The sequence below is a fragment of the Nocardia niigatensis NBRC 100131 genome (assembly GCF_000308655.1).
Lineage (GTDB): Bacteria > Actinomycetota > Actinomycetes > Mycobacteriales > Mycobacteriaceae > Nocardia > Nocardia niigatensis.
Genome location: NZ_BAGC01000001.1, coordinates 1 through 104,729 on the forward strand (window position 1 = coordinate 1; position 104,729 = coordinate 104,729).

At 68.4% G+C, this 104,729-nt stretch carries 94 protein-coding genes; 48 read left to right on the forward strand and 46 right to left on the reverse strand.

The window, feature by feature from the left end; genetic code table 11:
- The 4 genes from ON33_RS00005 to ON33_RS00020 form a co-directional block, all read right to left on the reverse strand.
- On the reverse strand, positions 1 to 696 hold a 696-nt coding region (locus tag ON33_RS00005), incomplete at its 3' end, for an AAA family ATPase (protein WP_245550234.1).
- Positions 693 to 1,781, reverse strand: coding sequence for a DUF4129 domain-containing protein (locus ON33_RS00010; RefSeq protein WP_083868481.1), 1,089 nt, complete (start codon positions 1,779 to 1,781; stop codon positions 693 to 695). The genes ON33_RS00010 and ON33_RS00005, both read right to left, overlap by 4 nt.
- Positions 1,778 to 2,581: a hypothetical protein gene (locus ON33_RS00015; protein ID WP_040853605.1), complete on the reverse strand. Its 804-nt coding sequence runs from the start codon at positions 2,579 to 2,581 to the stop codon at positions 1,778 to 1,780. Before ON33_RS00015 ends, ON33_RS00010 begins: the two co-directional genes overlap by 4 nt.
- Before the next feature lie 168 nt (positions 2,582 to 2,749).
- Entirely contained in the window at positions 2,750 to 3,322 is a 573-nt protein-coding gene (locus ON33_RS00020; protein WP_040853486.1) for a TetR/AcrR family transcriptional regulator, read from the reverse strand.
- 78 nt (positions 3,323 to 3,400) lie between these two features.
- Between ON33_RS00020 and ON33_RS00025 the strand changes: the two genes are divergently transcribed.
- Positions 3,401 to 5,005, forward strand: coding sequence for an MFS transporter (locus ON33_RS00025; RefSeq protein WP_083868482.1), 1,605 nt, complete (start codon positions 3,401 to 3,403; stop codon positions 5,003 to 5,005).
- 82 nt (positions 5,006 to 5,087) lie between these two features.
- Positions 5,088 to 5,654 (forward strand): DUF4352 domain-containing protein, encoded by a 567-nt coding sequence (locus ON33_RS00030; protein WP_157184344.1) that lies wholly within the window; start codon positions 5,088 to 5,090, stop codon positions 5,652 to 5,654.
- Positions 5,655 to 5,746: 92 nt separating this feature from the next.
- Here ON33_RS00030 and ON33_RS00035 read toward each other — a convergent pair whose 3' ends face one another.
- Entirely contained in the window at positions 5,747 to 7,600 is a 1,854-nt protein-coding gene (locus ON33_RS00035; RefSeq protein WP_051151469.1) for a DUF4407 domain-containing protein, read from the reverse strand.
- An 884-nt stretch (positions 7,601 to 8,484) separates the two neighbouring features.
- Here ON33_RS00035 and gltB point away from each other — a divergent pair.
- From gltB to ON33_RS00060, 5 genes are all read left to right on the forward strand, one after another.
- A complete protein-coding gene (gene gltB, locus ON33_RS00040) occupies positions 8,485 to 13,134 on the forward strand; it encodes a glutamate synthase large subunit (RefSeq protein WP_040853488.1) in 4,650 nt (1,549 codons plus the stop codon).
- A gap of 191 nt (positions 13,135 to 13,325) precedes the next feature.
- Positions 13,326 to 14,795 (forward strand): glutamate synthase subunit beta, encoded by a 1,470-nt coding sequence (locus ON33_RS00045; RefSeq protein WP_040853489.1) that lies wholly within the window; start codon positions 13,326 to 13,328, stop codon positions 14,793 to 14,795.
- Between the two features lie 294 nt (positions 14,796 to 15,089).
- Positions 15,090 to 15,734 carry a hypothetical protein gene (locus ON33_RS00050; RefSeq protein ID WP_245550235.1) on the forward strand — a complete coding sequence of 215 codons (645 nt, stop codon included), beginning with the start codon at positions 15,090 to 15,092 and terminating at the stop codon, positions 15,732 to 15,734.
- 42 nt (positions 15,735 to 15,776) lie between these two features.
- The gene (locus ON33_RS00055; protein WP_040853491.1) at positions 15,777 to 16,793 is read left to right on the forward strand and encodes an alpha/beta hydrolase; all 1,017 of its coding nucleotides are present in this window, start codon (positions 15,777 to 15,779) and stop codon (positions 16,791 to 16,793) included.
- Between the two features lie 313 nt (positions 16,794 to 17,106).
- The gene (locus ON33_RS00060; RefSeq protein WP_245550236.1) at positions 17,107 to 17,958 is read left to right on the forward strand and encodes a cutinase family protein; all 852 of its coding nucleotides are present in this window, start codon (positions 17,107 to 17,109) and stop codon (positions 17,956 to 17,958) included.
- Positions 17,959 to 18,065: 107 nt separating this feature from the next.
- Here the strand turns inward: ON33_RS00060 and ON33_RS00065 are convergent, their stop codons facing one another.
- From ON33_RS00065 to lysX, 4 genes are all read right to left on the reverse strand, one after another.
- On the reverse strand, positions 18,066 to 18,404 hold the full coding sequence (locus ON33_RS00065) for a hypothetical protein (protein WP_040853493.1): 339 nt from the start codon (positions 18,402 to 18,404) through the stop codon (positions 18,066 to 18,068).
- A 124-nt stretch (positions 18,405 to 18,528) separates the two neighbouring features.
- Positions 18,529 to 19,146, reverse strand: a complete 618-nt coding sequence (locus ON33_RS00070; RefSeq protein WP_040853494.1) for a histidine phosphatase family protein — start codon at positions 19,144 to 19,146, stop codon at positions 18,529 to 18,531.
- A gap of 51 nt (positions 19,147 to 19,197) precedes the next feature.
- Positions 19,198 to 19,395 (reverse strand): hypothetical protein, encoded by a 198-nt coding sequence (locus tag ON33_RS00075; protein WP_157184345.1) that lies wholly within the window; start codon positions 19,393 to 19,395, stop codon positions 19,198 to 19,200.
- 177 nt (positions 19,396 to 19,572) lie between these two features.
- Positions 19,573 to 22,917: a bifunctional lysylphosphatidylglycerol synthetase/lysine--tRNA ligase LysX gene (gene lysX, locus ON33_RS00080; protein WP_040853612.1), complete on the reverse strand. Its 3,345-nt coding sequence runs from the start codon at positions 22,915 to 22,917 to the stop codon at positions 19,573 to 19,575.
- A gap of 130 nt (positions 22,918 to 23,047) precedes the next feature.
- Between lysX and ON33_RS00085 the strand changes: the two genes are divergently transcribed.
- Positions 23,048 to 23,269, forward strand: coding sequence for an RNA-binding S4 domain-containing protein (locus ON33_RS00085; protein WP_040853499.1), 222 nt, complete (start codon positions 23,048 to 23,050; stop codon positions 23,267 to 23,269).
- Positions 23,270 to 23,342: 73 nt separating this feature from the next.
- Here the strand turns inward: ON33_RS00085 and rraA are convergent, their stop codons facing one another.
- Complete coding sequence (rraA, locus tag ON33_RS00090; RefSeq protein WP_245550237.1) at positions 23,343 to 23,852, reverse strand: ribonuclease E activity regulator RraA; 510 nt, start codon at positions 23,850 to 23,852, stop codon at positions 23,343 to 23,345.
- Positions 23,853 to 23,857: 5 nt separating this feature from the next.
- Complete coding sequence (locus tag ON33_RS00095) at positions 23,858 to 24,364, reverse strand: nitroreductase/quinone reductase family protein (RefSeq protein ID WP_040853501.1); 507 nt, start codon at positions 24,362 to 24,364, stop codon at positions 23,858 to 23,860.
- 162 nt (positions 24,365 to 24,526) lie between these two features.
- Here ON33_RS00095 and ON33_RS00100 point away from each other — a divergent pair, with 162 nt between their 5' ends.
- The gene (locus ON33_RS00100) at positions 24,527 to 26,746 is read left to right on the forward strand and encodes a serine/threonine-protein kinase (RefSeq protein WP_083868485.1); all 2,220 of its coding nucleotides are present in this window, start codon (positions 24,527 to 24,529) and stop codon (positions 26,744 to 26,746) included.
- Here ON33_RS00100 and ON33_RS00105 read toward each other — a convergent pair whose 3' ends face one another.
- The 6 genes from ON33_RS00105 to ON33_RS00130 form a co-directional block, all read right to left on the reverse strand.
- Positions 26,747 to 27,208, reverse strand: coding sequence for an SRPBCC family protein (locus ON33_RS00105; RefSeq protein ID WP_040853503.1), 462 nt, complete (start codon positions 27,206 to 27,208; stop codon positions 26,747 to 26,749).
- 118 nt (positions 27,209 to 27,326) lie between these two features.
- Positions 27,327 to 28,295: a CopD family protein gene (locus ON33_RS00110; RefSeq protein WP_051151470.1), complete on the reverse strand. Its 969-nt coding sequence runs from the start codon at positions 28,293 to 28,295 to the stop codon at positions 27,327 to 27,329.
- Positions 28,292 to 28,825: a copper resistance CopC family protein gene (locus ON33_RS00115; RefSeq protein WP_040853505.1), complete on the reverse strand. Its 534-nt coding sequence runs from the start codon at positions 28,823 to 28,825 to the stop codon at positions 28,292 to 28,294. The genes ON33_RS00110 and ON33_RS00115 overlap by 4 nt, the downstream gene beginning before the upstream one ends.
- Positions 28,822 to 29,475, reverse strand: coding sequence for a YcnI family copper-binding membrane protein (locus ON33_RS00120; RefSeq protein ID WP_040853507.1), 654 nt, complete (start codon positions 29,473 to 29,475; stop codon positions 28,822 to 28,824). Before ON33_RS00120 ends, ON33_RS00115 begins: the two co-directional genes overlap by 4 nt.
- 49 nt (positions 29,476 to 29,524) lie before the next feature.
- Entirely contained in the window at positions 29,525 to 30,025 is a 501-nt protein-coding gene (locus ON33_RS40450) for a hypothetical protein (protein ID WP_157184346.1), read from the reverse strand.
- 7 nt (positions 30,026 to 30,032) lie between these two features.
- Positions 30,033 to 30,671 carry a DUF6474 family protein gene (locus ON33_RS00130; RefSeq protein ID WP_040853509.1) on the reverse strand — a complete coding sequence of 213 codons (639 nt, stop codon included), beginning with the start codon at positions 30,669 to 30,671 and terminating at the stop codon, positions 30,033 to 30,035.
- A gap of 147 nt (positions 30,672 to 30,818) precedes the next feature.
- On the opposite strand from ON33_RS00130, the gene ON33_RS00135 reads away from it, so the two are divergent.
- From ON33_RS00135 to ON33_RS00145, 3 genes are all read left to right on the forward strand, one after another.
- Positions 30,819 to 32,498, forward strand: a complete 1,680-nt coding sequence (locus tag ON33_RS00135) for a TM0106 family RecB-like putative nuclease (RefSeq protein ID WP_083868486.1) — start codon at positions 30,819 to 30,821, stop codon at positions 32,496 to 32,498.
- Complete coding sequence (gene htpG, locus ON33_RS00140; protein ID WP_040853511.1) at positions 32,495 to 34,450, forward strand: molecular chaperone HtpG; 1,956 nt, start codon at positions 32,495 to 32,497, stop codon at positions 34,448 to 34,450. The genes ON33_RS00135 and htpG overlap by 4 nt, the downstream gene beginning before the upstream one ends.
- Before the next feature lie 322 nt (positions 34,451 to 34,772).
- Complete coding sequence (locus ON33_RS00145) at positions 34,773 to 34,973, forward strand: cold-shock protein (RefSeq protein WP_033085228.1); 201 nt, start codon at positions 34,773 to 34,775, stop codon at positions 34,971 to 34,973.
- A gap of 152 nt (positions 34,974 to 35,125) precedes the next feature.
- On the opposite strand, the gene ON33_RS00150 is transcribed toward ON33_RS00145, so the two are convergent.
- Positions 35,126 to 35,893: an SDR family NAD(P)-dependent oxidoreductase gene (locus tag ON33_RS00150; RefSeq protein ID WP_040853513.1), complete on the reverse strand. Its 768-nt coding sequence runs from the start codon at positions 35,891 to 35,893 to the stop codon at positions 35,126 to 35,128.
- Positions 35,894 to 36,036: 143 nt separating this feature from the next.
- On the opposite strand from ON33_RS00150, the gene ON33_RS00155 reads away from it, so the two are divergent.
- Positions 36,037 to 36,945 carry an SDR family NAD(P)-dependent oxidoreductase gene (locus tag ON33_RS00155; RefSeq protein WP_040853515.1) on the forward strand — a complete coding sequence of 303 codons (909 nt, stop codon included), beginning with the start codon at positions 36,037 to 36,039 and terminating at the stop codon, positions 36,943 to 36,945.
- Between the two features lie 28 nt (positions 36,946 to 36,973).
- Entirely contained in the window at positions 36,974 to 37,618 is a 645-nt protein-coding gene (locus ON33_RS00160; RefSeq protein ID WP_040853517.1) for a TetR/AcrR family transcriptional regulator, read from the forward strand.
- Here the strand turns inward: ON33_RS00160 and ON33_RS00165 are convergent.
- From ON33_RS00165 to ON33_RS00175, 3 genes are all read right to left on the reverse strand, one after another.
- On the reverse strand, positions 37,559 to 38,308 hold the full coding sequence (locus ON33_RS00165) for a TMEM165/GDT1 family protein (RefSeq protein WP_040853624.1): 750 nt from the start codon (positions 38,306 to 38,308) through the stop codon (positions 37,559 to 37,561). The two genes, ON33_RS00160 and ON33_RS00165, sit on opposite strands and share 60 nt — an antisense overlap.
- A gap of 293 nt (positions 38,309 to 38,601) precedes the next feature.
- The gene (locus ON33_RS00170; RefSeq protein WP_040853520.1) at positions 38,602 to 39,123 is read right to left on the reverse strand and encodes a hypothetical protein; all 522 of its coding nucleotides are present in this window, start codon (positions 39,121 to 39,123) and stop codon (positions 38,602 to 38,604) included.
- A 192-nt stretch (positions 39,124 to 39,315) separates the two neighbouring features.
- On the reverse strand, positions 39,316 to 39,939 hold the full coding sequence (locus tag ON33_RS00175; protein ID WP_040853522.1) for a superoxide dismutase: 624 nt from the start codon (positions 39,937 to 39,939) through the stop codon (positions 39,316 to 39,318).
- 195 nt (positions 39,940 to 40,134) lie between these two features.
- On the opposite strand from ON33_RS00175, the gene msrA reads away from it, so the two are divergent.
- Positions 40,135 to 40,809, forward strand: coding sequence for a peptide-methionine (S)-S-oxide reductase MsrA (gene msrA / locus ON33_RS00180; RefSeq protein ID WP_040853525.1), 675 nt, complete (start codon positions 40,135 to 40,137; stop codon positions 40,807 to 40,809).
- An 87-nt stretch (positions 40,810 to 40,896) separates the two neighbouring features.
- Here the strand turns inward: msrA and ON33_RS00185 are convergent, their stop codons facing one another.
- Complete coding sequence (locus ON33_RS00185; protein WP_040853528.1) at positions 40,897 to 41,508, reverse strand: hypothetical protein; 612 nt, start codon at positions 41,506 to 41,508, stop codon at positions 40,897 to 40,899.
- 311 nt (positions 41,509 to 41,819) lie between these two features.
- Here ON33_RS00185 and ON33_RS00190 point away from each other — a divergent pair, with 311 nt between their 5' ends.
- From ON33_RS00190 to ON33_RS00205, 4 genes are all read left to right on the forward strand, one after another.
- Complete coding sequence (locus tag ON33_RS00190; RefSeq protein WP_040853531.1) at positions 41,820 to 42,191, forward strand: rhodanese-like domain-containing protein; 372 nt, start codon at positions 41,820 to 41,822, stop codon at positions 42,189 to 42,191.
- 18 nt (positions 42,192 to 42,209) lie between these two features.
- On the forward strand, positions 42,210 to 43,325 hold the full coding sequence (locus ON33_RS00195) for a DUF4328 domain-containing protein (RefSeq protein ID WP_040853533.1): 1,116 nt from the start codon (positions 42,210 to 42,212) through the stop codon (positions 43,323 to 43,325).
- Positions 43,322 to 44,089, forward strand: coding sequence for a glycerophosphodiester phosphodiesterase (locus ON33_RS00200; RefSeq protein WP_040853536.1), 768 nt, complete (start codon positions 43,322 to 43,324; stop codon positions 44,087 to 44,089). Before ON33_RS00195 ends, ON33_RS00200 begins: the two co-directional genes overlap by 4 nt.
- Positions 44,090 to 44,258: 169 nt before the next feature.
- A complete protein-coding gene (locus tag ON33_RS00205) occupies positions 44,259 to 45,173 on the forward strand; it encodes a DUF5926 family protein (protein ID WP_040853537.1) in 915 nt (304 codons plus the stop codon).
- 406 nt (positions 45,174 to 45,579) lie between these two features.
- Here ON33_RS00205 and ON33_RS00210 read toward each other — a convergent pair whose 3' ends face one another.
- The 4 genes from ON33_RS00210 to ON33_RS00225 form a co-directional block, all read right to left on the reverse strand.
- Entirely contained in the window at positions 45,580 to 46,128 is a 549-nt protein-coding gene (locus ON33_RS00210; RefSeq protein WP_040853539.1) for a ferritin, read from the reverse strand.
- Between the two features lie 92 nt (positions 46,129 to 46,220).
- Positions 46,221 to 47,645: an LCP family protein gene (locus tag ON33_RS00215; protein ID WP_040853540.1), complete on the reverse strand. Its 1,425-nt coding sequence runs from the start codon at positions 47,643 to 47,645 to the stop codon at positions 46,221 to 46,223.
- Between the two features lie 50 nt (positions 47,646 to 47,695).
- On the reverse strand, positions 47,696 to 48,490 hold the full coding sequence (locus ON33_RS00220; protein ID WP_040853541.1) for a CPBP family intramembrane glutamic endopeptidase: 795 nt from the start codon (positions 48,488 to 48,490) through the stop codon (positions 47,696 to 47,698).
- 33 nt (positions 48,491 to 48,523) lie between these two features.
- Positions 48,524 to 49,294 (reverse strand): DUF2470 domain-containing protein, encoded by a 771-nt coding sequence (locus ON33_RS00225; protein WP_040853543.1) that lies wholly within the window; start codon positions 49,292 to 49,294, stop codon positions 48,524 to 48,526.
- A gap of 115 nt (positions 49,295 to 49,409) precedes the next feature.
- Between ON33_RS00225 and ON33_RS00230 the strand changes: the two genes are divergently transcribed.
- From ON33_RS00230 to ON33_RS00240, 3 genes are all read left to right on the forward strand, one after another.
- Positions 49,410 to 49,829: a hypothetical protein gene (locus ON33_RS00230; RefSeq protein ID WP_040853544.1), complete on the forward strand. Its 420-nt coding sequence runs from the start codon at positions 49,410 to 49,412 to the stop codon at positions 49,827 to 49,829.
- Positions 49,830 to 49,912: 83 nt separating this feature from the next.
- On the forward strand, positions 49,913 to 50,830 hold the full coding sequence (gene pheA, locus ON33_RS00235) for a prephenate dehydratase (RefSeq protein ID WP_040853546.1): 918 nt from the start codon (positions 49,913 to 49,915) through the stop codon (positions 50,828 to 50,830).
- On the forward strand, positions 50,827 to 51,513 hold the full coding sequence (locus ON33_RS00240; RefSeq protein WP_040853547.1) for a histidine phosphatase family protein: 687 nt from the start codon (positions 50,827 to 50,829) through the stop codon (positions 51,511 to 51,513). Before pheA ends, ON33_RS00240 begins: the two co-directional genes overlap by 4 nt.
- Here ON33_RS00240 and ON33_RS00245 read toward each other — a convergent pair.
- The 6 genes from ON33_RS00245 to ON33_RS00270 form a co-directional block, all read right to left on the reverse strand.
- The gene (locus tag ON33_RS00245) at positions 51,510 to 52,325 is read right to left on the reverse strand and encodes an ESX secretion-associated protein EspG (protein WP_040853550.1); all 816 of its coding nucleotides are present in this window, start codon (positions 52,323 to 52,325) and stop codon (positions 51,510 to 51,512) included. The two genes, ON33_RS00240 and ON33_RS00245, sit on opposite strands and share 4 nt — an antisense overlap.
- Complete coding sequence (locus ON33_RS00250) at positions 52,322 to 53,485, reverse strand: PPE domain-containing protein (RefSeq protein ID WP_040853552.1); 1,164 nt, start codon at positions 53,483 to 53,485, stop codon at positions 52,322 to 52,324. Before ON33_RS00250 ends, ON33_RS00245 begins: the two co-directional genes overlap by 4 nt.
- A gap of 14 nt (positions 53,486 to 53,499) precedes the next feature.
- Positions 53,500 to 53,811, reverse strand: a complete 312-nt coding sequence (locus ON33_RS00255) for a PE family protein (protein WP_040853554.1) — start codon at positions 53,809 to 53,811, stop codon at positions 53,500 to 53,502.
- 79 nt (positions 53,812 to 53,890) lie between these two features.
- On the reverse strand, positions 53,891 to 54,244 hold the full coding sequence (locus ON33_RS00260; RefSeq protein ID WP_040853557.1) for a metallopeptidase family protein: 354 nt from the start codon (positions 54,242 to 54,244) through the stop codon (positions 53,891 to 53,893).
- 19 nt (positions 54,245 to 54,263) lie between these two features.
- Positions 54,264 to 55,310, reverse strand: a complete 1,047-nt coding sequence (locus ON33_RS00265) for a septum formation family protein (protein ID WP_040853626.1) — start codon at positions 55,308 to 55,310, stop codon at positions 54,264 to 54,266.
- Positions 55,311 to 55,603: 293 nt separating this feature from the next.
- Positions 55,604 to 57,193, reverse strand: a complete 1,590-nt coding sequence (locus ON33_RS00270) for a GMC family oxidoreductase (protein WP_040853558.1) — start codon at positions 57,191 to 57,193, stop codon at positions 55,604 to 55,606.
- Between the two features lie 198 nt (positions 57,194 to 57,391).
- On the opposite strand from ON33_RS00270, the gene serS reads away from it, so the two are divergent.
- From serS to ON33_RS37795, 5 genes are all read left to right on the forward strand, one after another.
- Complete coding sequence (gene serS / locus ON33_RS00275) at positions 57,392 to 58,651, forward strand: serine--tRNA ligase (protein ID WP_040853629.1); 1,260 nt, start codon at positions 57,392 to 57,394, stop codon at positions 58,649 to 58,651.
- A gap of 150 nt (positions 58,652 to 58,801) precedes the next feature.
- Positions 58,802 to 60,595, forward strand: coding sequence for a putative bifunctional diguanylate cyclase/phosphodiesterase (locus ON33_RS00280; protein WP_245550238.1), 1,794 nt, complete (start codon positions 58,802 to 58,804; stop codon positions 60,593 to 60,595).
- Positions 60,596 to 60,731: 136 nt separating this feature from the next.
- Positions 60,732 to 62,048: an MFS transporter gene (locus tag ON33_RS00285; RefSeq protein ID WP_063710913.1), complete on the forward strand. Its 1,317-nt coding sequence runs from the start codon at positions 60,732 to 60,734 to the stop codon at positions 62,046 to 62,048.
- A 136-nt stretch (positions 62,049 to 62,184) separates the two neighbouring features.
- A complete protein-coding gene (locus ON33_RS00290) occupies positions 62,185 to 63,120 on the forward strand; it encodes a DMT family transporter (RefSeq protein WP_040853636.1) in 936 nt (311 codons plus the stop codon).
- 139 nt (positions 63,121 to 63,259) lie between these two features.
- Positions 63,260 to 63,868 (forward strand): MauE/DoxX family redox-associated membrane protein, encoded by a 609-nt coding sequence (locus ON33_RS37795; protein WP_051151473.1) that lies wholly within the window; start codon positions 63,260 to 63,262, stop codon positions 63,866 to 63,868.
- Here the strand turns inward: ON33_RS37795 and ON33_RS00300 are convergent.
- Both ON33_RS00300 and ON33_RS00305 read right to left on the reverse strand, forming a co-directional pair.
- Positions 63,838 to 65,382, reverse strand: coding sequence for a Rieske 2Fe-2S domain-containing protein (locus ON33_RS00300; protein ID WP_040853641.1), 1,545 nt, complete (start codon positions 65,380 to 65,382; stop codon positions 63,838 to 63,840). The two genes, ON33_RS37795 and ON33_RS00300, sit on opposite strands and share 31 nt — an antisense overlap.
- 45 nt (positions 65,383 to 65,427) lie before the next feature.
- Entirely contained in the window at positions 65,428 to 66,267 is an 840-nt protein-coding gene (locus ON33_RS00305; RefSeq protein ID WP_157184347.1) for a hypothetical protein, read from the reverse strand.
- A 99-nt stretch (positions 66,268 to 66,366) separates the two neighbouring features.
- Between ON33_RS00305 and ON33_RS00310 the strand changes: the two genes are divergently transcribed.
- Positions 66,367 to 67,113, forward strand: coding sequence for a lysophospholipid acyltransferase family protein (locus ON33_RS00310; protein ID WP_040853562.1), 747 nt, complete (start codon positions 66,367 to 66,369; stop codon positions 67,111 to 67,113).
- Between the two features lie 67 nt (positions 67,114 to 67,180).
- Here the strand turns inward: ON33_RS00310 and ON33_RS00315 are convergent, their stop codons facing one another.
- From ON33_RS00315 to ON33_RS00340, 7 genes are all read right to left on the reverse strand, one after another.
- The gene (locus ON33_RS00315; RefSeq protein ID WP_040853564.1) at positions 67,181 to 67,411 is read right to left on the reverse strand and encodes a hypothetical protein; all 231 of its coding nucleotides are present in this window, start codon (positions 67,409 to 67,411) and stop codon (positions 67,181 to 67,183) included.
- A complete protein-coding gene (locus tag ON33_RS40805) occupies positions 67,408 to 67,545 on the reverse strand; it encodes a hypothetical protein (protein WP_157184348.1) in 138 nt (45 codons plus the stop codon). Before ON33_RS40805 ends, ON33_RS00315 begins: the two co-directional genes overlap by 4 nt.
- 75 nt (positions 67,546 to 67,620) lie before the next feature.
- A complete protein-coding gene (locus ON33_RS00320; RefSeq protein ID WP_174391460.1) occupies positions 67,621 to 68,277 on the reverse strand; it encodes a hypothetical protein in 657 nt (218 codons plus the stop codon).
- A complete protein-coding gene (locus tag ON33_RS00325; protein ID WP_040853567.1) occupies positions 68,274 to 69,959 on the reverse strand; it encodes an ABC transporter family substrate-binding protein in 1,686 nt (561 codons plus the stop codon). Before ON33_RS00325 ends, ON33_RS00320 begins: the two co-directional genes overlap by 4 nt.
- Positions 69,960 to 70,003: 44 nt before the next feature.
- On the reverse strand, positions 70,004 to 71,863 hold the full coding sequence (locus ON33_RS00330; RefSeq protein ID WP_051151475.1) for an ABC transporter ATP-binding protein: 1,860 nt from the start codon (positions 71,861 to 71,863) through the stop codon (positions 70,004 to 70,006).
- Positions 71,860 to 72,813: an ABC transporter permease gene (locus ON33_RS00335; RefSeq protein WP_040853569.1), complete on the reverse strand. Its 954-nt coding sequence runs from the start codon at positions 72,811 to 72,813 to the stop codon at positions 71,860 to 71,862. Before ON33_RS00335 ends, ON33_RS00330 begins: the two co-directional genes overlap by 4 nt.
- The gene (locus tag ON33_RS00340; protein WP_040853644.1) at positions 72,813 to 73,790 is read right to left on the reverse strand and encodes an ABC transporter permease; all 978 of its coding nucleotides are present in this window, start codon (positions 73,788 to 73,790) and stop codon (positions 72,813 to 72,815) included. Before ON33_RS00340 ends, ON33_RS00335 begins: the two co-directional genes overlap by 1 nt.
- 257 nt (positions 73,791 to 74,047) lie before the next feature.
- On the opposite strand from ON33_RS00340, the gene ON33_RS00345 reads away from it, so the two are divergent.
- Positions 74,048 to 74,848 (forward strand): Cof-type HAD-IIB family hydrolase, encoded by an 801-nt coding sequence (locus tag ON33_RS00345; protein ID WP_040853646.1) that lies wholly within the window; start codon positions 74,048 to 74,050, stop codon positions 74,846 to 74,848.
- 63 nt (positions 74,849 to 74,911) lie between these two features.
- Here the strand turns inward: ON33_RS00345 and ON33_RS00350 are convergent, their stop codons facing one another.
- On the reverse strand, positions 74,912 to 77,083 hold the full coding sequence (locus tag ON33_RS00350; RefSeq protein WP_051151476.1) for an N-acetylmuramoyl-L-alanine amidase: 2,172 nt from the start codon (positions 77,081 to 77,083) through the stop codon (positions 74,912 to 74,914).
- Positions 77,084 to 77,402: 319 nt separating this feature from the next.
- Here ON33_RS00350 and ON33_RS37800 point away from each other — a divergent pair, with 319 nt between their 5' ends.
- Both ON33_RS37800 and ON33_RS00360 read left to right on the forward strand, forming a co-directional pair.
- Positions 77,403 to 78,812, forward strand: coding sequence for a SpoIID/LytB domain-containing protein (locus tag ON33_RS37800; RefSeq protein WP_051151477.1), 1,410 nt, complete (start codon positions 77,403 to 77,405; stop codon positions 78,810 to 78,812).
- A gap of 201 nt (positions 78,813 to 79,013) precedes the next feature.
- Positions 79,014 to 79,535, forward strand: coding sequence for a hypothetical protein (locus tag ON33_RS00360; protein WP_040853572.1), 522 nt, complete (start codon positions 79,014 to 79,016; stop codon positions 79,533 to 79,535).
- Positions 79,536 to 79,587: 52 nt separating this feature from the next.
- Here ON33_RS00360 and ON33_RS00365 read toward each other — a convergent pair whose 3' ends face one another.
- Positions 79,588 to 80,088, reverse strand: coding sequence for a MarR family winged helix-turn-helix transcriptional regulator (locus tag ON33_RS00365; protein ID WP_040853574.1), 501 nt, complete (start codon positions 80,086 to 80,088; stop codon positions 79,588 to 79,590).
- A 109-nt stretch (positions 80,089 to 80,197) separates the two neighbouring features.
- Between ON33_RS00365 and ON33_RS00370 the strand changes: the two genes are divergently transcribed.
- Together ON33_RS00370 and ON33_RS00375 are read left to right on the forward strand one after the other, a co-directional pair.
- Positions 80,198 to 81,130, forward strand: coding sequence for an EamA family transporter (locus ON33_RS00370; RefSeq protein ID WP_040853576.1), 933 nt, complete (start codon positions 80,198 to 80,200; stop codon positions 81,128 to 81,130).
- Positions 81,131 to 81,162: 32 nt separating this feature from the next.
- Complete coding sequence (locus ON33_RS00375; RefSeq protein WP_040853577.1) at positions 81,163 to 81,801, forward strand: NAD(P)-dependent oxidoreductase; 639 nt, start codon at positions 81,163 to 81,165, stop codon at positions 81,799 to 81,801.
- Positions 81,802 to 81,917: 116 nt separating this feature from the next.
- Here ON33_RS00375 and ON33_RS00380 read toward each other — a convergent pair whose 3' ends face one another.
- Positions 81,918 to 82,649 carry a S1 family peptidase gene (locus ON33_RS00380; RefSeq protein ID WP_051151478.1) on the reverse strand — a complete coding sequence of 244 codons (732 nt, stop codon included), beginning with the start codon at positions 82,647 to 82,649 and terminating at the stop codon, positions 81,918 to 81,920.
- 286 nt (positions 82,650 to 82,935) lie between these two features.
- Here ON33_RS00380 and ON33_RS00385 point away from each other — a divergent pair, with 286 nt between their 5' ends.
- Together ON33_RS00385 and ON33_RS00390 are read left to right on the forward strand one after the other, a co-directional pair.
- The gene (locus tag ON33_RS00385; RefSeq protein WP_040853579.1) at positions 82,936 to 83,388 is read left to right on the forward strand and encodes a DUF4189 domain-containing protein; all 453 of its coding nucleotides are present in this window, start codon (positions 82,936 to 82,938) and stop codon (positions 83,386 to 83,388) included.
- 112 nt (positions 83,389 to 83,500) lie between these two features.
- Positions 83,501 to 84,256, forward strand: a complete 756-nt coding sequence (locus ON33_RS00390; RefSeq protein ID WP_040853585.1) for a MerR family transcriptional regulator — start codon at positions 83,501 to 83,503, stop codon at positions 84,254 to 84,256.
- A gap of 68 nt (positions 84,257 to 84,324) precedes the next feature.
- On the opposite strand, the gene ON33_RS39210 is transcribed toward ON33_RS00390, so the two are convergent.
- Together ON33_RS39210 and ON33_RS00400 are read right to left on the reverse strand one after the other, a co-directional pair.
- Positions 84,325 to 84,780, reverse strand: a complete 456-nt coding sequence (locus ON33_RS39210) for a Uma2 family endonuclease (protein WP_306307496.1) — start codon at positions 84,778 to 84,780, stop codon at positions 84,325 to 84,327.
- Positions 84,734 to 85,966: a hypothetical protein gene (locus ON33_RS00400; protein WP_040853655.1), complete on the reverse strand. Its 1,233-nt coding sequence runs from the start codon at positions 85,964 to 85,966 to the stop codon at positions 84,734 to 84,736. Before ON33_RS00400 ends, ON33_RS39210 begins: the two co-directional genes overlap by 47 nt.
- 541 nt (positions 85,967 to 86,507) lie before the next feature.
- Between ON33_RS00400 and glf the strand changes: the two genes are divergently transcribed.
- The 13 genes from glf to ON33_RS00465 form a co-directional block, all read left to right on the forward strand.
- Complete coding sequence (gene glf / locus ON33_RS00405; RefSeq protein WP_040853587.1) at positions 86,508 to 87,704, forward strand: UDP-galactopyranose mutase; 1,197 nt, start codon at positions 86,508 to 86,510, stop codon at positions 87,702 to 87,704.
- Positions 87,701 to 89,662, forward strand: a complete 1,962-nt coding sequence (locus ON33_RS00410) for a glycosyltransferase (RefSeq protein WP_040853588.1) — start codon at positions 87,701 to 87,703, stop codon at positions 89,660 to 89,662. The genes glf and ON33_RS00410 overlap by 4 nt, the downstream gene beginning before the upstream one ends.
- Positions 89,659 to 90,243, forward strand: a complete 585-nt coding sequence (locus tag ON33_RS00415) for a phosphatase PAP2 family protein (protein WP_083868490.1) — start codon at positions 89,659 to 89,661, stop codon at positions 90,241 to 90,243. The genes ON33_RS00410 and ON33_RS00415 overlap by 4 nt, the downstream gene beginning before the upstream one ends.
- A 26-nt stretch (positions 90,244 to 90,269) precedes the next feature.
- Complete coding sequence (locus tag ON33_RS00420) at positions 90,270 to 91,217, forward strand: decaprenyl-phosphate phosphoribosyltransferase (RefSeq protein WP_040853590.1); 948 nt, start codon at positions 90,270 to 90,272, stop codon at positions 91,215 to 91,217.
- Position 91,218: 1 nt separating this feature from the next.
- Positions 91,219 to 93,192 carry an arabinofuranosyltransferase AftB family protein gene (locus tag ON33_RS00425; protein WP_373281001.1) on the forward strand — a complete coding sequence of 658 codons (1,974 nt, stop codon included), beginning with the start codon at positions 91,219 to 91,221 and terminating at the stop codon, positions 93,190 to 93,192.
- Positions 93,193 to 93,454: 262 nt separating this feature from the next.
- The gene (locus ON33_RS00430) at positions 93,455 to 94,498 is read left to right on the forward strand and encodes an alpha/beta hydrolase (RefSeq protein WP_040853595.1); all 1,044 of its coding nucleotides are present in this window, start codon (positions 93,455 to 93,457) and stop codon (positions 94,496 to 94,498) included.
- Positions 94,499 to 94,876: 378 nt separating this feature from the next.
- A complete protein-coding gene (locus ON33_RS00435; RefSeq protein ID WP_040853596.1) occupies positions 94,877 to 95,956 on the forward strand; it encodes an alpha/beta hydrolase in 1,080 nt (359 codons plus the stop codon).
- A 332-nt stretch (positions 95,957 to 96,288) separates the two neighbouring features.
- Positions 96,289 to 97,335 (forward strand): alpha/beta hydrolase, encoded by a 1,047-nt coding sequence (locus ON33_RS00440; protein WP_051151480.1) that lies wholly within the window; start codon positions 96,289 to 96,291, stop codon positions 97,333 to 97,335.
- Between the two features lie 323 nt (positions 97,336 to 97,658).
- A complete protein-coding gene (locus ON33_RS39215) occupies positions 97,659 to 98,645 on the forward strand; it encodes an alpha/beta hydrolase-fold protein (RefSeq protein ID WP_306307497.1) in 987 nt (328 codons plus the stop codon).
- 228 nt (positions 98,646 to 98,873) lie between these two features.
- Positions 98,874 to 99,917, forward strand: coding sequence for an alpha/beta hydrolase (locus ON33_RS00450; RefSeq protein ID WP_040853598.1), 1,044 nt, complete (start codon positions 98,874 to 98,876; stop codon positions 99,915 to 99,917).
- A 356-nt stretch (positions 99,918 to 100,273) separates the two neighbouring features.
- Positions 100,274 to 101,428: an alpha/beta hydrolase-fold protein gene (locus ON33_RS00455; protein ID WP_444543752.1), complete on the forward strand. Its 1,155-nt coding sequence runs from the start codon at positions 100,274 to 100,276 to the stop codon at positions 101,426 to 101,428.
- 148 nt (positions 101,429 to 101,576) lie between these two features.
- Positions 101,577 to 102,560, forward strand: a complete 984-nt coding sequence (locus ON33_RS00460) for an alpha/beta hydrolase (protein WP_040853662.1) — start codon at positions 101,577 to 101,579, stop codon at positions 102,558 to 102,560.
- Positions 102,561 to 102,838: 278 nt separating this feature from the next.
- Positions 102,839 to 104,729: alpha/beta hydrolase-fold protein (locus ON33_RS00465; protein ID WP_083868492.1), on the forward strand; the 1,891-nt coding region annotated here is incomplete at its 3' end.

The following is a 104,729-nucleotide window of genomic DNA, read 5'->3' on the forward strand; positions in this document are numbered from 1 at the left end:
GGCGGCGCGAGCGGCCGCGAGATGCGCGGGCCCGGCCACCGGGCGCAGTCCGGCGGCGGTCAGATCGCGCGGGTCGAAGCCCGCCGCGTGCCGCTGCAGGATGCGGAATTCGTCGTCGCGGCCGGGCAATTGGACATCCACCTTGAACAGGAACCGGTCCAGCTGCGCCTCCGGCAGCGGATAGGTGCCCTCCTGTTCGATCGGATTCTGGGTGGCGACCACCACGAACGGATCCGGCAGCGGCTGCGGCACGCCGTCCACCGAAACCTGGCGCTCCTCCATGGATTCCAGCAGCGCCGACTGCGTCTTCGGCGGGGTGCGGTTGATCTCGTCGGCCAGCAGCAGGTTGGTGAACACCGGGCCGCGGCGGAAGGTGAACTCGGCCGAGTGCGGATCGTAGATCTGCGACCCGGTCACGTCGCCCGGCATCAGGTCGGGGGTGAACTGGATGCGGGCGTGCTCCAGATCCAGCGCGGTGGCCAGGGCGCGCACCAGCAGCGTCTTGGCCACGCCCGGAACGCCTTCCAGCAGTACGTGGCCGCGGCACAGCAGCGCCAGCACCAGGAACATGACGGCGTGGTCGTTGCCGACGACCGCCTTGCCGATCTCGGCGCGCAGCGCCAGCAGCGCCTGTTGGGCGTCCTGGGCGGTGGGCGTGTGGTTGGTGTCCACCACGTCCTGGGAGAGTTCGGTCACAAGACCTCCGCTTCGATCCATTCGAGTTGTGCGGCCACGAGTTCCAGGGTGGCCCGATCGGTGACCGGGTCGTCCAGGGCGGCGCGGATGACGGCCGGATCCGCGCCGGTGCGGGCACTGATGGCCCCGGCCACCAGTTCCGCGGGGGTGTCGGCGGTGACGCCGAGCACGGGCCGCAGCCGGCGCAGCGAGGCCGCTCGCAGTTTGGCGGCCACGTGTTCGTGATCGCGGGATTTCCGGTACAGCCCGGCCTGTCCGGCCAGCAGCTCGTGCGCCGGGGCCTCCACCGGCAGCGGTTCGCGCACGATGGCGCCGCGGCGGCGGCCCCGCCACCACAGCACGGCGACCCAGGCGATGAGGAACTGCAGGCCGCCGAAGGCCAGCCGGCCCGGCAGCTGCTGGAAGATGGAATCGCTGCCCGCACCGAAGTTCGGCGGCGGCACGTCCGGCCGATCCGGTGGCGTGCTGGGCGGATTCGCGGGCGGCGACGGCGGTTGGGGCGACGGCCCGGACCCGATGTGGGTGAGCGCGTACACCAGCACCGCGACCACCAGTACGGCGGCGATGGCGGCCCAGAAGCGCCAATCCTTCAGCAGCTGCGGCAGTTCCGCGCGCGCCCGATCCTTCTTCTCCTTGGCGGCCTTGGCCTTGCGGATCCGGCGCTGCTCGGTGATCTCGGCGGGTCCGGCCTTGGGGGGCGGCGCGATCGAGTACCGGTCGGCCTGTTCGAGCTGCCGGTACTCGGCCTCGGTGGCGTAGCGGCCGCCGTAGACGACCTCGTCGAAACTGTGTGCCGCCGAGGGCAGTTCGGCCGCGTCCGGGACCGCTGCCCGGGCGGCCCGTGCGGTCTCCTGCGCCGTGCGCGCCCGCTCCTCCTCGAGGATGCCGCGCTGCTCGAGGCCGCGGGTGACGGCCCGGTACCGCTCGCGCAGGGCCGAACCGAAATCGCCTCGCCGGGCGGCCTCCTCGGCCGCGGCCAGGTGCGCGGCGGCCGGGCCCAGCGCGGGCTCGGGCGGGACCTGACCGGTGGAACGCGGTGCGTCGCGCGCGATCTCCGGGCCGGGCGCGCGGTCGACCCCGGTCATCGGCCGCTCCCGCCGGGCACCCGGATGTCACTGCCGGGCACCCGGATGTCCCAGGCCTCGCGACGGCAGCGACGGTCCACGTAGGTGACGACCTGGGCGGCGGACTCCACCAGCTCCGCGATCGCCACGATGAGCAGGGCGGCGCTGATGATCAGCACCGTCACCGTCCAGCGCCGGGTGCCGGAGAACTCGGCGGCGAACTGCGGCAGCGCCAGCAGCGGCACCAGCAGTACGAGCAGCAGCCCGCGCAGATACAGCCACAACCCGACCAGCTGCCATTCGGTCCCGCCCGCGAGCAGTCTCGCGCGCCGGGCAGCGACGCCGTAGGGGGCCGACTGATCGAAGATGACCGGTACCAGCGTGAATCGGCGCCCGCGCAGCCAGGCCAGCCAGATCACCGCGAGGGGCACGGTGAACAGCAGGGGAGTGCCGACGGCCAGCACGCCGATGCCGATGAGTGTGTACATGACCTGATAACCGAGCAGCGGACCGGCTGCCGCGGTCAGCCGCCGCAGCGCCTCGCGCCAGGTCACCGGCCTGCGGTACACCACCGACAACCCGATCGGCACGGTCACCCCGCGGACGAACAGGCGAATCAGCCACGCGCACAGCAGGGTTACCAGCACCGCGCCCCAGAGGGTGCCGCTGTCGGAATTCCCGGTGCCGAGGGCCGCGAGCACCGTGCCCGCGACGGCCACCGTCGAGGCGATCAGCACGGCGACGCCGAGCAGGGCCGCCAGGGTCTTGATCCGTGCCTGGATCAGCGCGAACGGAAGGTCGAGCAGTTCGCGGAACTGCATCGGGCGAATCGGAACAACCACCGGTTCGGCAGAAGTCGGTTCCCCCACCGAGCCGGCCGGCGAACCGACGGAGTCGGCGGCGGTCGGCAACACGCGCCCGAGTCTATCCGGACCAGGGGCTTCGGTCGCCCGATGCGCATCCGGGCGGCGAACTTCGCACCCCCGGTGTCAGCGGCCGTGTGTGTCGGTCTCCAGCAGCCGCGCCACCACCCGGCGATAGAGCTCGGGCTCGATCGGCGGCAGGCCCAGCAGGGCGCGCAGGTAGACCCCGTCGCCGACCAGGCGCACGATCTCGGCCCGCACCGGATCCTCGATCTCGTTGTCCAGGGCCGTCTTCCAGGAACCCATCACCTCGGTGAGGGCGCGGTCGGTCTCCGCCTGCGCGGCGTCCTGCGGCGCGTCGACGCTCCGCATGGCGGCCAGCATCGACCGGTACAGGGCGAGCTCGACCGCATCGGCGTCGTCCTCGGGGTGCGGGGCCTGCAGATACCACTCGGCCACCGAGCGTCCCTGTTCCACCGCGGTTCTCACCTGCTGATCGGCCCGGTCGGTGACCCGGCGGAGCAGTCCGGCCAGCAGGGCGTCCTTGCTCTTGAAGTGATAGAGCAGCCCGCCCTTGGAGACGCCCGCGGCGGCGGCCACGTTCTCCAGGGTCATCTGGGACAGGCCCTTGTCGAGCAGCAGGGTTTCGAGCGCGTCGAGGATCCGGTCGCGGGTGCCGGCGGGATCACGGGTGGTCACGACGGTTGACTGTACCGTCTGGACGGTTCAGGATGCTACTGTACCGTCTGGACGGTTCACCTTCGCGAGAGAAAGCTCATGACCACCACACCGACCGCACGTTCCGGAACTCCCGTGACCATCGACCGGCACACCACACCCGTGTCGCCGAAGGCCCGGCCCAGGGATTGGGCCGGGCTCGGTGTGCTGGCGCTCGCACTGCTGCTCATCTCCGTCGACGCCACCGTGCTCGACCTGGCGGTCCCGTCCATCAGCGCGCACCTCGCGCCGACCACGCCGCAGCTGCTGTGGATCATCGACGTCTACTCGTTCGTGCTCGCCGGCCTGCTGGTCACCATGGGCACCCTCGGCGACCGCATCGGCCGCCGCCGCCTGCTGCTCATCGGCGCGGCCGGATTCGCCGCGGCCTCGGCCCTCGCGGCCTGGGCGATCAGCCCCGAAATGCTCATCGCCGCCCGCGTGCTGCAGGGCGTCGCCGGCGCGACCCTGATGCCCGCCACGCTGGGCCTGATCCGGTCCATGTTCGCCGACGCCCGCCAGCGCACCCTCGCCATCTCGGTCTGGGGCGCCATGGCCGCCTCCGGCGCGGCCTTCGGCCCGCTGCTGGGCGGCTGGATGCTCGAGCACTTCTGGTGGGGCTCGGTCTTCCTGGTGAACCTGCCGGTCATGGCGCTGCTGCTGGTGCTGGCCCCGGTCCTGGTACCGGAGTCGCGCGACCCCCACCCGGGCCGCTTCGACCTGATCAGCGCCGGACTGTCCATGCTGGCCCTCATCCCGATCGTGTACGCGGTCAAGGAGTTCGCGGCCCACGGCCCGAGCCTGAACCTGCTGATCAGCGCCGGTGTCGGCGTGGTCGCGGGCGTGCTGTTCGTGCGTCGCCAGCGCGGCCTGTCCAGCCCGCTCATCGACCTGGACCTGTTCCGCCTGCCCGCCTTCCGGGCCGCCGTGTTCACCAACCTGCTGTCGGTGTTCGCACTGGCGGGCGTGCTGTTCTTCGGCTCGCAATATCTGCAGCTGGTGCTGGGCAGATCGCCACTGGAGGCCGGTCTGCTGCTCGTCCCGGGCACCATCGGCTCCATGCTGGGCGCGCTGGCCGCGGCCTGGCTGGTCCGATACCGGCGTCCGGCAACGGTTCTCGCGGGCTCTCTGGTGACCGTCGCGATCGGCGCGGGTCTCTACTGGCTGCTGCCCACCGACCCCTCGGGCTCGGTGACCCCGTTCATCGTGGGCTTCCTGCTGATCGGCCTGGGTGAGGGCGTGGCCCTGACCGTCTCGGCCGACATGATCGTCAGCACCGCCCCCGAGGCGCGCGCCGGCAATGCCGCCGCCATCTCGGAAACCGCGATGGAGATGGGCATCGCCCTGGGCGTCGCCGTCCTCGGCAGCGCCGTCATGGCCGCCTTCCGCCACGGCCTCGACCTGACCCACGTTCCCTCCGGCCAGGCGGACGCGGCCCGCGAATCCCTGGGCGGCGCAATCGAAATGGCCCACACCCTGCCCCAGCCCGCCGCCACCGAATTGCTGATGTCGGCCCACTCGGCCTTCGTCACCGGCATCCACCTGGCCGCCACGTTCACCGCGGCGATCCTGGTCCTGACGGCCTTCATCGCCTACCGTGCCGCCGGTCGGCGGAGCATGACCGATCGGACGGCCGATCCAGTGACGGATTCGGCCCGCGACTGACACGCGAATTACTGGTAGCGGCTGATCACTGGCCGCCTCGGCGGCCACCCGCCGCCGCCTGATCTCCTTGGGGAGGAAATTCGTGAAGAAGTTCGTTCGTCCTTCGTCGATCGCCGTGTTCGGCGCGCTGGCGGTCTCATTGGCGCTCACCGCCTGTGGTCCCGATACCGGCAGCGGCGTGCAGACCCGGGCCAATGGCGCCGGTCCGTCCGCCGCGCAGAACGGGCCTGCGAAGGTCGGCGACACGGTGACCCTGAAGGGCATGGACGACGGGGCGAAGGCCGATGTCACGCTGTTGAAGGTGGTCGACGCCCCGAACGGCACCGACGACGTCGACGCCGTGCCGGCGGGGAAGCGGTACTACGCGGTGCAGTTCCAGATCAAGAACTCCGGCACCAAGGCGTACGATGACGCGCCCAGCAATGGGGCGAAGGTCATCGACGCTGCCGGACAGGGCTTCCCAACCGTCACGACCTACGCCGACACCACCGCCGGCCCCAACTTCGGGACCATTGTCGATATCGCGCCCGGCGATATGGCGGTCGGCTACCTGGTCTTCGCGGTGCCGGCCGACTCACAGATCACCAAGGTCCAGTTCGGTATGGACAGCGGCGTATCCGGTCACACCGGGCAGTGGATGATCGGCTGACCGTTCTGCCCCGGCGTCGCTGAAAAGGGCTGTGGCCCGGATGTTTCCGTGTTCAACGTGAAACATTCCGGGTCACAGTGGGTTCCGGCGGGTTATTCCCGGCCCTTGCCCGGCGGGAGTTCGCGCGGGCTGCGGTAGTCGAGTTCGGGGTTGCGGCGGGCCGCCAGGGCGTCCTGCTGCGCACCCGCCGGGAGCGGGTGGCCGGGCTCGACCACCTGGCCCTGGGGGAGCGGGGCATAGGCGGGGTACTGGGCGTAGGGCTGATCCACCACGGCCGAGGCCACCCGCTGGGCGTGCACCTGCTGCGGGGCGCCCTGCGGGAGGTAGCCGTACTGGGGCTGGGCGTAGACCTGCTGGTGCTGCGGCTGGGCCGAATCCTCGGAATCCACCGTCACCTTGCGCGTGCGGCGCAGCGTGAAGGTGATCTCCTCGGCCTCCTCGAACGCCTGCCGCACGGTACGCAGCGGATGGGTGGCGGTGTCGATGGCGTTGGCCACGAAGGACGGCACCAGCGGGCGGATCCAGCGGGCGGCGGTATCGGTGAACGGCACCGTCCCGATGATCGGAAGTTCCAGCCCCCCGCCCTTGTTCGCGGGCTCCGCGACCGGCACGGCGGGAACGAGCGCTCCGCCCTGCGGTACGGGGGCGAGCGCCCCGGAGGCGAGCTGGGCGGGCAGGTTCGGCGACTGTGTCACGATCCCCTCCTGGGACACGGTGCTGTCCTTTCGGTCCCCGGCCGCGGATCCGGCGGGGAGTTCCTGTCTGGTGGCACTGTCGAATTCGGCGACCGCGCGCTGGGCGGGCTCGGTGATGCCGATCTCGAAACTGCCGATGGCGGCGATGATGCGGGTGCGCTGCCGTTCCCGGTCGATGGCGGTGTCGGCGTGTGCGGCCAGCCGCGCGGCGGTCAATTGTTGTTCGGCGCGCAGGCTCTCGGTCTCCACCCGCACCTCGGCCTGTTTGACGGCGATGGCGGTGGCGGCGGCCTGGTCGACGCGGTCGGCGGCGGTCCGGACCGCGACACTGCGGTCGAACGCCGTCTCGCCCCGCCACCACCGCAGCAGCAGCGGCAGCAGAGCCAGCACGATCATGAGCATCGACACCGCGAGCCGCAACACGAACGGCCCGACATGGCCCGTGGTGTAGTCGTTCATGGCCACCCAGCGCGCCCCGAGCCCGCGGTCGCCGTCGGTGTAGGCGGCCTTGCGGGCGCTGGTGAGGGCCTTGTCCTTCTCGGTGACCGTGGCGTCGAGCCCGTCCACCCTGCCCTGCGCCGCTGTCAGCTGGTTGCGGGCGTCGTCGAGCATCTGGTTGGCGGTGCGCTCCTCGGGACCGCGGCCGGGCACCCCGGTCTTCGGGATCTGCGCGCAGTCCTGGTTCGGGTTGTACTCGCAGCGCGCGATTCGCAGCGCGGTGGCGACATCGTCCTGCGCCTTGGTGATCTGCTGATCCAGTGCGCCGCGTGCGGCCTTCGCCTGATCCAGGTCGGTGCGCGCGAGTACCACGGCGGGGGCGGATTCCACCGCGTGCTGGGCGTTCTCGTCGAGCAGCCGGTTCACGGTGCCGGAGAACAGGAGGGTGCAGGCCAGCTCGGCGACCAGCACGCCGGCGAGTCCGGCCACCGCGATGCGACCACCGAATTCGGCTACCGCGCGGCGATCGTCCCTGCGGTCGGGCGTGGCGGTGGTGGCCAGCGCCCGTGCCACGGCCCCCAGCAGCGCGGTCGCGATGAGCGCGATCGCCACGATGGCGAGGACCGGCCAGCGGGCCGCTCCGGTCGCCGCGGCGGTGACCGCGCCCGCGGTGGCCGCGAACAGCGCCACCACGGCGCCGGTAACGGTGTAGCCGCCGCGTTCGGGCCCGTCGGTGAGCTGCGGTTCTGCGCCGCCCAGCCAGACCAGCAGTGCGCCGAGTCCGGCTGACCCGGGGATATGGTGAACGGTCATGGGAGTTCACATCCTCTGAGTCCCGGGTGATTCGGCTTATCGAAACCGTCGCTGATTCGTTGTCTCAGCGTGACAGGCGGACGCCTGTTCCATCGACCGCGGCGGCTGGTATGTGGCCAGGCTCACATCGGCGCGTTTCAGGTGCCTGACGTGGTGTTGGTCACGCGCGGATCTGGCCCGGGGTCGGTCGAAGGCCCGGCCTGAAGGCAGATTTCCGGTTTGCTGAAGGTGTGCTACACCCCACATTCAGGAAAAATTCCGTACGGTCCGCAGGTTGCGCACCCATGTCTCCCGAGCGGCCGCCACGGCGACGGAACTTGTCCGGAAAGTTAGGCGCCTAACGCCCGGTTTGCCGGATCCCCTGGTGGGGAAATCTGTCTCATTGCAGGTGGGAGGCAGTCTGGAGCTGCGCTGGACGGCCCGGTCCGGAGTCCTCGCGTGCCTGCGTGACAGTGGCGAACTCAACTGAAACGCACCTGCACCCCTGCTTTACACTGGAGAACGCGCGTGTGTTGGAGGACCGATGAAGAAGCCCAGCTAGAAGCTGGAATTAGTGCAACCTAAGTTGGTTGGGCTCCAGTCCTGACTTATCGTTTGCTCTTACGCCGAACTACACAATTCGGCATATCTCCCCATACAGTCAGAGGCCCGATCGGTGCTCAGCCTAGCGGGCGAGAACTGCGCGGTGTGTAGCGAAGACGTAAGGGTTCCGTTACCACCGAGCACCCGACTAGGTAATCGAAGCGGGTGGACAACTGCAAAGTTGACTGCACGGAATGACCATCAGCGCCGCTGGTCTCCGAAACGTCCGGACGCAGTCCAGACCGGAGGCGTTCGACGAAGGCCGCATTCTTCGAAGGCCTGTTTTTTGTGAAGGCAGAGGCATGACGCAACTTCCTGGCCACAGGTCCCCTGGACCCATCGGGCTCTATGACCCGGCGAATGAGCATGACGCGTGTGGTGTCGCATTCGTCGTCGACATGCACGGCCGCCGCAGCCGCGACATCGTCGACAAGGCTATTACGGCATTGCTGAACCTGGAGCACCGTGGTGCCGCCGGTGCCGAACCCAACTCGGGTGACGGCGCGGGCATCCTCATCCAGCTCCCGGACAAGTTCTTCCGTGCTGTCGTCGACTTCGAGCTCCCCGCCGAAGGTTCGTACGCGACCGGTATCGCTTTCCTGCCGCAGGCCCGCCGTGAGGCCGCCCGCGCCGGGTACGGCGTCGAGAAGATCGTGCGCGAGGAGGGCCTCGAGGTCCTCGGCTGGCGCGAGGTCCCGATCGACGGGTCGTCGCTGGGCGCGCTGTCGCGCGACGCCATGCCGACCTTCCGGCAGATCTTCATCGCCTCGCCCAAGGGCGGCGCCGAGCAGCTCTCCGGTATGGACCTGGAGCGCCGCGCCTATGTCATCCGCAAGCGCATCGAGCACGAGCTCGGCAAGTCGGGTGCCGGCGAGGGCGCGACCGGCAAGGAGTCGGTCTACTTCCCGAGCCTGTCCGGCGAGACCTTCGTCTACAAGGGCATGTTCACCACCCCGCAGCTGCGGGCGTTCTACCTGGACCTGCAGGACGACCGGGTCGAGTCCGCGCTGGGCATCGTGCACTCGCGCTTCTCCACCAACACCTTCCCGTCGTGGCCGCTGGCGCACCCGTTCCGGCGCGTCGCCCACAACGGTGAGATCAACACCGTCTCCGGCAACGAGAACTGGATGCGCGCGCGTGAGGCGCTGCTGAACTCGAACGTGTTCGGCACCGACTCCGAGGGCAACAACCGCCTGGAGAAGATCTTCCCGGTCTGCACCCCGGGCGCATCCGACACCGCGCGCTTCGACGAGGTGCTCGAGCTGCTGCACCTGGGTGGCCGCAGCCTGCCGCACGCCGTGCTCATGATGATTCCGGAGGCGTGGGAGCGCCACGAGTCCATGACCCCGGAGCAGCGCGCGTTCTACCGCTACCACTCCTTCCTCATGGAGCCCTGGGACGGTCCGGCCTCGGTGTGCTTCACCGACGGCACGGTCGTCGGCGCGGTGCTGGACCGCAACGGTCTGCGCCCCGGCCGCATCTGGGTCACCGAGGACGGTCTGGTCGTGCTGGCCTCCGAGGTCGGCGTGCTCGACATCGACCCGGCCAAGGTCGTCTACAAGAAGCGCCTGCAGCCCGGCCACATGTTCCTGGTCGACACCTCGCAGGGCCGCATCATCAGCGACGACGAGGTCAAGTCCTCGCTGGCCGCCGAGTTCCCGTACCAGCAGTGGCTGGACGAGGGCCCGACCAAGCTCAGCGACCTGCCCGACCGTCCGCACGTGCACATGTCGCACGACCGCGTGCTGATCCGCCAGCAGATCTTCGGGTACACCACCGAGGAGCTGAACCTGCTGGTATCGCCGATGGCGCAGACCGGCGGCGAGGCGCTCGGCTCGATGGGCACCGACACCCCGATCGCGGTGCTGTCGGCGCGGCCGCGCCTGCTGTTCGACTACTTCTCGCAGCTGTTCGCGCAGGTCACCAACCCGCCGCTGGACGCCATCCGCGAAGAGGTCGTGACCTCGCTGCGCAGCATGGTCGGCCCGGAGGCCGACCTGCTGAACCCGGGACCGGAGTCCTGTAGTCAGATCACCCTGACCCAGCCGATCCTGGACAACGACGAGCTTTCCAAGCTGGTCCACATCAACGACGACGGCTCGCGTCCCGAACTGCGTTCGGTCGTGGTGCACGGCCTGTACCCGGTCAAGAAGGGCGGCAAGGGGCTGCGCAAGGCCATCGAGGCCGTGCAGCGTCAGGTCTCGGCGGCCATCGACGGCGGCGCGCGCATCATCGTGCTGTCCGACCGCGAATCCAACGAGAAGCTGGCCCCGATCCCGTCGCTGCTGCTGACCGCCGCGGTGCACCACCACCTGGTCCGGGAACGCACCCGCACCAAGGTCGGCCTGGTCATCGAGGCCGGTGACGCCCGCGAGGTGCACCACATGGCCATGCTGGTCGGCTTCGGCGCGGCGGCCATCAACCCGTACATGGCGTTCGAGTCCATCGAGGACATGCTGGAGCGCGGCGCGCTGCAGATGCCGGGCAGCACCGGTGATCACGCGGCCGACTTCAAGAAGGCCGTCTACAACTACAACAAGGCGGCCGGCAAGGGCGTGCTGAAGGTGATGTCCAAGATGGGCATCTCCACCATCGCCTCCTACCGTGGCGCGCAGCTGTTCCAGGTTGTCGGCCTGTCGCAGGAGTTGGTGGACGAGTACTTCACCGGCCTGCGTTCGCCGCTGAACGGCATCGGCCTCGACGACATCGCGGACGAGGTCGCGCAGCGGCACCGGGTCGCGTTCCTGGAGAACCGCAACGAGCGTGCGCACCGCGAGCTCGAGATCGGCGGCGAGTACCAGTGGCGTCGTGAGGGCGAGTACCACCTGTTCAACCCGGACACGGTATTCAAGCTGCAGCACGCCACCCGCTCGGGCCAGTACAAGGTCTTCAAGGAGTACACGAAGCTGGTCGACGACCAGTCGGAGCGGCTGGCCTCGCTGCGCGGTCTGTTCAAGTTCAAGTCCGAGCACCGCAACCCGATCTCGATCGACGAGGTCGAGCCGGCGTCGGAGATCGTGAAGCGCTTCTCGACCGGTGCGATGAGCTACGGCTCCATCTCGGCCGAGGCCCACGAGACCCTGGCCATCGCCATGAACCGCCTCGGCGGCCGCTCGAACTCCGGCGAGGGCGGCGAGCACCCGGCGCGCTTCGAGCCGGAGGAGAGCGGCGACTGGCGTCGTTCCGCGATCAAGCAGGTGGCCTCGGGCCGCTTCGGCGTGACCGCGCACTACCTGACCAACTGCACCGACATCCAGATCAAGATGGCGCAGGGCGCGAAGCCCGGTGAGGGCGGCCAGCTTCCGGCGCACAAGGTGTACCCGTGGGTCGCCGAGGTCCGGCACTCCACCCCGGGTGTCGGCCTGATCTCGCCGCCGCCGCACCACGACATCTACTCGATCGAGGATCTGGCGCAGCTGATCCACGACCTGAAGAACGCGAACCCGCAGGCGCGGATTCACGTGAAACTGGTCGCGGAGCCGGGCGTCGGCACCGTCGCCGCGGGTGTCTCCAAGGCGCACGCGGACGTGGTGCTGATCTCGGGTCACGATGGTGGCACCGGCGCCTCGCCGCTGACCTCGCTGAAGCACGCGGGTGGCCCCTGGGAGCTCGGCCTGGCCGAGACCCAGCAGACTCTGCTGCTCAACGGTCTGCGCGACCGCATCGTGGTGCAGGTCGACGGTCAGATGAAGACCGGCCGCGACGTCATGATCGCCGCGCTGCTGGGCGCCGAGGAGTACGGTTTCGCGACCGCTCCGCTGGTGGTCTCGGGCTGCATCATGATGCGCGTCTGCCACCTCGACACCTGCCCGGTCGGCGTCGCGACCCAGAACCCGGTGCTGCGTGAGCGTTTCACCGGCAAGCCGGAGTTCGTCGAGAACTTCATGCTCTACATCGCCGAGGAAGTGCGGGAGCTGCTGGCGTCACTGGGTCTGCGGACCCTGGACGAGGCCATCGGCCGGGTCGACCTGCTCGACACCACCGCCGCCAAGGCGCACTGGAAGGCCGCCAAGCTGGACCTGTCGCCGATCCTCGACGACGTCGAGACGGCGTTCATGTTCCAGGACCGCCGCCGCACCAAGGACCAGGACCACGGCCTGGACAAGGCGCTGGACAACGAGCTCATCGCGCAGTCCGCGGACGCGCTGGAGCGCGGCAAGCCGGTCAAGTTCGAATCCAAGATCACGAACGTGAACCGGACCGTCGGCACCATGCTCGGCCACGAGGTCACCAAGCTCTACGGCGGAGTCGGCCTGCCGGACAACACCATCGACATCACGTTCACCGGTTCCGCCGGTAACTCGTTCGGTGCGTTCGTCCCGGCCGGTATCACCCTGCGGGTGGTCGGCGACGCGAACGACTACGTCGGCAAGGGTCTTTCGGGTGGCCGCATCACGGTGCGCCCGTCCGATGACGCGCCGGCGGAGTTCGTCGCGGAGCAGAACATCATCGCGGGCAACGTGATCCTGTTCGGCGCCACCAGCGGCCAGGCGTTCCTGCGCGGTGTGGCCGGCGAGCGCTTCGCGGTCCGCAACTCGGGCGCGACCGCGGTCGTCGAGGGTGTGGGCGACCACGCCTGCGAGTACATGACCGGTGGCCGCGTGGTCATCCTCGGCGAGACCGGCCGCAACTTCGGCGCCGGTATGTCGGGCGGTATCGCGTACGTCTACAACCCGAACGGCACCTTCGAGGCCAACCTCAACACCGAACTGGTCGATCTCGAGCAGCTGTCGGCCGAGGACGCGCAGATCCTGCACGACATCGTGGTCCAGCATCGCGACGAGACCGGATCGGCCGTCGCCGAACAGATCCTGGGCGACTGGTCGCAGCAGGTGACCAAGTTCGTGAAGGTCATGCCGCGCGACTACAAGAAGGTCCTGCTCGCCATCTCCGAGGCCGAGAAGGCCGGCCGGAACGTGGACGAAGCCATCATGGAGGCGGCACGTGGGTAACTACGCACGTTCGCAGGCGTGGACGAAGCGCTGTGACCATTCAAGGCGGCACGTGGGTAACTACGCACCTTCGCAGGCGTGGACGAAGCGCTGTGACCATTCGAGGCAGCTCGTGGCTGACCTCACCTTTGCGGTGCAACGCAGCACCACCGTTGTTCCGTGCGCGCAGCGCATTAGTCAGGAGTTCGTAAATGGGTGACGCACAAGGCTTCCTGAAGCACACTTCCCGGGAACTGCCCAAGCGCCGTCCGGTTCCGCTGCGACTGCTGGACTGGAAAGAGGTCTACGAGGACAAGTTCTCCCACGAGACCCTGCAGAAGCAGGCCAGCCGCTGCATGGACTGCGGTATCCCGTTCTGCCACAACGGCTGTCCGCTCGGGAACCTGATTCCCGAGTGGAACGACCTGGTGTACAAGGGCGCGTGGAGGGAGTCGTTCGATCGGCTGCACGCGACCAACAACTTCCCGGAGTTCACCGGCCGCCTGTGCCCGGCTCCGTGTGAGGCGTCCTGCGTCCTGGGCATCAACCAGGACCCGGTGACCATCAAGCAGGTCGAGGTCGAGATCATCGAGAACGGTTTCGACGAGGGCTGGGTCACCCCGGCCTACCCGACCCGTCTCACCGGCAAGCGCATCGCGGTCGTCGGCTCCGGCCCAGCGGGCCTGGCCGCCGCCCAGCAGCTGACCCGGGCCGGCCACACCGTGACCGTGTTCGAGCGCGACGACCGCATCGGCGGCCTGCTGCGCTACGGCATCCCGGAATTCAAGATGGAGAAGCGCTTCATCGACCGCCGCATCGCGCAGATGGAGGCCGAGGGCACCATCTTCAAGACCGGTGTGAACGTGGGTGTGGACATCACCGCCGAGCAGCTGCGCGAGCAGTTCGACGCGGTTGTGCTCGCCGGTGGCGCCACCATCGCGCGTGACCTGCCGATCCCGGGCCGCGACCTGGACGGCATCCACCAGGCCATGGAGTTCCTGCCGCTGGCCAACCGGGTGCAGCTGGGCGATCCGATCACCGACGAGGACGGCCTGCCGCGTATCAACGCGCGGGGCAAGAAGGTCGTCATCATCGGTGGCGGTGACACCGGCGCGGACTGCCTGGGCACCTCGCACCGTCAGGGCGCGGAGTCGATCCACCAGTTCGAGATCATGCCGCGGCCACCGGAGCAGCGGGCCGCCTCGACCCCGTGGCCGACCTACCCGCTGATGTACCGCGTCTCCTCGGCGCACGAGGAGGGCGGCGAGCGCGTGTTCTCCGTCAACACCGAGCGTTTCACCGGTGCCGACGGCAAGGTCACCGGCCTGCAGGCGCACGAGGTGACGATGGTCAACGGCCGCTTCGAGAAGGTCGAGGGCACCGACTTCACCCTCGAGGCCGATCTGGTGCTGCTGGCCATGGGCTTCGTCGGACCGCAGAAGAACGGTCTGCTCGAGGGCCTGGGCGTGGGCTACGACCAGCGCGGAAATGTCATGCGCGACAAGGAGTGGGCCACCACGGTGCCCGGTGTCTTCGTCGCCGGTGACATGGGCCGCGGTCAGTCGCTGATCGTGTGGGCGATCGCCGAGGGTCGCGCGTGCGCGTCCGCGGTGGACAAGTACCTGGAGGGTGAGACGGCGCTGCCGTCCCCGATCACCCCGACCATGGTCGCTCAGCGCTGATCCGAAACCTGAAGAGCGCTCCCGGACTTCGGTCCGGGAGCGCTTTTGTTATGCCGGGAAAGGATCTGAAATGTGTACTAGTCAGTAACCGGGAGTAGTTTTTCCAAACCCTGGACAAGGGACCAGTTACACCTGTTTACTTACTCCCCGTGTGGAGTCCACCCTCCGAGTCGTCCGCAGCGCTCGGTAAGTATGGATCGGTCCCGGAGGATCTCGGGACACTTGGAGGAAAATATGTTCCGTAATCGCCGTGCGGCCGCAATCGCGACCTCTGCCGCAATGGTTTTCGCGGGTATGAGCATGACCGCGCTGGAGACCGGCGTCGCGTCCGCTGATTCGACTTGTGCCCTGAGCTCGCATGCCACCAAGAACGACATCAGCACCGTCGGCATCACCATGACCTACGACAAGAGCGCCAACCTCGACTCGATCGGCGTCGGCACCACGGTCACCTACAAGGTCGTCGTCGGCACCACGGGCATCGGTAACCCGTACGTCAACACCATCACCGACTACCCGCCGTCGGGCTTCGGCACGCCGGTCAAGGCCAGCATCACCGCCTACCACCTGGCCGGCGGCCAGCGCACCGAGGACGTCACCCCGGAGCCGAACGGCGGCGGCTGGAAGGTGACCAGCACGGGCTGGTTCGTGAACTCCGGCAACCCGGTGACCCTCGACATCACCTACCCGGTGCCGACCAACCTCTCGCCCGGTCAGCAGGTCACCAGCGGTGGCATCGGCGTCGCCGGCACCGTCGGCGTCAGCAACGAGCTCCCCAACCTGACCGCGTGCTTCACCGCTCGCGCCAACACCGTCGGGGAGAGCGCGCTGGGCAGCCTGAACAACAACGGCCTCGGCTCGGCCGACGGCCAGCTCAGCTCGACCGGTTCGCTCAGCACGATCCTGTCGGACGCGATCCGCAAGTACATCGGCAGCTGATTTCCGGCCGGGCCGATTCGATCGATAGGAACAACCGCACCGATGCGCACGCGTAAGTCACCGGCACTCGCCGCGATCGCGGGCCTGGCGTTCTCGCTGGCCCTCTCGTTGTCGCCGGCGGCCATCGGTACGGCCACCGCGGATTCCCCGGATTCCGCTGGGCCCCATCTGGTGTCGATCGATCGGCCCGGGCAGCGGCAGGAAGAGATCAAGGTCTATTCGGCCGCGATGGACCGGGTGATTCCGCTTCAGGTCCTGACGGCATTCGACAACAGCGTGCCGCGGCCGACCCTGTATCTCCTGAATGGCGCGGGTGGCGGCGAGGACGCCGCCACCTGGTATCGGCAAACCGATATCGTGCAATTCTTCTCCGACAAGAATGTGAATGTGGTATCGCCGGTCGGCGGTAAATTCTCGTATTACACCGACTGGCAGCAGGATGACCCGAGTCTGGGCCGCCAGAAATGGGAGACGTTCCTGACCGCCGAACTGCCGCCGATCATCGATCGGGTACTGGGCACCTCGGGCGCGAACGCGATCGCCGGCGTCTCCATGTCCGCGACCTCCGCGTTGAATCTCGCGATACTCGCACCGGATCGGTACCGGGCCGTCGCCGCCTACAGCGGCTGCGCCTCCACCGCGGACGACAACAGCCGCAAGTACATCCAGATGGTGCTGGACCGCGGTGACGCCGATTCCCGCAATATGTGGGGTGCGGCCGGCGACCCGGACTGGGCGCGGCACGACGCGGTGATCAATGCCGAGGCGCTGCGCGGGAAGGCGCTGTTCATCTCCAGCTCGACCGGCCTGCCCGGCCCCATGGACACGCTGGACTCGCCGTCGATCGCGGGACGCCCGGCGGCGCTGGCCAATCAGATCATCCTGGGCGGTGTGATCGAGGCCGCGACCAACGCGTGCACGCATCAGCTCGCGGACCGCCTCGGGCAGTTGGGAATCCCCGCGCAGGTCGAATTCCGCCCGGCCGGAACGCATTCCTGGCGATACTGGGAGGACGCCCTGCATCGGTCGTGGCCGATGCTCGAGGCGGCATTGCAGTGACGAGCTCCGAAGCCTGTCCGGCGGTGCAACTTTCGGCCGGAAATCGGACGTCTTCGCCGACTCGCCTGGCATAGCCGAATACCCCCCTTTATGCTTGGCGGCGGTGTGTCGCCGACCTCGTGATGCAGTCTGCTTCGATCAACTCATACGGGGCGGTTACGTCGGTTAACCCACAGTGCACCGGACTGTCATCCGGCGACCGCACCATGATCGGGAATCGGGACGCGAAACCTGTCCCGGCACAAGCGGGAACTGGAGCAGTATGCGGTTGAAGAATGTTGTCGCCGCTGCAGGGGCAGCGGCGAGCGTGCTCATGTCTGGAGTCGTCCTGGGCAGCGGTCCCGCGATGGCCGACCCCGGTGCGGGCTGCCCGAGTCTGTACACGGTCGCCGTGCCCGGCACCTGGGAGACCGGCCACGACAAGGACCCCAAACCCGGCATGCTGGCCGCGGTGACGAACGGCTTGCCCGGTGAGGTCGACTACGTGACCTACGCGGCCACCGCCTTCCCCTGGGAGGGCGACGTCTACGCCGCCTCCAAGAAGGAGGCCGTCGACAATGCCCGAGGTCTGGTGCAGGACATGGGCGCTCGCTGCCCGGGCACCAAGATCGCGATCACCGGCTACAGCCAGGGCGCCGACGCGGCCGGCGATCTCGCCGCCGAGATCGGCAGCGGCCACGGCGTGGTGCCACCGGACCGCATCGCGGCGGTCGCGCTGATCTCCGATCCGCGTCGTTCGCCCACCGACGCCCAGGTCGGCCCGAGCGCTCCCGGCGCGGGTGCGGGCGGGGCGCGCGTCGGCGGCTTCGGCTGGATCAGCGACAAGGTGCGCACCGTGTGCGCCATCGGCGACCTGTACTGCTCCACCGAGGAGACCGACTTCCTCACGCGCTTCGCGGGTTTCCTGGCGCAGTCGTCGAATCCGAACAACTTCAACCTGTGGCAGACCCAGCTCGAACTCGGGTCGATCCTCAACGACCTGATGGCGCAGGGCGGTCTGCCGACGCTGCAGGCCCAGCTGGCCGACGGTCCGGACAGCGAGTACGCGCATCAGCTCGAGCAGTTCTACCGCAGCGGCAAGCACACCAGCTACGGCAGCTACGGGGTCGGCGGCGGTCAGACCGCACTGACCTGGATGCACAACTGGATCGTGACCAACGCCTAGTCGCGAAGGCCCGGACGATGATCCGGGCCCGCGAGACCGAAAAGGCCGCTCCCACACTGGGAGCGGCCTTTTCGATTCCGGGCCGATGAGAATCGTCGTCGGCGGGGCTACATGCCGAAGGAGCCGGTGGGCGGCATCCAGGGGGCCGGGGCGGGGGTGTTGTTGTTCCAGCCGTTGCCGCCGTTGTCGTTGTTGTTCCAGCCGTTGTTGTTCCAGCCGTTGTCTCCGTCGTTCCAGTCGCCGTCGTGGTCGTGGCGGTGGTGATCGCGGTCGTGATCCCAGGGGCCGTGGTCGTCGATCTGCTGGGCGACGACCGGGGCGTTGCCGTCATCGGGGGTCGCGGCATTCGAAGGGATTGCGACGACGGCGAGCGGGATGGCGGCCAGGGCGCCGGCCGCGGCGAGGCGCAGGGCGAGGCGGCGGCGGGGCTTGGTGGTGGCGGACATCGTGATGCCTTTCTGTCGGGATCGTGCGCCGCGAAGGGAGCGGCTCACGAGTTCCCATCGAAGGCCCCGGCCCTTGGAACGGTGTGGGATCGGGCTGGGAGTCCGCTGAGCGTCGGGTTCGCGGTCAGGCGCGCGGACGCTGCATGCGCGGCAACAGGTCCCAGACGTGCCCGTTCTCGTTGACGGTGGCCGCGGTGCGGCCGCCCGTGCGCGAGTACAGGATTCGCGTGATCGAGCAGTAGTCGATGGGGAAGGTGAGCGGGCGGGCCAGGCCCAGCACGTCCTGCAGCAGCACGTTGATCACGCCGCCGTGCGCGAACACGACCACGGTATCGGTGTGTTCGGCGGCCGCCACGATGCTCGCGATGCTCTCGCGCACGCGCCCGATGAAGGCGTCGCCGTCGATCTGCTCGGGCAGGAGCCCGGATTTGATGCGCTCGTAGGTTTCCCGGAACTCCCGCTGCGCGTCCTCGATCGGGATGTACATCGGCAGTTCGCGGTCGTACTCCGCGAGCCCGTCGAGCACCTCGATGTCGAGCCCGAGCTTCTCCGCGGTGGGCCGGGCGGTCTCGCGGGCCCGCAGCTGCGGGCTGCTGACCACGCGGGCGATGCGGTGGTGCGTGAGTGCGGCCGGGACCCGGCCCGCTTGCTCCAGGCCGATCGCGGTGAGATCCGGGTCGGCGGGGCCGGATTCGGCCTGGACTCGCTGCGGCTGGGCATGGCGGACGAGGATCAACTGCACGCATCCACTCTGCCGCACCCGGTCCGCACCGCGCCGCGGGGGTGCCGGGCGCTAGTCGCTCTTGCGGCGCATCAGGTAGACGATGCCCAGCACCAGCACCACGATGCCGATGCAGCAGACCGCGAGGAAGCCCCAGAAGCTGGTGCCCCGCCGGCTGCTGCTGCGGCGGGCGGCGGTGTTCTCGAGGGCGGCGTTCCAGGTGTCCGGGTGGGTCCACACGTGGTGGTCCAGCAGCGTCGTCTGGGTCATCAGATCTAGGTAGTGCATGGAATCCCCAATCGGTGTGGCGGTCGGCCCGCCCGGGCCGAATCCCAGATTAACCGGCGACCCGGCCCGGGGAATCAGGGTTTTCCCTGGTCCCCATGAGCGCTGTCGGCGGGGCCGTCCTCAGCCTCGCGCACGGCGGGAGCGAATGCGGAGGCACGCCTACCGCGATTCGCTGTGCGCTGTCCGGGGTTTCACCAGCGGGAACGGCAGTGTTTCGCGGATGCTGCGGCCGATCAGCAGCATGACCACCCGGTCCACGCCGACGCCGAGGCCGCCGGTGGGCGGCATGGCGTGTTCGAGGGCCTGCAGGAAGTCCTCGTCGAGTTCCATGGCCTCCGGGTCGCCGCCGGCGGCCAGCATGGACTGTTCGGTGAGACGGCGGCGCTGTTCCACCGGATCGGTCAATTCGCTGTAGGCGGTGGCCAATTCGATGCCCCAGGCCACCAGGTCCCAGCGCTCGGTGACGCCCGGGATGTGCCGGTGCGCGCGGGTGAGCGGGGAGACGGAGGTGGGGAAGTCGATGTAGAAGGTGGGCTCCTCGGTGGACGATTCCACCAGGTGCTCGTACATCTCGAGCACGAGTTGCCCAGCGTCCCAGCCCACTTGGAAGGGCACGCCCGCCTTCTCGCAGAGCAGCCGCAGCCGGTCCTCGTCGGTATCGGGGGTGATGGTTTCGCCGATCGCCTCGGAGACGGCCCCGTGTACGGTCTTGACCGGCCAGTCGCCGGAGATGTCCACCTCGGTGACGGTGCCGTCGGCGCCGGGCCGCAACGCGACCATCCGGCCGTTGGCGGCCAGCGCGGCCTCCTGGATGAGCTGCCGGCAGGCGTGCATCATGCGTTCGTAATCGCTGTGCGCCTCATAGGCTTCCAGGATGGTGAACTCGGGGTTGTGGCTGTAGTCCACGCCCTCGTTGCGGAAGACGCGGCCGAGTTCGAACACCTTCTCCATGCCGCCCACGCACAGGCGTTTGAGATACAGCTCGGGGGCGATCCGCAGGTACAGGTCGAGGTCGTAGGCGTTGATGTGGGTGGTGAACGGGGTGGCGTTGGCGCCGCCGTGCACCTGCTGCAGGACGGGAGTCTCGACTTCGAGGAATCCCCAGCCGTGCAAGGTGTCCCGCAGCGAGCGCACCACCGCGCTGCGTTTGGCCATCACCTCGCGGATGTCGGCATTGATGGCCATGTCGACGTAGCGCTGCCGCACCCGGGCCTCCGGGTCGGACAGGCCCTTCCACTTGTCCGGCAGCGGGTGCAGGCATTTGCCGATCATCCGCCAGTCCTGGGCGAGCAGGGACAGTTCGCCGCGGCGGCTGCGGCCGATCTGCCCGCTCACCTCGACCAGGTCGCCGAGGTCGAAGAATTCGGTGAACGATTCGCTGCGATCCGCGCCGACCCGGCCGCGGTCGATGAGCAGCTGGATGTCGCCGGACCAGTCGCGCAGCACGGCGAAGATGACGCCGCCGTAGTCGCGAATCCGCAAGAGCCGTCCGCAGACTCGCACGGTGGTGCCCTGCGGGCAGCCGCGCGCTGCGGACACCGTGTGGGTGGGCGGGTAGGCGACCGGGTAGGCCTCGACGCCGGACTCCTGGAGCTTCTCCAGCTTGTCCATCCGCACCCGCACCTGCTCGGGGCGGCGCGGGCCGTGCTCCTCGAGCTTTTCGGGCGGCAGGTCCGGCGGGCTGCCGTCGGCGTGCAGGCCGGTCATGGCGGGCGGCACCGAGGGGCGCAGACCGGTGTGCGCGGAGGCGTCGTGCTCGCGGCCGATGCGGGGCAGGAAGCCTTCGGCGAGTGCGCTGGCGGTGGCGACCCGCAGCAGGTGGCGGCGTTCCTCGAAGAGCGAGAAGCGCGGCACCCATTCGGGCTGGTACTTCACATTGGAGCGGTAGAGCGCCTCCAGCTGGTACCAGCGCGAGAAGAACATGAGCACGCCGCGCCACAGCCGCAGCACCGGGCCGGCGCCGATGCGGCCGCCCTCCTCGAAGACCGCACGGAAGACCGCGAAGTTCAACGAGATCCGGGTGATGCCGTACTGCTCGGAGGTGAGGGCGAGCCGCGAGATCATCAGTTCCATCAGCCCGTTGGGGCCGGTGCGGTCGCGGCGCATGAGGTCGAGGGAGACGCCGGTCCGGCCCCACGGCACGAACGACAGCATGCCGAGCACCCGGCCGTCGGGGGCGACGGACTCGACCAGCAGGCAGTCGCCGTCGAGCGGGTCGCCGAGCCGGTCGAGCGCCATGGAGAAGCCGCGTTCGGTTTCGGTGTCGCGCCAGGAGTTGGCGCGCCGCATGACGTCCTGCATCTCCTCGGGCGGCACTTCCCGGTGCCGTCGCACCCGCACCGTGATGCCTTGCTTGGCAAGACGATTGGCGGCCTGGCGGACCGGTTTCATATCGGGTCCGGCGAGGGAGAAGGTGCGGGTTTCGAGGATGGCCTCGTCGCCGAGCCGCAGCGCGGACAGCCCGGCCCGCCGGTAGGCGGTCGCGCCGATCTCGCTGGCGCCCATGACCGCCGGGGCCCACCCGTACTGGTCGGCCAGCCGTAGCCAGGCGTCGATGGCGTGGCCCCAGGACTCCTTCTGCCCGATGGGGTCGCCGGAGGCCAGGCACACGCCGAGTTCGACGCGGTAGGTGACGGCGGCCTTGCCGCTGGGCGCGAAGACGACGGCCTTGTCGCGGCGGGTGGCGAAGTAGCCGAGCGAGTCCTCGACGTCGGAGTGTTCGATGAGCCCGCGGATCGCGGATTCGTCCAGCCCGGTCAGGGCGTTGGAGGAGCGTTGCGACCGGAACAGGGTGATGACGGCGGCCAGCAGCGCGATGGCGCCGAACAGGCCGAGCAGCAGGTTGACCGGGTGCGGCGGGTGCCCGTCGAAGTCCTCGTTGGAGACCAGGATCGCGCCGGTCACCCGGGACACCGCCCACAGCGCGCGTTCGGTGCTGTCGGGCAGGCTGCCCGGGAACAGCTCGACCAGTCCCCAGCCGACCAGGCAGCCCAGCGCGAGCCCGCCGGCCAGTACGCCGAGCGCGCGCCAGACCGCGCCGCGCTGCACGTGCGTGTAGAACTCGGACCACGAGGCGATGAGCACGCCGATGACCAGGACGTGAATGATCAAGGCCACCAGGGCGTTGATGTCGCCCTCGGCGGCGAAGTCGAGGGCGTTGGCGAGCGCGAAGGCCGCCATGTAACCGACCAGCAGCCACCAGGCGATGCGTTTGCGGCTGGCGGTGGCGCCGGCCAGCAGGCCCACCACCAGCGCCCACACCAGCGAGGTGTCGGGGGCGTCGAAGTAGTAGGTGTCGACGAAATGGCGTAGGTGCGAGGTCAGGAACCGTAGCCCGGGCGAGATGCTCCAGGCGAAGCAGAGGACCGAGAAGACGCCGAGTGTGGTGCCCGCGAGGTGCGGCACCTCGCGCAGCCGGCCGTGCCCGCGGTGCGGCACCTCCGGCGACCGCGGCTCCGGTCTCTGGTCGGAGTCGTGGGGCGGCCGGTCCTGCGTCGAAGTCACCGCACCAGTGTGAATGTTGCCCTTGCCCATGTGCACTCAGAACCCGGTTCGTGTCTCGTGGCCACTGCGTGGCGGCCGGCGGTGGGGGCGGCATTTGGTGTCGGGGCGGCCGCGGGTGAGGATGTACCCCATGTCGGATCCAGTCGATGTCCCGATCGAGGACGATGTCATTCGACTCGGCCAGTTCCTGAAGCTGGCGAACCTCATCGATTCCGGTTCGGAAGCCAAGACGGTGATCGCCCAGGGCCTGGTTCGTGTCAACGACGAGGTCGAGCTGCGCCGTGGGCGGCAGCTGCACGCCGGGGACGTGGTGGCGTTGGCCGGGCACAAGGTCCGGGTCACCAGCGGCTGAAGGCACACGGGTTCCCATTCTCGGGGTTGTCGGGCTTCGGGCTTCAGCCGCTGAGAACTTCCCGAGAGTTGGTTCAGTTCTCGCTGCGGACGACGACACCGTCGTGGTCGCTGTAGAGCATGTCACCCGGGACGAAGCTGACGCCGCCGAATTCGACGACGACATCCTTCTCGGCGTTCCCTTCGAGCTGGGTGCTCTTGCGCGGGTTGGTGCCCAGCGCCTTGATGCCGATGGGCAGGGTGCGCAGGATCGCCGAGTCCCGGACCGCGCCGTTGACGACGACGCCGGCCCAGCCGTTGTCGACGCCGCGGCCCGCGATGATGTCGCCGACCAGTGCGGTATGCACGCTCGCGCCGCCGTCCACGACGAGCACGCGGCCTTCGCCGGGCTCGCCGAGGGTCTGCTTGACGAGCAGGTTGTCCTGGAAGGTGCGGATGGTCACGATGCGTCCGGCGAAGACCTCGTTGCCGCCGAACTGGATGAACTGGGTGTCGCAGCTGCGGATCTCGGGGCCGATCTCGTCGGCTAGGTCGGCGGTGGCGATGGACTGTGCGGCTGAGGTGTTGCTGGCTGATTCGGTCACGCTGACTATCTTGTCAGGGCGAAAATGCGCAAGTCGCGAGCGGTGCGATTGCGGTAGGCGGTGTACGCCTGCGTGGTCTCCTCGAAGCGCTCGAAGATCGCCTGCTTGCGGTCCTCGTCGGTGACCAGGGTGGCGGTGACCGGGATGTGCTGCCCGGCGATGGCGACCTCGGCGGCCGGGGCGGCGAGCAGATTCCCGGTCCAGGCCGGGTGGTGGGCCTGCCCGAAGTTGGAGCCGATCACATAGAGCGTGTCGCCGTCGTGCACGTAGATCAGGGGCGTGGTGCGCGGCTCCCCGGATTTGCGGCCGACGGTGGTGAGCAGGATGACGGGCGCGCCGATCGGGCCGAGCACCGTGTACTTGCCGCCGGTGCGTTCGAGCACCTTGCGGTCCAGCGGGGTCAGTTTGCGGATCACCAGCGAGCCGAACTTGGTGGCAGCGAACGGACTGGCCAGGCGGGACAGCAGATTGGTGCGGGAACCCCAGATCCGCTCGGGAAACTGCTCACTCATACCGCGACTCTAGTGGCCCGCGACCGGGCGTGTTGTGTCGTCGGGAGGAAGCGGCGATGCGCTCTGCGGCTTCCTGACGATCTATCCACAAGAGTGAATCAACCGTGCAGTCGGATTCTCGGGCGCATACTGCCGCACCCGATGATCCGGGTCGGGAGAGGCATGAACGTGGAACCCGCGATCGACTCGGGTGCCGTCGACGAGACCCGCGCCCTGCTGGCGTCCGTGCTCGCCGGCTTCCAGGCCGCCTGGGAGGCCGCCGGGGCGCCGCCGGACCTGGCCGAATTCCTGCCGCGCGCCCCGCAGCTGCGCCGGGTGGCGTTGATCGAGCTGATCAAGGTGGATCTGGAGTACCGCTGGATCCGCTACGACTTTCCCAAGCGTCTCGCCGAGTACCGCCTCGAGTTCGACGAACTGCGGTCCGGGCCACTGCCTCCGGACCTGGCCTACGAGGAATTCCACGCGCTGCGGCGGTCCGGGCTCGCCGTGGACATCAGCTGCTATCCGACCGAGGCGGCCGCCACCGAGTGGGCCGAGCGCGACTACCGCAGCACTCTCATCGCCCGGCCGCAGGCCCAGCACGCGCTGGAGGGCATCGAGGTCGGCGACCGGGTGGACGATTTCGATCTGCTGGTGGAGCTGGGCAGCGGCGCCTTCGCGCGGGTCTTCCTGGCCCGGCAGCGGTCGATGCAGCGGCTGGTGGCGGTGAAGATCTCGCAGAATCACGGCACCGAGTCCGAAACGCTGGCGCAGCTGGATCACGAGCACATCGTGCGCGTCTTCGATCAGCGGCTGCTGGCCGACCGGGAGCTGAAACTGCTCTATATGCAGTATCTTCCGGGCGGCACGCTGTCGAAGGTGCTGGCGCTGGTGCGTTCCCGCGAGCCGGCGGATCGGGACGGTGGCCTGCTGCTGGAGGCGGTCGACGCGGCCATGCGGGACAAGGGCGGCCTGGTGCCCGGCGAATCCGCCACCCGCGCGGCCCTGCCGCGGCGCAGCTGGCCGGAGACCGTTGCCTGGCTGGGCAGCCGGTTGGCCCGCGCGCTCGGCTACGCGGCCGGGAACGGGGTGCTGCACCGGGATATCAAGCCGGCGAATGTGCTGCTCACCGCGGACGGCAGCCCGAAACTGGCCGATTTCAATATCAGTTTCAGCCAGCACGTGGCCGGCGCCAGTCCACTGGCCTACTTCGGCGGTTCGCTGGCCTACATGTCCCCGGAGCAGCTGGCGGCCTGTCATCCACAGCGGCCGCAGACCGCCGAGCAGCTCGACGGCCGCAGCGACATCTACGCGCTGGGGGTGGTGCTGTGGGAGCTGCTCACCGGTCACCGTCCCTTCGACGACGAGACCCGCGCGGGCGATTCGGAGTCCTCGCTGGAGCGCATGCTGCGATTGCGCAGCCACGCCATCGATCCCCGGCATCTGGACGAGCTGCCGCCCGACTGCCCGGCCACGCTGCGCCGGGTGCTGCTGAAATGCCTTGCGCCCGACCGTGAGGACCGCTGGCCCACCGGCGCCGCCCTGGCCCAGCAGCTGGACCTGTGCCTGGACGAGCGGGCCCGGGATCTGGTGGATCCGCCGCCGGGCAGCTGGCGGGCGCGGGTGGGTCCGTGGTCGCTGCTGGCCCTGATCACGGTGGCGAGCCTGGTCGGTGACGTGCTCGGCATGGCTTACGCGAACCTGCACAATCATCCGCTGTTCGCGGTGTGGTTCACGCCGGAGGAACGGGCGCGGCTGCAGGTGATCGGAAATGCCATGGTGCTCATCGCGACTCCCGCGGCCATCGCGGTCACCAACTACATGTGCCGCCGGGCGTTCATCGTGTGGCGCGGGCTGCGGCGGGGCCGCGGTTACGATTCGGCGGCGTTGTCGCTGGCGCGCCGGGACAGCCTGAAGAACGGTGACCGGGTGGCCTTGCTGGCCTTCGCCTGGTGGGTGGTGGCGGCCGCGGCGTCGGCGATCGCTCTCGTGGTCTACACGGGTCTGCCGCCGGGGCGGATCGTGAATCTGGTGGCGACGTTGCTGGTTTCGGGCGCGATCGCGGTGGCGTACCCGTTCTTCGTGGTCACGTTCTTCGTGGTGCGCTGCTTCTATCCGCGGCTGCTGCGGCACGGGGAGACGGCCAGGGATCAGGACGCGTTGCGCGCGCTGAGCCGGCGCTGCACCCGGTATCTCGCGGTGGCCGTGGCGATTCCGCTGGTCGGCGTGATCTCCAGCCTGATCTTCCTCAACGAGGAAGAGGTGTCGCTGGTGCTGCTCCCGATCTACGGCCTCTGTGTGGCGGGCGTGCTCGGTTTCCTCGGCGACTACTGGCTGTTCCGGCAGACGGAGGCCGATCTGCGGGCCTTCGCGGGGGTCGGCGGCTCTGGCGACCCCGGGTGATCAGGCGGACGTGCGGGTGGTGTGGAACGCGGAGACGTGGGTGACCAGATTGTGGGTGGAGCTCTTCACGGCGAGCTTCACGAACGGTTCGATGGTCTTGCCGAGGATCTTGCCCGCGATGCCGCCGGGGACCCGGTAGTCGACGATGGCGTCGATGATGCAGCTCTCCTCGCCCTTGCCGTGGAAGAGGAAGGTGGATTCGATCTCGAAACCCTTGATGGACTTCACGGCGATGGCGTAGCCCGGTTCATGCCGCACGATCTTGATGGTGGAGTGCAGGGCGATCGGACCCAGCTGGATGGTGCCGTCGAAGGTGGCGTCGACGCCTTCGATCTGGTCGGTCAGCGGGGTGAAGGCGCTGATCTCATTGATGAATTTCGGCAGGTGCCGGTAATCGTTGACGTAGGCGAAGGCCGATTCGGCCGAGGCGGCGCAGTCCGCGACGATCTTGACTTCGGTCATGGGCGCAACTGTAACGTGTTCTAGTTTTTGTCGCAGATCTTGTGATGCATGCCATCTATGACACAGCGCAGCCGAATTCCTCGGCCGCGGTGCACATCACGCGGCGCCCGGATCGCGCTCAGGCGGTGACGGCCAGCGTACCGGCCAGCCCGAACACTAGCGCCATCACCAGCACTTCGGCAATCGCGCGCCGCAGTGAGCCGTCCGCCGTCATGCGGTGATCGGCCACCTTCGGCACCCAGCCGCGCCGCCACCACCAGCCCAGCCCGAGCAGCACCGCCAGCAGCACCGTCTTCGCCAGCAGGATCCGCCCGTACCCGCTGGTGACCAGCGGGCTCACCCCGCCGATCCGCACCAGCCCGTTGATCACCCCGGTGACCATCACCGTGACCACCAGCGGCAGCGCCCACGTCGAGTACCGCGGCAGCAGCACCGCCCACTCGCCGCGGGTGCGCACGGTCAGCGCCAGCGCCAGCAGCAGGCCGAACCAGCCGCCCGCCGCCAGCGCGTGCAGCGCCGCCAGCACCGACCCCAGCGGCTGCTGTGACATGTGCCCGGTGATCGGGCGCAGCGCCAGCGTGACGGCGGTGAACACCAGCACCAGATCACCGGTGGCCCGATCGGGCTGCCGGAATCCGAAGGCGCTGTAGAGCGCCACCGCGCCGGTGCCGATGAGCAGTGCGATGCCGATCTGCCCGCCGCTCACGTGGGCGAGGTAGTCGCCGAACTGCGCCGCGCTCAGCTGCCGCGTCGGAATGCCTTGCACCTCAGCGGCTTCCAGCACCAGCATGGCGAATTCCATTGCGGCCCACAGAGCGGCGAGCAGGGTGAGCGGCCGCCAGGGCGGGGTCAGCCGGTCCGAGAGCCGCGGCAGCGCTGCCAGGCCCAGCACCGTCGCCCCCGCGCAGTCGGCGAGGACCCGGACCGGGGCCTCGGCCTGCACGGGGTCCGCGGCGGCCAGGGCCCAGGCCAGCGCCGCCCCGGCCAGGGTGATCGGGATGACCAGCGCCAGCAGCCATCTCGGTGAGCTGCTACCGCCGGTCGTCCCGCGCTCCCGGCGACGATCGGTGCGGTCGGGCCGATTCACCTGCGCTGCTTGCCCCGTCCGCCGAACAGGGCGAAGGCCAGGCCGCCGCCGAACAGCACCACCGCGCCCACGATGAAGATCCACAGCGGCACGCCGCCGTCGGAACCACCCGACTTGGCGGTGGAGCCGGACTTGGGTCCCGGAGTTCCGGTGCCCGCCTTGGTCAGCGTGAACGTCCGCTTGCCGCTGACCGGGTGGCCGTCCGCGGAGGTCACCCGATAGGCGATCGTGTACACGCCGGTCGGGCCCAGCTCACCGACCTCGATGCTGATGGTCGGGCCCGCCACCGTCGGCTGGCCCTTCGACCACAGGTTGCCGTCCGGCCCGGTGACCGTCATGGACGGATACGCGGGCTGCAGGCTCTCGTTGAAGGTGATGCTCACCGACGCCGGCGAGCTGTCGATCTGCGCACCGTTGTCCGGGCTGGAGGAGATGGGCGCCGAGTGCGCATCGGCGACACCGCCGCCCAGCAGTGCGAATCCGGTGACCAGGAGCCCGGTGATCAGCCCGGCCAGCAGCTTGCGGCTCATGACCGCCGTCCCCGGATGACGCTGCCCAGGCCGAGGGCCGCGCCCAGCGCGCCCAGCACCAGGCCGGCGCCGCCGAGCCAGCGGGCGGTGTCGTCGGTGCCCTTGTCGCTCTTGTCGGAGTCCGCGGCGGCCGGGGCATCGTCGTCGCCGCCGTTGCCCTTGGCCAGGGTGAGGCTCGGCGCCGGGTGGTCGGGCTCGCTGCCGTCGGCGTTCATCGGCTGGTTCCACTCGACGACCTTGCCGTCGCTATAGGTCTGGGTGGCGTTGAAGCTCACTTTCTCCTGCTTGGGCAGCGGGCCCACGGAGAGCGCGAAGCGCTGGAACTGACCGGGGGCCACGCCGGGATTGCCCGGGTCCGCGGTCCAGGTGACCGATACGGCCTCGCTCTGGGCGTTCTTCTCGACCTTGGAGGTCCAGCCCGGGAGGGGCTCGGTGCGCGCGCTCTTCAGATTCGGCAGCGCCACGGTGACTTTGGTGGTGGAGGCGGTGTCGGACTCGGTCGGCACCCGGAAGGTGGCGACGGCGTAGCCGCCCTGGCTCGCGCCGGGGGCGTCCACGGCCACGTGCGCGGCGGCGATGCCCGCCCCGGACAGCAGCAGGCCGGCCGCGGCCACCGAGGTGAAAAGGGTGCGCGAAAGGGAGGTGTGCATGGGTGTATTGCCTTCTCTGACAATGGTTACGGGCAGATAGGAACGGGGGTTACGCCGTAACCGGTGGCGCGCGCGGTCCGCTGGCGCCCAGTGCGAGAAGGGTTTTCGGGGTCGGCACCGACCCGGGGCGGCATGCGTGCGCGGCCCGCGCCGGCAGTCCGCCTGGCCGGGTCAGGATCACCCGGACGGCACGCGAGATCAGCCCGTAGAGCCGCTCGGCGAGAAGGATCAGGCCCGCGCAGCCGACCGCCGCCACCGCGTGCGCGAGCAGCATCGGCCCGTGCGCGGTGAATTCCATTGCCCCCGCGGCATGTCCGTGCTGGACGAGGCCGCTGAGGGCGAGATGGCAGACGGGCTGGCCGGCCACCATGAGGATCGGCAGCACGGCAGGGGGCCGCAGTGCGCCGGCGAGCGCGCCGATGGCGGCCGCCGCCAGCACCAGCAGCATGAGCCCCGAGGAACCGGGATAGCCGCCGCCGGCGAACCCGTGCGCGCCGACTGCCAGGGCCGCCATGGCGACGCCTGCCAGTCCTCCGCGCACCGGGCTCATCGGTGGCTCAGTTCACGCCGAGGCGGGCGAGCACGTCGGCCTCGATGCCGGAGAGCTCGTTGGAGATGGAGGCGTGCACCGCGCGGCGGCGCTGCACCGGCATCTGGGCGGCGGTGCGCACGGCCGAGGACAGGCTGCCGAGCCGCTCCCGGCTGGCGGTCACGAACTTCTTGGTCTCGGTGTCGGAGTTCTTGGCCTCGATCTCCGACAGCGTGGACTCGACGCCCGCGATGCGCGCCTGCAGCTTCGCGCCCGGGCCGGAGAACTCGCCCAGCTGATCGAGCCCGATGCCCAGCTGCTGGGCGCGGCGGGCGTCGAGCTGCCCGCGCACGAAGGTCGCGCCGCGGTAGGCGAGCGGCGCCAGCACCGGCACCAGCACCCGGGCCACACCCAGGTACTTGCGGATCGAGGCCGCGCTGAACGGATCCCGTTCCGCCCGGGCGGCCATCTTCTGCGCGGCCTTCTCCTCGGCCTGCAGCTTGGCGATCTCCGCCTTGGCTACCTGCTGCTGCGTACGCGCCTCGGCCCGATTCTTCTTGCGCTCGTTGCGCGCACCGAGCTTGGCCTCCATAGCGGCCTTGTGCTTGAGGGCTTTCGCCTCGGCCCGGCGGCTGACCCGCTTCTTGCGCTTGCCGAACAACCCCATAGATGGCCTCCGTCATGCTGGTTCGCCATGGCAGCACAGGGCCGGGGGAAATGCCTGTCCGCCCATGAAACACAGTTTGCGAATCACCCTAACGGGTGGGTTCGCCGCGCAGCGAGCGCCTTGCGGTTTCGGTGCCAGTTCGCGGGTATGTCGGGGGTTGAGGCCATACTGGCTGGCGTGTATTCGGGCATCGGTGACCATGGCGAGCGGGCCGCGTTTCTGGACGCGCGGGCCCTGATCGGGTGCCGGCACCGGCTGCATCTGGATGCGAATCATCCCGGCGTGCTGACCGGGGTCGCCGAGGACGCGGGTGTGCAGCAGCGCCGGGAAGCCGCTGCGGCACACCGATCTCACGTGCGCGACACGCTGGTCGCCGCCGCGCCCGAACGCTGGACGGTCATCGATCCGAAGCAGCCCGCGCCGCAGCGCGCCGCGGCCACCATGGCCGCCATGGCGGCGGGCGCGGACCGGATCTGGGGCGGGCTGCTGCCGCAGGAACTCGACACCGGCCGCCGCGGCGGCTGCGAAATCCTCTGGCGCGACAGCGATCGCGGGGGATACATCCCGGTCATCGTGGTGAACCACAAGGTGACCGATCCGCGGCAACCGGACCCGGCCGACTACCACCCGACGACCAGCGATCTCTACCAATGGAATCCGCGGCCGGACCGGCATGTGCGCACCCGGCCGCAGCCACGCGACCTGCAGCGCCTGGCCCACCTCTACCGCATGCTGCAGCGGCACGGCCTGGCCAGTCCCGCCCTGGTCGGCGGTGCCATCGGCTATCACTTCGACCGGGTCCTGGTCCATGATCTGGGCCCTGTCCTGAGCGACTACGACCTCCGCTACGCCGACCGCATCGCCGTGGTGCGCGGCGAACTCCCCACCGTTCCTTCGAAAGTCCCCGAATGCCGCCAGTGCCCGTGGTGGAGCCGGTCACCCGAGGAGGGCGGGCGCAGCTGTGAGCGCTGGCTGTCCGACCACCGCGACGTGAGCCTGGTGGCGCCGGGCTCGCGCGCGGAAGTGCTGCGCCGCCACGGCGTCGAGACCATCGACGACCTGGCCGCCTGGAACGGTGACGATCCCGACGATTGGCAGTACGAGCCCTTCATCGAGGCCGTGGTCACCGCCCGTGCCTGGGCCACCGGCGCGCCCCTGGTCCGCCGCGTCGACCGGGTGCGGGTGACCCGTGCCGACGTCGAGGTGGACGTGGACCTGGAGAGCTTCCAGGAGCACGGCGCCTACCTGTGGGGCACGCTGCTGGACGGCGTGTACCGCCCGTTCGTCACCTGGGATCCGCTGCCCACCGAGGACGAGGGCCGCTCCTTCGCCGAGTTCTGGACCTGGCTGATGGAGGTGCGCGCCCAGGCCGCCGCCGACGGCAAATCCTTTGCCGCCTACTGCTATTCGCGCACCGCCGAGGACAAGTGGCTCTACGAGTCGGCGCGCCGCTTCGCCGGTCGTCCAGGCATCCCCACCGAGCGGGAGGTGCAGCGGTTCGTGGACGGCCCGCAGTGGGTGGACATGTTCCAGGCGGTGTCGGAGCAGTTCATCTGCCCGAACGGCAAGGGGCTCAAGAAGATCGCGCCGGTCGCGGGCTTCCACTGGCGCGACGCCGAGGCCGGGGGAGAGGCGTCGATGGCCTGGTACCGCCTGGCCGTCGCCTACGAGGGCGGCGACCCGGACCTGTCCCAGCGCACCCGCATCCTCGAGTACAACGAGGACGACGTGCAGGCCACCAAGGTCCTGCGGGATTGGATGACCGACCGGGCCGACGCCGAGGTTCCGGCCATCGACGACTTCAGCCGTCGTAATATCGCGTCGTGACCGAACACGTCGAACACCTGGAGTTTCAGGCCGAGACCCATCAGCTCCTGGAGCTGATGATCCACTCGGTGTATTCGAACAAGGACACCTTTCTGCGGGAGCTGGTCTCCAATGCCTCCGACGCGCTGGACAAACTGCGCCTGGAGACCTTCCGCGACAAGGACCTGCACGCCGACACCTCCGACCTGCACATCGAGCTCGAAGTCGATCGCGAGAACCGCGTACTGACCGTCCGGGACAATGGCATCGGCATGTCCCGCGCCGAGGTCGTGGACCTGATCGGCACCCTCGCCAAGTCCGGCACCGCCCAGCTGCGCAAACAGCTGCTGGAGGCCAAGGCCGGTGACCAGCAGGCCGAGGAGCTGATCGGCCAGTTCGGCATCGGCTTCTACTCGACCTTCATGGTGGCCGACAAGGTCACCCTGACCACCCGCAAGGCGGGCGAGAACACCGGCACCCGCTGGGAATCCGCGGCGGGCAGCTCTACCTACTCGATCGAGGAACTGGACGACGCCCCGCAGGGCACCACGGTGTCGCTGCACCTGAAGCCCGCCGATGAGGACGATCACCTCTTCGACTACACGCAGGAGTGGAAACTCCGCGAAATCGTCAAGAAGTACTCGGACTTCATCGCCTGGCCCATCCGCATGGATGTCGAGCGCACCGTCATGGACGGTGAGGGCGCGGACCAGACCGAGAAGACCCTGGTCGAGACCCAGACCCTGAACTCCCAGAAGGCGCTGTGGACTCGCCCGCGCAGCGAGGTCTCCGACGAGGAGTACACCGAGTTCTACAAGCACGTCGCGCACGCCTGGGACGATCCGCTGGAGATCATCCCCATGCGGGCCGAGGGCACCTTCGAATATCAAGCGCTGCTGTTCATTCCCTCACACGCGCCGTTCGACCTGTTCACCCGCGAGCACAAGCGCGGCGTGCAGCTCTATGTGCGCCGGGTGTTCATCATGGACAACTGCGAAGAGCTGATGCCGGAGTATCTGCGCTTCGTGAAGGGCGTGGTGGACGCGCAGGACCTGTCGCTCAATGTCTCCCGCGAGATCCTGCAGCAGGACCGGCAGATCCAGATGATCCGCAAGCGCCTGGTGAAGAAGGTGCTGTCCACGGTCAAGGATCTGAAGAACGCCGAGGATCAGGCCAAGTACCAGGAGTTCTGGCGCGAGTTCGGCCGGGTCCTCAAGGAGGGCCTGCTCTCCGACCACGACAATCGCGAAACCATCCTGGGCGTCTCGTCTTTCGCGTCGACGCACTCGGATTCCGAGCTGACCTCGCTGGCGCAGTACGTCGAGCGCATGCCGGAGACGCAGTCGGCCATCTACTACATGACCGGCGAGACCCGGCAGCAGATCGAGAACTCCCCGCACATGGAGGCGTTCCGGGCCAAAGGGCTCGAGGTGCTGGTGCTGACCGATCCGGTCGACGAGATGTGGGTCGGCTCGGTCACCGAGTTCGAGGGCAAGCCGATCGTCTCGATCGCCAAGGGCGAGGTCGATCTGGAGACCGAGGACGAGAAGAAGGCCTCCGAGCAGCTGCGCGAGCAGCAGGAGAAGGATTTCGCCGACGTGCTCGGCTGGCTGCAGCAGACCCTGGACGCCGACGTGAAGGAGGTGCGCCTGACCAACCGGCTCACCACCTCGCCGGCCTGCATCGTGGGTGATGTGTTCGATTTCACCCCGATGCTGGAACGCATGTATCGCGCCTCCGGGCAGGAGCTGCCGCACAGCAAGCGCATCCTCGAGCTGAACCCGGCGCATCCGCTGGTCGCGGGTCTGCGGGACGCGTTCGCGGCCGCGCCCGGTGATGCGGAGAAGCCGGCGGAGCTGACCGAGACCGCCGAATTGCTCTACGGCACCGCGGTTCTCGCCGAGGGCGGCGAGCTGAAGGATCCGGCGCACTTCGCCCGCATCCTCGCGGATCGCCTCACCCGTACGCTCTGACGTTTCGCACTCGGATCGGGCTCCTGCGGTGTTTCCGCAGGAGCCCGACCTATAGCAAGCGGGAATTGGTCATGCCCCTTTTGGGGTAAGTGTGACGATCTGCATCTTCTGATGATTTCGGGAACCCGGCGCGAGCGCGTACGTTGTACGTCTTGGTCGTAAGTTTTCGTGTTCGTGTTCGTGTTCAACATGCTCGCGCGGAACAGTGTGCGGGCGTCGCTTCACCTTGCCAGGCAAGTTGCAAGCCGCCTTCTGATCGACCCCGGGTACCGCAGCCGCGGAACCCACGCAATAAAGAGAAACACCTCGTCAGGAGAAGGTAATGGTTCAGGGCACCGTCAAGTGGTTCAACGCGGAGAAGGGCTACGGCTTCATCGCCCGCGAAGACGGCCCCGACGTTTTCGTCCACTACTCGGAGATCGAGGGCAACGGCTACCGCCAGCTCGAAGAGGGCCAGGCTGTCTCGTTCGAGATCACCGAAGGCAAGAAGGGCCCCCAGGCCGCGGCTGTCCGCCCGCACTGAGGGCATGCGGGCTCACCCCGCTACCCACTGAGTCTTGAGTAACAAGGCCCGCACCGGAAAACCGGTGCGGGCCTTGTTCGTTCAGAGGGTCCGGGGGCAACGCCCCCGAAACTCTCCAGGCGGTTCGGGGGCGAAGCCCCCGAGACCTGGCGTCAGCGCGGCGCCATGCGGAGCGCGCCGTCCATGCGGATGGTCTCGCCGTTCAGGTAGTCGTGCTCGGTGATGTACTGCGCGAGCTGCGCGTACTCGTCCGGGCGGCCCAGGCGGGACGGGAACGGAACGCCCGACTCGAGGCCCTTGCGGTACTCCTCGGTGACACCGGCGAGCATCGGGGTGTCGATGATGCCGGGGGCGATGGTGTTGACGCGGATGCCGAACTGCGCGAGGTCACGCGCGGCCGGGACGGTCATGCCGGCGACGCCGCCCTTGGAGGCGGAGTAGGCGATCTGCCCGATCTGGCCCTCGAAAGCCGCGACCGAGGCGGTGTTGATGATCACACCGCGCGAGCCGTACTCGTCGACCGGGTCGGTCTTGGCGATGGCCTCGGCGGCCAGGCGCATGACGTTGAAGGAGCCGAGCAGGTTCACGGTGATGACCGTGCGGAACAGCTCCAGGTCGTGCGGGCCGTTCTTGGACAGGATGCGTCCCGCCCAGCCGACCCCGGCGCAGTTGACGACGATACGCAGCGGCACACCGGATTCCACGACCTTGGCGACCGCGGCGGCCACCTCGTCACCGCTGGTGACGTCGGTCGGGATGAGGGTGACCCCGGCGGGGACGCTGTCGCCCGCGCGCTCGATGGACTGAGCCAGATCCAGGCCGAACACGGTCGCGCCCGCGTCGGCGAAACGCTTGGCGGTGGCGGCGCCCAGCCCGGACGCACCTCCGGTGACAATGGCGGCGGAGCCCGAAATCTCCACGGTGAATGGTCCTCTCGACTGTGGACGGCCCTCTCACTGGCCCTCCGTCAATAGGCACCATAGCGGGGCTGTGCGCACGCTTACGCAAGAGGCTCGCAAGATTTGCGAACATGGGTGTTCGTCTAAGTGGTAGTTTCGCATACATGAAAGCCCGCACGGCCCGTCCTCGCCGTGGTCTCCGCCGCCCGGCCCCGCGAGTAGCCGGCAAACGCATCCTGATCACGGGCGCGGCCCGTGGCATCGGGGCCGCCCTGGCCCGCCAGCTGCATGTGCACGGGGCGCAGGTGGCCCTGCTCGGCATCGAGGAGTCGCTGCTGGCCCAGGTCGCGGCCGAATGCGGTGACGCCCCCTGGCGGTACTGCGATGTCGGCGACCCGGCGCAGGTCGAGCGAGTAGTCAACTCCCTCACCGCCGAACTGGGCGGTCTGGACGCGGTGGTGTGCAATGCCGGCATCGCCCGGCAACTGTCCCTGCTGGACGGCGACCCCAGCGTGCTCGAGGAGACCCTCACGGTCAATGTGCTCGGCGTCTACTACACGCTGCGCGCCGCCGGACCCCACCTCGCGCACGCCGACGGCTACGTCCTGCTCATCTCCTCGCTGGCCGCGGCCATCCACCTGCCCCTGGCCGGTGCCTACAGCGCCTCCAAGGCCGCGGTCGAGGCGCTCGGCGACACCCTGCGGATCGAATTGCGCCACACCGGGGCCCGGGTCGGCATGGCCTACTTCGCCGAATTGGACACCGAGATGACCAGCCGCGGTTTCGGCACCGAGGCCGCGCGCAGCATCCTGGGCCGCTCCACCGTCTCCGGCATCGCCCCGCTGGGCCCGGCCATCGACGCCTGTGAACGCGCGCTGGCCCGCCGCTCCCGCCGCATCGTCTCGCCCTACTGGGTGAGCATGGTGCTGTGGTGCCGTCCGCTGGCCCAGCGCCTGGTGGACTACTCGCTGCGCGAGGGCGTGGCCGGCGGACTCGAGATCGCCCGCACCGAACCTGCGGGCTTCACCACCGATCAACCGGCCCGTCCGCGCAGAATGAGGAAGCTCGCCTGAATCGCTCGAGGCCAACGGAGTCCTGCACATGCCCGAATCGGCAACCCGACAACTGCCCCGCGGCCGCCACGGCCTGCCTCGCGAGACCGTGGTCGCCGCCCAGCGCGACCGCATCCTGCTCGCGCTGGCCGAGGCGATGGCCGAAAACGGTTATGTCGGAACGCCGGTGGCCGCGGTGATCAAGCGGGCCGGTGTCTCCCGCGAGACCTTCTACGAGCAATTCCGTTCCAAGGAGGACTGTTTCGAGGCCGCCTACGAGCGCGCCGCGGAACTCATGCTGACCGGCATCCTCACCGCCACCGGTGCGGAATTCGACGGCGAGAGCCGCACCGAACGCATCGAACGGGTGCTCGGCGCCTACCTCGAAGCGCTCGCGGGCCAACCCGCTTATGCCCGTTTGTTTCTCGTCGAGGTCTACGCCGTCGGCCCGGAGGCCATCGCGCGCCGCACCCAGTTGCAGGAGACGTTCGTGGCGATGGTCGCCGACGTGCTGGGCGCGGACACCGAGGAGCAGCGCTTCGCCTGCCAGACCCTGGTCGCGGCGCTGAGCGCCATGGTCACCGCCCGCATCGCGGTGAACGACCTGGATGGCCTGCGGGAGTTGCGGGAGCCGCTACTGGACCTCGTGCGGCGCAGCGGAGACCTGTTCGGCAATACCGTGCTGGGCGACTGAGCCCGCGGGGACGACCGCGGCCCGGCGGCGCAGCAGCCACAGCACGCCGCCGGCCAGCGCCGGCAGGGCCAGCGACAGCACCGCGGCGAGCGGGGTGCCCAGGCTGTGGGCGAAGGCCTCCAGCAGGGTCAGCGCACCGAAGTAGAGGAACAGCAGGCCCGAGCAGACCGCGATGAACCGTTCCGGAATGTGCTTGCCGACGGTCACGCCGATCAGGATGGCCAGCGCGCCCGCGGCCACCATGCCCGCGACCGATCCGATCCACACCGCGACCCAGCCGTTCTTGGTGGCCAGGGCCATGGTGGCGAACATGGTGCGGTCACCGAGCTCGGCCAGCAGGAAGGCCGACAGCACAACCAGGAATGCCGAGCGCGACCTCGGTTGCGCCGCGACCACGTCCTCCTCCTCGTCGGCGGAGTTCGACGGCAGCGTCTCGCGCAGGCTCCACAGACCGACGGCGATGAGAGTGGCGGCGGCACACAGGGAAATGACTCCGGTGGGCAGCGCCGCGCCCAGGAAGTGGCCGACGCCGACGGCGATCAGGTTCACCAGCACGCTCGCGACGGTGATCCCGGACAGCACCGCCCACCAGTGGTAGCGCAGTGCGAAGGTCAGGGCCATGAGTTGCGATTTGTCGCCCAGTTCGGCGAGGAAGAGCACGCCGAAACTCAGCAATATCGTGGCGATCATGAAGGTCAGCTCCCAGGTCTCCGGCCTGTCGGCTGAATGCGGGGGCGCTTCAGCCGACACCGCACCGGTCAATCGGTTTGGTTCTTGTCGGCCGAAGGTCTCGCCCACCGGAAAGATCCGGTTCACGCGCCGGATCCGGGAAGGACCAGTATGTCGACGGCGTGATTGGGGGCTACTCCCCTTCGCTCGGTCGTCATGCTACTCCGGCAAACCGGGCCCGGGCAAATGGCTGTCGCCCAAATCGCAATGCGCACAATAAGTTTGGTGATGCTGCCGAAAGGTTTCGGGTAGCCTTACGCGGCCAGCAGCATGGCCAGAACCGCAGTGTCGGGATCGCTGATCGGATCCACCCCCACCCGCGAGACCATCGAGGTCACCGCGCCGTCACTGTCGGTTTCCACCCAGGCTGCCCGATGTTCCAATCCCAGATGCGGCAGGCCCGGCAACAGCAGGCAGCCCGAGGCCGCGCCCGCGCACTCCGGCAGCGAGGGCCGCGTCTCGCGCGGCGGGTGCAGCATGATCAGAGCCGGTGGCACATGTCCGGCAAACATGCCCGGCTGCAACCCTTCCGTCCCCAGTACCGTGCCCTCGGCGACCACCAGCCCCACCATCGCGGGATCGGGATCCTCCGGGAGCTCCTCGCGGGCCCCGAACACCGTCGAGGTGGGCAACAACCCGGGAAGACTGGCCACCCGCACCGCGAGGACCAGCAGTTGGGCCCATTCCTTGGTGGACTCCGGCCAGCGCCCGGAGATCACGAAACCTTGCAGCGAACCATGCGCGTGGAACGGCATGATGCCGACCTGACCATTCATGATCTGCCTCCCGTACTTCCGGGGGCGGCTGTGCCCGGTGTTGCTCTGGGAACACCAGGTTGTACCCGAACAGAACTGGCACACAAGTACCAAAGAGTGCTAGCACCCGGACCCCCGCAATGCGAAAGACCCGCGAACCGACTCGGTTCGCGGGTCTCAGGCGTACGAGCGAGGCGTGGCCCCGGCCGGCTATCAGCCGAAGATCAGGCCCTTGCCCTGGGCGACAGCCTTGGTGTAGCGCTCCTGAATCTCCGCCCAGTTCACGACGTTCCAGAACGCCTTGACGTAGTCGGCCTTGACGTTCTTGTACTGCAGGTAGAAGGCGTGCTCCCACATGTCCAGGCCGAGCAGCGGGATGATGCCGAGCGGCACGTTGCCCTGCTGGTCGGTCAGCTGGAAGGTGAGCAGCTTGTTGCCCAGGGTGTCGTAGCCCAGCCAGGCCCAGCCGGAGCCCTGCAGGCCGTTGGCCGCCGCCGAGAACTGCGCGACGAACTTGTCGAACGAGCCGAACTCCTCGTCGATGGCCGAGGCCAGGTCGCCGACCGGCTTGTCGCCGCCGTCCTTGGACAGGCTCTTCCACCAGATGGAGTGGTTGACGTGGCCGCCGAGGTGGAACGCGAGGTTCTTCTCGTTCAGGAAGATGGCGGCGTGGTCGTCCTTGGCACGCGCCTCCTCCAGCTTCTCGAGGGCCGCGTTGACACCGGCGACGTAGGCCGCGTGGTGCTTGGTGTGGTGGATCTCGTTGATCTGCCCGGAGATGAAGGGCTCCAGGGCGCTGTAGTCGTAATCAAGTTCAGGCAGCGTGTAAACAGCCACGATGTCCCTTTCCGTGTCGGGGCCGTGTGCCCTCGGCAGGTGCCGAGGCGCACCCAACCATCATTCGTACACCCGGTTGTCTGCAACCGGGCTGCGTGCCCCCACATTCCACCCGATGTATACCTTTCCCAATCTTTGGAATTGGGCTGAACGCAACATCGCCGCCGGTCGCAACCGGTCCCCTGGCATCGAGTCATGTCGTGGTACGACGAGTTCGTCGGACGTGTGCGACTATCGGAACCGATCATGGTGACCGCCGGGCAAGCCCTGCCGGGCAGGTCCGAACGGCTGGTCGTTCCGGACAAGCACTACCTCAGCGGTCATTCCCTCAAACCCCCGTTTCCGGTGGATACCCGGTTCGCGGTGGTGGCCATGGGCTGCTTCTGGGGTGCGGAGAAAGGGTTCTGGGAGCTGGAGGGCGTGTACACCACCGCCGTCGGCTACGCAGGCGGCTACACCCCCAATGCGACCTACGAGGAGACCTGTTCCGGCCGTACCGGGCACACCGAGCTGGTGGTATTCGACCCGCGGGTCCTCGACTTCGCCGGAATCCCGAAGCGGTTCTGGGAGAACCACGATCCGACCCAGGGCATGCGGCAGGGCAACGACCGCGGCACCCAGTATCGTTCGGCGATCTTCACCGTCGACGACGAGCAGCGCGAGGTGGCCGCGGCGACCCGGGCCGGCTGTCAGGAACGGTTGACAGCGGCCGGATTCGGCGAGATCACCACCGAAATCGCCCCGCTGCCGGACCTTTCCGCGTTCTTCTGCGCCGAGGGCTGTCACCAGCAGTACCTCGCCAAGAACCCCGGCGGCTACTGCCCGGACCACGGCACGGGCGTCGGCCACGCGATCGGGCTGGGCGCGTAGGCCGTTCGCGGTCACCACGCGGGCGCTGCCGTAGCCGACATCGAAAGGGGTTCCGGGACAAGGTCCCCGAACCCCTCGTGCGGGCCGCTACAGCGGTGGGACGACGTCCGGTCGCATGGTGCGCGGGTCGCCCGCGTCGTGGGCCTGCCACCAGCGGACGCCGCCGGCGATGAAGTCCCGCAACGGGATCGGGTCGCCCTGCTTGTCGGTGACCTGCGCGCCCTCGAACCACACGCGCACGTCGAGTTCGCGGGGGTCGACGCCCTCCTCCTGGGAGAACTCCATCATGTGGGCGGCGGGCGCGTCGCTCAGCACGGTGTCGAAGCTCAGCAGTTTGCGCCACTGGCTCCAGGAGCTGTCGGCGATGTCGAGGAAGTCCCAGCCGTGCAGCGCGCCGCCGCCGAAGCTCTGCACGGCGTCGTGCAGGCCGTCGAGGGTGAGCGGGAGCACAATCGGCTCGAGGTCGTCCCAGCGCTGCCTGCGTAGCGAGGCGGCGACGCGGCTGACCCCGGTGAGGGTCAGATAGATGTCGCAGTCCGCCGGCGGGGGACCCTCCTCGGGCAGGGTCAGCACGTCGAGCTCCAGCCGAAGCGTGGCGCCCGGCGTGTCGACGTCGATGCCGAGGCATGTCGCCTCCGACAGCGCGCGGTTGAGTCCGTTGATGTCCAGGTCGTCGAGTAGCCCCCTGCTCACAGTCATAGCGCCAGGCTACCGATCTTGCCCGGCCGGACCGAGGATTTCCGTTTATCGGCAGTGTTGTCGTTTTTCGGTGTGGGCCCGGAACCATGCGTTCACCTGCGGCGTCAGACTGGATGGGGCCTTCTGGGACAGAAGCCCCGAGTCGGCCGCTCCGGAACGGGGGAGGGGACTTCCGGATCGGCCGACCGGACGAATCGGTCGTCTATCAACCTGTGGATCAGGTTGTGGATTATGTGGATAACTCCTGAAACCAACCCTGCGCGGCTAACGGAACTCCGCAGCCCTCGCGCGCGCGTGGCAGGATCGAAACCGTGACGAACCCCCACGTGCCCACGGTGCCGATCGACGCGGTCCCGGCGGAATTCGATGCCGCGGACGGCTGGGGTTCCACCGCGCCCGTGCCTGCCCAGCTCCTCGACGTCCGCGAGAGGGACGAATGGCAGCTGGGCCGCGCGCCGGGTGCCATCCACATCCCGATGACCGATGTGCCCGCCCGGCTCGACGAGATCGACATCGACGCCGAGGTCTACGTGATCTGCCGGCAGGGCGGCCGGTCCATACCGGTCGTGGAGTATCTGAACCAGATCGGCTACGAGGCCGTCACGGTCTCGGGCGGCATGGTGGCCTGGCAGCAGACCGGCAGGCCGCTCACCGGTGACGGTCCCGAGGCGAAGATCTATTAGGCGCGGAGAGGTGGAGCGATGAACGGGGGACAGGTGGGCCGATCGCGATCCGCGGTCGTACAGCCGTGCGCCCGCTGTGGCGCGCGCTGGGCGGTGCAGGGCAAGCCGCTGCACTGGTGCCCGCGCTGCCACGGTGTCCTGCTCTCGCCCGCACCGGTGGACGCGCCCGCCGACCGGCGCAACTACCGCTGGGTGGCTCGCCCGCCGGGCCGCAGAACGCACGGCCCGCAACCCGTCCGGCGCCCGGGGCCGGCACAGACGCCGCGGTATCAGCGAGTTCCCCAGTGGGGCCTACAGGATCGGCCCCCGGCGGCGGCCGCCGAGCCACATCGCCCGCTGTCCGCGCTGAGTGACCGGATCACCGTGCTGTTGCCGGTGACCGCCGGTGTCTTCGTCTTCTCCGCCCTGGCCGAGCTGGGCCGATACGGCGTCCTGCTGCGCAACCGCACCCGCCTCATCCCGCCCTGGCTGCTGTGGATTTCCGATGCAGCCGTGACCGTTTCCGCGGTGGTCGCGCTGGTGCTGGCGCTGGTGTCGGCGGTGGCGCTGGTCGGCTGGCTCACCGAGACCCGCCGCGCCGCGTACGCGGCCGCAGGGAAATCGGATCCGCGGTCGCTGCGCGCCCTGGTGCTGGGCTGTGTGGTGCCGATTGTGAATCTGGTGTGGCCGGGCATCTACCTGACCGAGGCGGCCCGGCTGCGGTCGGTCGGCGGCGAGGATCCGCGGCTGCTGCGGGCGGTCCGGATCTGGTGGGCGGCTTGGCTTCTCAACGCGGTGCTGGTGCTGGTGGCCTTCCTGTACCGGTTCGCGTCCTCGCTGCAGGTGCAGGCCGACGGGGTGCTGGCGAACATGTGGACCGATGTGGTCGCGGCCGGTGTCGCGGTGGCCTCGCTCGGGCTGGTGCGCGCCTTCGCGGGCCTGGATCTGCGGGGTCGTCGGAAGGCGCTGCGGCGCTGGCTGATCGCGACCGGGCCCGCGCGGCCGGTGATCGAACCTGTCCGGCGCGCGCCGGCCGCTCCCGTCGGGAATGATGCTGTGGTCGGGGATGGTGCTGTCGTCGCGGATGACGCGGTAGCCGGGGCGGCCGCGGCGGCGTCCCCGGATGCGGAGCAACAGGAGGTATTGGCGAAGTGAGCCGGGAGAGTCGTGCGCCGTTCGTGGTCGCCCACCGGGGGGCGTCGGCGGCGCGACCCGAACACACCCTCGCCGCCTACGATCTCGCCCTGCAGGAGGGCGCCGACAGCGTCGAATGCGATATCCGCCTGACCCGGGACGGACACCTGGTCTGTGTGCACGACCGCACAGTGGACCGCACCTCGAACGGGTCGGGCGCGGTCAGCGAGATGACGCTGGAGGAGCTGAAGGCGCTGAACTTCGGCACCGCTGCGGAACCGGAGGGCGTGCTCACGCTGTCCGAGCTGATCGAGCTGGTGCTGGACTGGAAGAGCCGTCCCACCAAGCTTTTCATCGAGACCAAGCATCCGGTTCGCTACGGCGCGCTGGTGGAGACGACCCTGCTGTCCGAGCTCACCCGGTACGGTATCGGCGCCCCCGCCTCCGCGGATCACTCACGCGCCGTGGTGATATCGTTCGCGGCCACCGCGGTGTGGCGGATCCGCCGTGCGGCCCCGCTGCTGCCGACGGTGCTGCTGGGTGAGTCCTCGCTGTACCTGTCCGGCGGCGCCGCCCACACGGTCGGCGCGACCGCCATCGGACCGTCCGTGCGGACCCTGCGCGAGCACCCGGATCTGGTCGACAAGGCCGCCGCCGCGGGCCGCGCCACCTATGTCTGGACCTGTGACGACCCCGAGGACGTCCAACTCTGCTCCGACCTGGGCGTCGACTGGGTCGCCACCAATTACCCCGCCCGCACCAAGGCGGCGCTCACCACCACCTGAATCGCGCAGCGGCCTGAGTCAGCGCGCTCCGCGCCAACCGCTTCGGAGCGAGATTTCCAGGTGGTTCGCGGCGCGTCTCGTTCTGGAGGAGGGAGGAACGAGACTTTTCAGTGCCGCGAACCCGCCCGGAGCGAAGCGGAGGGCATCGAACACAGTAGGTTTGCCAACCATGGGTAAGAGCAAGCGCAACAGTCCCAAGCCGGACTCCAATCGGGCGCAGAAGCTGGCCGCCCGCCGCGCCGAACAGGAAGCGGCGGCGCAGGCCGTGACGCGGCCCTTCGAGGGCTTGGCCGCGGAATGCGATCTGGTCGCGCTACGGGAGTTCGTGCCGTCGGCGACCGCGATCTTGAAGCTCGCGCCGAGTGTCGGCGCCGAGCGCGAGGTCACCCTCGCCACGGTGCTCCCGGGCGCGGTCGCCGCGCTGGTGCGGGCCGGTGACGAGCCGATCGGTTTCGTCGGCACGCAGGTGCAGTTCCAGTCCGCCGATCCGGCCGCGGATCTGGCCGCCGCCATCCTGTGGACCCAGTCCGCCACACCGGGCGAGTCGCTGGCCACCGCGAGTGCCGGTGGCGCGCCGCTGACCGAGGTGCTGGATGCCGGTGCGGCCCTGGACCTCACGGTGCATCAGGACTTCAACTGGTGGGTGCCCGAGGGCGTCACCCCGGATCCGCAGGTGGCCGCCACCATCGAGCAGGCCAACCGGGCCATCATGCCGTCGGCCCGCCTGGAGCTGGGCGCGGACGCGGTCGGCGCGGCCTGGTGGGTGGACGCCGGCGAGAAGGCGCACATCCGCTGGGTGCGGCCCGAGGACGAGGACCAGCTGATGCTGGCGCTGGCGCGGCTGCACGCGGCCGGCGACCTGCACCTGGGCGAGGGTTCGCGGTTCGCGGGCTCGTTCCGCACCCACGGCCTGCTGGTGCCGGTCTTCGACCTCGATCCGGAGCGGCACGCGAGCGAGTGGGAGGGCCCGGCCCGCGAGTTCGGCGCGAAGCTGGCGGCCGCGCTGCAGTCGGATGCCCCGCTGACCTCCGAGGAGCGTCGCTCCCGTGACGGCCTGCGGTCGCGTCAGGTGACGCTGCGCTGACGGCACGGTCGCGCTGACCTGGTCCGGGCCGTTCCCGGGTGAAGCGATTCACTCGGTGAACGGCCTGGATTTTCCGCGGGAATTTTTTGAAAAGTACTCATTTCGCTCTGAGTGCTCGGTTAGGTTCTCTTCACCCCGGAAGTTCAGGGGATCCGGTGACCATCGCATCGGATATCAGATGAGGAGAATAACCATGGATGCCATTCTGGCCGTGGTCAAGTCGCTGTTCGGCACATTGTCCGCCAACGCCACCGGCACCGTCACGGTGCCGCAGAAGTAAGGAAAGGGCGGGGACGTATACGCACAGCACCGAGCACATGCAACAGGCCCGGTCCAGCGCAAGGGACCGGGCCTGCTGTGTGAATCCACCGGGCCGGGAAGCGAATTACCTCCGGCCCACACGCAATTACAGCGAGCCGCCCGCGGCGTGCGGAGCGCCGGACGCGTCCTTCGGACCGCTCATTTCCCGCAGTACGAAATTCTCCAGGTCGAACAGATTCGCGCTGGCCCGCTCCGCGACGGTGAGCAGGGTGTTCATGGTCGCGACTTCCTCGACCTGTTCCTTGAGGAACCACTGCATGAACTGCTCGCCCTGGTAGTCGCCCTCTTCACGCGCGGTCCGGGCGAGCTGGACGATCTGCTCGGTGACGGCCTGCTCCTGCGCGAGCGCGAGCGCGATGGGCTCCTTGGCATTCGCGAATTGCGACGTGGCCGCTTCGGTCCCGGACATCTCCACCGCGATGTCGTGATCGATCAGGTACCGGGCGATCATCATCGCGTGGTTACGCTCTTCGACGGCCTGCTTGTAGAAATACTTGGCCAGGACGGGCAGATCGGCATTGTCGAACCACATCGCCACGGCGATGTACTGGTGTTCGGCATTGAATTCGTTGCGGATCTGATCCTGGAGCAGGGCCTGGAACTTGCTGCGCTTGGTTTGGGTTCGGGTGGACATGCGAAGGACATTAACCACGGTCAAAAGGCGTGTCATCCAAGTACAGCCTTATTGAGTACAGCCTTATTGAGGCAAGTGTTGCCTAATTCGAGCTAGCTGCCGACGGTGGTGATCAAGTCCTGCGGGATCTGCTGATCCTTGGCCAGCGCGTCGAAGAACGCACTCGCTTTCGTCTTGTCCCAGAGCAGTACATTGCCGCTGCCGGAGACGTCCTCGAACCCGCCGACCGGGACCGTCGTGGTGATCGGATCGTTGTTCAGCGCATTGCCCAGGCTCGCCAGATTCCAGATGTGCGCGCCATTGTCGACTTTCAGCGCGGCGGTCAGATCCCGGACCAGCGGCCAGGATCGGAACGGATTGGCGAGCGTGCCCGGACCGGCCGCCTTCTTCAGCAGGGCGCTGAGGAATTTCCGCTGGTTGAGCATGCGATCCAGGTCCGCGCGCGGGGTGGCGCGGGACCGCACGAAGCCCAGTGCCTCGGGGCCGGTGAGGGTCTGGCAGCCCGCGGGCAGATCGATGCCGGCCAGCGGGTCCTTCATGGGCGCGTCCAGGCACATCGGGATGCCGCCGACCGCGTCGACGATATTGGCGAAGCCGCCGAAGCCGATCTGCACGTAGTGGTCGATGTGCACGCCGGTCGCGCCCTCCACCGTCTTGACCAGCAGCGATGGGCCGCCGACGGCGAAGGAGGCATTGAGTTTGTCCTTGCCGACGCCCGGGATGTTCACATACGAGTCGCGCGGCAGGCTGACCAGCGTCGGCCGCCCCGACTTCGGGATGTGCACCATGATCACGGTGTCGGTGCGCTCGCCCTCGACGTCGGAGGAGTCACCGGTGGACAGTTGCTGTTCCTGGTCCTTGGACAGTCCCGCGCGGCTGTCGGAACCCACCAGAAGCCAATTGGTCCCGGGCGTGTCGCCGACCCGTCCCGAATAGTTCGCGAGGGCGTCGATCCGGGTCAGATGGGTGTCGACATAGATGGCCGCCGCGATCGGCAGCAGCAGGAGCACCAGCAGCAGCGACAGGATCCAGCGGAACCAGTGCCGCTTCTTGCGCGGCCGGGCGCCGCGTGGCGGGCGGCCGTCACCGCCGCGGCGCCTGCCGGGCGGGGGCGGCGGGGGAGTCGGGGGCGGATCCTCCCGGAACGGGACCGGCTGCTGGGTCGGCGCGTGACCCATGGGGGTGCCGGCCCGGCCCGGCGGGGGCGGCACCCGATTGCCCTGCGGCGGAACGCGATTCCCCGGCGGTCGCCGGGGCGGTGCCGGATTCCTGGGCGGTACCTGCGAATAGGCGAGGTCCGGGCCGGATTCACTGCGTCGGATCACCTGAGTTGGTTCTATCCGCGGCCTGCCGTCGTTAACGGGCCTGCCGTCCGCGGGCGGCCGCTGAGACGAAGGTCGCTGTGTTTGCCCGGGATTCGCCGCGGGCCGATGCGGGTACGCCGGGGGCTCACCCGGGCGTCCCGGCGGCGGCTCCCGGCGTATCCGTGCAAAGTGCTGGGGGTCGTCGCCGTTCATCACTGGAAACAGTACCGACCGCGGGGCCCGCGTGGCTCGTTCCGATCGGATTACGGCAGCCAGGAGACATGTCCGCGCAGGAAGGTGTACCCGATATAGGCGACGGTGTCGATGAGCGCGTGTGCCAGCAGCAGTGGCCAGAGCCGGTTGGTGCGCTGCCAGTAGCGCCCGAAGATCAATCCCATCACCACGTTTCCGAGCCCGCCGCCGAGACCCTGGTAGAGGTGGTAGCTGCCGCGCAGGAGCGCCGATGCCAGCAGTGAGCGATTCTCGGTCCAGCCCAGGGCCCGTAGCCGGCTGATCAGGTAGGCGACGACCAGGACCTCCTCGGCCGTGGAGTTCGCCCACGCCGACAGCACCAGCACCGGCAGCCGCCACCAGCGCGCGAGCGAACTGGGCACGATGGTGACGCTCACCCCCAACGCGTGGGCCGCGAGATACAGGCCCAGTCCGGGGATTCCGATCACGGCCGCCAGCACCATGCCCGGGAGCACGTCGGGTCGCCAGCGCAGCCGCCGGGCCAGCCCGATCGCTCGCGGCGCGATTCCGCTGCGCCACAACAGATAGAGCCCCAGCGCCGCCCAGCCGAGCAGCCGGGCCACGCCCAGCAGTTGGAACAGCAGGTCGATGGTCGACTGGGTGGCCCGCGACGCGTTCAGCGCGACGGTCTGCCCGCTCACCCCGCCGGGCGCGAGGGTGCTCTCCAGCAGGGACAGCGCCGCATTTGCCCCGCTCAGCCCGAAGGTGACGGCCAGCACCACCGCGATCTCGAGTTTGATCGCCCGCCGGCCGAGTTCGGACGATTCGGGCGCGGGCCACACGGATGCGGGATCAGCCGAAACCATGCCGCCAATCTAGGCGGGCGCCCGGCGAACTCGTCAGATGCGGTGCACGCCGCCGTGGAAGGGATTGCCCGCCAGGGCGTGTACGGCGCGGCTGAGGGATTCGATGTCGTGGGCCGGGGCCTCGAACGGGATGCGGATGTCGTGGTCGGCCTCGATGCCCTCGACGCGGAGGGTGACGCCGTAGCGGTCGATGGCCAGCGGATGGATGAGGGCGCCGCGGCGCAGGGCGTGCGGCAGGCGGCGGGCCAGCCGGTCCACCACGTCGGGGTGATCGGCCTGAAGGTGTTGCAGCCAACCGGCTTCCAGCGCACAGAACGGATCGGGGCGGGCCTCGCGCAGCTGTTCGCGGCCGACCGAGTCCGCGCCGGCGGTGTCGGCGACCACCGCGGAATCGATGACCAGCCGCAGCAGCACGGCGGTGTGGCCGACGTCGAGCAGGTCCGGGTGCGGGTGGTCGGCGGCGACCGCGCCGGCCAGCGCGCGCTGCGCGTGCGCGGGCACGGTGTGCGCCCAGCCGCGCAGCCAGACCAGGGCGCGGACGCGTTCGCGCAGAGGGAGCGGGGCCTGGTCGGTGAGTTCGAGGACGGCGGGGGAGCCGTTGGTGCCACAGCCGTGGACCAGACCGGCGGCGCTGGAGTTCATCGGGACCGCCATCACCATGTCCCCGCACTGCCGCAGTAGATGCACGGAGGTGGGCACCGGGTCGAGGCCGGGCAGGGCCAGGACCGCGCTCTCGGCGTGCGCGCAGGCGCTGTGCACGCGTTCGGCGGTAGTGGGTGCGACGACCTGGGCCGCGTGAGGCATACGCACCTCCGTAGTAGAAATTAGGTAAACCTAAGCTAAGTGACGCACGTCGCCGGCGCAAGAGCTTCATCGGAGGCCGCGACAGTCGCCTCGCGCCGATCGCTACCGTGAAGGCGTGCCACACGATTCGTCCCCCGCGCCCGAACCGGTCGCTCTCACCCTGTCCGTCCCGCCCCGCCCGGCCCGCGGGCTGACCGCGGATCTGGTCCGCCCGATCTCGGCCGATCCCGGCGTCGAGGTGCTGGACCTGGCGCTCGACGACGAGGCGGTCTCGGAGTTCCTGGTGCGAATCGTGCACGGCGACAGCGGTTTCGTGGCCCGCGCCGACTCCGGCGAACGGGCGCTGGCGGGCGTGGCGGCGACCGTGGCCGCGCTCTGCGGCGAGGACATTCGCGCCGCGCTCGCCGCACCGGACATCGCGTTCCTCACCGGGCTGAAACCGCCCGCGGTCGAGGCGTTCCGCGAGGTGCTGCTGGCCGTCGAAACCGTCGAGGTCGCGGCCGTGACCACCGCTCTCGCGGTGCTGGGCGGCTGAACCCGCCGCGCCCGGGGTGCGAAGTTACCCAGGAGTTGACCAAACCGGGGGGTGACCGGGCACACGCAAGTAATGTCGTAACCGTGCCGCGTATCGCCTACTTCGGGCCGTCGGGAACCTTCACGGAGATGGCCCTGGCCAAACTGGAGTCCATCGGAGTCTTCGATGGACCGGTCGACCGTGTCCCGGCCCCGAGCCAGGGCGCGGCCGTCGAGCTGGTGCGGGCCGGAAAAGCCGAGGGCGCGGTGGTGCCGATCGAGAGTTCGGTCGAGGGCTCCATCGCACCGACCCTGGACGCGCTGGCCGTCGGCCCGCGGTTGCAGATCATCGCGGAAACCGATCTGGACGTGGCCTTCACCATCGTCGGCCGCCCCGGCATCGGGCTCGACGAGGTGCGCCGCATCGCCGCGTATCCGGTCGCGGCCGCGCAGGTGCGCATGTGGCTGGCCGTCAACATGCCGCTGGCCGAGATGTACACCTCCGCCTCCAATGCCGCGGCCGCCGAGGACGTCGTCGCCGGGCACGCCGAGGCCGCGGTCTCCACCACGCTGGCCGGGCAGCGCCTGGGCCTGGCCACCCTGGCCGACGGCGTCGCCGACGTGGAACGGGCCGTCACCCGCTTCGTGCTGGTCGCACCGCCGCGGCCCGCGCCGCCGCGCACCGGGGCCGACCGCACCTCGATCGTGCTGGAGCTGGCCAACGAGCCCGGCTCGCTCATGCGCGCGTTCGCCGAATTCGCCACCCGCGGTATCGATCTGACCCGCATCGAATCCCGGCCCACCCGCACCGGCATGGGCACCTACCGTTTCTATCTGGACTGCGTCGGGCATATCGACGATGCCGCGGTCGCCGAGGCCCTGAAGGCCCTGCACCGCACCGCGGCCCGGATCCGTTTCCTCGGCTCCTGGCCCGCCACCTCGTCCACCGGCACCCCGCCGCCGCTGGACGCACCCGCCGCGGCCTGGCTGGCCGATCTGAAGAAGGGGGTGGCCGACCTGTGACCGGCAAACTCATCCTGGTCCGGCACGGCGAAACCGAGGGCAATGTCGGCAAGATCCTCGACACCCGGCTGCCGGGCCTGCCCCTCACCGAACGCGGTGTGGCGCAGGCGAAGACCTACGGCGCGAACTTGATCGCCCCGCCGCAGCGGCTGTTCTCCTCGGCCGCGCTGCGCGCCCGGCAGACCGGCGGCTACATCGAGGCGGCCACCGGCGTCGCACTCGATGTGCTGGAGGACCTGCAGGAGGTGCAGCTCGGCGACCTCGAGGGGATGAACACCCCGGCCGCGCACGAGGAGTTCCAGAGGGTCTATCACGCTTGGCATTTCGGAGATCTCAGCGTCAGAGTGCCCGGCGGCGAATCCGGTGAGGACGTCCTCGCCCGCTACATCCCGGCCCTGCACCGACTACGCGACGATTATCTGAGCCGTCCGGATGCCCACGATGTGATCGTGGTCAGCCACGGTGCGGCCATGCGGCTGGTCTCTCGCGAATTGACCGGGGTGCCCAGGCATTTCGCCGCCAGCAATCACCTGGACAATACCGAGACCATCGAGCTGCAGCCGTTCGAGGACGGCCGCTGGACGTGCACCCGCTGGGGTCGCTATGCCGCGCCGTTCGGCGACACCACCGCGCCTGCCGCCGACGACCAGACGGAGAACATCGGCGACGACCCGATGGGTTAGGCCGGGAATTCCGTTCGCAGCGGCAGGGATTCGATGAGATCCCGCAGCGCCGTGCGCAGCCGGGCGGGGGTGCCGCTCGCCAGGGACGTCCACTTGCTGCCGTCCGCGGCGCTGCCGGTCAGGGCGAGGAAGCGGCCGTGCCGGGTGTTGTACACCGCGAGGTGGCTGCCGGCCACGTCGCGCGTGCCGTCGCCGTAGCGCACGCCGACGATCTCGGCGTGCGAATTCACCTGCACCAGAGCCGAAGCGAGGACAGGAGCGTCGCGGTTCGGGCTGCCCACCGCGGCCAGTCGGGTGGCCGTGGTGGCGGCATCGCCGGCGTCGTCGAAGACGGGGGTCAGATCGGTGGTGGGCGCGTTCATACCGGACAGTTCCAGCGGGTCGGCCGGGCCGAGCGCGGCCATGAGGATGCCCGGTAGATCGTGGCCGGCCTCGTCGATGACATAGGAGTCGGTACCGCGCAACGCGACCACCTCGAACTCGTCGCCTTTGGCCAGGCAGCACCGGTTGACCCGCCCCGACACGTACCAGCGCAGGGCCAGCACCCAGTGCGGCCGGTAGAGCACGCGCAGCCGCTCGGCCAGTTCCGGATGCACCTCGTCGCCGTCGAGCAGGGCGCGCTCGGCGAGGGTGGTGGCCGCGGCGGCCATGGCAGTCTTGTGGTCGGCGGCATTGTCGTAGCGGCCCAGGGCATTCAGTACCACCGGCAGTTCATCGATGCCCAATGTCTCCAGGAGATACTGCATTTCGTCGAGTGACAGCGTGATCGACCGCAGCGTCGACGGCCCGCGGCCCGCGCCGAGGACGGTCACCGGTCGGCCGACGGGTCGCCGCCGATGACCGCGGGCGCGATGACCCGGCCGTCGGCGAACGCCGCCGTCGAGTGTCCGTAGTCGTGCCCGCGGTGCGGCTCCTCCTCGTCACTGCCCTGCGTGCCGAGCAACGAGCCGGTGCCGATCGAGCGGACCGGCACGGTCGCGGCCTGGGGGATGGTCGTGCTCATCGGTGCGGCGATCGGCGCCGCGGGAGCCGTTGTGCCACCGGTGTTTCCGAGACCCGCGCCCCAGCCGTCGGGCAGCCGCAGCGCGCCCGCCCCGTTGCCGACATAGACCGACACGCCGCCACCGGTGACGGACACCGCCTGTGTGTCCACTGCCGCGCCGCCCACACCCGCCGGGACCGGCAGGCCGGAGGTTCCGAGTCCGGGCGGCTGCGTCACCGCGTTGGCAACGGCCGTAATCGCTGTGTTCGCAAAATCTCCCACACCGGTGACGCCACTGGTGACGACGGCACCCGCCATCTGCGCGACCTGGGACAGCGCACCGGTCACGGCCGGATTCTGGGTGAGCACGGCGGCCGCGCCGAGCACCGCCTGCAGTGGATCGCTGCCATTGGCGAGCGCGTCCGCGCCCGGGTTCGCCGCGCCCGCGCCCACGGCGATGGGCGGCGGCATCAGGAACTGCCCGGGCGTGGCCACCATCGAACTCGTTGCGGCCTCATAGGTTTCCATCACCAGCGCGGCGCGGATGTCCAGCGCCAGCTTGGCCGCCTCCGCCGCTTCCGCGGTGCCGTTGAGCGCACCGCCGCTGGAGTAGGCGGCCACCCGCGCGGTCTCCACGGCCGCGATCTCCGGCAGGCTCGGCATGGCGAGCGCGGCCACGGTGTAGGCGGTGGCATTGGCGGCGGCCTTGCCCGCCATCACGCCCGCCATGACGGCCTGCTGCTCGGCCCACACAGTGAAACCGCCCAGGCGGGCAAGCACATTCAGGCCGTTCAGTCCCTCGAGACCGACGCCGAGCTCGGCCATAACCCGCGCCACCGTGGTGGTGGCGTCCACCCAGGAGGCGGTGAGCGCGCCCCAGGCGCTGCCCGCGGCCGCGATCGGAATGGCGTGCGCGCCGGCATTGAGGCAGACGGAATTGAATTCGGCCATGCGGGGCAGCCAGAACACCCCCGTGATTCCCAGCGTCATGCGCGTGTCTCCCCCTACACCTGGATCGCGGCGATTCCGGCCGCGCGCACCGCGTCCTGGGCCAGGTATTCGGCCACCTGGCCGCGCAGGGTGGCGGCGGCGTGATGCAGTTCGAGAATGCCCTGGGCGGCCGAGTGGTCGTGGGTCAGTGCGGCGTTGTTGAAATGCGCCGCGGCCAGGCAGGACACCTCTTCGGTGCCGGAGGGGAGGACATGGGTGGCCGGAGCCGTCGCGCTCGCCGCCGCGGCCAGGCGTTCGGCGAGCAGATCGAGTTCCAGGGCGGCCGCGAGTATCACTTCGGGCTGCACCAGGACGTGGCCGACCATGATCGAACTCCCTTCCGCGTTCCACCCGGTTGTGAAGATTGGACGCGGAGGTTCGCCGATCGGTTCCCGACGCGGTGATTCAGCCCCAGCCCAGCTGATGAAGGCGTTCGTCGTCGATCCCGAAATAGTGCGCGATCTCGTGGATCACGGTGATCGCCACCTCTTCGACCACCTCTTCTTCGCTGCGGCACATCCCGAGGATGGCCTCGCGGTAGATGGTGATGGTGTCGGGCAGCGCGCCCGCGTAGTGGCTGTAGTCCCGGTCGGTGAGGGCGATGCCGTGATAGAGGCCGAGCAGGTGGGGGTCCTCGTCGCTGCGCGGCTCGATGAGCACCACCACATTGTCGATCGCCCGTGACAACTCCGGCGGAATCAGATCGAGGGCGTCGCCGACCAGTTCCTCGAACCGGTCGTCGGACATGGAGACGGGCATGCCTACAGCTTCCGCCGCGTCACCGGGGCTGGGGGATCACCGGCGGGGCCGCGCCGGGCAGCGGCGGCGGGGTGTAGCGGCCGTTGTTGGGCGGCGGGACCGGGGCCTGGCCGTCGATCTGGATGTCGCCCTTGGCCGATCCGGTGATGGTGGCGAAGCCCTCCTGATCGGCGCCCTTGCCGACCATGCAGTTGAGGCTGCGGGAGCCGGCCAGCCAGCTGCGCGTGTCGATGGCGTCCCAGAACAGGGTGAGGGTCTTGTTGCGCAGTGCGTCGGGAGCGCCGAGGTAGTCGCCGGCGTCCTTGGCGCACTCGTCCTCCATGTACTTGTCCTGATCGTCCTTCGAGGGCGGGCCGCCGTTGAAGTGGGTGGCCAGGTCCACGGTGGAGACGATCTCGAAGGCGTGCGGCTGGGTGCAGTCGACCGGATCGGTGGGCAGGCTGGACTTGATGCCGATACAGGTGCCCACGTCGTAGACCTTGGACTGGTTGATCTCGCGCACGCTGCCGGTGATGGGCTTGGTGGCGAGGCCCTGGCTGCCGGAGACCTGCAGGCCGCAGCGCAGCGTCCGCTCGCCCGCCTTCCAGCCCGCCTCACCCGGATTGATCAGGCCGACAACGAATTTGCCGCGCGGGTCCAGGCGGCCGCCGAGATACTCCTGGGCCGCGCTGACGCAGTGTTCGTCGCGCAGTTCGGAGAAGCGCAGCGAGTCCGGGAAGCGGGACCCGGGCCCGAACTCCTTGCCGGGGTACTTGCTCAGGTCGATGTCCGCGGTGACCTCGAACAGGTGCTTGCCGGCGCAGTCGACCTTGGTGAGGTCACCGGCATTGGCCTTGGACCAGGTCAGGCAGTCGCCTTCCTTGGCGGTGCCGAAGGCCGCGCCCGCGACCGCGCCGGTGGGCTGGGCGGCCCCCGGGGCGTGCGCCCTTACCCGGTTGGAGTCGAAGCCGTTGGAGACGAACATGGTGATGAGCACGGCCAGCGTGACGCCGACCGCCATCGCCAGCAGCCCCCACCGCACCGTCGACGCCGACAGCGGACCGTTCTGGTCCAGCTTGGATTCCATGGCGCGGAACGGCTTCAGCACGCTGTCCAGCGCAGTCGGTTTCCGACGGTTCGGCGGCCCGGGCCGCTGCGAGGACGACGGCGCGGGCCACTGCGGAGGCATCTGTTGCTCAGGCATCGGTGCTGAGCTTAATTGTCTCCGCTTCGCTCCGGTGGGTTCGCGGCCGAGGCGCAGGTCCCATTGAGCCGGAAGCTCGGTCTTCCGCTCCGTCGGTCCAGACCGAGCCGGGCCGCGAACCATGAGTGCTCTGCTTCGGCCCTCGGTGCTGGTGGGGCATCAAGCTGGTGGGAGTTCTACGCCAGGATGAGCTGGGCCGCCTTCTCGCCGATCATGACCGCCGGGGCGTGGGTGTGGCCGCGGGTGATCACCGGCATGACCGACGTGTCGGCCACCCGCAGGCCCTCGATGCCGCGGACTCGCAGTTCGGGATCCACCACGCTGGATTCGTCGCGGCTCATGGCGCAGGTGCCGACCGGGTGGTACAGCGTGTGCGAGTGGTCCTCGAGGCAGCGCCGCAGCACCTCCTCCATCGGGGTGTCGGAGGGGACGGCCGGCTGCATGAGCTCGCCGATGTGTGCCTTCAGCGCGGGCTGATGCGCGATGTCGGCGCACATGCGCAGCCCGGCGAGCAGGGCGGCGCGGTCGGCGGGCTCGGCGCAGTAGCGCGGGTTGATGCGCGGCGCGGTGAACGGGTCGGGGGAGGTGAGGGTGACGAAGCCGATGGATTCGGGCTTGAGCAGCACGGCGGCGAAGGTGAGCGCGTGCCCGTCCGGATCGCCCAGGCCCTCGGCGATGTAGGGCGCGGGCGCGAAGATGAGTTCCAGGTCGGGCAGGTCGAGATCCTCGCGGCTGCGTGTGAACCCGTAGGCCTCGCCGATATTGGAGGTCAGCTGCCCGCGCCGCAGCACCAGGTAGTTGGCGAGCTCGAGCAGGTTCTTGTCCGCGCCGTAGAGGCTGCCGCCGGTGGTCCGGTAGACGATCGGCGCGGCCAGGTGGTCGCGCAGGCCGCGCCCGACCTCGGGCAGGTGCCGCACGACGGGGATGCCCAGTTCCTGCAGCCGGTCGCCGTCGCCGATGCCGGAGAGCATGAGCAGTTGCGGGGTGTTGATGGCGCCGCCGGACAGCACGACCTCGCGCTTGGCGGTGATCTGCTTGGTCTCGGCGCCGATCCGGAATTCCACGCCGATGGCCCGCGTGCCCTCGAACAGCACCCGGGTGGCGTGCGCGTCGGTGACGACGGTGATGTTGCGGCCCTGCTGCCGGGCGGGCCGCAGGTAGGCGTCGGCGGTGCTCCAGCGCGCGCCGCGCTTCTGGGTCACCATGGTCTGCGAGAAGCCCTGCGGCCGATCCAGATTCGCGCGTTCCACCGGGTAACCGGCCTCGGCGGCGGCCTGCAGGTAGGCGTGGGTGAGCGGGCGCGGGCTGCGCTGGCGGGAGACGTGCAGCGGCCCGTTGCGGCCTTCGCCGGGTTCGGCGGCCTCCTCGACCGATTCCATGCCCTGGAAGATGGGGAGCACCTGCTCGAAGGACCAGCTCGGTCCGGCGTAGCGGGCCCACTCGTCGTAGTCGGCGGCGAAGCCGCGCACCCACATCATGGCGTTCATGGAGGAGGAGCCGCCGAGCATCTTGCCGCGCGGCCAGTAGACCCGGCGGTCGCTGAGTTCGGGCTGGGGTTCGGTGCGGTAGTTCCAGTCGTTGGGGCCCTGGAACAGCTGGTTGAACGCCGCGGGAATGTGGGCGAATTTGTCGCTGTCCTCGCCGCCGGCCTCCAGGACCACGACGCTGACGCCGGGTCGCTCGCTCAGTTTCGCGGCCACTGCGGCCCCCGCGGATCCGGCTCCGACGACCACGAAATCGGCGGTGTGCGGGGTGTATTGGGGCATGCTCACTCCTCGGAAAGACCACGGCGGAGCCGCTGCCGGACTCCTGCCGTCCCATGCCGCTTACCCTAGGGTGGATTTCACCCGGTCGTGGGGTGGATCGATCGGATCGGGAGCCGAAACCGATTCGATCAAGATCGAATAGCGAAGCCGCGGACCTACACGAAATCCGGTAGCGGCCGCCCACTAGGCTCAATGGTCATGATCGACCTTCGATTCCTGCGGGAAAACCCGGATGTGGTCCGTGCGTCGCAGCGAGCTCGCGGTGAGGACCCCTCCCTGGTGGATGCCCTGCTCGAGGCGGATGCCGCCCGCCGCGCCGCGGTCGCGACGGCCGACAATCTGCGCGCCGAGCAGAAGGCCCTGGGCAAGAAGGTCGGCAAGGCTTCCCAGGACGAGCGTCCGGCGCTGCTGCAGCTGGGGCAGGAGCTGTCGGCGAAGGTGAAGGAGGCCGAGGCGGCCGAGACCGCCGCGGACGCCGACCTCGACGCCGCCCAGCGCGCGCTGTCGAATGTGGTGCAGGAGGGCGCGCCCGCCGGCGGCGAGGACGACTACGTCGTGCTCGAGACGGTCGGCACGCCGCGCGAATTCGATTTCGAGCCCAAGGATCACCTGGACCTGGGTGAGTCGCTCGGCGTGATCGACATGGAGCGCGGCGCGAAGGTGTCGGGCTCGCGCTTCTACTTCCTCACCGGCAACGGCGCGCTGTTGCAACTGGCGCTGCTGCAACTGGCCGCGCAGAAGGCGGTGGCCAACGGATTCACCATGATGATCCCGCCGGTGCTGGTGCGTCCGGAGATCATGCAGGGCACCGGCTTCCTGGGTCAGCACGCCGCCGAGGTCTACCACCTCGAGGACGACGACCTGTACCTGGTCGGCACCTCGGAGGTGCCGCTGGCGGGCTATCACTCGGGCGAGATCCTGGATCTGAGCGAGGGCCCCAAGCGCTACGCCGGCTGGTCGTCGTGCTTCCGCCGGGAGGCGGGCAGCTACGGCAAGGACACCCGCGGCATCATCCGTGTGCACCAATTCGACAAGGTGGAGATGTTCGTCTACACCACCCCGGATCAGGCCGACGCCGAGCACCAGCGGCTGCTGGCCTGGGAGCGGGAGATGCTCGCCGCCATCGAGGTGCCCTACCGCGTCATCGATGTGGCCGCCGGCGACCTGGGCAGCTCGGCCGCCCGCAAATTCGATTGCGAGGCTTGGGTTCCCACCCAGGAGACCTATCGCGAGCTCACCTCGACCTCGAATTGCACGACGTTCCAGGCGCGCCGCCTGAACGTCCGGTACCGGGACGAGAACGGCAAGCCGCAGATCGCCGCCACGCTGAACGGCACCTTGGCCACGACCCGGTGGATTGTCGCTTTGCTGGAAAACCACCAGCAAGCCGATGGTTCGGTAAGGGTGCCCACTGCGCTGGTGCCTTTCGTCGGCACCGACGTGCTGGCACCGCGCTGAGTATTCGCTACTCGGCGTGGCTTATTCCGCCGGTTGTGTCTACTGCCGGGTTGGCTTGTGTCTAGGCTAGGCACCGTGCGAGGAATCGGGTCTCGCGGCGATACCCGGACCCGGGTACGGGCGGCATCGGCGCTGGCGACGGCAATGGTCATGGCTCGGACCACCGGGGCGTTCTACGTCATGGGCGGGGTCCTGGGCCTGGTTCTGACTGCGGTCGCTCCGGGTGACGAGGGCAATCGGCCGCTGGTTGGCGCGGCGGCGTTCGGGGCGCTGCTGTTGGGTATCAGCCTGCTGATCTGGGGTCCGCGGCTGCCGCATTCGGTGCACCACGCCTATGTGGCGACCGCCACCGTGCTGGTCACCATTGCGGTGCACTGGTTTCCGAACACGGTCGGCGCGATCAGTCTGGCGGCGTTCTATGTGTTCGTCGCGTGTGATGCCGCCATCTTCTTCTCCTGGCGGTGGCTGGGCGGGCATCTGGCGTTCGCGATCGCCTGCTGCCTGTGGGTGGTGCCGTCGCGCGGGCTGCCGTGGTGGTCGGGCATCATTCCGGCGGGCATCACCTTCGGAATCGGCATTGTGGTCGGCATTCTGACGCGCATGGCGTCGGACGCCGATATCGATGTGCTGACGGGTCTGCTGAACCGGCGCGGTTTCGATCGGGCGCTGAGCAATGCCATCGCGCACGCCACCCGGACCGGCCAGGGCCTGGCCCTGGTGCTGGTGGACCTGGACCGCTTCCAGAAGATCAACGACCATCTCGGGCATCGGGCCGGTGACGCCGTGCTGCAGCGGGTGGCCGACACCTGGGCGAAACTGCTTGCGCCGGAGCAGCGGCTGGCCCGCTACGGCGGTGACGCGTTCGCGCTGCTGCTGCCCGGCACCACCGAGCAGGCCGCGATCCTGCTGACCGAGGAGCTGCGCGCGGCCGTCACCACGGGCTGTTCCGCGGGTGTGACGTCCTGGCAGCCGGGTGAATCCGGGTCGCTGCTGGTGTCGCGCGCGGATGTGGGTCTGTACCGGGCCAAGCAGGCGGGCCGCAATCGCACGGTGCTGGAGTCGTCGCGGCAGCTGCCGCTGGCGGTGGAGCTGCGCGAGGCCATCGACCGCGGCACGCTGGACGTGCAGTACCAGCCGATCGTGAGTCTCACCGACGGCGCGACCCGGGCGGTCGGTGTGGAAGCCTTGCTGCGCTGGTCTTCTCACGCCCAGCCGGATGTGACCACCGAGGGCCTGATCCGGGTCGCCGAGGAATACGACCTCATCTCCGATCTGGACGAGCTGGTGCTGCGGCGGGCCTGCGCCGATGCCGCCCGGCTGCAGGAGACCTTCGCCCAGTTGGATCTGACGCTGAACGTCAATGTGAGCGGGCTGGAGCTGGCCGAAACCGAGTACGCGGACCGGGTTTCCGGCATCCTCGCGGAGACCGGCTGGCCCGCCGAGCAACTCGTGCTCGAGGTGACCGAGAGCGAGCTGGCCGCCGAGTCCGAGACGGCCATCGCGAACCTGCACAAGCTGCGTGAGTTCGGCGTCCGGATCGCCATCGACGATTTCGGCACCGGCTACTCCTCGCTGAGCCGTCTGGCCACGTTGCCGTCGGACATCCTCAAGGTGGACCAGTCCTTCGTGGCGTCAATCCAGTCGGATTCCCCGGCGCCACCGTTGCTGGGCGTGATCGCGGCGCTGAGCAAATCGCTCGACCTGCAGGTCATCGCCGAGGGTGTGGAGACCGAATACCAGGCCGCGGTGCTGACCGAGCTCGGTTTCGCGCTGGCCCAGGGCTATCACTACAGCGACTCGCACCCGGTGTCCGAGCTCATCAACGACCTCAATGACCGGAATGGCCTGGTCGGCGCTGCGGTGGCGGAGGGCGAGCCGTCCTCCAACGTCTGGATACCGATCGATAATCCGCTTGACGGTGGGGCGCCCGGCGCGCAGGGTTGATCCCATGCGGCTGCTCGTCTACGCCTGTTGATTTGTACTCCGTAGGGCTCTGTCCCGGGCACTCGCCGAGCGTGTGGGCCCGGCGCACGCGACACGCGGCCACCCCGGCTCGACCCGTGCACTGACGCTGCGGGCGATGCTGTTCGCCATCACGGCGGACCTGATCCCGCTCTACGCGATCTACGCCCTGCTGTTCGCCGATCACGGCCTGAACGCGGCGCAGATCTCGTCGCTCTTCGCCATCTGGTCCGCGACCTCCTTCCTGCTGGAGATCCCCTCCGGCGCCTGGGCCGACACGGTCTCACGGCGCGCCCTGCTCGTACTGTCGGGCGCCCTGCTGGCGGCGGGCTTCGCGGCGTGGACGCTGTACCCCTCCTACCTGGGATTCGCCCTGGGTTTCGTGCTGTGGGGTACTTCGGGCGCGCTCCGATCGGGCACCTTCGAGGCCCTGATTTACGACGATCTGCACGCCCGCGCGGACACCGCCGCGTACGCGCGGTTGCTGGGGTACCTCCGCGCCGGCGCCGAATCCGCCGCGCTCGCGGGCATTCTGGTGGCGGCCCCGCTCTACGCGTGGGGCGGCTACGCGCTGGTCGCCTGGTCCAGTGTCGCGATCGCCGTCGTGCACACTCTGACCGCGGCCCTGCTGCCCACCGCACCGAAGTCGGTCTCCGCGGCGGAGATCGACGATTTGGGAGAGGTGGACGAGGGCGTCGCGGATGCCGATGCTGCCGAACCAGCGCCGAAATCCAGTGGCTACCTGCCGAAATCCAGTGGCTACCTGACGATGTTGCGGACGGGCCTGCGAGAGGGCCTGCGCGTGCGGACGATTCGGCGCGGAGTCATCCTGGTGGCCCTGCTGAACGGCATCACCGCCTTCGACGAGTACTTCGCCCTGCTCGCCGATCACGCGGGCGCGGGCCCGTCGACGGCCGCGGTCCTGGTGGGCATCACGGTGGCCGGTGCGCTGGCCGGCGCGACCCTGGCGGGCCGCACCGAGGGCATTTCGGCGCGAGTCATGTCCGCGGCGCTGGTGGTGGCCGGTGTCCTGTTCATCGCCGGCGCGCTGCTCGCGGGCGCCGCCGCCCACCACCCGCAGGCGATGTATGTGCTCACGGCCGTGGGCTTTTCGGCCGTGGGCGTCGCCTACGGCATCGACTACAACGCCGACGTCCTCGCCTCGGCCCGTTTGCAGGACGCCATCGCGGGCCCGGCCCGTGCGACCGTCACCTCGGTCTCCGGTTTCGTCACCGAGATGATCGCCCTGCTGGTCTTCGCCTTCGCCGCGGTGGCCACCACCTGGCTGTCCCTGCCGCTCATGGTCGCCCTGCTGGGTGTTCCGCTGCTGCTGGCCGCGGCCCTCGTCCCGACCTGGCTACCAAACGCGGCATCCGGCCTCGAGGTGGGCGTCCGCGATTCGCAGCCTGCCGCCCAGGATCCCGGACAGGTCTGATCGGGTGGGTTGCCGGGTCGTGCTGCGCTGGAACGGGATCCGTACCCGGCGGGGCGCGGCGGGGCAGAGCGCCGCGCGACATGATCCGGTCGGTCGGTTCCGGGCCGGGGGTGGCGGGGACAATCGGGCGGTGGCGATGCGGCAATGGGTGGGATTCGGGTTCGGGGGTTCCATCGGCGCGGCCGTGGCCGTCCAGGCGCGGATCAATGGGGAGCTGGGACAGCGGCTGGGGGATGGGATCGCGGCGGCGACCATCAGTTTCGGGAGTGGACTGCTGATATTGGCCGTGGTGTTCGCGGCCAGTGGGCGGTTGCGGGCGGGTGTGGGGCGGGTGCGGGCCGCGCTCGATACGGGAGAACTGCACTGGTGGCAGCTGCTGGGTGGGCTGTCGGGCGCGTATTTCGTTGCGTGTCAGGGGCTCACGGTGGCGATCATCGGGGTGACGGCGTTCACGGTGGCGGCGGTGGCCGGGCAATTGGTGAGCAGCCTGGTGGTGGATCGGCTGGGCTGGGGGCCGAGCGGGCCGACACCGGTGACGGCGGGGCGGATCGGTGCCGCGGTGCTCGGCCTGGTCGCCGTGCTGCTGGCGGTGATCGGCCGGCGCGGCACCGGCACGGTCGGTGGGCATTCGGCGGCCTCGGTGCTGCTGGTAATCCTGCCGCTGATAGCCGGCTTACTGGTGGCCTGGCAGCAGGCGGTGAACGGCCGGGTCGGCGCGATCGGCAGCCCGCTGTCGGCGACCCTGGCCAATTTCGCGACCGGCACCGCGGCGCTGGTGGTCATCGAGGCGGGAGTGCTGGTGCGGCGCGGTGGATTCGGCCCGCTGCCGAGCGAGCCGTGGCTGTATCTCGGTGGGCTGATCGGGATTTCGTTCGTGGCGCTGGCGGTGGCGGTGGTGCGCTGGATCGGGGTGCTGCTGCTGGGATTGACCTCGGTGGCGGGCCAGCTGCTGGCGTCGGTGGTGCTGGATGTGGTCGCGCCGACCGGCACCGGGCTCTCCGCCCTCGCGGTGATCGGCTGTGCGCTCACCTTCGTGGCCGTGGCGGTCGCCGCCCGCTCCCGGACGTCGTGAGCGCCCCGCCGGAGGCCGTGGCCGTACCCGCCCCGATTCCGCCGCCACGCGGGTGAGTTATGTGTTTTCCGGCGTGGCGTCGAAAACTGTTCGGGTGATTTGTAATTCGCCGTCAATCTCGATGTGCAATGGTGCGGGAATGGCTATCGACTACTGGGTGTGGGTGGCGCGTCTGGTGCTGGCCGTCGTGTTCGGATTGTCGGCGTGGGGGAAATTCGCCGACGGCTCCGGGACGCGGATAGCGGTGGAGGAGTTCGGCATTCCCATCCCGTGGGTGCCCGCGGTCGCCTGGGGGTTGCCGGCGGTGGAGGCGGGCGTGGCGATCGCGGTGCTGCCGCCGAGGACCGCGGCCGGTGCGGCGCTGGTGGCGATTCTGCTGCTGGGCATGTTCACGGGCGCCGTGGTCCGGCTGCTGCGCCACGGAAAGCGCCCGGTCTGCTCGTGTTTCGGCGCCGGGAGCGCGGCGCCGATCGGCCGCGGGACGGTGTTCCGCAATATCGTGCTGATCCTGCTGGCGGGCCTGACCGTCGTCGCGACGCTGGCCGATCCGCAGGTGCCGGGCGCGTTGCCGATGGATCACGCGGTCGCGCTGGCGGTGGCCGCCGGGTTCGCGGCCGTGCTGGTCTCGCTGTGGGGCGAATTGCGTTCGCTGCGCCGCCGCCTGGAAGACCTGGAAACAATGCGGCCGATCCGCCGGGATCGGCCGCATTCAGCGGATCAGACCAGTTTCTTCGAACGCAGTTCGTGACCCTTGGACGTCTTGCAGCGACCCGATTCCAGGTCCCACTGCCAGCCGTGCAGGTTGCAGGTCAGGGTATTGCCCTCCACCACACCGAATTTCGAGAGGTCGGCCTTGAGGTGCGGGCAGCGGCGCTGCACCTCCCAGCCGTCGAGCTCGGTGGACGCGGAGTCGTCGTGCGCCTCGGCGAACCAGCCGTCGGCGTAGGCGATGCGCTCGTCGGTGAGGCATTTGAAGAAGGTGTAGAGGAATTCGTTGTATCCGCCGATGCGCCAGGTGGTGAAGCGCGTGGACAGGAAGATGGTGTTCACCCAGTCCGGTTCGTCGTCGCGCAGCACGGTGCGCACCAGCTGCGGGTCGATGCGGAATCCGTAGCGGTACTTGCCTTCTCCCTCGATGGGCGCGCGCACCACGCGCTTGGGGAAGTCGAGCACCACGGTCTCGTCGCCCATGACCAGGCCGACCGCGTAGCCGATGCCGTCGCAGATGAGGTCGCTCTGCGCCATGATCGGCTCGAACTTGGCCTGCAGCGCCGGCAGCAGCGGTTCACCCTCGGCCGGGGCCCAGGTCGCCTTCTCGGCGGCCAGCACCGGAGCCATACGCTGGGCCATGTCCTCGATGTAGGCGGCCTTGTCGCCGAAGATGGTGTCCGGGTCGACCGGGTGGGTGAGCGAATTCAGCTCCTTGCCGGTCAGATCCGCGGTCGAGCCGGGGATCATGAGCAGCCCGCCCTCGTTGCCGTGGATCTTCATCTGATCCAGGAAGACGATCTGGTCGGGGAAGATATTGCCCTCGTCGCCGCGGTCGTCGTTGAGGTAGCGCAGCTCGTCGTCCAGGAAGACCGGCGGGCCCGCGGACGGGACGATCCAGGTGGCCCCGACCTGCTCGATGTAGGAGCGGCAGCGGTCCATGCCGCGCTGGCGCTTCTGCTTGCCGAAGTTGGCCTTGGTCTTGGCGGGGATGTCGTAGACCATCGGGTACCAGATGGCGCCGGAGTACTGCAGCAGGTGGATGTCCACGTGCCCGAAGTTGTCGTGCAGCACGTCCATGTCGACCGGCCGCGCGTCGTTCATGTTGAAGCACACGGTTTCCCCGTCGGCGACGACCAGGGCGGAGTCGCCGATGGGGCCGTCGGCGGGCGCGCGCAACGCGATGATCATGATGTCCAGGTCCCCGCCGGGACCGGTGACGGTGGTCTTGACCGAGTTCTCGGTCTCCACGAACTTGGTGAAGCCGAGCTTCTCGAGTTCCCGCTTCAGGTCCGGCACCGGGTAGTCGGGCAGCAGGACGGTGGCGTCCTTGCTGACCTTCTCGGCGAGGAGCTTGGCGTCCCAGTGATCGCGGTGCAGGTGCGAGACATAGAGGAAATCGCAGTTGCCGAGCTCGTCCCAGTCCAGCTGGGTGTTGTCGGGGAACGGGAACCACGATCCGAAATAGGCCGGATTGACCCACGGATCGCACAGGATCGTTCCGGCAGCGGTTCTAATGTGGAATCCGGCGTGTCCGACGCTGGTGATCTGCACGAGCTTCATTCCTCCCTGACCGTTACCAGCCACCCACAGTACTGGCTAGCCGGAGACGTCGCCGATGCAGTAACCCTCGGAGCCCGACTTCAGGGTGTATATCTGCTTTGTCGGTATTCCCCCGCCGGTGGTGACCGGTACCGACACCGTGATGTACCCGCCGCGCGGCCACTCCGACTTGATGGACTGGTCCACGAAGGTCCTTACCGTTCCCGCCTTCGACGGGTTCACGGCCAGCGGGACACTGGCCGGTTTGCCGGTGCCGTCCGGATCCCAGGTTCGTCCCACGGCGCAGACCAGCGGATACGCGTCCTCCTGGTCACTGGGATGCAGCGGCTGACCGATAGAGCGAGAGAGGAAGCGCCGCACCGTGTGTCGCGCGTCGGCGTCATTGAACCCGAGCTCGCTCCCCGTCGGATAGACGTGCGGGCAGGCATACCCGGTGGCGATGTCCCGATCCTGCACGGTCACCGTCACCTCGGCGTTCTGCCAGGTCACGGCGTGTCCGCTGGAGACGCCCGGTCCGGTGAGCGCGTCGATGATGGCCTGCGGGTCCGCGTACATGCTGTGAATATTGGGCGGCGCCATGGTCCAGCACCGGTCGCCCAGTTCGTCCAGCTCCCTGTCCCGCAGATCGGCCGCCCACCGCGCCACCGCCGGCGCCGCCTCGGGCTTCCCCGGCACCGCCCCCACCCCACCGCTCGCCGCCGCGGTCGTGCTCGGGCTACCGGCGATCGAACTCGGCGCATCGTCGGCCGCGAAGTCCGTGCCCTCGATCCCGGCCTTCGCATCGCAGCCGCAGACCACGCAGACCACACCGACTATCAACGTCCCGAGCATCCCCTCGCGGAGTCGTGCACGCAGCGCTGTTCGGCCGTTTTCCACTCCTGCGAACCTCTTTCAGTGTCGAAAGGTCACATCAACTGAGAAGGTGTTGCCTGGATCACTGGATGCCGCGCGGGCAGCGACTAGGCTAGCGGAACTGTGGAACCCGTCTATTACCCCGTCATCGGCCTGGCCCGCACGATCTTCGCGCTGCAGGGCCTGAAGTTCACCGTCAAGGGCGACGAAAACATTCCGGCGACCGGTGGCGCGGTGATCGCGATCAACCACACCGGGTACATGGACTTCACCTACGCCGGTCTGCCCGCGCGCACCACCGGACGCTATGTCCGCTTCATGGCCAAGAAGGAAGTCTTCGACAATCCCATCTCCGGCCCGATCATGCGTGCCCTCAAGCACATTCCGGTGGACCGTGCGGCGGGTGCCGAGTCGTACCACGAGGCCGTCAACCGGCTGCGCGCCGGTGAACTGGTCGGCGTCTACCCCGAGGCCACCATCAGCCGCAGCTTCGAAATCAAGGCGTTCAAGTCCGGCGCGGCCCGGATGGCCATCGAGGCCGGCGTCCCCATCATCCCCATCGTCATCTGGGGCGCTCAGCGCGTGTGGACCAAGGGCTTCCCGAAGCGCCTGGGCCGCACCAACACCCCCATCTCCATCGCGGTCGGCAAGCCCATCCAGCCCTTCGAACCGGCATCGGCCCTCACCGACCAGCTTCACGCCACCATGTCCGACATGCTCCTGGACCTGCAGAAGGACTACATCCACGAGCCCGGCGCCTACTGGGTCCCCGCCCGCCTCGGCGGCAGCGCCCCCACCCTCGAAGAGGCCAACGCCATGGACGCCGCCGAAGCCGCCGAGAAGGCCGCCCGCCGCACCCAGACCGATTAGCCATTGCTACGGCCTGTCCCGGGGCGGAGCACTCCCGGGACGGGCCGTAGCACGTTCGGCGATCGCCTCATGTCCGCCGTGCCGTTTTCTTGATGCGTGCGCGTGTGTCGAATTTCTCGAAATAGCTCGTGTCGTCTGTTTTCCCGCGACGCAGGTGTGCGATCCCGAAGCGCTCGCCGTTCGACAGGGTGATTCCACGACTGGTGGCCCGGTCGATCAGGCACTCGATTGCTGCCCGTCCGGATACGCGAAAGCGCACCGCCGCAGTCGGTTTGGCCCAATCGGGCAGTTCGTTCACGACCGGGGGTCCTCCTCCCGGAGTTGCTCGCGCACCTCGAGCAGATGCCGCCGCAGCGCGCAGTCCGCCCTCCGGCAGGCGTCATTGTCGTGGGCTTGCAGGAGTGCGTCGAGGTCGCGATCCGAGAACACCACGTGTGCGGACGGTTTCGCGTGCCAGGGGAGCGCCTGCACCGGAATGTCTGGGCGGGGGCGCTCCTGCTGCGCGGGTCAGCTCGGATCGGAGCCGCGAACGGCCGGAAGCCAGGTAGCCGTGGCCGCCGCCACCAGGGTGGCGGCCACGAAGGCCATCGATCCGCCGCCCGCCACGTACACCCACAACAGGCCCGCGAACGGTCCGACGACCGCGGACTGCGCGTCCAGCAATAGCCTGCGCCCGGTCCCGGTCCGGTCGATCGCCTCGGGATCCGGCCGCGCCGGATTGTCGATCAGCCGCCCCACCGGCTCCGAATCCCGCAGTCGCCCGGAGGGATACACCCGCAGCTGGCCGACACGTACTGTGCGCCCGGCCAATTCGGCCGTGTCCGGTGTGAGCGTCACCAGCCCCGGGTCGAAATACACCGGCAGCCACAGGTCTCTCCCGCCGATCGTGAACTCCAGCCACGACCGGCTCACCAGCCGATGCTGCTGCCGCACCCGCCGCACCGCGACCTCGCGACCGTCCTCGGTGCTGGGCAGTCCGGCGGTCGGATACCCGAGCGCAACCGCGAACCGGAACCCGGTGTAGCCCAGGATGATCACGGCCACGGTGACCAGCATCGCCACCTGCTCCGGATCAGCGAACGGGACCCAGGCGAGGGTGATCGCCAGGGTCCCGATCGTCACGAGCGCCGGATAGGCCAGGGGGTGGCCCGTCCGGAGAATCACTTGAGGAAGCCGATTTTGGTGTAGTCGAGGCTGGCCAGACCGGCCGCGCCGTAATTGGCGAGGTTGGCGCGGACGGCGACATTGCCGGGGGACTGCATGAGCGGCATCGAGTGGCCCTCCGCGAATACCTGCTTGTCGACCTGGTTGGCCAGCTCGATCGCCTTGTCGGGGTCGAGTTCGGAGACGGTCTTCTCGATCAGGTCGTTGAGCTCGGGCGAGCCGATACGCCCGTAGTTGCCCTGGATGTCACCGGGGTGGTAGCCCCAGATCTGGTCGAGGCTGCCGAGCGGGAACAGGTCGCCGACCCAGCTCCAAAAAGCGATATCGAAATCGCCGGGCTGGATGACCTTGGTGAAGTAGTCCTGGCCGGGCTTGGTGTCGATGGTGAGCTTCACGCCGATCGAGGACAGATTCTGCTGCATGATCTGCGCCATCTGCACCCAGGTGTCGTCGTTGTACATGACGTCGCGTATCTCGAGCTTGCGCCCGTCCTTCTCCCGGGTGCCGCCGCCGGCGGGCACCTTCCAGCCGAGATCGTCGAGCTCCTTGGCGGCCTCGGTGGGGTCGAAGGCGGGCGCGTTGTCCTGGTAGCCCTTCTGCCCGGCCATGTAGATGTGGTTGTTCAGCGGTTTCGGGTCGTTCACCAGACCGCTCTGGATCGCGGTCGCGATGCCCTGCCGGTCGACGGCCTTGCTGATGGCCACCCGCAGCTTGGGGTCGGCGAGGATCGATCCGGGCGCACCGTTGAAGGTGAAGTGCGACCACTGGTTACCGGGCGCGCGGCGGATGGCGACGCCCTCGGTGCCCTGCGCGGTCTTGAGATCGTCGCGGCTGCCGATGCCGACGGCGTCGATCTCGTTGTTCTGCAGTGCCGGGATGGTGGCCTGCGCGTTGAGCACGCTGAACGTGATGGTGTCCAGCTTCGGCGTCGCGCCCCACCATTTCGGATTGTGGCCCAGCACGATTCGGCCCTGACCGCGGTCGGTGGACTGCACGATGAACGGGCCGGCGGTCACCCCGATGGCGTCGACGAAGCCCTTGTTGAAGGCCTCCGGCGTCGCGGTCATGGTCTTGGGATAGAGGAAGCTGTTACCCGCGAACTGCCCCTTCCACTCCGCGAAGTGCTTGTTGAAAGTGACGATGGCCTGCCGGTCGTCGACCCCCCGCTCGACCTTCTCGACCCGGTCGAAGCCCTGGCTGTTGGCGATCAGGTAGTCCTTGTTCTTGCCGCTGAGCGCATTGGCCTGGGAGGCGACGTCCTCCCACGTGATCGGCGTGCCGTCGGACCACACCGCCTTCGGATTGATCGTGTAGGTGACCTGCTGCGGATTCGTGTTCGTCAGCTGCACATCGGTGAAGTAGTTGGTATCGACCGACAGATTGCCCGCCGCGTCGGAGACGAACGCGCGCGGCATCATGGACCGCTCGATACCCGTGATCTCGCTATCGTTGCCGTCGATGTTCAGCGTGTTCCAGTTCGCCGGATACGCCGAGATGGCCAGCCGCAGATTGCCGCCGTCCTTCAGGTCCGCGACATCGTGCGGATTGATATCGCTGGTGGTGCCGAGTTCGGCCTTGCCCTGCGGCGCGGTGCCGTCGTCACCGCCACCGCATCCGGTCGCAACCACCGCCACGGCGACCAGTGGGACCGCGAGTTTCAAGCCGATCGAGCGAATCCTCACCGGTTGCTCCTTCCGTCGAAGTTCTGCTGGAACACTCTCCGCCCCTATCCCGAAACGACCGGGACCGGAACGGCGTCGATGAGGGCGCGGGTGTACTCGTGCCGAGGATCGCTGAAAACCTGCTCGGCCGCACCGTATTCGACGATCTCACCGCGGTACATGACGGCGATGTCGTGCGCGAGATTGCGCACCACCGACAGATCGTGCGAGACGAACAGGTAGGACAGTCCACGCTCGGCCTGCAGGTCGCGCAACAGATTCAGCACCCCGGCCTGGATCGAGACATCCAGCGAGGACACCGGCTCGTCGAGCACCAGGATCTCCGGATCCAGGGCGAGCGCCCGCGCGATATTGATGCGCTGCTTCTGCCCACCGGAGAAATCGGCCGGATAGCGGTCCGAGTGTTCGGGGCGCAGGCCCACCAGGTTCAGCAATTCTTTGACCCGGCGCCGGATCTCGTCCTGCGGGCGGCCGTCGATACGCAACGGCTCGGCGAGCGTGTCGGAGATCGGCAGCCGGGGATCCAGCGAGGACGACGGATCCTGGAACACGATCTGCAGCTTGCGCCGGATCTCGCGCCGCCGGGCCTTGGTGAGGGTGGCGACATCGCTGCCCAGCACCTCGATGCGGCCGCTCTCCGGTGCGATGAGGTCCATAATCTGGGTCAGCGTCGTCGATTTCCCGGAGCCGGATTCGCCGACCAGCGCCAGCGTGCGACCCGATTTGATCTCGAAGCTGACGCCGTCCACCGCCTTCACCTCGCCCTTGCGGCGTTTGAAGACCACACCGGAGGTGATAGGGAAGGTTTTCCTCAGGTCCGAAACCCGGAGCACCACTTGCTCATCGGTGGGGATCGGGGTTTCGGCGGACGGCACCTCGCGGCGATAGGCCGCGAAGAGGTCCGCGGTGCCGACCTCGGCGACGCGAATGCAGGCGGCCCGATGTCCGGGTTCGGTGTCCTGCAGGGGAGGTTCCGCCGCGTGGCAGTCGTCCACCGCGACCGGGCAGCGCGGCGCGAACGGGCAGCCGGGCGGCAGCGCGTGCATGGCCGGCGGTGCGCCGACGATGGGTACCAGCGGCGCGCGGGCCGGACCGTCCAGTCGCGGGATGGAACCCAGCAGACCCACCGTGTACGGCATCCGCGGCGCGTTGAAAAGATCCGTGGTGCGCGCGGTTTCGATGATTCGGCCGGCGTACATGACGGCGACCCGATCGGCCAGCGTGGCCGCGATGCCCATGTCGTGGGTGATGAAGACGACGCCCGCGCCGGTGATGTCGCGGGCCTTGCGCAGCAGGTTCAGGATCTGCTTCTGCACGGTGACGTCGAGCGCCGTGGTCGGCTCGTCGCAGATGATGAGCTCGGGATCGTTGGCGATGGCGATGGCGATCACCACGCGCTGGCGCATGCCGCCGGAGAACTCGTGCGGGAAGGCCTTGGCGCGCAGCGCCGCATCGGGGATGCCGACCAGGTCGAGCAGTTCCACCGCCCGTTGGGCGGCCTCGCTCTTGCTCATCTTGCCGTGTGCCAGCAGGGCTTCGGCGATCTGGTCGCCGACCCGGTACACCGGCGTCAGCGCCGAGAGCGGGTCCTGGAAGACCATCGAGATCTTGCTGCCGCGCAGCGTGGACAGCTGCCGATCGCCCATGCCGAGCAGTTCCTGCCCGCGCAGCCGGATGGATCCCTGCACCCGGGCCTGATCCGGCAGCAGTCCCATGATCGCCAGGGACGACACCGATTTGCCGGAGCCGGACTCCCCGACGATGGCCAGGACCTCGCCGTCCTGCACGGTGTAATTCACCCCGCGCACCGCCTCGACGCGACCCTCTTCGCTGGGGAAGCTCACCCGCAGATCGGAGACCTCGAGCAGCGGCGCGGTGGTGGTCCGAGTGGTCTTGTCGGTCATGCCGCGGCCTTTCCGGCGGGTTTCTTATCGGCCACCCGGTCCTTGCGGCGCGATCGCGCATGCCCCGCGCTCGGGTCGAAGGCATCGCGCAGACCGTCGCCGGCCAGGAAGGTGCACAGCACGGTCAGGATCAGGAATCCACCCGAGAAGAGGAACAGCCACGGGTATGTAAGTGCCGATTTGGTGCCGGCGGCGATCAGTGTGCCCAGTGACACGTCGGGCGGCTGCACACCGAATCCCAGGTAGCTCAGGCCGGTCTCGCCCATGATCGCCGCGCCGACCGCGAGGGTGGTGTCGATGATCAGGAAGGAGGCGACGTTCGGGATGATGTGGGTGGTGATGACCGTCCAGGTGGACGCGCCCATATAGCGTGCGGCCCTGACGAATTCACGCTCGCGCAGGCTCAGCGTGAGTCCGCGCACGATGCGCGCGCTTATCATCCAGCCGAAGCCGCCCAGGAGCAGGATGAGCAGCACGATGCTGCCGCTGCCTTTCGCGCGCGGTGCGAAGAGCGCGACGATGATGAAACTGGGGATGACCAGCAGCAGGTCCACCAGCCACATGATCGCCAGATCGGTCCAGCCGCCCAGCAATCCGGCCACCGATCCGGTGAACGCCGCGATCAGGGCGGATATGAAGGCCACCGCGAAGCCGATGATCAATGACTTCTGCAGGCCGCGCAGGGTCTGGGCGAGGACATCCTGGCCGATCTGGTTGGTGCCGAAGGGATGCCGTGCGCTGGGCGGCTTGAGCAGCGCCGTGTAATCGAGCTGCTGGTAGTCGTATTTCAGGAAAGGCGGCAGCGCGAAGGCGAGGATCAGCATCAGGATCAGGATCGCCAACCCGGTCACTGCGGGCTTGTTGCGCAGGAAGCGCCGCACCACCAGCTTGCGGCGGCCCGCGGCCATCGGCTCGGGAGCGCCCTGGGCGATGAGTTCGGTTTCGGTCATCACGCACGCACCCTGGGGTCGAGAATTGCGGTGACGATGTCGGACAGCAACCCGGACAACAGGATCACCAGCGCGACGAACCCGGTGATGGTCACCACCGGATACAGGTCCTGGGCGGTGATCGAGTCGACCAGCCACTCACCGACGCCGTGCCAGCCGAAGATCTTCTCCACGAAGGCCGTACCGGTGATGAGCGCGCCGAAGCTGTACGCGAACAGCGTCGCCATGGGAATGAGCGCGGTGCGCAGTCCGTGCTTGTACAACGCCCGGGAGCGGGTGAGGCCCTTCGCCCGCGCGGTCCGGATGAAGTCGTTCTGGAGGACGTCGAGCATGGCGGCGCGCTGGTAGCGGCTGTACCCGGCGGCCGCGCTGAGAATCAGGGCCCCCGTGGGAACGATCATGTGCTGCAGGCGGTCGACGAACTGATTCCAGGCTCCGTGGACCGCGTTCGCCGAGGTCTCGCCGGTGTAGTAGAAGATCTGCTGCCCGGTGGCCGTATTGATCTCGTACGCACCGTATTTCAACAGTGTCGCGAGCAGGAACACCGGTGTGCTGATGATCAGCAGCGAGAGCACCGTGGTCAGGTAGTCACTGAACTTGTACTGCCGGATCGCTCCGGCCGCGCCGATCAGCACACCGAGAATCGTGCCGATGATCGAGCCGACCAGGACGAGTCGCAGGCTGACCCCGATGCGCCGCGGCAGTTCCTGGTTCACGGGCTGCCCCGCCAGCGTCTTGCCGAAGTCGCCGTGCGTGACGATGCCGCCGACCCACTCGGCATAGCGCTGCGGGATCGGCACATTCAGTTTCAGCTCATCGCGTTTGGCGTCGATCACCGACTGCGGTGGGCGCGGATTGCGATGCTCGAGGCTGTCGAGCGGGCGAAAGGTGAGGGACGCGAGACCGAAGGCAAGGAACGACGCCAGCACCAGCAGCACGACATAGTTCAGCGCACGTCGCAGCAGAAAACCGGCCATCATGCCCTTTCGGGGTCGAGTTCTGACCCCAGATCATAGGGACAGGACGGGGTGAACGCGGGCTACGGAGGGGAGACGCCCCGGCAATCCGTGTGTTATTGCCGACGGCTCTCCGGGGGCCGGTGCGGGAGCGTCGCAACGAGATGGGGGTCCGGAAGGTCTCGTTTGTACGGCAGCGCCCGGAATCCACGGGCGCACCGGTCGCGGCTCGAGGCAGGATGGAGTAGGTGACGCTCTTTCACCTGCCCAAACCCAAGATGGTCGCCTCCGACGTGGACGGCACGCTCATCGACCACCGTGAGCAGGTGAGCGCCCGTACGAAGGCCGCGATCAATGCCCTCATCGCGGACGGGGTGCCGTTCGTGCTCGCCACCGGAAGGCCCCCGCGCTGGATCGATCCGGTCGTCGACGGGCTCGGCTTCGCGCCGCTGTGCGTGTGCGGCAACGGTGCGGTCATCTACGACAGCGCCGCGGACCGGGTGCTGGATACTCGCGTCCTGGATATCGAAACCCTCACCTGGGCCGCCGATCTCGCCGAGCGCCTGCTGCCGGGCTGCGGTCTGGCCGCCGAACGGGTGGGCTCCAGCGCGCACGACGCGGCCACCCCGCAGTTCGTCAGCTCGCCCGAGTACGAGCACGCCTGGCTGAACCCCGACGACACGCAGGTCTCGCGCGCCGAGGTCATCTCCGCGCCCGCCATCAAGATGCTGATCCGCCTGCCCGGCGCCACCAGCGCGGATATGCGCGCCGCACTGGACCCGCACCTGGCCGGGCGCGCCGACCTCACCTATTCCACCGACAACGGCCTGATCGAACTCTCCGCACCCGGCGTCTCGAAGGCGACGGGTCTCGCGACCATCGCCCAGCGTCTCGGTGTCCAGCACAGCTCCCTCATCGCCTTCGGTGACATGCCCAACGACGTCCCCATGCTGCTGATGGCGGGTCACGGCGTCGCCATGGCCAACGCCCACGCCGAGGCCATCGCGGCCGCCGACGAGGTGGCGCCCTCCAATATCGAGGACGGCGTCGCCCGCACCCTCGAACGCTGGTGGTCCTGAACAAGATCAGGGAGCTCTCACAGCGGCATCCGGACCGCGGTGAGAGCTCCCTGACTCGCATATCTAGTTGGGTGCCGTCGCTGGGATAGGGGCGGCCTGGGGCGTGCCCGGCGCAGGGATGGACTTGCCCGGGATGGGGTCCTGGACCGCGCCGTAGTTCTTCAGGACGGTGGTGACGATCCCGGTGAGCTTGTTGAAGATCAGGGCGCCGTTCTGGAAGTCGGTGCGGACGCCGTCCGGAACCGGGTATTCGTTGCTGGTGGGCAGGCCGAGAAGCCCGGTGCCCGCGCCCAATTGCAGAAAGCGCTCCAGGATCTTGCCGACCACCGAGAAGATCTGACCCGTCGGCGAGGAATACACGTACCCATTGGTGAACTGGCCGTACTGACCGCCGTCGGCCAGGGTGATCGGTTCCGCTTTCGGTTGTCCCAGTAGACCGTTCGCGCCGCCCTGATCGTTCCAGTAGCGGGCGACCGGGCTGCGGTCGAGCATGTTCAGGATCTTCTGGGTGAGGTCGGCCAGGGCGGCCAGATCCGCCTGGTCGCCGGCGTCGGGGGCCGGAGCGGGGCCGGCCTGCGGATTGCCCGCGTTCTGGCCGGGACGGACCCGCGCCGGACCGGGCTGCTCGGGCGCGTCGGTGCTGCCCGCGACGTCCTCGGCGATCTGCCGGATCTTGTCCATCAGGGCATAGGCGGCGTCACCCGGGCAGGTGGTGTTGCCGACATCGCGGTGCGCGAAGATGTTCGGCAGCTTGACCGCTTGTCCCAGAGCGTATTTCGTGTAGTCGCTGCCCTCGGAGTACATGGTGGTCTGGCCCTCGGGATCGATGCCCGCCACCTTGGCGCGCCAGCCGATGTACTTGCCGATCGCCTGGATGGAGACGTCGGTGGGCGCCTCGTCCTCGTAGTCGCCCATCAGCGCGACACCGGCGGTATTGATATTGAAGCCGCCCGCGTGCGCGCCCTCGACCGGCTTGTCCAGCCCGCCGTAGCGGCCCTCGAAGATCTGCCCGTACTTGTCGACCAGCGCGTTGTAGCCAATGTCGCACCAGCCCAGCGTCTTCGCGTGATACGAGTAGATGGCGCGCACGATGCCCGCGGACTCGGCCTTGGTGTAGTCGTTGCGACCGGCGGTGTGGTGCACCGTGATCGCGTTGACTGCGTCGTCGTAGGTGGGTTCCTCGCAGCGCAGCGATTCGTCCGCACCCCACTGCGCGCGGGTGATCACCTTGGGCCCGCCGCCCGGCAGTGGCGCGGCCACCGCGGAGAGGTTCTCGTCGATGGTGCCGCGGCCCGGATCGATCAGCACCGCGGCCAGCTTCTCCAGATTGACCTGCGCCGGATCGGCCGAGCGGTCGTCGAGGGGCGTGGATTCGACGGGCGCGGCGGCCGGCTTGCGGGTCACCAGCATCTGCACGGTCTTGGTGTTGCCGACGTAGATCGGCTCGGTGCCGGTGCGCTTGCCCGGCGCTGGATGGTCCTTGCCGTTCTCGGTTTCGGCGTCGTACCAGGGTCCCCAGGTGCCGTCGGGGCGCTGGGCGCGGAGCTTGGTGGTGGTGCCGGCCAGATCCGTCGCGGTCAGCGCGACCATGCTGAACGGGGTGTCCCGGGTCAGCTCCTTGACCTGCGCGCCGACCTTGTCGACCAGGTCGGTGGGGACCGCGCCGGCGTTCAGCGCGGGGGTCCGTAGGTCACCGGTGAGACCGGGTACCGGGCGCGGGCCCGGGGCGGCCGGGTTGTCGGCGGTCGGAATGGGAGCCGGGACGGCGGAATCGGCTGGGGCGGCAGGTGTTCGGCTGCCCGGAGCCGGAGTAGGTGCTGGGGTCGTACTGCCCGGCGCCGGTGTGACGGCGGGAGTTGCTGGGGCGGAGGGGGTTTGGGTGGCCGTCGGCGCTGGAACTTCGGGCCCGGGCTCGGCGATGAAGCCGGGCACGCCCGGGGCGGTCTTCCGGGCGGAGCCAGGGGGGACAGGGTTGGCGTTGGGGAGCGAACCCGGCACCGTGGGGCGGGTGGAGCGCGGCGCGGGCCCGCCGGGCTGCTGCGAGTCGTTGAGTCGCGGTAGGGGGATCTCGGTGGGTAGTTGAACGCCCGGAATGAGATCCGGCGGGATCTGAATCGACCTGGGCAGCGGCAGCATGCGCAGATCGGACAGCCGCAGATCGGGCAGGTCCAGCCCGGTCAGCTCGCGCAGCGGCAGCACGATGTCGGGCACCGAGTCCAGGGCGACTTCGGCCATTTGTGCAGGTATAGCTGCCAGATTGCTTTCATCCGCGTTCCGGACATCCCGGGAATCGCTCAGCGCCAGAATGCCGACGGGAGCGGACAGCGCGAGGACGGTGATGACCGGGAGCGTATAGGCAGGTCTCGGTTTGCGATACGGCACAACAGTCTCCCATTCAGGTAAATCCGTCTAAGCGCGCCCGGAGCTCGAGCTTGCTACTTGGCGCATCAACGATCACACTAGTCCCTACTGTCACATTCCCTAGACGTATGGTTGAGGCTTAGTTTTTGAGTAACTCGAATGTAGCTTCGGCTCTCGACAGAACGGGTATGACATGCCGAACGGGTACCTAGCCGAGCGCCGTAGAAGGCGCGGTCTGCTCACCCTGTCCCTCATCGTCGCGGCTACCACCGGCGGCACCGCCCTGCTGGTCTGGGCCTGGCCCGACAATTCCTTCCTCTTCACCGCCGGCGCCGGTCACGGCCGCGGCCTGAGCCAGAACGGCGCCTTCGACAAGGCGGCCGCCGGTTGGAACGCCGACCGCATCCTGGCCAACTACTACGCAGGCGCCGACCTGGCCGAGATCGGCCAGACCACGGTCCGCGTCCGCCTCATGGAGCAGGACGACAAGACCCTCGACCTCGCCTCCGACTCCGTCTTCTACGTCGCCGGCCGCCGTGTCATCCCCGGCCAGGCCGCGCATCTGACGCCCACCGCCGCCGGCGCCGACGTCACCATCACCCAGGGCTGCGACGGCGACACCCTCTGGGAGGGCAATACCGACGACCCGTGGGCCTACCCGGTCACCGACGGCACCGACCGTCCCGCCGGCGAGCAGCTCGAGATCTGCGGCGGCAACGCCTACCGCGGTGTCCTCGGCGTGGCCCTGGACAACGGCTCCCCCCGCACCGTCAACGAGGTCGATCTCGACGACTACCTCAAGGGTGTGGTCCCCGCCGAGATGGTCGCCGGCTGGGCCGACAAGGGCGGCACCGAGGCGCTGCGCGCCCAGGCCATCGCCGCCCGCTCCTACGCCCTCGCCGAGGAGCGCTACTCCTACGCCCAGACCTGCGACACCGAGGACTGCCAGATGTACCTCGGCACCGACAAGGAAGACCCTCGCACCACCGACGCCGTCGAGGCCACCTCCGGTCGAATCCTGGTGCGCGACAACCGCATCCTCCGCGCCGAATACTCCGCCGCCCCTGACGGCGGCCTCCCGACCCCGGCCTCCGCCATGGAAGTCGGCCCCGCCCTCTCCGACTTCCCTGCCGCCACCCCCGAACTCCCCTTCCCCAACCCGCAGTCACCTCAAACCCAGCCCACCCCAACAGAATCCGACCCCACCACGCCCGTCTCTCCAGACGCCGCCACTCCGGTCCCCGCGACCCCGGACGCGGCACTCCCGACCTACACCGACCCGACCAAAACCACCCCGGTCACCCAAACCCCCGCCACCCCAGGCAATTCCACCCCGGCCACCCCGATCCACCCCGCCCCCGAAAACCGCACCCGACTCAACATCCCCCTCCCTTCCCCCGGCAGCGCCGACCCCAACTCCATCCTCGCCAACCCCCGACCAGCCCCATCCCCCGCCGGCGCCCTCAACCCGGCAATCCCCACCGCAACCCCGTCCCCCCGAACCACCTCCACCCCAACCCCACCCACCTCCCCGTCCCCGGTCCCCGCCTACGCCCCAGCACAGCCGACGGCTCCTGCACTGGTGAACCAATCTCCGGAATAGTTGGCACGAATAGTCATTGTCAACTTGTCTGCTGTCACTTCTGATCTGCACCTCAGTGGCGCGAAATGCAGGATGATCGGAAGGGGATGTCGAAGGCCTGGTCCAGGCCGGCCAAGGTGATTATCTGTTGAACGTGGAGTGGAGTTCGAGGTAGCCGATGTCTTTTCCGATAAGTGAGGCTACTTCTCATGAAGGAAGGTGGTGATTACCTCGTTGCTCCCTATCTGCGATGAATTGTCGGCCGATCGAATCGCCTACATGGATGTCGATCTCGTTTCCGGTGAGTGGTATGAAGTCACGGATGTCGGCGGCAAGATGATGACGGGGCTGGTGCTTGTGGCCTTCAGGATGGAGAGGATGGCCCAGAAGGTGACAATCCGAGGTGGGTCACCGGAGGCAGTCCAGTACCTGGATGTATCGGACACTGGTTCAATACTGCGGTGGCATGCGGAGAATTATCCATCGGTGCGCGCCGAGATCTGGCTTTCCCCCGAATCGGATGAAGGCGGGTTCGCGCGTAAGGGCTTGATCGCCAGTTCCGGTGATTCTGTGGATATGGTGGTCATTGAGCGAACGGACGTCGATGGCGACCTGATATCCGAAGAGTTTCATACGGCGGCGGAGTTGATCGAGCGCGTGGAGTACAGGTACAACTCCGACAAGGAGATCATCGAGACCAGAACGTATGATCGGCATGGCGCAAACATGATCGACGGCAGGTAATTTCGACCCGCGAAGGCGGCGCTCTCGATAAGAGGGCGCCGCCTTTGGTGTTTCAGTCCAGGGTCAGGTCGCCGAGGGATTCGGCGAACTTGCGCAGTAGGGGGATGAGGGCTTCGCGGTCGGCGGGGGAGAGGTCGGCCAGGAGGCGTTGTTCGTTTTCCATGTGTAAGGGGAGGATTCGGTCGATCAGGGCTCGGCCGGAGTCGGTGAGGTGGACCTGGATGGCTCGGCGGTCCTTGGGGTCGGGGACTCGTTCGACCCAGCCTTTAGCGGTCAGGCGGTCGATGCGGTTGGTGATGGCGCCGGAGGTGATCATGGCGGCCTTGTTGAGGGCGCCTGCGCTGAGGCCGGATTCGTTGCCGGAGCGGCGGAGGGTGGCGAGGACGTCGAACTCCCAGCGTTCCAGGCCCTGGGTGCGGAAGAAGTCGGAGAGCTCGCGGTCGACGATGCGGCCCAGGCGGGCGAGGCGGCCGAAGATCTCCATGGGGGAGGTGTCGACGTCGGGGCGCTGCTGACGCCAGGCGGCGGTGATCTGGTCGACGGCGTCGGGCACCGGCGGCCTCCTCTCGGGCGGCGGAATAAATCTCAACATTGAAATACTTGACGGTGAGGTATCCAGATGGTGTTATCTCAACGTTGAGATTATCAATGAGGAGCTATCGATGACCACCGCACGCGCCGGAGCCGCCGGACTCGCCGGGACGCTCGCCCTCACCGGGCTCGCGCCGCTGGTCTGGGGATCCACCTACGCCGTCACGACGACCTTCCTGCCGCCCGATCGGCCCATGTTCACCGCGCTCATGCGGGTGCTGCCCGCTGGCCTGCTGCTGCTGGCCATCACGCGGAAACTGCCGCACGGGCAATGGATTTCCCGCGCGCTGGTGCTGGGCGGGCTGAACATCGGCGTCTTCACGGCGCTGCTCTTCGTGGCCGCCTACCGGCTGCCGGGCGGGGTGGCGGCGGTGCTCGCCGCGGCCGCACCGCTGTTCGCGGTCGGATTCGCCGCACTCGGCCTCAATGAGCGGCTCACCGTGCGCAAGGTGGCGGCGGCGCTGATCGGGCTGGTCGGCGTGGCACTCGTCGTACTCAGGGCCACAGCGACTCTCGACACCCTCGGCATCATCGCCGGGCTGGTGGCCGCCATCGCCATGGCCGGGGGCACCGTCCTGACCAAGCGCTGGGGACGACCCGAGGGCATCGGGCCGCTGGCCATGACGGGCTGGCAGCTCACCGCCGGCGGACTCCTGCTGCTGCCGGTCGCCGCCCTCGTGGAGGGCGCGCCGCCCGCGCTGGACGGCCGGGCCATCGGCGGCTACCTCTACCTCGGCCTGATCGGCACCGCGGCCGCCTACGCGCTGTGGTTCCGGGGCATCGCCAAGGCCAATGCCACCTCGGTGGCCTTCCTCGGCCTGCTCAGCCCGCTGTCGGCGGCCGTCATCGGCTGGGCCGCGCTCGGCCAGGCACTGGCCCCGCTGCAGATCCTGGGCATGGCCATCGCGCTGGGCGGCACCCTGCTCGGCCAGACCGGATCCACGCCCCGCACAACGGAACCCGCGAAGCAAGCCGACACCTCCACGACCCGCGTCGCGGCCTGACGCGGAACCATCTCCCGAAGGAGCGAAAGACCATGCAGATCACAGTGTTCGGAGCGAGTGGCGACGCAGGGAGCCGGGTCGTCGCGGAGGCTCTGAGCCGGGGTCACCGGGTGCGGGCGGTCGCGCGCACCGCGGATAGGCTACGAACCCTGCCGGAGCAGGTGGAGGTGTGGACCGGCAATGCCGCCGATCCCGCCGATGTCGAGAAGGCCGCGGCCGGCAGCGATGTCGTGGTCAGCGCGACCCGCCCGGCCCCGGGCCGCGAGCACGAACTGGCCGACGTCGCCGCCGCACTGCTGGCAGGTCTGGCGGACAGCGGGATTCGGCTGCTGGTGATCGGCGGCGCGGGCAGCCTCACTGTCGCGGGGACCGGCAAGACCCTCACCGAGCAGCCGGGCTTCCCGGCCGAACTGGTGCCCATCGCCGAGGGCGGCAGCCGCCAGCTCGAGGTGTTCCGGACGACCCCGCACGCGGTGAACTGGGCCTATGTCAGCCCGGCCGCACTGTTCGAACCCGGCGAGCGCACCGGCGCCTACCGCCTCGGCCGGGACGACCTGCTCACCGACGACCAGGGCAATTCGGCGATCTCCATGGAGGACATGGCCATCGCCCTGCTCGACGAGATCGAGCAGCCCGCGCACCACCGGACCCGGTTCACCGTCGGCTACTGAAGATTCATCGTCGGCTACCGAAAAGCCTTACGGCACAACAGAATACCTGCCGAACGCACCGCGGGGCGTGACCGGAGTACCCGGTCACGCCCCGCGGCGTGGAACTGTCTCGGAGATCAGGCGACGTGGAAGCCCGCGCCCGCCCCGCCCTGGCTGTCGATATCCGCCAGCACGCTGCTGATATTGGTGGCCAGCTCCGGCTCGTGGATCAGGTTGCCGCCGCCGGTGCACAGCGGCAGCTCGACGCTGACCGGCCCGGCGTTGAAGTCGGTGCCCGCCACCACCATGCCGATCAGCTGGTCGCCGCGCAGCACCGGCGCGCCGGAGTCACCGTGGTTGGCGCACACCTGGCTGCGGAAGTAGGTGGACCTGGTCTCCCAGACCGGGCCGCAGGTGAAGCCCGTGGTGCGGCCGTTCTTGCAGACGTTCTCACCGATCTGCGGCGGGGCGCCGACCGAGTTGATCACCGACTGCGCGACCTGGCGGGTCGGGTTCACCCGGTCCGGGTTGAACACGATGATGCCCCAGTCCATCTCCTCGCCCTTGGCGGCGATGACGCCGATGCCCCCGGAGCGGGTGTACTCGGCCGCGATGCGCGCGCCGACCTCGCCGCAGTGGCCGGCGGTCAGGCCCACGAGCTGGTTCTTGTTGTCGTAGCCGATGGCGGTGATGGTGCACTCACTGACCGAGTTGGCGTCGGTGAGGTCCTCGACGTAGACGCCGGAACCGCCGCCGAGCACGACCGGTGCGGCCGCGTCCGCGGGCCCGGCGAACAGGAGCGTGGAGCTCACGGCGGTGGCGGCAACGGCCGCCCAGTGCAGAACTCGGGCGCGGCCCGCAGACAACATTGGGTTTTCCTCATCCCCCGAATATCGAAATTCGTGCGCGCGCGGAAATCGGGAGTCCGGTAGCGCGCGCGAGGAGCCTCTCACGCCCGCCTACCGGGCGCAAGTCTCGTCCGGGCCGACCGATTGGGTGACCTATTCGGAAGGCTTTGCCCGCCAGCCGGTTCCGATGTGAAACCGACTTGGCCCGGTCGGTGGTCCGTGATAGAACTCCGGGCAGTGGTGATCGCACCATGGGAGTGCAACCGGAGCGGCCTTTTCCGCCGCTGCCGAATGGGGAGAATTTCTAATGGCTTTTTCGGGCAAACTCGCCCTGACCATGTTCGTTTCGGCTGCCGCCGTGCTGATTTCGACGGTGGGGGCCGGCACCGCGAGCGCCGAGCGGGGACCGGACGGGTCGCTGTACGGCTCGCTCGCGATGAGCACCGACGGGGGCACCTTCTACGGCGCGGCCTGGAACTACCCGAACTGGGGCGGCTCCGACGCCGACGCGCTGAGCCAGTGCGCGCACCGCGGCTGCAAGATCATGGTGCAGTTCCGGGACGGCTGCGGCGCCATCGCCGAGAGCGCCGACCACACCTACTACTACGGCGGTTCGGGCAGCAACCGCGCCGAGGCCGAGCAGGATGCCATGAACCGGCTGACCAACTGGATGCCCGCGCCGGCGGCCATGTTCGGCAGCTCGGCCCCGGCGAAGCAGTCTGTGCACATCCGCTACAGCCAGTGCACCGACGGCGCATAGGCCGTCGGCCGCGCCTGGACGGGCGCATACTGGTCGAGGCTTGACTTTGACGCAACGTCAACTTGCATCCTGAATTCGTCGAGGAGAACGAGGGGAAACGAAAGGCCCGGACGTGGCAGCCGAATGGTCCATCCAGGAATTGGCCAAAGTGGCCCGAACCACCAGCCGCACCCTGCGGCATTACGGTGAGCTCGGGCTGCTGCCGCCCAGCCGGATCGGATCCAACGGCTACCGCTATTACGACCAGGAATCCCTCGTGCGGTTGCAGCGCATCCTTTTGCTCCGGGAACTCGGCCTCGGCCTGCCGGCCATCGCCGAAGTCCTCGCCGGGCAAAAGGACACCGCTGCCGCCCTGCGCACCCATCTGGAATTGCTGAAACACGAGCAGGACCGGATCGCGCGCCAAATCACCTCGGTGCAGACGACATTGCGCAAAACGGAAGCAGGTGAACAACTGATGGCGAACGAGGTATTCGACGGATTCGACCACGCCCGGTATCAGGACGAGGTCACGCAACGCTGGGGCAAGGATGCCTGGGAGCGCGGCGACCGCTGGTGGAATGCCAAGAGCGACAGCGAGAAGCGGGCGTTCCAGCAGACCCACCTCGATATCGCCGCCGACTACGGCCGTGCCCGCGCGGCCGGCCTCCCGGTCGACAGCCACGAAGTGCAGGAGATCGTGCAGCGGCACTACGAGTGGCTCGCCGCCACCCCCACGGGCGCCGCGATCAACGCCCAGTACTTCAACGGTCTCGGCGACATGTACGTGGCCGACCCGCGATTCGCGAAGAACTACGACAAGCACGGCCAGGGCACCGCCGAGTACGTCCGCGACGCGATGCGGGTATACGCCGACACCCGGCTGTAGCCGGAAAACCCGCCGCCGCTCCACGGATCACGGTGCGTGCCACAGCCTTCCGGATAGACACCGGAGGATCAGCCGCCCAGCCCGGTGAGTTCGATCTCCGTATCGAACGGCTGAGTGGTTCGCAGCAGCTTCCGGTGGACGTCGACACCGAAGTACTGACCGGTGGTCTCGTCCAGCCGGAAGGTGTAAACGGCGGGTGCGAAGTCCTCGGACTCGATTCGCCAGAAGTACGGAACCCCGGCGCGGGCGCGGTCCATGGGCCGGATCATCCGATCTTTCCGGCGAGTACACGGCGAGACGATCTCGACCGCGAGGAGGACCGCGGACCTTGGATAGACGTTTGCCTCGGGCAACGCGGCGGTCATATCGATGACCAGAATGTCCGGCAGGGGAGCGAAGTCCTCGATGATCTCGAGACCGGAAAACCAACAGCCGCCCAGTCTTTCGGCCGGGCGGCTGTTCCGTGTCGATGCCGGGTCAGGCCGCGCACATGGACTGCATGACACCGCGCAGGATCGGCGCACCGTAGGTGGTGGGCGCGAAGGCGATGGTCTCGGCCATGCTCAGCGGGGTCAGCACCGTCGAGGCGACACCGGTGAAACCGGCCACCGTATTGCCCACGGTGAGCAGCAGGCTGGTGGTGTCCAGTGCGAGGGTGATGAGCGAGAAGACGTTCTCCACCTTCACATCTCCCAGCGCCACGGTGTTGAGCGCGCGGCCCTCGTAGATGTCGAAGCCCAGGTTGGCCAGGAAGGTGAGCGGCCCGTAATCCATCGAGTCGACCAGCGGCCCGAGCTGCTCGGTGCGGCGCAGCATCATGACGTCGGCGACCCGGTTGCTCCGCAGGAAGCCCTGCAGCGCATCGGCATTGGCGTTCACGGTCGCCGGGTCGACGGGCAGCCCGGCGGTGGTGGCGAGGAAGTCACGGGTGCGCTCGACCAGGTCGGAGGTCCTGAGCTCGGCCAGCGGGGTGCAGCTGCCGTCGGCCTTGGCGAGCTGGCTCGCCAGGTCGATGAGCGGCTGCGGCACGTCGACATGCTCGTCGGGCAGGTCCAGCTGCAGCTTCTGGTACGTGCCATTGGCGTTGCAGCCCACCGACAGCTGCGACTGCACGGCCCGCGCCAGCGACTTCACGCCATTGAACAGCGCGCCCACGATGGGCTTGAGCACGAAGCCGACGGTCGGCACCAGGCTGGCGGCGAACTGGGCCGGAATCTTCACGATCCGGGTGGCCAGGATGAAGACCTCGACGACGTCGCGCACCTTCAGCTCCGAGAGCGCGATGGTCTTGTGCACCTGACCGGTCTTGACGGCGTCGAGGCTGTTGACGATGTACGTGACGATCGGGTCGTCGAGGAACTGGGTGCGGTCGTTCACCTCGTCCGGGCTCAGCGGCAGAAACCCGCGGCGGTGCACGTGGACCGCGGCGATGTTCTGCCGGAAGTCGTCCACCGACCGGTCGTAGGCGGTTTGCTGTTCGGCCGGGACCACCGTGCGGATAGCGGTGGCGGCCGCGGTGATGACGTCATCGAAGGTGGCCGCGCCGGGCTTGCCGCAGACGTCACCGGCATCGGCGATCTCGGCGGCGGCGAGGGAGGTGTCGCCCTCGTCGGCACGGGCGGGGGCGGCGGCGGGAATCAGGGCGGCGGTGCCCAGTAGGGCGGTGACGGTCAGCGCGCCCACGAGCGGGGCGAGGCGAGCAAGGCGCATGGAGGTGGTCTTCCGGGTCGAGCGAACGGCACGCGCGCGAAGCACACGGCACGGAACTGGTCATACGTTCAATTCGAGTCGCCATGTAATACAGCTCCCATGACGCCGCTGTCTGCCCTTCCATGAACGCCGCGCGAAAATCTCGCGACCATTCCCACCCGCCGGAATGACGCCCGCCACCGAACCAAGCCCCCTGCACAACAGCCTAAGGAGGGGGCAAAAGCCCAGAAGAGGGGCAAAGGCCCAGAGAGGGGCCGAACTGCCCGGAGCGAAGCGGAGGGCAAATGACCCACGCCACTGCCGAGCCGCTGCACAACAGTCCACAGGGGGGCAGAAGCCCAAAGAGGGGCAAAACCGACAGTTCGCGGCCCGGCTCGGTCTGGACTGACGGAGCGGGGGAGCGAAGCGGAGGAGCGGAGGAGGGAAGACCGAGCTTGCAGGCCGCGAACCGCCCGGAGCGAAGCGGAGGGCAAATCGAACACAGCCCGCGAACCGCCCGGAGCGAAGCGGAGGGCAATTGGACACAGTAGTCTGGGCAGCCGTGACCGTCGCATCCCCGTTCGATCTCATCGTCGTCGGCTCCGGCTTCTTCGGGCTGACCATCGCAGAACGCACCGCCAACCTGCTCGGCAAGCGAGTTCTGGTGGTGGAACGCCGCTATCACCTGGGTGGCAACGCGTACTCAGAGGCGGACCCGGAAACCGGCATCGAAATCCACAAGTACGGCGCCCATCTGTTCCACACTTCGAACAAGCGCGTGTGGGATTACGTCAACCAGTTCACCGAGTTCACCAACTACCAGCACCGCGTCTTCGCCATGCACAAGGGCCAGGCGTTCCAGTTCCCGATGGGCCTGGGTCTGCTGTCGCAGTTCTTCGGCCGCTACTTCACCCCGGCCGAGGCCCGCGCGCTGATCGCCGAGCAGTCGGCCGAGATCGAGACCCAGGACGCCGCCAATCTCGAGGAGAAGGCCATCTCCCTGATCGGCCGCCCGCTCTACGAGGCGTTCATCCGGGACTACACCGCCAAGCAGTGGCAGACCGATCCCAAGGAACTGCCCGCCGGCAACATCACCCGCCTGCCGGTCCGCTACACCTTCGACAACCGCTACTTCAACGACACCTACGAGGGCCTGCCGAAGAACGGCTACACCGCGTGGCTGTCGAAGATGGCCGAGAACGACCTCATCGAGGTCCGCGTCGACACCGACTGGTTCGAGGTGCGGGACGAGATCCGCGCCCAGAACCCGGACGCTCCGGTCGTCTACACCGGCCCGCTGGACCGCTACTTCGACTACGCGGAGGGCGAGCTCGGCTGGCGCACCATCGATTTCGAGACCGAGGTGCTGGAAACCGGTGACTTCCAGGGCACCTCGGTCATGAACTACAACGATGCGGACGTGCCGTTCACCCGCATCATCGAGCCGCGCCACTTCCACCCCGAGCGCGACTACCCGGCCGACAAGACGGTCATCATGCGCGAGTTCTCGCGCTTCGCCCAGACCGGCGACGAACCGTACTACCCGATCAACACCCCCGACGACCGGGCCAAGCTGCTGGCCTACCGGGAGCGCGCCAAGACCGAGACCGCCGAGGCCAAGGTGCTGTTCGGTGGCCGCCTGGGCACCTACCAGTACCTGGACATGCACATGGCCATCGGCGCGGCGCTCAGCATGTTCGACAACGTGCTGCGCCCGCACCTGGAATCCGGTGCGCCGCTGGTGGATGCCGCCGAATGACCGCCCAACTCACGCGGGAAGACATGACCACCGAGACTCGCGCCGTATCCCTGCTCCAGCGCGTCATCCTGCCCCGGCCGGGCGAACCGCTGGACGTGCGCAAGCTGTACCTCGAGGAATCCGAGACCAATTCCCGTCGCGCGCATGCCATCACGCGCACCGCGCTGGCCATCGGCGCGGAGTCGGAGGTCTCCTTCTGCACCTACTTCAACGCGGTCCCGGCCAGCTACTGGCGGCGCTGGAGCGTGCTGAAGTCGGTGGTGCTGAAGCTGGAGCTGTCCGGCCACGGTCGCGTGGACGTGTACCGCTCCAAGGCCGACGGCTCACGAATCCACGTGCAGGGCAACGAGTTCAGCACGCCCGGTGAGGGCGCGGCGGCCGCCGCCTTCGTGGAGTTCGAGGTGGATCTGGGCCCGTTCGAGGACGGCGGCTGGATCTGGTTCGACATCACCACCGACAGCCATGTCGAGATGCGCAGCGGCGGTTGGTACGCACCGATCGAGGCGCCCGGCGAGGGCTCCATCGCGGTCGGCATGCCGACCTTCAACCGCCCCACGGACGCGGTGAAAACCCTGACCGCCCTGGGTTCCGACCCGCTGGTGCTGGAGAAGATCAAGGCCGTCATCATTCCCGACCAGGGCACCCGCAAGGTGGTGGACGAGCCCGGCTTCGGCGAGGCCGCGGCCCGCCTGGCCGGCCGGCTGGCCATCCACGACCAGCCGAACCTGGGCGGTTCCGGCGGGTACAGCCGGGTCATGTACGAGGCGCTGAAGACCACCGACGCCGAGTACATCGTCTATATGGACGACGACATCGAGATCGAGCCGGACTGCATCCTGCGCGCGCTGGCCTTCTCGCGATTCGCCAAGTCGCCCATCCTGACCGGCGGCCAGATGCTCAACCTGCAGGAGCGTTCGCACCTGCACACCATGGGCGAGATCGTGGACCGTTCCATCTTCATGTGGACCGCGCCCGCGACCGTCGAGTACGACCACGACTTCTCGAAGCACCCGCTGCGCGACCGCGACAACTCCAAGCTGCTGCACCGGCGCATCGACGTCGACTTCAATGGCTGGTGGACCTGCGTCATCCCGCGCCAGGTGGCCGAGGAGATCGGGCAGCCGCTGCCGCTGTTCCTGAAGTGGGACGACGTCGAATACGGTTTGCGCGCCCGCGAACACGGCTACCCGACCGTCACCCTGCCGGGTGCCGCGGTGTGGCACATGGCCTGGTCCGACAAGGACGACGCCATCGACTGGCAGGCCTACTTCCACCTGCGCAACCGCCTGGTGGTGGCCTCCCTGCACCTGCCCAACGACGGCCGGCCGATGGTGGTCAACACCATCAAGGCCACCCTGAAACACCTGCTGTGCCTGGAGTATTCGACGGTCGCCATCCAGAACGAGGCGATCCGCGACTACCTGGCCGGACCGGACCGGCTGTTCGAGCTGCTGCCGAGCGCGCTGGGCAAGGTGCACGCCATGCGCAAGGAATTCCCGGACGCGGTGATCGTGCCGTCCTCCACCGAACTGCCGCTGGCCTCGCACGCCGAGGTGGGCGCGGTCGGCGAGCCCGGCAATCCGCTCGCCAAGGTGGCCCGGCTCGGCAAGGGCGTGCTGCACAACTTCCGCAAGGCCAACCCGAAGCACCACGAGACCCCGCAGCTGAACGTGCCGACGCTGGACGCGCGCTGGTTCCTGCTCTCGCAGGTGGACGGTGTCACCGTTACCACCGCCGACGGCCGCGGCGTCGTCTACCGTAAGCGGGATCCGCGAAAGGCCATGGAGCTGTTCAAGGAAGCGATGCGCCTGCGCAAGGAGCTGGCCGAGCGCTTCCCGGAGGTGCGTGAGCAGTATCGTCGCGCGCACGCGCATCTCACGAGCAAGGCCGCGTGGGAGAACGTCTTCGGTATCGACACTGATTCAGGCAGTACCCATTCGAGGAATGAGCCCAAATGACGGCTGCACAGCCAGCTTCCGGCCCGGACCGCGGATTGCACGTGGTCCCGGACGCGTCGGCGGCCCCGGTCGCCTCCCCGGCCGAGGTCAAGATTCTCAACCTGGTGCAGGGCACCATCGGGCAGCAACCCGCGGTCGTGAAGGCCGCGCGGGGCATGTCGCATTTCGGTGAGCACTCGCTGGGCTGGCTGGGCATCGCCGCGGCCGGAGCGCTGCTCGACAAGCCGCGCCGCCGTCAGTGGGCGGGCGTGGCCGTGGGCGCGTTCGGCGCGCACGCCGCCTCGGTCGTCATCAAGCGCATCGTGCGCCGTCCCCGCCCGCACGACCCGTCCGTGCAGGTCAACGTGTCGACGCCGTCGAAGCTCAGCTTCCCGTCCTCGCACGCCACCTCGACCACGGCGGCGGCTGTGTTGCTGGGCAGGCTCACCGGGCTACCCTTGCCTGCGGTGCTCGTCCCGCCGATGCTGCTCTCCCGGGTCGTTCTCGGCGTGCATTACCCCTCCGACGTGCTCGCGGGTTCGGCGCTGGGCGCAGCATCAGCCGCAGCCGTGCTCGCCGCCGAAAAGAGACTCGCCAAGTGACAGCCCAGGAAGAAGCCATCGTTGACATGAGCGAAGAGCCGACCAGCACCGACCTAGCAGAGGCGGTCATCAAGGGACCGCCGAAGACGTTGGGCGGCGGCTTGATCAAGGCCATGCGCCCGCGCCAGTGGATCAAGAACGTGCTGGTGCTGGCCGCGCCGCTGGCCGCCGGGAAGACCGCGGCCGGCGACCTGGTGATCACCGACCTGTCGGTGCTCGGCCACGTCGCCATCGCCTTCGTGGTGTTCTGCATGGCCGCCTCGGGCATCTACCTGGTCAACGACGCGCTCGACGTGGAGGCCGACCGGGCCCACCCCACCAAGCGTTTCCGGCCGATCGCGGCCGGCGTGGTGCCGGTGAACCTGGCCTACGCGCTGTCGGCGGTGCTGCTGATCGGCTCGATCCTGTTGTCCTTCACCGCGAACTGGCATCTTGCCGTGGTGATGGCGGTGTACATCGGCATCCAGCTGGCGTACTGCTTCGGTCTCAAGCACCAGGCGGTGCTCGACATCTGCATCGTGTCCTCGGGCTTCCTGCTGCGCGCGGTCGCCGGCGGGGTGTCCTCGGATATCCATCTGTCCCAGTGGTTCCTGCTGATCATGGCGTTCGGCTCGCTGTTCATGGCGGCCGGCAAGCGCTACGCCGAGCTGAAGATCGCGCTCGACACCGGCGCCAAGATCCGGAAGTCGCTGGAGTACTACACGCCGACCTACCTGCGTTTCGTCTGGACCCTGTCGGCCACCGCGGTCGTCGTGTTCTACGGTCTGTGGGCGTTCGAGCAGGATCGCGCAAAGGACACCATCTGGTTCGCCATCTCGATGATTCCGTTCGTCATCGCCATCATGCGTTACGCGGTGGATGTCGACGGCGGCGAAGCGGGTGAGCCGGAAGAGATCGCCCTGGGGGACCGTGTCCTCCAGTTCCTCGCAGTCGCCTTGATCGGAGCCCTGGGTGTCGCTGTCTATCTCACCTGACGTGGTAGAGGGAGCAGAGCGAGAAGAGGGTGAGCCGACGGCACAATTGCCGGTCGGTCGCGCCCGTCAGCATGCGGCGGACGCCGCACGCTTCTCGCGACTATCCCGCGCCACGTTCATCGGTGGGATCGCGCTGACCGCGACACTGTTCGCGGCCGGCGCGTGGCAGCGGCGCTGGATCGCCGACGACGGCCTGATCGTCCTGCGCACGGTGCGAAACCTGATGGCGGGCAACGGTCCGGTCTTCAACGCGGGCGAACGCGTCGAGACCAATACCAGTGCGGCCTGGACCTATGTCGTCTGGTTCTTCAGCTGGCTGACCGACATGCGGCTGGAGTACGTGGTGCTGAGCATCACGCTCACCATGTCGGTGCTGGCCATCGTGTTCGCCATGCTGGGCGCGGCCCGGCTGTGGGGCGGCACGCGGTCCGCCTTACTCGTGCCCGCGGGCGCGGTCGTCTACATCGCCCTGCCCCCGGCCCGCGACTACGCCACCTCCGGACTGGAGAACTGCCTGGTCATCTTCTGGCTGGCGGTGCTGTGGTGGGGTCTGATCCGCTGGAGTCAGGCCGAGCGGGTGCGCCCCGCAGGCTTTTTCGGCCTGGTGTTCTTCGCTGGGCTGGCGCCGCTGGTGCGGCCGGAGATGACGGTGGTCGGCGGCCTGGCGCTGCTGATGCTGTTCTGCGCGCCGGTGCCGCAAACTCGGCTGCGGCCCTGGCTTTTCCGCGCTCTGGTGGTCGTGGTGGCCGGGCTGCTGCCGCTCGGCTATCAGATCTGGCGGATGGGCTACTACGGCCTGCCCTATCCGAATACCGCCGTGGCCAAGGACGCCGGTGGCGCGAAGTGGCATCAGGGCTTCCTCTATCTGTGGGACTTGGTCGGTCCGTACTGGTTGTGGCTGCCGCTGCTGATGCTGGCGCTCGCCGCGGTCGTCCTGGTCCGGCAGCGCCGGGCCGATCGGCCGGCCGCGGCGACCGGCGACGCCGGAAACAACAACTGGCGCGCCCGGATTCACCGCTTCAGCGTGTGGCTGCGCACCCCCGCCGCGATCGTGACGCTCGTGGTCGGCAGCGGTCTGCTGCTCACCGTCTACGAGCTCCGGGTCGGCGGCGATTTCATGCACGGCCGCATGCTGCTGCCGCAGCTGTTCCTGCTGCTGCTCCCGGTGTCGGTGCTGCCGCTGCGGCCCGCCCGCGGCTTCGGCCGGAGCGAGACCGGAATGCGCGGCCTGGACTGGGCTTTCGTGCTGGTGGCGGCCGCGTTCGCGGGCACCGCGGGGTGGGCGGCCTTCGCGGCCGACACCACGGCCATCACGACCGGGAGCAAGATCCGCGCCAACGGCATCGTGGACGAGCGCATCTACTACGTGCTCAATACCGGGCACGACCACCCGATCCGCGCCGAGGACTACCTGGACTACCCGCGCATGCGCGCCATGGTCCGGGACATCGCCAACACGCCGGATGGTGCGCTGCTGCTCAACTCACCCTCGTTCATGAACTGGTACCTGGTGCCCGCGCCGGTGCCGGAGGGCGATCGCGAGCATGTGGTCTTCTTCCTGAATCTCGGCATGACCAGCATGAACGTCCCGCTGGACGTGCGGGTCATCGACCAGATGGGCCTGGCGTATCCGCTTGCCTCGCATACCGATCGGCTGACCGACGGCCGGATCGGCCACGACAAGAACCTCTACCCCGACTGGGTGGTGGTGGACACCGGCATGGTGGACCGGCACCCGTGGATGCCGTGGTTCCTGGACGAGAAGTGGAGTGACCAGGCGCGAACGGCGCTGTCGTGCCCGGACACTCAGGCGATGCTGGCCTCCTCCCGAGCGCCGCTGACCTTCGATCGCTGGCGGCACAACCTGATGCAGTCGCTCGACTTCGCCAAGTACCGCATCGACCGAGTGCCGAAGTACGAGATCCAGCGCTGCCATCTGGTGGATCCGACCCAGCCGCCACCGCCGCCGAGGTAGTCCGCACCCGAGAATGACCCCGCATCGTGCCTGGATGCGGGGTTTTCTCTTGTCTGTGCGGGTATTTGACCGAAAAGTCACTTTCAGGGGTGCGAGTTGTGGTTAGCTATCGCGATTTGGTAACACCCCGGCATGGGTCTCGCGATAAGCTGCGCGAGAACTCCGACGCCGACCAGAAACCCGCTGTGCGGCAACGGTTGTCGCAATACGAACCTGGGCGGGCGGACAGGGAGGCCCGGGGCGCACGGACGGAAGGCCGAATATGCGGGGCGTGACGGTTGTGGGTGGGGCGCGGAGTTGGCTGCGGAAGTCGGTGCTGGCCTTGGCCTTGGCGACCATGGTGCCGTTGGGGGTGGCGGTCCTGGGCGCGCCCGGCGCGAACGCCGCCTTCAGCCCCGACGGCGTGGACTTCTATGTCGACTCCAGCATGGGCCCGATCAAGTCACGCGTCTTCCGTGCGGCGGACGGCAATACGAACCGGGTCGTCTACGCGCTGGACGGTGAACGCGCGCGCGAAGACCTCAACGGCTGGGAGATCAATACCGACATCGCGCACGCGCTGACCGCCGCCAATATCAATGTCGTGATGCCGGTCGGCGGCCAGTCCAGCTGGTACGCCGACTGGAACTCGCCGAGCACCTTCCTCGGCGCCCCGGCGGGCACCGCCTCGGTGCAGTCCGGATCCGGCGCCACCCAGGTGTTCTCCGGCGGCCCCGGCAAGTCCTACACCTACAAGTGGGAAACCTTCCTCACCACGGATCTGCCCAACGCGCTGCGAGATCGGCTGGGCTTCAGCGCGACTCGCAACGGCATCTTCGGCCTGTCCATGAGCGGCGGCTCCGCGCTCATGATGGCGGCCTTCCATCCGAACCAATTCGCCTACGCCGGTTCGATGTCCGGCGCGCTGGACCTGTCGCTGCCCGAAATGCGCACCGCGGTGCGGCTGGCCATGGTCGACGCCGGCGGCTACAACGTGGACGCGCTGGCCGGGCCGAAGGACTTCAAATGGCAGCACCTGGATCCCTTCCAGTTCGCGCCCAAGCTGAAGGCCAACGGCACCAAGATGTTCATCTCGGCGGGCAGTGGCCTGCCCGCCTCCACCGACGGCATCAATGCCTCGACCATCGAGGCCATGGGTATCGAGGCGGTTGCCCTGGTCGGCACCAAGGCTTTCCAGGCTCGCTGGGCGACCCTCGGCGGCGGCAATGTCGTCTACGACTTCCCGGCCATCGGCGTGCACAACTGGCACAACTGGGAAGCCGAGCTGAACCGCATGCTGCCCGACCTGTCCGCGAATATCGGATGACCGGTGGCGATGGCGAGATGCCGGGGCGTGGCTCCCGTGCGCCATCCGGCGGTCCGGCGGTGGGTTCGCTGAGAGTTTCGAGAGTCGCAGCGCGCCTTCGATATTCGCTGCGTCGTATCCAGGATGCTGAAGGCGCGCACTGTGGTTCGCGCATAATGGAGTGATAGTTGATACGCATGAGTCTGTGGGGGCGGAATTCGACTCTCGAGTCGCATGCTGGCGCTGATGCGCGCCACATTCCTCGTCCGCAGTGGCGCTCGTCACTTTCGTCACGATCCGATAACGCTCCGTTAGCCCCCGCACGATAGGGTCGCCGAGACCTCAAACGTGGTTACGAGCACACGGTGAGACCGAACGACAGGAAAGGCCGGACAAACAATGCGAGGCGATAGACGTCAAAGATCCCGCGGGTGGCTCAAGAATTCCGTGGTCGGATTGGCGCTGGCGATTGCACTGCCGCTCGGGGTGTCGGCCGTGGGCGTCGGCACGGCGAACGCGGCACTCGACCCCAACGGGTTCGACTTCTACGTCGACTCGGCGTCGATGGGACCCGTCAAGTCGCGCGTCTTCCGCGCGGCCGACGGCAACACCTCCCGCGTCGTGTATGCCCTCGACGGCATGCGCGCCCAGCAGGACCTCAACGGCTGGGAGATCAACACCGACATCGCGCACGCGCTGACCGCGGCGAACATCAATGTCGTGATGCCGATCGGCGGCCAGTCCAGCTTCTACGCCGACTGGAACGCGCCCAGCAGCCTGCTCGGCATGGGTGACGGCACCGGTTCGTCCTCGGGCTCCTCGTCGCTGTCCTCCTCGGGTTCGTCCTCGGGCTCGGGCGCCTTCCAGATCATGGGCGGCGGCCCCGGTAAGAGCTACCGGTACACCTGGGAGACCTTCCTGTCCCAGGACCTCCCCAGCGCGCTGCAGAGCCGGCTCGGCTTCAGCCGCAACCGCAACGGCATCTTCGGCCTCTCCATGGGTGGTTCCGGCGCGCTGACCATGGCCGCCTATCACCCCGACCAGTTCAGCTTCGCGGGCTCGTACTCCGGCTACCTGAACATCTCCGCCCCCGGCATGCGTGAGGCCATCCGCCTGGCCATGGTCGACGCCGGCGGCTACAACGTCGACTCGATGGCTCCGCCGTGGGGCCCGCAGTGGCTGCACATGGACCCGTTCGTCTTCGCGCCGCGCCTGAAGGACAACAACACCCGTCTGTGGATCTCGGCCGCGAGCGCCATTCCCGGCGCCGGTGACGTTTCGGGCGTGATGTCGGTGGTCCAGGGCATGCCGCTGGAGGCCCTCGCGATGGTGAACACCCGCGCTTTCCAGGCTCGGATGATGTCCCTGGGCGCCGGCAACGTCACCTACGACTTCCCGGGAACCGGTGTCCACAACTGGAACAACTGGAACGCCGAGGTCTACCGCATGCTCCCCGACCTCTCGGCCAACATCGGCTGACGCCGCCACCGTTCGGTCGAACGAAGCCCCCGCCCAACCGGCGGGGGCTTTCTCACGCCCTCGACACCCTCTCATTGAGACTATGGGTTCGGTGTCGAAGGGATAGTATCAATGATACTATTAAAGATCGTGAGCAGCCATCCCGTTGGCTGGGAGATCTGCGTGTAGCGATGGATCGCTGAGGGCGCGGTACCGAATCGTTTGAGGATTGATTCGCGACTCGCCGCAGTGAGCGCACGGGACACGCCCTGCTGGACATCCGATACTCAGTTCGTACCGAAGATCTGTTCTGCGTGATCAATGTTCTGCTCAAACCGAGAAGGGCTGGGTCGATGCGGGTTCGAGGGTTCACACGGAAGGTTTTGGGCGTCGCCGCTGCCGCCCTGCTGGTGCCCCTGATGGCGGTGATCGAATCGCCACCGGCCACCGCGGCGTTCGATCCCGCCATCTTCGATTTCTGGGTGGACTCCCCGGCCATGGGCCCGATCAAGACCCGTGTCCTGCGCGCCCGCGACGGCAATACCCAGCGCGTCGTCTACGCCCTGGACGGCATGCGCGCCCAGCAGGACCTGAGCGGCTGGGAGATCAACACCAATGTCGCCGAGGTGCTGGCGGACTGGAACATCAATGTGGTGATGCCGATCGGCGGCGAGTCCAGTTTCTACGCCGACTGGGATTCGGCGAGCTCGTTCTTCGGCGCCACGCCGGGCACGGGTTCCGCGGCCTACGGCACCGGATCGGGCTCCACCGAGGCCCTCGGCGGCGGTCCGGGCAAGAGCTACCGCTACGCCTGGGAGGACTTCCTCACCAACCATCTGCGCTGGGAGCTGCGGAATCGCCTGGGCTTCAACCCGTATCGCAATGGTGTGTTCGGGTTGTCCATGGGCGGCAGCGCCGCGCTCACGCTGGCCGCGTACCACCCCGACTTCTTCAGCTACGCCGGCTCGTACTCCGGCTACCTGAACATCTCGGCACCCGGTATGCGTGAGGCGATCCGGTCCGCCATGCTCGACGCGGGCGGCTACAACGTGGACTGCATGGCTCCGCCGTGGGGCCCGCAGTGGCTGCGCATGGACCCGTTCGTCTTCGCGCCCACGCTGATCGGCAACAACACCCGCCTGTGGATCTCGGCCGGCAGCGGCGCGCCCATGCCGGACGATCTGAACATCCCGCTCGGCGCGGCGGCCGACCGGGTGCTTCGCGGCGCGCCCCTGGAGGCGTTGGCGCTGGCCAACACTCGCGCCTTCCAGGTCCGCATGCTCAGCCTGGGCGCCCGCAATATTGTCTGGGACTTTCCGGCCACCGGTCTGCATGCCTGGACCAACTGGCAGGAAGACGCCTATCGAATGATCCCGGATATGTCGGCGAACATCGGATAGACCCACTCCCGCATACGGCCGCCGTCCACTCGGACGGCGGCCTTCGTGCGTTTCGCGCGGCGTCTCGCACCGGGGGACGGATCCATCGCGGTTTGGTCGCGGGAGGTGTTTCGACCGCAGGTGACTCGGAATATGCGCCCGAGAGGATCCTGCGACAACAGTTTCTACATTGCGGATGTGGTCAACGAAGACCACGCTCGTGGAAAAACGGGTCGATCCGGTCTGTTCGGGTACGCGACGGTCAATGGCCGGTTCGGCCCGGTTGATATCGGCCAGTGTGGCCGTGGCGGTGACGGTTCCGCTGGCTGGGACAATCGGGGGCGATGGTGCCCGCGCCCGGCATTCGATCCCGGCGGATACGAATTCTGGGTCGATACCGACATGGGCCCGATCAAGTCGCGCATCTTCCGCGCCAAGACGGCAATACCCGCCGCGTGGTGTACGCACTGGACGGATTGCGCGCCCGCGACGACCTTTCCGACTGCGAGATCGACACCGATATCGAGCAGGCGCTCACCGCATGGAACATCAATGTGGCGATGCCGGTGGACGGCCAGTCCAGCTTCTATTCGGATTCGCCGGCCCCGTTGGACACCGGCCAGACCGTCCCCTACGCGCATGGGAGACCTTCCCGACCCGGGACCTGCGCATTGCGCCGACCGCCCGGCTGGGCTGCAATCCGCGCGCGAACGGCGTGTTCGGACTGTCCATGGGCGGCAGTGCGGCGCTGGTGCTCGGCGGCCTATCATCCTGACCAGTTCCGTTATGCCGGATCATATTCCGGCTATTTGAACATTTCGTCCCCTGGGATGCGCGCGGCGCTACTGGACGCGGGCGGCTTCGGCATCGATGCCATGCGGGGCCCGCCCTGGAGCGAATTGTGGCTGCGCAACGATCCTTTCGTATTCGCGCGGCTGCTGCGGGACAACGGAACCCGGATGCGGATCTCCAGCGGCCACGGTGTTCCCGGTCCGCGGGATGTCGCGCAAAGCCCACTGGACGCGTACAACGTGGTCAATGCGATGGGCGCGGAGGCGATGGCGTTGGCGAATACCCGCGTGTTCCAGGCTCGCATGGACTCACCGGGCCCGAACAATGCGGTGTTCGACCACACCACGGAGGATGTGCGCGCTGGTCGGATCAGGTCTGCAAGAGCTGCCCGACCTGAGCGTCAACGTGGGCTGGGTGAAACGGCCAAGCTCGCTTGCGGCGTAAGCGATTTGCCCGTCGCCGCGACATCACGAGGGATTCGCGATATGGTCACCGCACCATTACGGTCGTATGCGATAGTGACTGAGTTGATTCACTGAACCAGCCACTCATTAGCGTGGCCTTGCCAACCGCTCGGAGCGTCGAATACCCTCCAGCGAGCAAGTGTGACCAACCCGTGGTAGCGCTTCACTCACAGAGAAGTGTCGGGATTCGCTGTGAGTGGGTGATTGCGTATGTCCGCGCATGGCTTGTCATGCCCGGATGCGTGATTGACAACTTAAGACACCGCAGCAGCGCAGTGTTGCGGTAGAAGAGGAGCAGTATCCATGCGTTTCGGCAGGTCCGCCGTGCCGGGAGGAGTTTCGTCGCGACGCCGTGCGCAGAGTGGTTGGCGCACACGGTTTGTCGCCGCCACCGTCACCGCGGCGGCGCTCGCTGTCCCGACAGCCTCCCTGGCCGCCCCGTCCATCGCCTCGGCCGCTCCGGCGTTCGGTCCGATGCACCGCGGTATTCCGGGCAGCTTCGAAGAGCTGATGGTGCCGTCCAGCATGGGCCCGATCAAGGTCCAGGTGCAGTGGGCCAAGAATGGCGGCAGCTCCGCGGTCTACATGCTCGACGGCATGCGCGCCCGCGATGATCGCAATGCGTGGGCCAATGCCGACGAGGGCGACGCCCCGGGCATCTTCGCCAACGACGACGTGAACGTCATCATGCCGGTGGGTGGTCAGTCCAGCTTCTACGCCGACTGGGTGTCGCCGTCGAACACCAACGGCCAGAAGTACACCTACAAGTGGGAGACCTTCCTGACCAAGGAGCTCCCCGATTTCCTTTCCGGCTACGGTGTTTCGCGTAACAACACCGCCATCGCGGGGCTGTCCATGGGTGGTTCGGCCGCCCTCATGATGGCCGCCTACCACCGCGACATGTTCAAGCAGGCCACCTCGTTCTCGGGCTACCTGAACCTGTCCGCGCCGGGCATGCGCGAGGCCATCCGCCTGGCCATGCTGGACGCCGGCCGCTTCAACGTGGACTCGATGGCCGCGCCGTGGAGCCCGGCCTGGCTGCGCATGGACCCGTTCGTGTTCGCGCCGCAGCTGAAGGGCCTGCCGATGTACATCTCGGCGGGTAACGGCATCCCCGGCCCGTACGACGGTGTCGGTTCCGCCGCAGACGTTTTCAACACCGGCAACGCGATCGCGCTCGAAGCGCTGGCCAATGTGAACACCCACGCCTTCCAGGCGCGGCTGGGTCAGATCAACGTTCCGGCGCAGTTCGACTTCACCGCGAACGGCACCCACAAGTGGCGTTACTGGCACGACGAGCTGGTGAAGGCCCGCCCGGGCATGCTGAGCGCCCTGGGTCTCGCCTAGCGATACCTGCCGCTGATCGCCTCCCGGCGACAGCGTGAACCACTGAACCGGCCATCCGCGAGGGTGGCCGGTTCTTTTATGCCTCCCCATCATTCGCCGTGACGCGGTAGAAACTCACTGTGACAGCTGTGGCAATGGGTAGATGGGGGAGGGGCGGCCGCAGAGGGCTGATCGCGCTCGCGGTGGCCACGACAGCCTTGCTGACGGGTGGGGTTGCCGCCGGGGGCGCAACAGCTTTCGCGGAACCGGGGGCGGCTTCGCCACCGGGTGACCCGGCCAAGCCAACCAAGCCGGATATCCGAAATGTGATGTGGCTCAGCGACAGACGGGTCGCCCTCTGGGTCGACTCACCCACCATGGGCACCCAGATCCAGGTGCAGCTGCTGCTGGCCCGGGACTGGAACACCAAGCCGGACAACAAATTTCCCGTTCTCTACCTGCTCGACGGTCTGCACGCCCGCGACGATGAGAACGGCTGGACCAAAGACGCTGGGGCGGAGGGCTTCTACGCCGACAAGAACCTCACCGTCGTCCTGCCCGTCGGCGGCGCGGCCGGCTTCTACTCCGATTGGAAGCAGCCCGACAACGGCAAGACTTACAAGTGGGAAACCTTCCTCACCAAGGAATTACCGCCGCTGCTGGAACGCGACTGGCGCACCTCGAACGTGCGCGGCCTGACCGGTCTCGCCATGGGCGGCACCGCCGCCATGGTGCTGGCCTCCCGCAATCCCGGATTCGCGCGCTACGCCGCCTCCTTCTCCGGCTTCCTCGCCCTGACGACTCTCGGTATGCCGCAAGCGATCGCGTACGCCATGCGCGACGTGGGCGACTATCACGCCGATGCCATGTACGGCCCTCCCACCGACGCGGAGTGGGATTCGCACGATCCGTACGCGCTGGCGGAGAAACTGAAGGGCCTCAGCCTGTATGTGTCCAGCGGCAGCGGCCTGACGGGCATCCACGACATTCCGGCCGGGGTGCCGGGCGTGAGCACCAACTGGACGGGAACGGCGCTGGAAGTGCTGTCGCGCTTCTCCTCTCAGCAATTCGTGGCCAAACTGGACAAGCTCGGCATTCCGGTGCAGGTGACCTACCGCCCCTCGGGCACGCACTCCTGGCCGTACTGGGATTTCGAGATGCGGCAGTCCTGGCCGCAGGCGGCGGCCGCGCTGGGGGTGGAGCCGGCCACACCGGAGTGTGTGGCGGGCGGCCTGATTCAGGCTGCGGCAGAGTCGAAGTCGTGGTTGGGCGGCTGCCTGACGGCGGAGTATCCACTGGCCGGTGGTGCGGCGCAGGACTTCCGGGGCGGGCGGGTGCTGTGGTCGGCGGCCACCGGCGCGCATCCGGTGGGCGGCTTGATCGGCGGCGCGTACGAGGGCGCCGCGGGACCCGCTGGCGCACTCGGCTTTCCCACTTCCGACGAAACACCTATACCGGGCGGAGCGCAGCAGGCCTTCCAGCACGGCACCATCGTCTTCCACGACGGCAAGGCCGAGATACACGCCAGCTGAACCGGATACCCGCCGGTTCTCTCCGGGCCGGCGGTAGAGTGCCACGTTGTCCGTGACTCCCATCACGTCGGTGTGGTTCCCCCTGCGGTTCAGGAGATCGATCTCTATGCCAGTACAGGGCGCTTCGTCATGCCCACAGCACGGTTCGATTCGGATCATCGGACGCGCTCGCGTCAAACGGGTCTGGCGGCGCGCCCTCGCGGTCGCCGCGGCCGTGGCGGCCCTCCCAGCGCTCGCCGGGCCCGCCCTCGCCATGCCGGCGCATCCGCTGCATCGCGCGCCGGCCGGCGGGTTCGAGGAGCTGATGGTGCCCTCGAGCATGGGCCCGATCAAGGTCCAGGTGCAGTGGGCCAAGAACGGCGGCGACGCGGCGCTGTATCTGCTCGACGGCCTGCGCGCCCGCGACGACTTCAATGCCTGGACCTTCGAGACCAACGCCCTGCAGCAGTTCGCCAATGACAATGTCACCCTGGTGATGCCGGTCGGCGGGCAATCCAGCTTCTACACCGACTGGCGGTCGCCCTCGAGCACCAACGGGCAGCAGCTCCCCTACCGGTGGGAGACCTTCCTGACCGACGAACTGCCGGCCTTCCTGGCGGGCTACGGCGTCTCGCGCACCAACAACGCGGTGGCGGGGCTGTCCATGGGCGGGTCGGCGGCGCTGGCGCTGGCCGCCTATCACCGCGACCAGTTCAAGCACGCATCATCGTTCTCGGGCTACCTGAACATCTCCGCGCCCGGCATGCGCGAGGCCATCCGCATCGCCATGCTCGACGCGGGCCGGTTCAATGTCGACTCCATGGCCTGGCCGTGGAGCCCGCAGTGGCTGCGCATGGACCCGTTCGTCTTCGCGCCGCAGCTGCGCAACCTGCCCCTGTTCATCTCCGCGTCCTGGGGCATGCTCGGCCCGCACGACCACCCGGACTCGCCGATCGGCATCTTCAACACTTCGAATGCCGTTGCGCTGGAAGCCCTGTCGATGGTGAACACCATCGCGTTCATGGGCCGCATGAGTCAGCTCGGCATCAGCGCCCACTACAGCCTTCCGGTCCAGGGCACCCACTCGTGGGGTTACTGGCAGGACCAGCTGGCCGCCGCCCGCCCCGACATCCTCGCCGCACTCGGGGTCTGAGTCTGCACGCGTGCCGACGGGGGTGGCCGATTTCGCCGCGGTCGGGGTAACTCCCGGGGCACGCCCGAAAGCGTTTGCTGTCTGGCCGCCGGCGCGCGTCATGGATAGGGACGGCACTCAACTGTGCGCTGAGTTCCGGGGAGTCGGGGGCGCAGCTGCTGGTTTGCTGAGGACCGGTCCGGTTTCCGTGTGTCCTACCGGGACTCGCGCGGTTCCGGAGGTACAACACTTGTGTGGCTAGAGTTGTCCGTGGGATCAAAAGACGGCGCGTGCGCTGGATGGCATGCGCCGTAGCGGCGCTGTTTCCGCTGGCCGCGGGCACCTTCGGGAGTTGCGGCCCGGCGGCTGCGGCACCGGAGGCCCCCGCCGCGCCGGCGGCCTCCGTCCAGAAGATGACGTGGCTCAACGACCGCCGGATCGCACTCTGGGTGAATTCGCCGGCCACCGGGGCGCCGGTCGAGATCCAGTTGCTGCTGCCGCGCGACTGGAACGCCAAGCCGGATGCCAAGTTCCCGGTCGTCTACATGCTCGACGGCCTGCGCGCCACCGACGACGAGAACGGCTGGACCAAGGACGCGGGCGCGGCCGGCTTCTACGCCGACAAGAACTCCCTGGTGGTGCTGCCCATCGGCGGCCAGTCCAGCTTCTACGCCGACTGGCTGGCCCCCGACAACGGCCACAACTACCAGTGGGAGACCTTCCTGGTGAAGGAGCTCCCGCCGCTGCTGGAGAGCCAGTTCCGGGCCACCGATGTGCGTGCGGTGGAGGGACTCTCGATGGGCGGCACCGCGGCCATGATGCTGGCCGCACGCAACCCCGGCTGGGTGCGCTCGGCCGCCTCCTACTCCGGCTTCCTCACCCTGACCTCGCTCGGCATGCCGCAGGCGGTCAATTTCGCCATGCACGATGCGGGCGGCTACGACTCGTCGAAGATGTTCGGCCCGCCGAACAGCCCGGCCTGGAAGGAACACGACCCCTACGAGCTGGCCGACAAACTGAAGGGCGTGGCCCTCTACGTCTCCAGCGGCAACGGCGTCGCGGGCACCACCGACCCGCTCTCCGACATCCCGGGCATCACCACCAACTACGCGGGCCTGGGCCTCGAGGTGCTGTCGCGGCTGAGCACCCAGAACTTCGTGGCCAAGCTCAACAAGCTGAACATCCCGGTCTCGGCGAACTACCGCCCCTCGGGCACCCACACCTGGCCGTACTGGGATTTCGAGATGCGGCAGGCGTGGCCGCAGGCCGCCGCCGCGCTGGGCGTCGATCAGACCCCCGTCGACTGCAGGACCGGTGGCGCGATCGCGCCGGTGGCGCAGGGCAACAACTGGCTCGGTGACTGCCTCACGGGCGAATACCAGGTGCCCGGAGGAGTGGCCCAGGACTTCCGCGGCGGCAAGGTGTTCTTCTCGCAGGCCACCGGCGCCCAGCCGGTGGCGGGTGCGATCGGCGGCAGCTATGGCGGATTGGGCGCCGCGGCAAGCGCTCTGGGCTTCCCGATCGCCGGCGAGAGCGGACTGCCCGACGACCGCGGCCGGCTGCAGCCGTTCCAGCACGGCTCGATCTACTGGACGCCGCAGACCGGGGCACAGGCGGTGCGCGGCGCCATCTTGGACGAATGGGCCAGGCAGGGCTACGAACGCGGCCCGGCCGGATACCCCAATGGCCAGGAGGCCGCCACGCCGCAGAAGGACGGCGCGGTACAGGGATTCGAGAACGGGCCCATGTACTTCAGCGCCAAGACCGGGGCGCACCTGGTGCAGGGCCTGATCCTGGGCAAGTACGCGCAGCTCGGATTCGAGAACAGCCCTTACGGTTTCCCGACTACCGGGGAGCAGCCGCTGCGTGACTTCGGCCGCTACTCCGGTTTCGAGGGCGGCAATATCTACTGGAGCCCGCTCTCCGGCGCCTGGGGCGTGCGCACCGGCCCGATCATGGACGCTTGGGGCGCAACCGGATTCGAGAACGGACCGCTCGGCTACCCGATCTCCGATGAGAGCCCGATCCCGGGCGGCACGCAGCAGACCTTCCAGGGTGGCACCCTCACCATCCGTGACGGCAAGGCCGGCGCGGCCACCCTCGACGGCCGCCCGATCGTCATCCCCGGCAGCGAGCCGCCCAAGCCTGACCCGGCTCAGCCGGCGGCACAGCAGCCCGCGGCACAGCAGC

Coding starts and splice junctions, on each gene's coding strand:
- ON33_RS00115 (WP_040853505.1), bottom strand. CDS start 28,825: ATGAGCCGCAAGCTGCTGGCCGGGCTGATCACCGGGCTCCTGGTCACC.
- ON33_RS00270 (WP_040853558.1), bottom strand. CDS start 57,193: ATGCCCCAATACACCCCGCACACCGCCGATTTCGTGGTCGTCGGAGCC.
- serS (WP_040853629.1), top strand. CDS start 57,392: ATGATCGACCTTCGATTCCTGCGGGAAAACCCGGATGTGGTCCGTGCG.
- ON33_RS00210 (WP_040853539.1), bottom strand. CDS start 46,128: ATGTCCACCCGAACCCAAACCAAGCGCAGCAAGTTCCAGGCCCTGCTC.
- ON33_RS00410 (WP_040853588.1), top strand. CDS start 87,701: ATGACCGCCCAACTCACGCGGGAAGACATGACCACCGAGACTCGCGCC.
- ON33_RS00430 (WP_040853595.1), top strand. CDS start 93,455: ATGCGGGGCGTGACGGTTGTGGGTGGGGCGCGGAGTTGGCTGCGGAAG.
- ON33_RS00035 (WP_051151469.1), bottom strand. CDS start 7,600: ATGACCGTTCACCATATCCCCGGGTCAGCCGGACTCGGCGCACTGCTG.
- ON33_RS00285 (WP_063710913.1), top strand. CDS start 60,732: ATGCTGTTCGCCATCACGGCGGACCTGATCCCGCTCTACGCGATCTAC.
- ON33_RS00340 (WP_040853644.1), bottom strand. CDS start 73,790: ATGGCCGGTTTTCTGCTGCGACGTGCGCTGAACTATGTCGTGCTGCTG.
- ON33_RS00085 (WP_040853499.1), top strand. CDS start 23,048: ATGTCGGATCCAGTCGATGTCCCGATCGAGGACGATGTCATTCGACTC.
- ON33_RS00420 (WP_040853590.1), top strand. CDS start 90,270: ATGAGCGAAGAGCCGACCAGCACCGACCTAGCAGAGGCGGTCATCAAG.
- ON33_RS40450 (WP_157184346.1), bottom strand. CDS start 30,025: ATGAGCCCGGTGCGCGGAGGACTGGCAGGCGTCGCCATGGCGGCCCTG.
- ON33_RS00220 (WP_040853541.1), bottom strand. CDS start 48,490: ATGGTTTCGGCTGATCCCGCATCCGTGTGGCCCGCGCCCGAATCGTCC.
- ON33_RS00010 (WP_083868481.1), bottom strand. CDS start 1,781: ATGACCGGGGTCGACCGCGCGCCCGGCCCGGAGATCGCGCGCGACGCA.
- ON33_RS00255 (WP_040853554.1), bottom strand. CDS start 53,811: ATGGTCGGCCACGTCCTGGTGCAGCCCGAAGTGATACTCGCGGCCGCC.
- ON33_RS00155 (WP_040853515.1), top strand. CDS start 36,037: ATGAAAGCCCGCACGGCCCGTCCTCGCCGTGGTCTCCGCCGCCCGGCC.
- ON33_RS00455 (WP_444543752.1), top strand. CDS start 100,274: ATGGGCACCCAGATCCAGGTGCAGCTGCTGCTGGCCCGGGACTGGAAC.
- ON33_RS00105 (WP_040853503.1), bottom strand. CDS start 27,208: ATGACCGAAGTCAAGATCGTCGCGGACTGCGCCGCCTCGGCCGAATCG.
- ON33_RS00185 (WP_040853528.1), bottom strand. CDS start 41,508: ATGACTGTGAGCAGGGGGCTACTCGACGACCTGGACATCAACGGACTC.
- ON33_RS00145 (WP_033085228.1), top strand. CDS start 34,773: ATGGTTCAGGGCACCGTCAAGTGGTTCAACGCGGAGAAGGGCTACGGC.
- ON33_RS37795 (WP_051151473.1), top strand. CDS start 63,260: ATGGCTATCGACTACTGGGTGTGGGTGGCGCGTCTGGTGCTGGCCGTC.
- ON33_RS39215 (WP_306307497.1), top strand. CDS start 97,659: ATGGTGCCCGCGCCCGGCATTCGATCCCGGCGGATACGAATTCTGGGT.
- ON33_RS00055 (WP_040853491.1), top strand. CDS start 15,777: ATGCGCACGCGTAAGTCACCGGCACTCGCCGCGATCGCGGGCCTGGCG.
- ON33_RS00160 (WP_040853517.1), top strand. CDS start 36,974: ATGCCCGAATCGGCAACCCGACAACTGCCCCGCGGCCGCCACGGCCTG.
- ON33_RS00100 (WP_083868485.1), top strand. CDS start 24,527: ATGAACGTGGAACCCGCGATCGACTCGGGTGCCGTCGACGAGACCCGC.
- ON33_RS00120 (WP_040853507.1), bottom strand. CDS start 29,475: ATGCACACCTCCCTTTCGCGCACCCTTTTCACCTCGGTGGCCGCGGCC.
- ON33_RS00045 (WP_040853489.1), top strand. CDS start 13,326: ATGGGTGACGCACAAGGCTTCCTGAAGCACACTTCCCGGGAACTGCCC.
- ON33_RS00205 (WP_040853537.1), top strand. CDS start 44,259: ATGGGTAAGAGCAAGCGCAACAGTCCCAAGCCGGACTCCAATCGGGCG.
- ON33_RS00195 (WP_040853533.1), top strand. CDS start 42,210: ATGAACGGGGGACAGGTGGGCCGATCGCGATCCGCGGTCGTACAGCCG.
- ON33_RS00290 (WP_040853636.1), top strand. CDS start 62,185: ATGCGGCAATGGGTGGGATTCGGGTTCGGGGGTTCCATCGGCGCGGCC.
- ON33_RS00015 (WP_040853605.1), bottom strand. CDS start 2,581: ATGCAGTTCCGCGAACTGCTCGACCTTCCGTTCGCGCTGATCCAGGCA.
- ON33_RS00095 (WP_040853501.1), bottom strand. CDS start 24,364: ATGAGTGAGCAGTTTCCCGAGCGGATCTGGGGTTCCCGCACCAATCTG.
- ON33_RS00135 (WP_083868486.1), top strand. CDS start 30,819: ATGTCGGGGGTTGAGGCCATACTGGCTGGCGTGTATTCGGGCATCGGT.
- ON33_RS00440 (WP_051151480.1), top strand. CDS start 96,289: ATGCGGGTTCGAGGGTTCACACGGAAGGTTTTGGGCGTCGCCGCTGCC.
- ON33_RS00130 (WP_040853509.1), bottom strand. CDS start 30,671: ATGGGGTTGTTCGGCAAGCGCAAGAAGCGGGTCAGCCGCCGGGCCGAG.
- ON33_RS00380 (WP_051151478.1), bottom strand. CDS start 82,649: ATGTTGTCTGCGGGCCGCGCCCGAGTTCTGCACTGGGCGGCCGTTGCC.
- ON33_RS00215 (WP_040853540.1), bottom strand. CDS start 47,645: ATGAACGGCGACGACCCCCAGCACTTTGCACGGATACGCCGGGAGCCG.
- ON33_RS00450 (WP_040853598.1), top strand. CDS start 98,874: ATGCGTTTCGGCAGGTCCGCCGTGCCGGGAGGAGTTTCGTCGCGACGC.
- ON33_RS37800 (WP_051151477.1), top strand. CDS start 77,403: ATGCCGAACGGGTACCTAGCCGAGCGCCGTAGAAGGCGCGGTCTGCTC.
- ON33_RS00385 (WP_040853579.1), top strand. CDS start 82,936: ATGGCTTTTTCGGGCAAACTCGCCCTGACCATGTTCGTTTCGGCTGCC.
- ON33_RS00250 (WP_040853552.1), bottom strand. CDS start 53,485: ATGACGCTGGGAATCACGGGGGTGTTCTGGCTGCCCCGCATGGCCGAA.
- gltB (WP_040853488.1), top strand. CDS start 8,485: ATGACGCAACTTCCTGGCCACAGGTCCCCTGGACCCATCGGGCTCTAT.
- ON33_RS00225 (WP_040853543.1), bottom strand. CDS start 49,294: ATGCCTCACGCGGCCCAGGTCGTCGCACCCACTACCGCCGAACGCGTG.
- ON33_RS00415 (WP_083868490.1), top strand. CDS start 89,659: ATGACGGCTGCACAGCCAGCTTCCGGCCCGGACCGCGGATTGCACGTG.
- msrA (WP_040853525.1), top strand. CDS start 40,135: ATGTCGTGGTACGACGAGTTCGTCGGACGTGTGCGACTATCGGAACCG.
- ON33_RS00375 (WP_040853577.1), top strand. CDS start 81,163: ATGCAGATCACAGTGTTCGGAGCGAGTGGCGACGCAGGGAGCCGGGTC.
- ON33_RS00435 (WP_040853596.1), top strand. CDS start 94,877: ATGCGAGGCGATAGACGTCAAAGATCCCGCGGGTGGCTCAAGAATTCC.
- ON33_RS00075 (WP_157184345.1), bottom strand. CDS start 19,395: ATGACCCAGACGACGCTGCTGGACCACCACGTGTGGACCCACCCGGAC.
- ON33_RS00025 (WP_083868482.1), top strand. CDS start 3,401: ATGACCACCACACCGACCGCACGTTCCGGAACTCCCGTGACCATCGAC.
- ON33_RS00335 (WP_040853569.1), bottom strand. CDS start 72,813: ATGACCGAAACCGAACTCATCGCCCAGGGCGCTCCCGAGCCGATGGCC.
- ON33_RS00050 (WP_245550235.1), top strand. CDS start 15,090: ATGAGCATGACCGCGCTGGAGACCGGCGTCGCGTCCGCTGATTCGACT.
- ON33_RS00060 (WP_245550236.1), top strand. CDS start 17,107: ATGTCTGGAGTCGTCCTGGGCAGCGGTCCCGCGATGGCCGACCCCGGT.
- ON33_RS00280 (WP_245550238.1), top strand. CDS start 58,802: ATGGCTCGGACCACCGGGGCGTTCTACGTCATGGGCGGGGTCCTGGGC.
- ON33_RS00345 (WP_040853646.1), top strand. CDS start 74,048: ATGGTCGCCTCCGACGTGGACGGCACGCTCATCGACCACCGTGAGCAG.
- ON33_RS00400 (WP_040853655.1), bottom strand. CDS start 85,966: ATGCGCCTTGCTCGCCTCGCCCCGCTCGTGGGCGCGCTGACCGTCACC.
- ON33_RS00260 (WP_040853557.1), bottom strand. CDS start 54,244: ATGCCCGTCTCCATGTCCGACGACCGGTTCGAGGAACTGGTCGGCGAC.
- ON33_RS00165 (WP_040853624.1), bottom strand. CDS start 38,308: ATGATCGCCACGATATTGCTGAGTTTCGGCGTGCTCTTCCTCGCCGAA.
- ON33_RS00370 (WP_040853576.1), top strand. CDS start 80,198: ATGACCACCGCACGCGCCGGAGCCGCCGGACTCGCCGGGACGCTCGCC.
- ON33_RS00265 (WP_040853626.1), bottom strand. CDS start 55,310: ATGGAATCCAAGCTGGACCAGAACGGTCCGCTGTCGGCGTCGACGGTG.
- ON33_RS00170 (WP_040853520.1), bottom strand. CDS start 39,123: ATGAATGGTCAGGTCGGCATCATGCCGTTCCACGCGCATGGTTCGCTG.
- ON33_RS00350 (WP_051151476.1), bottom strand. CDS start 77,083: ATGGCCGAAGTCGCCCTGGACTCGGTGCCCGACATCGTGCTGCCGCTG.
- ON33_RS00330 (WP_051151475.1), bottom strand. CDS start 71,863: ATGACCGACAAGACCACTCGGACCACCACCGCGCCGCTGCTCGAGGTC.
- ON33_RS00065 (WP_040853493.1), bottom strand. CDS start 18,404: ATGTCCGCCACCACCAAGCCCCGCCGCCGCCTCGCCCTGCGCCTCGCC.